The 115343-nt window shown below is 46.5% G+C and carries 91 protein-coding genes, 1 tRNA gene and 1 pseudogene (1 of these 93 only partly in view); 18 read left to right on the forward strand and 75 right to left on the reverse strand.

Features of this window, described 5'->3' with window-relative positions; all coding sequences use genetic code 11:
- Positions 1–35 precede the first annotated feature (35 nt).
- The 24 genes from HXT52_RS04390 to HXT52_RS04505 all read right to left on the reverse strand — a co-directional run bounded on the left by HXT52_RS04390 (position 36) and on the right by HXT52_RS04505 (position 25798).
- Positions 36–680: an alpha/beta hydrolase gene (locus HXT52_RS04390; protein WP_421775807.1), complete on the reverse strand. Its 645-nt coding sequence runs from the start codon at positions 678–680 to the stop codon at positions 36–38.
- A gap of 57 nt (positions 681–737) precedes the next feature.
- Positions 738–1232, reverse strand: a complete 495-nt coding sequence (locus tag HXT52_RS04395) for a metal-sulfur cluster assembly factor (RefSeq protein ID WP_415682749.1) — start codon at positions 1230–1232, stop codon at positions 738–740.
- Between the two features lie 35 nt (positions 1233–1267).
- Positions 1268–1984, reverse strand: coding sequence for a Fe-S cluster assembly sulfur transfer protein SufU (sufU, locus tag HXT52_RS04400; protein ID WP_421775808.1), 717 nt, complete (start codon positions 1982–1984; stop codon positions 1268–1270).
- A gap of 57 nt (positions 1985–2041) precedes the next feature.
- Positions 2042–3403 (reverse strand): SufS family cysteine desulfurase, encoded by a 1362-nt coding sequence (locus HXT52_RS04405; RefSeq protein WP_421776185.1) that lies wholly within the window; start codon positions 3401–3403, stop codon positions 2042–2044.
- Positions 3404–3472: 69 nt separating this feature from the next.
- On the reverse strand, positions 3473–4249 hold the full coding sequence (gene sufC, locus HXT52_RS04410) for a Fe-S cluster assembly ATPase SufC (RefSeq protein WP_004110671.1): 777 nt from the start codon (positions 4247–4249) through the stop codon (positions 3473–3475).
- Positions 4250–4258: 9 nt separating this feature from the next.
- Positions 4259–5521 (reverse strand): Fe-S cluster assembly protein SufD, encoded by a 1263-nt coding sequence (gene sufD / locus HXT52_RS04415; RefSeq protein ID WP_421775809.1) that lies wholly within the window; start codon positions 5519–5521, stop codon positions 4259–4261.
- Positions 5521–7062, reverse strand: coding sequence for a Fe-S cluster assembly protein SufB (gene sufB / locus HXT52_RS04420; protein WP_421775810.1), 1542 nt, complete (start codon positions 7060–7062; stop codon positions 5521–5523). The genes sufD and sufB overlap by 1 nt, the downstream gene beginning before the upstream one ends.
- 254 nt (positions 7063–7316) lie before the next feature.
- The gene (locus tag HXT52_RS04425) at positions 7317–8999 is read right to left on the reverse strand and encodes a CTP synthase (protein WP_119520588.1); all 1683 of its coding nucleotides are present in this window, start codon (positions 8997–8999) and stop codon (positions 7317–7319) included.
- A gap of 60 nt (positions 9000–9059) precedes the next feature.
- The gene (gene aroQ / locus HXT52_RS04430; protein WP_004136988.1) at positions 9060–9515 is read right to left on the reverse strand and encodes a type II 3-dehydroquinate dehydratase; all 456 of its coding nucleotides are present in this window, start codon (positions 9513–9515) and stop codon (positions 9060–9062) included.
- 19 nt (positions 9516–9534) lie between these two features.
- Positions 9535–11202 (reverse strand): bifunctional shikimate kinase/3-dehydroquinate synthase, encoded by a 1668-nt coding sequence (locus HXT52_RS04435; RefSeq protein WP_421775811.1) that lies wholly within the window; start codon positions 11200–11202, stop codon positions 9535–9537.
- On the reverse strand, positions 11199–12386 hold the full coding sequence (gene aroC, locus HXT52_RS04440) for a chorismate synthase (RefSeq protein WP_410314602.1): 1188 nt from the start codon (positions 12384–12386) through the stop codon (positions 11199–11201). The genes HXT52_RS04435 and aroC overlap by 4 nt, the downstream gene beginning before the upstream one ends.
- 47 nt (positions 12387–12433) lie before the next feature.
- Positions 12434–12940 (reverse strand): prepilin peptidase, encoded by a 507-nt coding sequence (locus HXT52_RS04445; protein WP_032837764.1) that lies wholly within the window; start codon positions 12938–12940, stop codon positions 12434–12436.
- 178 nt (positions 12941–13118) lie between these two features.
- Complete coding sequence (gene mltG, locus HXT52_RS04450; RefSeq protein WP_410314600.1) at positions 13119–14306, reverse strand: endolytic transglycosylase MltG; 1188 nt, start codon at positions 14304–14306, stop codon at positions 13119–13121.
- A gap of 45 nt (positions 14307–14351) precedes the next feature.
- Positions 14352–14810: a Holliday junction resolvase RuvX gene (gene ruvX, locus HXT52_RS04455; protein ID WP_004128848.1), complete on the reverse strand. Its 459-nt coding sequence runs from the start codon at positions 14808–14810 to the stop codon at positions 14352–14354.
- Between the two features lie 54 nt (positions 14811–14864).
- The gene (alaS, locus tag HXT52_RS04460; RefSeq protein WP_421775812.1) at positions 14865–17549 is read right to left on the reverse strand and encodes an alanine--tRNA ligase; all 2685 of its coding nucleotides are present in this window, start codon (positions 17547–17549) and stop codon (positions 14865–14867) included.
- Between the two features lie 137 nt (positions 17550–17686).
- Entirely contained in the window at positions 17687–17932 is a 246-nt protein-coding gene (locus HXT52_RS04465; RefSeq protein WP_410296457.1) for a hypothetical protein, read from the reverse strand.
- Positions 17932–18363, reverse strand: coding sequence for a DUF948 domain-containing protein (locus tag HXT52_RS04470; protein WP_421776186.1), 432 nt, complete (start codon positions 18361–18363; stop codon positions 17932–17934). The genes HXT52_RS04465 and HXT52_RS04470 overlap by 1 nt, the downstream gene beginning before the upstream one ends.
- 150 nt (positions 18364–18513) lie before the next feature.
- Positions 18514–19188, reverse strand: a complete 675-nt coding sequence (locus tag HXT52_RS04475; protein WP_421775813.1) for a histidine phosphatase family protein — start codon at positions 19186–19188, stop codon at positions 18514–18516.
- A 33-nt stretch (positions 19189–19221) separates the two neighbouring features.
- Positions 19222–19455 (reverse strand): hypothetical protein, encoded by a 234-nt coding sequence (locus tag HXT52_RS04480; protein WP_155114702.1) that lies wholly within the window; start codon positions 19453–19455, stop codon positions 19222–19224.
- A 53-nt stretch (positions 19456–19508) separates the two neighbouring features.
- Complete coding sequence (gene rpsD / locus HXT52_RS04485; RefSeq protein ID WP_004105277.1) at positions 19509–20135, reverse strand: 30S ribosomal protein S4; 627 nt, start codon at positions 20133–20135, stop codon at positions 19509–19511.
- Positions 20136–20568: 433 nt separating this feature from the next.
- A complete protein-coding gene (locus HXT52_RS04490; protein ID WP_375169059.1) occupies positions 20569–21336 on the reverse strand; it encodes an ABC transporter ATP-binding protein in 768 nt (255 codons plus the stop codon).
- Between the two features lie 4 nt (positions 21337–21340).
- Positions 21341–22552, reverse strand: coding sequence for an ABC transporter permease (locus HXT52_RS04495; RefSeq protein WP_419389178.1), 1212 nt, complete (start codon positions 22550–22552; stop codon positions 21341–21343).
- Positions 22553–22597: 45 nt separating this feature from the next.
- A complete protein-coding gene (locus HXT52_RS04500; RefSeq protein ID WP_419389179.1) occupies positions 22598–22990 on the reverse strand; it encodes a DUF4418 family protein in 393 nt (130 codons plus the stop codon).
- 141 nt (positions 22991–23131) lie between these two features.
- Positions 23132–25798, reverse strand: a complete 2667-nt coding sequence (locus HXT52_RS04505) for an ATP-dependent helicase (RefSeq protein ID WP_421775814.1) — start codon at positions 25796–25798, stop codon at positions 23132–23134.
- Positions 25799–25954: 156 nt separating this feature from the next.
- On the opposite strand from HXT52_RS04505, the gene HXT52_RS04510 reads away from it, so the two are divergent.
- The 4 genes from HXT52_RS04510 to HXT52_RS04525 all read left to right on the forward strand — a co-directional run bounded on the left by HXT52_RS04510 (position 25955) and on the right by HXT52_RS04525 (position 30720).
- On the forward strand, positions 25955–26536 hold the full coding sequence (locus HXT52_RS04510; RefSeq protein WP_004136969.1) for a xanthine phosphoribosyltransferase: 582 nt from the start codon (positions 25955–25957) through the stop codon (positions 26534–26536).
- Positions 26537–26702: 166 nt separating this feature from the next.
- A complete protein-coding gene (locus HXT52_RS04515; protein WP_421775815.1) occupies positions 26703–27938 on the forward strand; it encodes an acetyl-CoA C-acyltransferase in 1236 nt (411 codons plus the stop codon).
- Positions 27939–28017: 79 nt separating this feature from the next.
- The gene (locus HXT52_RS04520) at positions 28018–29379 is read left to right on the forward strand and encodes a hydroxymethylglutaryl-CoA reductase, degradative (protein WP_421775816.1); all 1362 of its coding nucleotides are present in this window, start codon (positions 28018–28020) and stop codon (positions 29377–29379) included.
- 24 nt (positions 29380–29403) lie between these two features.
- Positions 29404–30720, forward strand: a complete 1317-nt coding sequence (locus tag HXT52_RS04525) for a hydroxymethylglutaryl-CoA synthase (protein WP_421775817.1) — start codon at positions 29404–29406, stop codon at positions 30718–30720.
- A 78-nt stretch (positions 30721–30798) separates the two neighbouring features.
- On the opposite strand, the gene HXT52_RS04530 is transcribed toward HXT52_RS04525, so the two are convergent.
- The 10 genes from HXT52_RS04530 to mvaD all read right to left on the reverse strand — a co-directional run bounded on the left by HXT52_RS04530 (position 30799) and on the right by mvaD (position 42980).
- Positions 30799–32349 carry a zinc ribbon domain-containing protein gene (locus HXT52_RS04530; RefSeq protein WP_421775818.1) on the reverse strand — a complete coding sequence of 517 codons (1551 nt, stop codon included), beginning with the start codon at positions 32347–32349 and terminating at the stop codon, positions 30799–30801.
- Positions 32350–32644: 295 nt separating this feature from the next.
- Entirely contained in the window at positions 32645–33091 is a 447-nt protein-coding gene (gene rplI / locus HXT52_RS04535) for a 50S ribosomal protein L9 (protein ID WP_004128899.1), read from the reverse strand.
- Between the two features lie 16 nt (positions 33092–33107).
- Positions 33108–33356, reverse strand: coding sequence for a 30S ribosomal protein S18 (gene rpsR, locus HXT52_RS04540; protein WP_004105399.1), 249 nt, complete (start codon positions 33354–33356; stop codon positions 33108–33110).
- A 108-nt stretch (positions 33357–33464) separates the two neighbouring features.
- A complete protein-coding gene (locus HXT52_RS04545) occupies positions 33465–34070 on the reverse strand; it encodes a single-stranded DNA-binding protein (RefSeq protein WP_004136959.1) in 606 nt (201 codons plus the stop codon).
- Positions 34071–34106: 36 nt separating this feature from the next.
- On the reverse strand, positions 34107–34403 hold the full coding sequence (gene rpsF / locus HXT52_RS04550; RefSeq protein WP_004128903.1) for a 30S ribosomal protein S6: 297 nt from the start codon (positions 34401–34403) through the stop codon (positions 34107–34109).
- A 452-nt stretch (positions 34404–34855) separates the two neighbouring features.
- Positions 34856–36004, reverse strand: a complete 1149-nt coding sequence (locus HXT52_RS04555; protein WP_375169064.1) for a PfkB family carbohydrate kinase — start codon at positions 36002–36004, stop codon at positions 34856–34858.
- Positions 36005–36248: 244 nt separating this feature from the next.
- Positions 36249–38717: an ATP-dependent DNA helicase RecG gene (locus tag HXT52_RS04560; RefSeq protein WP_421775819.1), complete on the reverse strand. Its 2469-nt coding sequence runs from the start codon at positions 38715–38717 to the stop codon at positions 36249–36251.
- A gap of 426 nt (positions 38718–39143) precedes the next feature.
- Entirely contained in the window at positions 39144–39338 is a 195-nt protein-coding gene (rpmB, locus tag HXT52_RS04565; RefSeq protein ID WP_004105392.1) for a 50S ribosomal protein L28, read from the reverse strand.
- Positions 39339–39477: 139 nt separating this feature from the next.
- Positions 39478–41856, reverse strand: coding sequence for a type 2 isopentenyl-diphosphate Delta-isomerase (fni, locus tag HXT52_RS04570; protein WP_421775820.1), 2379 nt, complete (start codon positions 41854–41856; stop codon positions 39478–39480).
- Positions 41853–42980, reverse strand: coding sequence for a diphosphomevalonate decarboxylase (gene mvaD, locus HXT52_RS04575; protein ID WP_421775821.1), 1128 nt, complete (start codon positions 42978–42980; stop codon positions 41853–41855). The genes fni and mvaD overlap by 4 nt, the downstream gene beginning before the upstream one ends.
- 314 nt (positions 42981–43294) lie before the next feature.
- On the opposite strand from mvaD, the gene mvk reads away from it, so the two are divergent.
- The 4 genes from mvk (at position 43295) to HXT52_RS04595 (ending at position 46486) form a co-directional block, all read left to right on the forward strand.
- The gene (gene mvk, locus HXT52_RS04580; RefSeq protein WP_019260761.1) at positions 43295–44401 is read left to right on the forward strand and encodes a mevalonate kinase; all 1107 of its coding nucleotides are present in this window, start codon (positions 43295–43297) and stop codon (positions 44399–44401) included.
- Positions 44402–45042: 641 nt separating this feature from the next.
- Positions 45043–45318, forward strand: a complete 276-nt coding sequence (locus tag HXT52_RS04585) for a type II toxin-antitoxin system RelB/DinJ family antitoxin (protein WP_019260758.1) — start codon at positions 45043–45045, stop codon at positions 45316–45318.
- A 17-nt stretch (positions 45319–45335) separates the two neighbouring features.
- Complete coding sequence (locus HXT52_RS04590) at positions 45336–45599, forward strand: Txe/YoeB family addiction module toxin (RefSeq protein WP_019260757.1); 264 nt, start codon at positions 45336–45338, stop codon at positions 45597–45599.
- 431 nt (positions 45600–46030) lie between these two features.
- Positions 46031–46486 (forward strand): hypothetical protein, encoded by a 456-nt coding sequence (locus HXT52_RS04595; protein WP_375169069.1) that lies wholly within the window; start codon positions 46031–46033, stop codon positions 46484–46486.
- Between the two features lie 220 nt (positions 46487–46706).
- Here the strand turns inward: HXT52_RS04595 and HXT52_RS04600 are convergent, their stop codons facing one another.
- From HXT52_RS04600 to rpoB, 13 genes and pseudogenes are all read right to left on the reverse strand, one after another.
- On the reverse strand, positions 46707–47060 hold the full coding sequence (locus tag HXT52_RS04600) for a hypothetical protein (protein WP_019260755.1): 354 nt from the start codon (positions 47058–47060) through the stop codon (positions 46707–46709).
- Positions 47061–47241: 181 nt separating this feature from the next.
- Positions 47242–48591 carry a hypothetical protein gene (locus HXT52_RS04605; RefSeq protein WP_421775822.1) on the reverse strand — a complete coding sequence of 450 codons (1350 nt, stop codon included), beginning with the start codon at positions 48589–48591 and terminating at the stop codon, positions 47242–47244.
- 397 nt (positions 48592–48988) lie between these two features.
- Positions 48989–49966, reverse strand: coding sequence for a bifunctional hydroxymethylpyrimidine kinase/phosphomethylpyrimidine kinase (gene thiD, locus HXT52_RS04610; RefSeq protein ID WP_421775823.1), 978 nt, complete (start codon positions 49964–49966; stop codon positions 48989–48991).
- Positions 49967–50156: 190 nt separating this feature from the next.
- Positions 50157–59743: pseudogene (locus tag HXT52_RS04615) on the reverse strand (hypothetical protein).
- A 170-nt stretch (positions 59744–59913) separates the two neighbouring features.
- A complete protein-coding gene (locus tag HXT52_RS04620; RefSeq protein ID WP_421775824.1) occupies positions 59914–61080 on the reverse strand; it encodes a class C sortase in 1167 nt (388 codons plus the stop codon).
- A 337-nt stretch (positions 61081–61417) separates the two neighbouring features.
- Entirely contained in the window at positions 61418–61672 is a 255-nt protein-coding gene (locus HXT52_RS04625) for a hypothetical protein (RefSeq protein WP_421775825.1), read from the reverse strand.
- A complete protein-coding gene (locus HXT52_RS04630; protein WP_421775826.1) occupies positions 61669–61881 on the reverse strand; it encodes a hypothetical protein in 213 nt (70 codons plus the stop codon). The genes HXT52_RS04625 and HXT52_RS04630 overlap by 4 nt, the downstream gene beginning before the upstream one ends.
- 41 nt (positions 61882–61922) lie before the next feature.
- The gene (locus HXT52_RS04635) at positions 61923–63710 is read right to left on the reverse strand and encodes a SpaH/EbpB family LPXTG-anchored major pilin (protein WP_421775827.1); all 1788 of its coding nucleotides are present in this window, start codon (positions 63708–63710) and stop codon (positions 61923–61925) included.
- 793 nt (positions 63711–64503) lie between these two features.
- Entirely contained in the window at positions 64504–64863 is a 360-nt protein-coding gene (locus HXT52_RS04640) for a helix-turn-helix domain-containing protein (RefSeq protein WP_004135663.1), read from the reverse strand.
- Complete coding sequence (locus HXT52_RS04645; protein ID WP_230453930.1) at positions 64863–65285, reverse strand: type II toxin-antitoxin system RelE/ParE family toxin; 423 nt, start codon at positions 65283–65285, stop codon at positions 64863–64865. Before HXT52_RS04645 ends, HXT52_RS04640 begins: the two co-directional genes overlap by 1 nt.
- A gap of 170 nt (positions 65286–65455) precedes the next feature.
- On the reverse strand, positions 65456–66538 hold the full coding sequence (locus HXT52_RS04650; RefSeq protein WP_410296481.1) for an ORF6N domain-containing protein: 1083 nt from the start codon (positions 66536–66538) through the stop codon (positions 65456–65458).
- A gap of 434 nt (positions 66539–66972) precedes the next feature.
- Entirely contained in the window at positions 66973–70992 is a 4020-nt protein-coding gene (locus HXT52_RS04655; protein WP_421775828.1) for a DNA-directed RNA polymerase subunit beta', read from the reverse strand.
- A gap of 82 nt (positions 70993–71074) precedes the next feature.
- The gene (gene rpoB, locus HXT52_RS04660) at positions 71075–74623 is read right to left on the reverse strand and encodes a DNA-directed RNA polymerase subunit beta (protein ID WP_032841565.1); all 3549 of its coding nucleotides are present in this window, start codon (positions 74621–74623) and stop codon (positions 71075–71077) included.
- 468 nt (positions 74624–75091) lie between these two features.
- On the opposite strand from rpoB, the gene HXT52_RS04665 reads away from it, so the two are divergent.
- The gene (locus HXT52_RS04665) at positions 75092–75781 is read left to right on the forward strand and encodes a tRNA (cytidine(34)-2'-O)-methyltransferase (RefSeq protein WP_116794301.1); all 690 of its coding nucleotides are present in this window, start codon (positions 75092–75094) and stop codon (positions 75779–75781) included.
- A 31-nt stretch (positions 75782–75812) separates the two neighbouring features.
- Entirely contained in the window at positions 75813–76613 is an 801-nt protein-coding gene (locus HXT52_RS04670; protein WP_410314637.1) for a peptide ABC transporter permease, read from the forward strand.
- 89 nt (positions 76614–76702) lie between these two features.
- Here HXT52_RS04670 and HXT52_RS04675 read toward each other — a convergent pair whose 3' ends face one another.
- Positions 76703–77560, reverse strand: coding sequence for a DeoR/GlpR family DNA-binding transcription regulator (locus tag HXT52_RS04675; protein ID WP_308581680.1), 858 nt, complete (start codon positions 77558–77560; stop codon positions 76703–76705).
- 175 nt (positions 77561–77735) lie between these two features.
- On the opposite strand from HXT52_RS04675, the gene HXT52_RS04680 reads away from it, so the two are divergent.
- Complete coding sequence (locus HXT52_RS04680) at positions 77736–78890, forward strand: quinone-dependent dihydroorotate dehydrogenase (protein WP_419389120.1); 1155 nt, start codon at positions 77736–77738, stop codon at positions 78888–78890.
- A gap of 121 nt (positions 78891–79011) precedes the next feature.
- Here the strand turns inward: HXT52_RS04680 and HXT52_RS04685 are convergent, their stop codons facing one another.
- The 6 genes from HXT52_RS04685 to HXT52_RS04710 all read right to left on the reverse strand — a co-directional run bounded on the left by HXT52_RS04685 (position 79012) and on the right by HXT52_RS04710 (position 89276).
- Positions 79012–81339, reverse strand: a complete 2328-nt coding sequence (locus HXT52_RS04685; RefSeq protein ID WP_410314576.1) for a transglycosylase domain-containing protein — start codon at positions 81337–81339, stop codon at positions 79012–79014.
- 36 nt (positions 81340–81375) lie between these two features.
- Positions 81376–82101, reverse strand: a complete 726-nt coding sequence (locus tag HXT52_RS04690; RefSeq protein WP_116794305.1) for a Crp/Fnr family transcriptional regulator — start codon at positions 82099–82101, stop codon at positions 81376–81378.
- Positions 82102–82324: 223 nt separating this feature from the next.
- The gene (locus tag HXT52_RS04695) at positions 82325–84901 is read right to left on the reverse strand and encodes a S9 family peptidase (RefSeq protein ID WP_421775829.1); all 2577 of its coding nucleotides are present in this window, start codon (positions 84899–84901) and stop codon (positions 82325–82327) included.
- Positions 84902–84911: 10 nt separating this feature from the next.
- Positions 84912–86390 (reverse strand): App1 family protein, encoded by a 1479-nt coding sequence (locus HXT52_RS04700; RefSeq protein ID WP_421776187.1) that lies wholly within the window; start codon positions 86388–86390, stop codon positions 84912–84914.
- Positions 86391–86400: 10 nt separating this feature from the next.
- A complete protein-coding gene (locus HXT52_RS04705) occupies positions 86401–88245 on the reverse strand; it encodes a L,D-transpeptidase (protein ID WP_421775830.1) in 1845 nt (614 codons plus the stop codon).
- Positions 88246–88316: 71 nt separating this feature from the next.
- Entirely contained in the window at positions 88317–89276 is a 960-nt protein-coding gene (locus HXT52_RS04710) for an alpha/beta fold hydrolase (RefSeq protein WP_421775831.1), read from the reverse strand.
- Positions 89277–89389: 113 nt separating this feature from the next.
- On the opposite strand from HXT52_RS04710, the gene HXT52_RS04715 reads away from it, so the two are divergent.
- The 4 genes from HXT52_RS04715 to rpiA all read left to right on the forward strand — a co-directional run bounded on the left by HXT52_RS04715 (position 89390) and on the right by rpiA (position 94414).
- Positions 89390–90514 (forward strand): diacylglycerol/lipid kinase family protein, encoded by a 1125-nt coding sequence (locus tag HXT52_RS04715; protein ID WP_119520650.1) that lies wholly within the window; start codon positions 89390–89392, stop codon positions 90512–90514.
- Positions 90515–90549: 35 nt separating this feature from the next.
- A complete protein-coding gene (pgm, locus tag HXT52_RS04720) occupies positions 90550–92223 on the forward strand; it encodes a phosphoglucomutase (alpha-D-glucose-1,6-bisphosphate-dependent) (protein ID WP_004110201.1) in 1674 nt (557 codons plus the stop codon).
- A gap of 119 nt (positions 92224–92342) precedes the next feature.
- A complete protein-coding gene (locus HXT52_RS04725; RefSeq protein WP_410314572.1) occupies positions 92343–93380 on the forward strand; it encodes a ribonuclease H family protein in 1038 nt (345 codons plus the stop codon).
- A 335-nt stretch (positions 93381–93715) separates the two neighbouring features.
- A complete protein-coding gene (gene rpiA, locus HXT52_RS04730; RefSeq protein WP_004105437.1) occupies positions 93716–94414 on the forward strand; it encodes a ribose-5-phosphate isomerase RpiA in 699 nt (232 codons plus the stop codon).
- 555 nt (positions 94415–94969) lie between these two features.
- Here rpiA and HXT52_RS04735 read toward each other — a convergent pair.
- Positions 94970–95059, reverse strand: a complete 90-nt coding sequence (locus HXT52_RS04735; RefSeq protein WP_004268639.1) for a 30S ribosomal protein bS22 — start codon at positions 95057–95059, stop codon at positions 94970–94972.
- A 104-nt stretch (positions 95060–95163) separates the two neighbouring features.
- Positions 95164–95766 (reverse strand): hypothetical protein, encoded by a 603-nt coding sequence (locus HXT52_RS04740; protein WP_374043018.1) that lies wholly within the window; start codon positions 95764–95766, stop codon positions 95164–95166.
- Positions 95767–95883: 117 nt separating this feature from the next.
- Between HXT52_RS04740 and radA the strand changes: the two genes are divergently transcribed.
- On the forward strand, positions 95884–97389 hold the full coding sequence (gene radA / locus HXT52_RS04745; protein WP_410314570.1) for a DNA repair protein RadA: 1506 nt from the start codon (positions 95884–95886) through the stop codon (positions 97387–97389).
- A 25-nt stretch (positions 97390–97414) separates the two neighbouring features.
- Here the strand turns inward: radA and ribF are convergent, their stop codons facing one another.
- The 5 genes from ribF to nusA all read right to left on the reverse strand — a co-directional run bounded on the left by ribF (position 97415) and on the right by nusA (position 104551).
- Entirely contained in the window at positions 97415–98659 is a 1245-nt protein-coding gene (gene ribF, locus HXT52_RS04750; RefSeq protein ID WP_421775832.1) for a bifunctional riboflavin kinase/FMN adenylyltransferase, read from the reverse strand.
- Between the two features lie 70 nt (positions 98660–98729).
- Positions 98730–99866 (reverse strand): tRNA pseudouridine synthase B, encoded by a 1137-nt coding sequence (locus tag HXT52_RS04755; protein ID WP_421775833.1) that lies wholly within the window; start codon positions 99864–99866, stop codon positions 98730–98732.
- Between the two features lie 23 nt (positions 99867–99889).
- Positions 99890–100414, reverse strand: a complete 525-nt coding sequence (gene rbfA / locus HXT52_RS04760; RefSeq protein ID WP_004129000.1) for a 30S ribosome-binding factor RbfA — start codon at positions 100412–100414, stop codon at positions 99890–99892.
- A 1-nt stretch (position 100415) separates the two neighbouring features.
- Positions 100416–103301 carry a translation initiation factor IF-2 gene (gene infB / locus HXT52_RS04765; protein WP_421775834.1) on the reverse strand — a complete coding sequence of 962 codons (2886 nt, stop codon included), beginning with the start codon at positions 103299–103301 and terminating at the stop codon, positions 100416–100418.
- 212 nt (positions 103302–103513) lie between these two features.
- Positions 103514–104551 carry a transcription termination factor NusA gene (gene nusA / locus HXT52_RS04770; RefSeq protein WP_019260726.1) on the reverse strand — a complete coding sequence of 346 codons (1038 nt, stop codon included), beginning with the start codon at positions 104549–104551 and terminating at the stop codon, positions 103514–103516.
- A 172-nt stretch (positions 104552–104723) separates the two neighbouring features.
- Here nusA and HXT52_RS04775 point away from each other — a divergent pair, with 172 nt between their 5' ends.
- Together HXT52_RS04775 and HXT52_RS04780 are read left to right on the forward strand one after the other, a co-directional pair.
- Positions 104724–105794: a hypothetical protein gene (locus tag HXT52_RS04775; protein ID WP_421775835.1), complete on the forward strand. Its 1071-nt coding sequence runs from the start codon at positions 104724–104726 to the stop codon at positions 105792–105794.
- A 36-nt stretch (positions 105795–105830) separates the two neighbouring features.
- The gene (locus tag HXT52_RS04780) at positions 105831–106271 is read left to right on the forward strand and encodes a hypothetical protein (protein WP_421775836.1); all 441 of its coding nucleotides are present in this window, start codon (positions 105831–105833) and stop codon (positions 106269–106271) included.
- Between the two features lie 200 nt (positions 106272–106471).
- On the opposite strand, the gene HXT52_RS04785 is transcribed toward HXT52_RS04780, so the two are convergent.
- The 14 genes from HXT52_RS04785 to rpsE form a co-directional block, all read right to left on the reverse strand.
- Positions 106472–106557: transfer RNA gene (locus tag HXT52_RS04785), tRNA-Ser, on the reverse strand.
- Between the two features lie 90 nt (positions 106558–106647).
- The gene (locus tag HXT52_RS04790; protein WP_421775837.1) at positions 106648–107565 is read right to left on the reverse strand and encodes a tRNA pseudouridine synthase A; all 918 of its coding nucleotides are present in this window, start codon (positions 107563–107565) and stop codon (positions 106648–106650) included.
- A gap of 27 nt (positions 107566–107592) precedes the next feature.
- Positions 107593–108834: an Mbeg1-like protein gene (locus HXT52_RS04795; RefSeq protein WP_410314561.1), complete on the reverse strand. Its 1242-nt coding sequence runs from the start codon at positions 108832–108834 to the stop codon at positions 107593–107595.
- 129 nt (positions 108835–108963) lie between these two features.
- Positions 108964–109398 (reverse strand): 50S ribosomal protein L17, encoded by a 435-nt coding sequence (gene rplQ / locus HXT52_RS04800; protein WP_004129014.1) that lies wholly within the window; start codon positions 109396–109398, stop codon positions 108964–108966.
- Between the two features lie 85 nt (positions 109399–109483).
- Positions 109484–110479, reverse strand: a complete 996-nt coding sequence (locus HXT52_RS04805) for a DNA-directed RNA polymerase subunit alpha (protein ID WP_004134296.1) — start codon at positions 110477–110479, stop codon at positions 109484–109486.
- Between the two features lie 79 nt (positions 110480–110558).
- Positions 110559–110957 carry a 30S ribosomal protein S11 gene (gene rpsK / locus HXT52_RS04810; RefSeq protein WP_004105468.1) on the reverse strand — a complete coding sequence of 133 codons (399 nt, stop codon included), beginning with the start codon at positions 110955–110957 and terminating at the stop codon, positions 110559–110561.
- Positions 110958–111040: 83 nt separating this feature from the next.
- On the reverse strand, positions 111041–111418 hold the full coding sequence (gene rpsM, locus HXT52_RS04815; protein ID WP_004105472.1) for a 30S ribosomal protein S13: 378 nt from the start codon (positions 111416–111418) through the stop codon (positions 111041–111043).
- 137 nt (positions 111419–111555) lie between these two features.
- The gene (gene rpmJ, locus HXT52_RS04820) at positions 111556–111669 is read right to left on the reverse strand and encodes a 50S ribosomal protein L36 (RefSeq protein ID WP_003842636.1); all 114 of its coding nucleotides are present in this window, start codon (positions 111667–111669) and stop codon (positions 111556–111558) included.
- Positions 111670–111690: 21 nt separating this feature from the next.
- Positions 111691–111909 carry a translation initiation factor IF-1 gene (gene infA, locus HXT52_RS04825; RefSeq protein WP_004129021.1) on the reverse strand — a complete coding sequence of 73 codons (219 nt, stop codon included), beginning with the start codon at positions 111907–111909 and terminating at the stop codon, positions 111691–111693.
- A 168-nt stretch (positions 111910–112077) separates the two neighbouring features.
- Positions 112078–112638, reverse strand: a complete 561-nt coding sequence (locus HXT52_RS04830) for an adenylate kinase (RefSeq protein WP_004129023.1) — start codon at positions 112636–112638, stop codon at positions 112078–112080.
- A 34-nt stretch (positions 112639–112672) separates the two neighbouring features.
- Positions 112673–114013, reverse strand: coding sequence for a preprotein translocase subunit SecY (gene secY, locus HXT52_RS04835; protein ID WP_421775838.1), 1341 nt, complete (start codon positions 114011–114013; stop codon positions 112673–112675).
- Positions 114014–114208: 195 nt separating this feature from the next.
- The gene (rplO, locus tag HXT52_RS04840) at positions 114209–114664 is read right to left on the reverse strand and encodes a 50S ribosomal protein L15 (protein ID WP_004129030.1); all 456 of its coding nucleotides are present in this window, start codon (positions 114662–114664) and stop codon (positions 114209–114211) included.
- Positions 114665–114666: 2 nt separating this feature from the next.
- The gene (gene rpmD / locus HXT52_RS04845) at positions 114667–114849 is read right to left on the reverse strand and encodes a 50S ribosomal protein L30 (RefSeq protein ID WP_004105491.1); all 183 of its coding nucleotides are present in this window, start codon (positions 114847–114849) and stop codon (positions 114667–114669) included.
- A protein-coding gene (gene rpsE / locus HXT52_RS04850) for a 30S ribosomal protein S5 (RefSeq protein WP_004134284.1) crosses the window boundary here: on the reverse strand, positions 114849–115343 show its 3' portion. The gene runs 234 nt beyond the window's last position; only the last 495 of its 729 coding nucleotides appear in the window; the start codon falls outside the window, past its right edge; it ends in the stop codon at positions 114849–114851. The genes rpmD and rpsE overlap by 1 nt, the downstream gene beginning before the upstream one ends.

Consider the following 115343-nt stretch of genomic DNA (forward strand, 5'->3'; position numbering starts at 1 on the left):
GCAGAATAAGACACTCACGCAGATTAGGATGCTGATTAAGAATAGAGCAGCGACGCTGCAGAAGCGGCGCGAGAGTCACCTTCGAGAAAAAGCGTGGAAGCATCGGAAAGACCAGTTTGTTGCAAAAACGCGCGGTAAAGCATTACGTCGGGTTTGCGCAAATGCGATTCATAAGATGCGCAAACACCGTTAAGCTCGCCGAGTATTGGGCAAGTTTTGCGCGCGAAGTCTAGCCAATCGCAAGGAGCGTTACCAAGCGCCCACACGCGCACGCCGTTCGCAATCAACTCGCGCGCCTGACCGCAAGCATCCACACGCTCGCCGGCAAAACCGCGCTCGAAACGCTCAAAATACAAGCGATACAGCCACGTAACCGCAGGCCCGTGATGCTCGCTAAACGATTCAAGCACGCGCTCAATACTCCACCCAGCCTCGCGCAAAGACTCGTGAAACTCAAATCCCCATTCCGGCTCGAAACTAAAAAGCACTTCCCCAATAAAATCAGGATAATCTGCAGCCAGAGTGCGGCGCGCATCCCAATCTACCAGCAAATTCAAGTCAAAAACAACGTCGGAAATTCCGCGCGAAGCATACTCGCGGATACTATTTTCGCGCATATTATTTATACCGCAAATATCACAAATTCCGCTTGCACTAACTGCTTTTATTTCAGCGCCCATAATTCCCACTTGTTTAGTACGTTGCTATCAAAACAAAACGGCAAGCCAACCAAATACTCACGCGGTTGGCGGAATACCAGCGCCCATCGAAGCACCCATATCACCAGCACCCATCGAACCAGCGCCCCCAACTACCCCAGAACCATACATTCCAGCCGCAAAGTTCGCCTGCAAACTGTTGAGATTGTAGCCAAGCGCCTCAAGCTGCGCGCGACCGTCTTCATTAATGTTTTCAACGCTCCAGCGCGGCTTCCACGTCCAATCAATGCGAAACTCTTCCACCAAACCTGCGAGCGCATTCGCACACTCGTCCTCAATCAAATCAGTAAGCGGGCAAGCCGGAGTTGTAAGCGTCATTGTAAGAATCGCGCGACCCAGCTCGTCAATTTCAATGCCATAAACTAGGCCTAAATCAACAACATCAATGCCCAATTCCGGATCGACAACATCGTGAAGCGCTTCCTTAATATCTTCTTCGGTAACCCTGCCAATATCGTTCGCGCTTAAAGGTGTCGACGCCGCCACCTCAACAGCCGATTTATTTTCTTCCATAATATTCCTTGCTTTGCTTGTACCAAATTTCGATTTTACAAGCTGCCAAGAATTTGCGAATTCAAGTTTTGTGAAGCTTTTGCAATGCTGTCTTTTAGGCCTTCCCACGCCAAAAGCGCGCACTTAATTCGCATTGGGTATCGCGATACGCCTTGCAAAACCATTGCGTCTTCCAGCGCATCTTCCTCATCTTCGTTTTTAAGACCTTCGCCGCGAGATTCCATAAGTTTGTGGAAAAGCGCGTCTAATCGCAAGGCTTCGTCAACCGACTTTCCTTCGACCAAATCAACCATCATCGAAAGGCTTGCTTGCGAAATTGAGCAGCCGTGACCATCCCACTTAACGCTTGAAATTACTGGGATTTCGTTATTATTTGCGATATTTGAAAGCTCCACGCGCATTGTTACTTCGTCGCCGCAAGTTGGGTTGAATTGGTGCGATTGACCCAAAGCAGAGTTTTCGCTAGACGCAACAGCGCAACTTTCGTGAGTATTATTTAGGGTGATTTCGGCAGATTCTGTATTTTCGGCAGATTCTTGAGATTCTGTATTTTCTGTATTTTCAGCAGATTCAGTAGATTCTTGAGATTCTTCCTGCAGTTCCGCTTTTGCGAGCGCATCCGTGCTTTCAAAATGAGTTTTGCCATGCGGATTTCGCGCAGCATCCAAAATCACTTCTTGATACATGCTTTCCAAGCCGTCACCAGCCGCATCTGAAAAACCAGCGCCCGCACCAAAACCCATATCAAACATACGCACTCCTTACCTACTTCCTAACTCGCTAACTATCCAACTCGCTCACTAATAACATTATGCGCCAAAGTAGGCGCGAACGCGGGAAACGGCTTCAACAAGCGCTCGAGCTTCGTCAATTGTGTTGTAAACGCCAACGGAAGCGCGGTTTGAAGCGTACACGCCAAAATGACGGTGAATCGGCTGAGCGCAATGATGCCCAACGCGAATCGCAATGCCCTGAGCGTCCAAAAACTGGCCAACGTCATGCGGATGCACGCCTTCAACTTCAAAAGCAACCGTGCCAATTCGATTCTCTAAATCAGTCGGCCCCAAAATGCGAACGCCCGGAACGTCTTGCAATTTTAGCAATTCTGCAGCAATTTCCTGCTCATGCTCTGCAACTTTATTCATGCCCACCGCGCGCAGCCAATCCGCTGCAACTCCGGCCGCAACCATTTGCGCAACCGGCTGAGTTCCAGCCTCAAAACGGTAAGGCGCATCCATGTATTGCGCAGGCTTGTTAAGCCACGCAAGCTCCACCATTGAACCGCCAAAATTTGCAGGAGGAAGCGCATTCAAAAGCTCGCGGCGACCATATAAGAATCCAACTCCCGTAGGTCCATACATTTTATGCGCACTAAAGGCTGCAAAATCAACGTTTAAAGCGTGAAGATCAACTGGAATATGCGGCACTGACTGGCATGCGTCGAGCACAAAAATTGCACCGACTTCGTGAGCGCGCTTGCAAATCGGCGAAACATCCGTAATAGCGCCAGTAACGTTGCTAATATGCGTAACTGCAACGATTTTCGTGCGCTCGTCAATAATTGTTCGCAAATAATCCGCGTCCGTGCGCACGCGGCCGTCTTCTGTTACGTCAATCCAACGAAGCTCCGCTCCCGTGCGAAGAGCCAGCTCTTGGAATGGCAGCAAAACAGAGTGATGATCTGCGCGAGATACGACTATTACATCGCCTTCTCGAAGAGCAAAATTTTGGCGGAAATCACGCTTAGAACTAACAGAATCGGCAGAATCAACAGAATCACTACTATCTTTTTTGCAGATTCTTGCCTTCGCACTAGCGTTACCAATAGCAGTTGCGAGAAGATTAAGCGCACCGGTCGCGCCCGGAGTAACAACAATTTCTTCGCGCCCAGCATCTGCGCACGCTCCAACAAGCCGCGCAACTTTCGCACGCGCTTCTTCGAATGCAACCGTGGAAAGGGCCGCCAACTCGTGCGCTCCCCTGTGAACTCCTGCGTTAATTGTTTCGTAAAACTCTTTTTCGGCGTCGATTACAACTTGCGGCTTTTGCGAAGTTGCTGCAGAATCCAAGTAAATCAAGTGTTTTCCGTGCACAGTGTCGTAAAGTGAAGTGCCGTGAACTGTGCGACGCAAAATCGGAAACTGCGAGCGCAAATCGCTAAATTCTCGCATAATATTTTCTTCAGTCACTGTAGTCATATTCTAAGCCGTTATTTAAAACTTTTATTTTATAAACCGCGCTTAAGCCAGCGCCGACTCGGTTGCACCTTCCGGCAAGTACTTGTCGTAGCCTTCTTCTTCCAGCTCATCTGCAAGCTCCGGCCCTGCAGTCTTCACAAAGTGACCTTGCGCAAAAACGTGCACAATATCCGGCTTAATATACTTGAGGATTCGCGTGTAATGCGTAACCATCATAATGCCCAAACCGGTGTTCTCTTTAGCACGATTCACGCCTTCCGACACGATTCGAAGTGCGTCCACGTCTAGTCCGGAATCAGTTTCGTCCAAAATTGCAAACTTTGGCTTCAAAAGCTCTAGTTGCAAAACTTCCGCACGCTTCTTTTCGCCGCCGGAAAAGCCTTCGTTTACTGAGCGCGACGCAAATTTTGGATCCATTCGAAGCTTTTTCATAGCCTCGCTAAGTTCTTTCACCCAGCTTCTTAAAGATGGAGCTTTTCCTTCGACTTCTGTTTTTGCAGTGCGAAGGAAGTTCGTCATAGACACACCCGGTACTTCTACTGGGTATTGCATTGCTAGGAATAATCCCGCTTTTGCGCGCTCGTCAGGAGTCATTTTCAAAATATCTTCGCCGTCTAAAAGCACCTGGCCGGAATCAACCTCATACTTTGGGTGACCTGCCAAGGTGTAGGCAAGAGTAGACTTTCCAGATCCGTTAGGACCCATAATTGCGTGCGTTTCGCCAGAATTAACTGTAAGATTTACGCCTTTTAAGATTTGCTTTCGACCTTCTTTTGTTTCTACAGAAGCGTACAAATCCTTAATTTCCAAAGTTGACATAATTTTCTCCTATTCTTCCGTTCTTGCAAGACGGCGCTCAATCGCCTTCATTAAGTGATCAACAATTTCCGGAACGCCAATTTCTTCAATCAGCTCGTTAAAGAATCCGCGCACAACAAGCTTTCGAGCCTCAATCTCACTAATTCCGCGAGACTGCAGGTAGAAAAGCTCTTCGTCGTCAAATCTACCAACCGAACTTGCATGACCCGCGCCAATAATATTGCCGTTTTCAATTTCCAAATTCGGCTCAGAATCGGCGATTGCGCCAGGAGTTAGCACCAAATTACGGTTCAACTCGTACGAATCTGTGCCAGGAGCTTCCGGCTTAATAAGCGCGTTTCCAACCCAAGTTGAATGTGCGCCCTTCCCTTCCAAAGCGCCCTTGTACACTACTCTGGACTTGCATTCTGGATAATTATGCACAACCATTGTGCGGTGCTCAACATGCTCGCCAGGATCCACAAAATACATGCCGAGCATGTTCAAATCACCCTGCTCGCCGCCAAAATCCTGATCCATGCGAATTCGCACAACATCTCCACCAAGAGTGACCATCGTGTGGCGAAGCGAAGCTCCCTCACCAACGTGAATACGCTGATTTCCAACGTGTTTGCTTCCAGAATCCCACTCTTGAATGAACGTAGTAGAAACGTGCGCGTGCTTTCCGAGGATGATTTCCACGCCTTCTGCAAGTTTCGCGATTCCTGTATGTTCGATAATAATATCAGCGTTTACGCGCGGGTCTGCTTCGATTACTAAGTGCAGCGCGTCAAGCGGCAATGCGTCAAGCATATTAACATTATTACCCTGAATTTTAAGCACGATTGGCTTTTTGATTTCGCCAGATACGTGAAGCACGTGCGCTTGTTTCGCTGCATTCCATGCGACTGCAGCCACGCGATCAGACGGCTTTATGTCGGTATGAGGAGCCTCGTTTTGCGGCTTTACTTGCAAACTTACAGAACCGTCGCAGCCAACGTAAGAATCATCTAATGCAGCTCCACCAACGCCTTCAAGCGTTACTTGAATACTATTAGACGGCTCGAAACGCTCAAAAAACTCGGAAATTCGCTCAACTGGAGTGTATCGCCAATCTTCCTGCTTGCGCGTTGGAATCGCAAAATCTTCCACATTGAACGAGCGCACGGATTTGTCGGCGCTAGAAGGCATTGCAGCAGGAACCGCATACGGATCATTAGGGTCTGCTACAGGAATAGTAATTTCTTTTTCCGTCATTTTATTGCCTAAATTCTTATTTAAATCTTCGCTCATCAGCCAACGGATCCTTCCATTTGCAACTCAACTAAGCGGTTAAGCTCAAGCGCGTACTCCATTGGAAGCTCACGGCTAATCGGCTCCACGAATCCGCGCACAATCATGCCCATAGCCTCTTTTTCTTCAAGTCCGCGGCTCATCAAGTAGAAAAGCTGATCTTCGGAAACCTTGGAAACAGTGGCCTCGTGAGCCATCGAAACGTCATCTTCGCGCACATCAACATGCGGATAAGTGTCGGACCTGGAAAAATCGTCAACAAGCAAAGCATCGCACACAACCGAAGAACTAGAGCCATTTGCGCCTTTAATAATCTTCACAAGACCGCGGTAAGCTGAACGCCCACCGCCGCGCGAAATAGACTTAGCAACAATCGTAGAACTCGTGTGCGGAGCCAAATGAATCATCTTCGCACCAGTATCCTGGTACTGTCCGCGGCCGGCAAAGCTCAAAGACATGGTTTCTGCTTTTGCGTACGGCTCAGCAAGAATGCAAGCAGGATACTTCATAGTTGCCTTGGAGCCAATATTTCCATCAACCCACTCCATTGTGCCGCCTTCGCGCACATAAGCTCGCTGAGTTACCAAGTTGTACACGTTATTCGACCAGTTTTGCACGGTTGTGTATCGCACGCGCGCATGCTTCTCTACAACAATTTCAACATTTGCAGCGTGGAGCGAATCCGTGGAATAAATTGGAGCTGTGCAACCTTCAACATAATGCACGTACGAGCCTTCGTCTGCAATAATCAGCGTGCGCTCAAACTGACCCATATTCGGCGTGTTAATGCGGAAGTAAGCCTGAAGCGGAATATCCACGTGCACGCCTTTTGGAACGTAAACGAACGAGCCGCCACTCCAAGCAGCGGTGTTAAGAGCAGCAAATTTATTGTCGTCAACCGGAATCACGGTTGCAAAATACTTTTTTACAAGCTCCGGATACTTTTGCACTGCTGTATCCGTGTCAACAAAAATCACGCCTTGAGCAGCCAAGTCTTCGCGAATCGAATTGTAAATAACTTCCGACTCGTACTGTGCTGCAACGCCTGAAACTAAGCGCTTTTTCTCCGCTTCCGGAATGCCGAGTCTATCGTAAGTTTTGCGAATATCTTCCGGCAAATCATCCCAAGTTTTTGCTTGATCGTGAACCGGACGCACGTAATACTTGAAATCATCCGCATCAAAGCCGCTTAAATCAACGCCCCAATCCGGCATAGGCTTTTGCAAAAACGCGCGGTATCCTTGCAAGCGAAGATTTAACATCCACTCCGGCTCGTGTTTGTCTGCGGAAATTGCGCGCACAACCGACTCGTCAATACCTTTTTTTGCAGCCTCGCCTGCAGCATCCGAATCGTGCCAGCCGTAATTGTAATCGCCAAATTCAGCAACAATTTGCTCGTCTTGGCGGATTTTCTCTTCGTTTACGCGAGCGCGATCTGCCACATACTGGCTCATTTCAACGTCTGCAGCTTTATTTTTTGCTGGATTATTAGCATCATTTGCTGCAACGCTTGTATGACTAATATTGCTAGTATCGCTCATACGCTTATAGCACCTCCATGCATAACGCATTGCTACGCTCTTACCTTAGAGCGCAATCGCAAAAGCTATTCCCCAACGTTACTTTTGCATTCTGTCTAGTCTATTTCTTACCTATTCAAGGTTACCGCGTAATGCGATTTCTTGGTATAGCTGTGTTACGAACAAAACGTAATGTTTATCACAATCTAATAAAACAAAAAGCGGCAAAACTTAAGAATCCTAAGTTTTACCGCCTGTTTTTACTTGGCTTAAGACTACTTATCTGCCTTGCTATTTTGTGCAGACGACTGATGCTCAAGAGCAGCCGCAACTAATCCAGCAAACAGTGGATGAGGCTTAGTTGGGCGAGACTTAAACTCTGGGTGAGCTTGAGTTGCTACGTAGAATGGGTGAACATCTTTTGGAAGCTCCACAAACTCAGTCAAATTACCGTCTGGGCTTTGGCCGCTAATACGCAAACCAGCTTCACGCAGGCGATCCTTATACGCAACGTTCACCTCGTAACGGTGACGATGACGCTCGGTAACATGCGTAGAGCCGTAAAGCTCGGCAACAATAGAGCCTTCTTCAAGAGTGGCAGGGTAAGAGCCGAGTCGCATTGTGTGACCCATATCTCCCTTACCATCCACAATATCTTTCTGCTCTTCCATAGTTGCGATTACTGGATCTCCACAATCCTTCTCGAACTCTGTGGAATTAGCATCCTCAAGACCGAGAACGTGACGAGCGTACTCAATAACCACAGATTGCAAGCCAAGGCAAAGGCCAAGCGTTGGCAAACCGTGCTCGCGAGCGTAACGGAGCGCGCCAATCTTACCTTCAATACCGCGAATGCCGAAACCGCCTGGAATAACCATTCCGTCCATTTGGTCAAGAGCTGCAGCAGCACCTTCTTGAGTTTCGCACTTGTCGGCAGCAACCCAGCGCACGTTTACCTTAGCCCAGTTTGCAAAACCGCCAGCCTTAATAGCCTCCGTAACAGAAAGGTACGCATCTGGCAAATCAATGTACTTGCCAACGATTGCAATGTTTAGCTCATGCTTTGGATGATGCACGCGCTCAAGCAAATCTTCCCACTCGTTCCAATCAACATCGTGGAATGGAAGCTCAAGCTCACGAACAACGTAAGCGTCCAAGCCTTCGTTGAACAAAATCTTTGGAACATCGTAAATGCTTGGAGCATCAACGCAGTTCACAACACCTTCGGCGTCAACGTCGCACATAAGCGAAATCTTGTCTTTAATAGCCTGATTAAGTGGACGATCCGAACGCAAAACAAGCGCGTCTGGAGAAATACCAAGCTGGCGAAGCATCATTACAGAATGCTGAGTTGGCTTAGTTTTCAACTCGTGCGCGGCTGCAATATAAGGAACCAAAGAAACGTGCACAAACATGCAGTTTTCTGGACCTAAATCGCGGCGAACTTCGCGAGCGGCTTCCAAGAATGGCTGGGATTCAATATCTCCAACTGTGCCGCCGATTTCCGTAATAATAACGTCTACATCGTCGGAAGCCTGCGCGCGCATACGCGACTTAATTTCACCAGTAATATGCGGAATAACCTGCACGCACTGACCCAAATATTCACCAGCGCGCTCCTTACGAAGCACAGACTGATAAATCTGGCCCGTAGTTACATTCGCTTTTTGACTTAAGAAAACATCAAGGAATCGCTCGTAATGACCAATATCAAGATCTGTTTCTGCGCCATCTTCCGTAACATAGACTTCACCATGCTGGAATGGGTTCATTGTACCCGGGTCAACATTGATATAAGGATCGAGTTTTTGTTGCAAAACGTGAAGGCCGCGGCTTCGCAAAAGTCGTCCTAAAGACGATGCAGTAAGGCCTTTTCCGAGGGACGAAACAACGCCACCAGTGACAAAAATATGCTTTGTAATATGCTCCTGAGAGTTACCATGTTTTCTTCTAACCATGGAACTCCATAGTATCTTCGAGCCTCGACTCGGGTGTTGTATTAAAAGCGACTTAAAAAGTTATATTAAGTGCGCAACAGCCTCGAGCGCAAGCTTGTAACCGTACAATCCCATGCCAGTAATAGTGCCGGTTGCAACAGGACTAATCACGCTTATTTTGCGGAAAGAATCGCGTGCGGAAGGATTAGAAATATGCACTTCCATTAGCGGCACTCCAGCGTCCAAAACCATGTGAGCCGCATCCGCCAGCGCATAACTGTAGTGCGTGAAAGCAGCAGGATTCATAACAACAGGAGTATGCGTGTCGGCAGCTTCGTGCATCCAATGAACCATTTGCGCTTCATCATCACTTTGACACACTTCTACTTTTAAGCCAAGCTCCGCTCCCCACTTTTCGCAAAGCGCGCACAGAGTTTCAAAATCTTGACTGCCATAAACGTCTGGCTGACGAACGCCGAGACGGCCTAAGTTCGGACCGTTTACAACAAGAACTTTTTTTGGTTGCTGATTTTCCATTATTGCCTCGCAAAGTTAATTATTTTTTATACACGCGCTTAAAAGCTTCTTTAACTGCTTCAATAGGCGGATTGTCTAAATGAATAGGATTCGAAATACCATCCAAAATTACGAAACGTAGCATGTTGCCGCGCGCTTTTTTGTCACGATGCATAAGATTAAGCACGCGCTCAAACGCAGCGTCAGAATCTTCTCTACTCTGCCACGAAGTTGGTAATCCAAGCGAATCTAAAAGCGAACGATGGTAGGAAACATCTTCAGCATCCAAATATCCTAAAATTTGCGCAAGCTCGGCCGCAAAAACCATGCCAACAGCAACAGCGTTTCCGTGACGCCAACGGAAGTGTTCAATCTGCTCAATCGCATGGCCTAAAGTATGCCCGTAGTTCAAAAACTCGCGCAAACCCTGCTCTTTTAAATCACTCGAAACGTGATACGCTTTTACTCTAACAGTGCGTTCAATAAGATTCACAATAAGCTCGTGAAGTTCGCTATTATTTTCAATTTGATTCCCATTAAATTCGCGCAAAAGCTTAGCATTATTCGAGTCGCTAAGAATCTTCAAAATTTCGCCGTCTAGAATAAAACCAGATTTTGCAACCTCACCCAGGCCTTCAATAAGAATATCGTTTGGCAAAGTTGAAAGCGTAGAAGTATCTGCCAAAACGCCAGCTGGAGTGTAAAAACTTCCAACCAGATTCTTGCCAGCATCCGTATTGATACCAGTTTTTCCGCCCGTAGACGCATCAACCATTGCAAGAAGCGAAGTTGGGCAGTTTACGTAACGAATTCCACGCATCCAAGTTGCAGCAACAAAGCCGGCAACATCCGTAGCAGCGCCGCCTCCTAAGCCAACAATCGCGTCGGAACGCGTAAAACCAGCTTCACCTAATCTAGCCCAAATTCCGCTCGCAACTTGAATAGTTTTTCCAGCTTCAGCATCCGGCACAAGTATGTCTAAAACTTCATAGCCTGCTTGGCGCAAAATTGCGCGAGCTCTGTCACTGTGGCGCTGAACCGGCTGCGTGTGAACTAACGCCACTTTAACCGGCTTAGTTCCAAGCATTTGCGGCAAAAGTTGCATGGCACCGTCGCCAATTCGCACATCGTACGGCTCAATTGCTTCGCCTGTAACATGCACTATGCGTTGCATAATCATGCTCCTTAACTTTTCTGCAGCCATATACGGATTTGAACCTTTTGTTGGCATGTGAATATTTGATACTGCCCTAAAAATTGGGTCTCGCTGCTCAAATAATTCCATCCAACGCTTTTTAGCGTCTTGGCCGATTAGCATAGGACGATTATTGCTCCAACCTGCGCGCTCAATAGCATCGTCTGCGCTGGTTTGCAAATACACTACGCGACCGCCAAGATTCACGTATTCTTTTAGCACTTCCTGCGTTTCTTTGCGAACAGGAGCGCCGCCACCAAGAGAAACAATGCCGGAATCAGCCTGATTTTCTAAAATTACGTTTCTAACTATTCTGGCTTCTATATCTCGGAAAGATTCCTGACCAAACTGCTCAAAATATTGAGTAATTGGCATATTAATTTCGCGCTCAATCATGTCGTCTGTATCGCAAAAAGGCAGATTCATAAGATGCGCAACTTCGCGACCAACGCGCGTTTTTCCGGCGGCAGGCATGCCGATTATAACAGCTAGCGGAATTTTAGTATTGCTCATTTCATATTCTCCGGCCAAGAAGCTAGGTAAGACTCTACATTCCGGCGCGTTTCTTGCAAAGAATCTCCACCAAACTTTTCCAAAGCATACTTTGCCAAAGTAAGTCTTACCATTGCTTCTGCAACTACGGAAGCCGCTGGAACAGCAGTAAAATCGGAGCGCTGATTAATAGCTTGAGCAGCTTCGCCAGTAAGCACATCTACTGTGCGCAAAGCGCGCGGAATAGAAGGAATCGGCTTCATTGCGGCACGCACGCGGATAATTTCGCCGTTTGACATACCACCTTCAATGCCGCCAGCGCGATTAGTTAGTCGGGTGATTTTGCCATTTTCGTCTGCTACGATTTCGTCATGCGCGGCCGAGCCTGGACGATTTGCTTCTTCAAAACCGTCTCCAATTTCCACGCCTTTAATAGCCTGGATTCCCATAAGCGCAGCCGCTAAAGCTGCGTCCAATCGGCGATCTGACTCCACGTATGTTCCAACTCCAGCAGGCATGCCGTAAGCAAGCACTTCTACTACTCCGCCTAAAGTATCTGCATTTGCTTTTGCTTCGTCGATGCGAGCCATCATTTTAGCTTCGGCGTCTTTATCTAGAGTGCGAACTGGAGAAGCATCCAAAGCCGCAACATCGTCAGGTGTTGGTAAAGCTAAACTTTTGTTAGCGTAAACGCCACCGATTCCAACAACGTGCGCAACAGTGCGCACACCCAACGCCTGCTGCAAAAACGCATCAGCAATAGCACCCAAAGCAACGCGCGAAGCTGTTTCCCTAGCGCTAGAGCGCTCCAAAACTTCGCGAGCATCATTAAAACCGTATTTGCGCATGCCAGTTAAATCCGCATGCCCAGGGCGCGGCCTAGAAAGTGGCGCGTTTCGACCAACTTTCTCAATCTCATGATCCAAAGGATCTGCGCTCATTACTTCCGCCCACTTTGGCCACTCTGTATTCGCGATTTCTACAGCAATTGGAGAGCCAAGCGTTACTCCGTGGCGAACGCCGGTTAAAAGACGCACTTTGTCTTGCTCGAACTTCATGCGAGCGCCACGGCCGTATCCAAGACGACGGCGCGCAAGAGCCGCAACAACATCGCTACTAGTAATGCGCACGCCAGCAGGCAAACCTTCAATCATGGCAACTAATGCTTCACCATGCGACTCCCCTGCAGTTTGCCATCTAAGCATGCCATTCTCCATTCTCAACTAATTTACGTGTCTAAATACTTACTCTACTAAGCACCAAGTATTGAGTGGGTTGTTATTGACAGCAATGCTGCGATTATGGCTGATATTGCTTCTACTGGCACGAATGGTACTGATGCGTTGGCTGGCATGCGGATTTTGCAGTAAATTTTCCATGCTAAAAGCCAAAGTAGGCCAACTACTCCAACTAAAGCAAACCAGTAAATTAAAGAGTCGAAGCCGAATAATACCAATGCTTGTGCGATCATTGACGCACTCGTAACATCTCCGAAGCCAACGGAATTTGTTGGAGCGAGTTTTCGCATAATCCAATAAATTACAAAAACAAATACGCAAGAAATACAGCCTAAAATAAGCACGCTAATATTTCCAAACAAAATAATCGAATATATAAGATTCGCAAAAGATTGAAAAATTAGCGCAACAACAACCCAAAGTCTTGGAACTACGCGACTTCTTATATCCGTTACGCAAACTGAAATTAAGCACACAAGCGTTGGTAGCGCCGATATTATCGTAATAATTAATTGCCTCATTAAAGCAAATTACGAAAACTTATAAAACTTTTGCAACCTAAACGCATCCATGTGGTTAAAACCCTCCAAACGCCGGAAACTCCTCTCGCGTTTGGAGCAAATAGCACTCCATAACCCTCCAAACGTGGGAAACTCCTCTCACGTTTGGAGCGCCACGGCAATCAAAAATAAGCTTAGTTTAGTTGCCTTCAGGATTGTTGCGCTTGTACTCGTCGCGGAATTTCAAAAAGTCGTCTTTGTTATCCGCAAACTTCGTCTCACCAGTCTTCAAATTCGTGGTAACGAAGTAAATCCACGGACCATCTTGAGGCTTAATAGTTGCAAGAAGAGCGTTGTCTCCAGCAATACCAATAGGCGTAGGAGTCAAACCCTTGTGAATGCGAGTATTGTAAGGATTATTTGGATTATCTAGCATTGATTGCGTAAGCTTTATAGGCTTTACTCCCGCTCCGTAACCAATTGTAGAGTCCATTCCAAGAGGCATATCTTTTGCCAAACGGTTTAGTATTACGCGCACAACTTTGCCGTAATATTCGCGATTATTCACTTCAGCTTCGGCAATTGAGGCCATAATTAAAGCTTTTTCGCGATCTTCACCTTTAGGAATACCAAGAGAGTCGAGCTTAGCAATACGCTTTTTTACCATTGCGGAAAGAATATCTTCCGCACTTTTCATAGATTTTACGTTATAAACTCCAGGCTCTAGCCATCCTTCGATGCTTCCTTTAGCTTCTGGAGGCAAAATTCCAGCTCCCCCATCTGCCAAAGCTGCTTTAAACTTATCCATGCTTATTCCAGATAAGCTTGAAGCGCGCTGCAAAACTTCAGTAGCGTGGTCTCCTGCACGAACGTCAAGGAATCCGCCGGCTTTTGTTTGATCGGAAAGAATATTAACCACGTCAATAGCAGCCATATGCTTTTTAAGCGAGTAAACTCCCGGGTACAAGATTTTATTATTTGCAGCAACTGCGGAAGTAAAAGCTGATTGAGATTTAACAACATTTGCTTTAACTAATTTGTTGGCAACACTAATAGCACCCTCGCCGGTGTCAATAGTAAACTCAACCGTTCCAAAGCCTGGGCCTGGCCAGTCTGCAACCGACTCGCTATTTTGAGATAATTTCCACGCGCGAACCGCACTGTATCCAAAATATCCAACAACAGCTAATACGAATACGAGCAGAATAGCTAAAACTACTTTTGCTCTACGCCTGCGTTTTTTTGCCGCAAGACGAGCTTTAGCACGTTTTCTGGAGCTAACAGTCGAAGATTTGTCTTTAGAATTAGATGATTTTGACGACGGCTCGCCATCATGCTCAGTCCACTTTGCATGTTTGTCAAAAAATTCATCAAAATTGTCAGACACGCTATGCTCCTCTTCGCTATTTCTACTTTTACACGATTTTCAAAACTACTCTGCATTATTTGCGTCAAGCGCAGACTGCAAAATTAATACTGCCGACTGCTGATCTACCATAGGACGATGCTTGCGAGTAGAAAAATCAGCTTGTAGCAACTGCCGGTGAGCACTAACTGTTGTTAAACGCTCATCCTTCCAAACAATATCAGGTATGTAAGAAAGCGTCCAATCTCCAACATTTTTCGCTAATTCAATGCGTTTAGCTAAATTTTTACCCCACCGACGCGCTTTTTTCGCAGATTTTCCTTCAGAACCGTCTAATTGAAGAGGCAAGCCAATTACAACACGTTTAACTTGATTTTCTTCTATTAGATTCATGACTTCGTCAATAGCTCTAAAAGAATCTCCAAAAACTTGCACGTTTCCGATTGGATGCGCAAAAGTAAGCTCAGGGTCGGAAAGTGCAAGCCCGACCCTGGCATCACCTAAATCAATACCTAACCACACCATGATTCGTGTTGCTTTCGGTAAAGATTTTAAATTTTAAGCAGGAGGCTACGAGACTCAGGCGAGCTCAGCCACTTGCGCTTTTACAGCTTCCAACGCTTCGTCGATCTTAGAAGCGTCTGTGCCGCCGCCCTGAGCGAAGTCTGGCTTGCCGCCGCCACCGCCGCCAAGAACCTTGGAAGCAGTGCGAACCAAGTCACCAGCCTTAGCACCAAGGCCACGAGCAGCCTCGTTAGTTGCAACTGCAACCATTGGCTTATCGTCCTCGTTTACGCCGCTCAAAACTACTACTGCAGGAAGGTCCTCACCTAGGCGAGAGCGAACGTCAAGAACAGTCTTACGAAGAGTTTCAAACGATCCGAAGTTTCCAACGTTCTTAACAGCCAACTTAACGCTTCCGGCACTAGCTTTAGCGGACTCAATCAAAGCTGGAACAGAATCTGCAAGCTGAGACTCGTAAACGGCTGCAAGCTTACGATCAGAATCCTTCATCTTGCTAAGCAAAGATTCCAAACGTTCAGCCAACTCATCTGGGCGAGCATTAACCATGTCTGCAAGTTGAGCCACCAAAGTGTGCTCGCGAGCGCCATACTCGTATGCTGCCTCGCCGCAAAGAGCGTCAATACGGCGAACGCCAGAGCCAATAGAAGACTCGGAAAGAATAGTTACCATACCAATCTTTCCGGTGCTCTTAGCGTGAGTACCGCCGCAAAGCTCGCGGCTCCAACCGTCGCCGATTTCAACCACGCGCACAACGTCACCGTACTTTTCGCCGAACAAGTGCATTGCTCCAAGCTTAAAAGCGTCGTCGATTGGCATTTCCTTAGGAACAACCTGCAAATCGTCGCGAATACGCTCGTTTACGCGAGCTTCCACGCGGGAAAGCGCATCCTTTTCAACAGCCTTTGGCCACTGGAAGTCGAAGCGCAAACGATCTGGATCAACCACAGAACCGCGCTGAGTTGCCTGCGGACCAAGCTCTTCACGCAAAGCCTTGTGAAGAGTGTGGGTAGCAGTGTGAGAACGTGCCAAAGCAGCCCTGCGAACCTGGTCAATATTCGTGTTTACAGGAGCGCCAACGCTAAGCGTTCCTTCAGTCAAACGGCAGCTGTGCACAATCAAATCCTTGATTGGACGCTGAACGTCGTCAACTTCCAAAATTGCGCCGTCGTCGGAAATAATCTCGCCTTGATCTGCAATCTGGCCGCCGCGCTCAGCATAGAATGGCGTGCGGTCGAGAATAATCTCAACGTTTGCAGGAGCAGTAACGCTTTTAACAGAGCCTTTACCTGCTTCAACAATTGCCAAAACGTTAGAACGGCTTGAGAAGTCTGTGTAACCGAGGAAGTCGATTGGCTTTTCAAGCGCCTTCTTAATATCGTCGTAAACGCTAACGTCCACGTTGTGACGCTTCTTCAAAGCGTCAGCGCGAGCGCGACCTTTCTGCTCGCTCATAAGCTCGCGGAACTTAGCCTCGTCAACCTTAACACCCTGCTCGGCTGCCATCTCAAGAGTAAGCTCAATTGGGAAGCCGTAAGTATCGTGCAAAGTAAACGCGTCTGAGCCGCCAACCATAGGGTCGTCTTTGTGCTCTTTCTTAGCTTTTTCAACAGCCAAGTCGAGAATAGTTGTGCCCTTTTCAAGAGTCCTACGGAAAGCATCTTCCTCACCGTAGGCGGCTTCACTAACCTCGTGGAAAGTATCGTTAAGCTCTGGATAGCTTGGCTCCATTGCAGACTTAGATACTGGGAACAAGGTTGGAAGAACTGGGTCTTGAACGCCAAGCATACGCATTGCGCGAACAGTTCTACGAAGAAGACGACGAAGCACGTAACCGCGGCCAACATTACTTGGGCGCACGCCATCGCTCATAATCATCAAAGCGGAACGCACGTGATCTGCCACAACGCGGAAACGCACGTCAGCATCGTTATTATCGCCGTACTTTACGCCACTAAGCTTTTCTGCAGCTTCAATAACTGGGTAAACTTCGTCAGTTTCGTAAATATTTTCCTTACCTTGCATAAGATAAGCCAAACGCTCCAAACCAGCGCCGGTATCAATATTCTTCTGATCAAGCTCGCCAGCAATATGCAAATCAGTCTTAGACTTGACGTTATCTACCTGGTAATTTTCAAAAACCAAATCCCAAATCTCAATAAAACGAGATTCGTCGGCAGCAGGACCGCCGTCACGACCATACTTAGGACCGCGATCAACGTAAATTTCGGAGCATGGGCCGCCAGGACCAGGGCCACCGGTAGTCCAGAAGTTATCTTCCATGCCGAAAACTTGCATGTGTTCTGGATCAAAGCCCTCGTTCTTCCAAATTGCGCGAGCCTCGTCATCGTCCGTGTAAGTGGTTACCCAAAGCTTTTCTGGGTCAAAACCGTAGCCGCCCTTGTCTTGCGGAGTAGTTAAAAGCTCCCAAGCGTAGTGAATTGCTTCTTCCTTAAAATAATCACCGAAGGAGAAGTTACCAACCATTTGGAAGAAGGTTCCGTGACGAGTGGTTTTACCAACTTCGTCAATATCAAGAGTGCGCACACACTTTTGGTTCGAAGCCATACGTCGAGAAGGAGGCGTCTGCTCACCAAGCAAATAAGGAATAAACGGCACCATGCCGGCAATAGTAAAAAGCGTCGTTGGGTTCGGCGAAATTAGGGATGCCGAAGGAACGACCATATGACCATTTTTAGCAAAATAGTCAAGATAACGCTTTGCAATTTCTGCTGTGCGCATACGTACGAACTCCTTGTGTAATTTTTAGCAAGATCTTGTCATGCAAACATTCAATATAGTACTTCAACACTTAACTTAAACAAACTTTTTCGACTAGCATTTTAGTAAAAACGCAAGTCTAACTAGCAAAAGATTAGTTAAAAATCCTCATGACGACTGTGAGCATAACGAGAATTAAGCTCGTCCTCATGCTTTTTACGACTTTCATTAAAATCTTTAAACAATCCCAATATTGTGCTTAAAGTAATATTTTCCGGCTCTTTACTAAACACAAATTTGCGAGCAGCATCCGGCATTTTGGCTTTTACGTAGGCACGAGCTTTTGTTACAGCAAGCACACCAATTACAATGCCAACACACATCCAAAATAAGCGCTTGAACATTACTCCCCCTTGCTTGCAATATCGGAAGATTCTTTTGCAGCGTGACGGCCAGTAGAATGCGAGTCGGTTGGAACAGTAGGCTTATTAAAGAAAGAAGCAACCGTATCTTTTAGCGCGTAGCCGGCAGCCGCAACCTTAACAATAGGCTTTCCAAGGAAAGCACCATACAAATCAGTAAGAGCACCAATATTCGTAACAGTTGTGCGCGTAGCTCCTGAAACAGCGTTTACATCGTCAAGAGTCTTATTAACTTGCTTAATCGTCGTCACAGACTCGTCAATTGCAGGCATCGCATGCTCACCCGACTCTTTGACAGTTTTCGCAATCTGATCGAACAACTTGCCCAATCTAATTAGCGGATAAATCAAAAAACCCGAAAGCACAGTAAACGCAATCGCGGCAATAAGAGCAGCTATGTCTCCAACGCTCATCGTAACCTCTTTCTGTACCATTTTTGCTTAAGACTTCACCGCGCTGAAAGCTAATACAACAGCAAATCAGACTACAGTTAAAACCATTCGCAATGACTTAAGACTAACGAACGGTAACGACGCATACGTTAAGAAAGCTGTAGCAAAAAGCTACTCGTTGTATCCTTGAATAGTAATAGCGTTATCAATAGGTTTGGTAGTGTCAAAATCGAGCCTAGTTACGCTTCCGTTTGCCGGGCGCTCGCTTAAATCGTAACCTGCAGGCGCAAAACGGTACATAAGACTTAAAAGCGTATTTCCGTGCGAAATCTGCAACACGTTATCGCCATCTTTAAGCGAAGAATTTGAGGAGATAAGCTTAAAACCGTCTTCTACGCGAGTCCAATACTCAATATCTGACTCGGCATCGTGGAAAGGATCAGCCTCTTTAAGCATGTCACGAGTGGCCGCAAGCCCAAACTTTTCAACGATTTCGTTGTAGGTGTGCGCTCCATTAGGCGCTCCTGCAGCCCACCAAGCCATTTGCATATCTTGGCCTTCAAAATAGCCGTAGCATTGCTCGCGAAAATGCATATCGCTTACAAGCTTTGGACGCGCGTTACCGGCAGCCTCGTTTGCGTCGAGAATACGCTGAGCCGTGATTTGCGCACGCGTAGTATCCGAGCAGTAGGCTGCAGCAAAAGTAATATTTTGCAGCTTTTTTGCAGACTTGTCCGCATCCTTCAAACCTTTTTCGGTAAGCGGAGAATTAGACCAACCTTGCAGACGATTGTAACGATTAAATAGCGTCTGACCGTGACGCACTAAATAAAGATGCAGCAACATAGCTCCATTATTGCACTACGCGGTACATAAGCGTCAAAAGTTGCGCGACAACAAATGCCGTGTATATTCCCGGCAAATGTTTCCAAAACCAGCCAAAACGACAACAAAAGCCGGAGAAAAAACACGGCAAATGTGGTCAGCCAATGCCAAAACGACAACAAACGCCGTGCATATTTCCGGCAAATGTTTCCAAAACCAACCAAAACGACAACAAACGCCGGAGAAAAACACGGCAAATGTTCCATAAAACGCATTGACCCCTGCCACGCGAATGCGCAACAGGGGTCAAGCGGTATGTCCTTAAGAATTAAATCGGCGAATTAACGAGCGTAGTATTCGACGACGTACTGAATGTTGACTTCAACTGGAATCTGATCGACTTCCGGCTTACGAGTCAAAGTAGCCTTCAAAGAGGCAAGATTCACATCGAGATAACCAGGAACTGCTGGCAAAACGTCGCGATGAACGCCTTCTGCAGCCATCTGGAATGGAACCATGGTCTGGCTCTTGGCACGAACCTGAATGGTCTGGCCTGGCTTGACACGGTAAGATGGGCGATCAACAAGATTGCCATCAACCAAAATATGACGATGTACAACAAACTGACGAGCCTGGGCAGTGGTGCGAGCAAAGCCTGCGCGCAAAACCAAAGCATCAAGACGAGTTTCCAAATCGGTGAGCATTGCGTCACCGGTCTGGCCTGCAGTGTGCGTACCCTTCTCGTAAGCAGCGCGAAGCTGCTTTTCGGAGATGCCGTACTGAGCGCGAAGACGCTGCTTCTCGCGAAGACGTACTGCGTAATCGGACTCGGTGCGACGACGAGTGCGGCCGTGCTCACCTGGAGCATATGGGCGCTTCTCGAAGATACGCTGAGCCTTTGGGGTCAAAGCGATGCCGAGGGCGCGAGAAAGACGCACCTGACGGCGAGAACGCTGAATATTAGTCATAACTAATCCTTTAATTCTGTCGTTATCTGAACGGAACGCGAGCCAAACTTTTAGTCAATCGTAAAATCTCCTAAAAATTACTCACGCTGAGCCGGCCTCTCCAGTGCTTCTTCGTGCTAACACACGAACGCGTAAGTATTAAAACGTTGAAATAACGCCATAACTACCGCGCGCCGACCCACTGATGGGCTAAGGCTCCAGATGATGCTTACACAAAATAGGCATCGTTTCTAATTCTACACACCAGTAAGAATAATTGTTGATATTTTAATTCCTCACGTTTGGAGCGCAAACCCACACTAAACCCTCCAAACGCGAGAAAAACTACCCACGTTTGGAGCATTCAAAGCCCGAAAACACTCCAAACGCGGGAAAAATTGCGCGCATTTGGAGCGATACGCCAGACCAAACCATCCAAACGCGAGAACTAATTTTAGTGAAGGGAGCCAGTATCCATTGTGTAGGTGCAATCCGCGCTTCGAGCAGCTTCAGAATCGTGCGTTACCATAAGAACCGCAGCACCACGATTTGCAGCCTCGCGCAACATTTCCACCACTATTAGAGTGTGCTCTGGATCTAAATCTCCAGTAGGCTCGTCCAAAAGCAGAAGCTTTGGATTGTTTATTAGTGCGCGCACAATCATTACGCGACGCATCTCGCCGCCGGAAAGCTCCTTTGGATAGCACCACAGCAAATCTTCAATATGCAAGCGTTTGCAAAAATCAAGAGCGTGATTTGAGTAGTAATCTTCAACGTCTGTACTTTTGCTTTTTTGATCACTACTTTTTTGACCGCCGCTTTTTTGACCGCCGCTTTTAGCAATCTGCACGGGCAAAAGAATATTGTCATACACAGTAAGATTCGGCAAAAGCGTTTGCGATTGCGTAACAAAACCTATATTTTGCGCGCGCAATCTAGATACTTCCCCATCGCTAAATTCAGGCGCGGAAATCTCCTTGCCTAAAACCGTTACACTTCCGTGAGTTGGCTTAAGCAATCCGGCAATCAAATTCAATAAAGTAGATTTTCCGTTGCCTGATTTTCCAACAATTGCAACAAAATCGCCACTATTTAGCGAAAAACTTACGTTGTTTACCGCAGAGAATCTGTGCTTTCGTCGCATAAACTCTCTAGTTACGCGAGTAAGATTCAGCACTGAAACAGGCGATTTTTCGCTATTTAATACCGTTTTTTCGCACATCTAATCACTCCCCTGCTCGAAGAGTCAAATACGTTTCACGCATTGCAATACGCCATGTTGTAAGCGCCGAAGCCGCAACAACAGAAAGCAGTGAAAGAACTATGCTAACAGCCATCAAAGCTATTACAGGAAGTGCCGTAACTTCCAAATACGGAAGCTGCAATTGTGAAGAAATAAGCGAACTATAAGGGAAGATTATAAGACTTGCAGACGCAACTCCAATAACTCCCCCCACAAAACCAAGTATTGCAGATTCGCGCGTAGCCACATCCAAAAGCATTTTTCGCGTAAACCCAAGTATGCGAAGAGAAGCAAACTCTTTTTTGCGCTCATTTAGCGAAGTTGCAAAAACAACAATCAGCACAAGCAATCCAACAATCCAACATGCGGCAATTATAAAAGTAAGCGAGCGCGTAAAAACGCCAAGATTAGCCTGAGTTGTTGCTGTAATTCCTCCAGGGAAAACTATGCCAATGCTATAAAGCCCAGTTGTTTTTTTAATATTTTGCGCAACTTGTTTAGCACTATAACCTTTGCGCACCTTCACTAAAACTGCAGAAATTGCTTTTTCTGCATACTCTTTTGGAATAGCTGTGTGATGCACTTTTGTAGAATACTCAACTACTTGCGGCACGCTTTCTCGTCGCACAAACACAGAATTATCAATGCTTGTGCCAGTTTTTGCGAGCTGAGCTACAACCGGCCATTGGTGACCAAAAAGCCGAACAGTATTCTTGTAGGAAACTAGTACGTTTGCTCCAGCAATCATTTCGCCTTTGTGCAAAGTCTTTTTATGCTGCGAATAAATCCAAGGGCCTATAACAAAATCGGAATCCGGATCAAAACCAATAATCTGCAGCTTTTCCGCGCAGCATCCTGCAGAAAGTGAGGAAATGTACGTTTGAGCGCTCGCCTTTTGAACGCCAGGCGAACGTCTAACTAAATCCTCAATATTATTGGTGAAGTAAAAAGTACTTGATCCGCCGTTAGTAAGTAGCGCCTCAGCTTTAGTATGCGTGCCGTTTGGAATAACCATAATGTCGGCTCCCATGCGGGCGCGCATACTGTTCAAGCCTTGCGCAAGATTCATAGAAATAAGCGAGCCGCCGAAAAATATGGCAGATAAGCACGCTGCAGCTACCAGCAATGTGGCAGTTCTAAGCGGCTTTCGTTTAAGATTTTCCAGCGGCAAACGCTTTAGCGTAATAGTGCGCATAATTTTTGCTTTATTAAGCCGTTTTACAAGCTATGCTATTAGCTATTAGTCTTCTTTGCTATCCAAATACACGGAAATAGCTGCGAACACCAATGCGAGCACGGAAAGAACAATCAGCGTTGGGCGCGTAACCGATGCGCAATGCATCATTGAGCTCTTGCAAACGCCAATAAGGAATGTTGGAACAGCAATCATAAGCAAAGAATTCACGATTACAGCAATGCTCAAACCGATGCGAACATTTTCTTTAACAAAAAGCGCAACAATTCCAAGAACTGCAATAACTAAGCCAATTCCAAGGGCAGCGCGACCAGTGTAGTAGCATGCCATATGCATTCCGCCTTCACTTTGGCAAACTTTTGCGAAAGTTAGCGGAGCAATAGCAATCAATATGCCCAAAATAATAGATGGAATTGATGCGAATAATTTGTTTTTCATAATTGATACCTCATTAAATATATATTATTTATCTTTTAGTGCTACATTTTCCTTAATGCAACACGCTTCTCGGCGCCCACACCTTCAAGCGCCACGTCCCTGCTAAAAAATATCTTACCTTGAACCGCATAAAACGAAATTTTACAATTTTTCGATTGGAGCGACTCGAAGCATTAAGCGCTTTACGCCGTCAGAACCAAAATCAACTGTAATAATTGAGTTTCTGCCCTTATCTTGAGTTGCAAGAACGGTTCCCAAACCGTAAGTGTCGTGCGTAATTTTGTCTCCAACTTGGAAATCTTGAATATTGAGATTGTTGTCTTTGTCTACAACTGAAGAAGATGAGCCAAGTTTTGTTGAGCTTGTTGACGACGCGGATTTTGCGGTGATTTTGCGCGTTTTTACAGAGCTTGACTTAGACCAATTCGATTTAGACGCGTACGATTTAGAACCGTAGGAAGAACCGTAGGAAGAGCTGGATCCATAAGAAGATCCGTAAGATTTGCCGGAGCCGTAAGATTTAGAGCCATACGATTTAGATCCGTAAGATTTAGAACCATACGACCTAGATCCGTAAGCGCTTCCGCCGTAAGTTGTTTTTTCGCTAAAAGCATCGCTGTAATCGTCATCCCAGCCACCGAAATCACTGTCGAAATCACTATTGAAATCGCCGCCAAAATCAGCGCCGAAATTGCCTCTGCGCTCACGCGATGCACCCCAACGATTAACATCAGCCTCTTTGCGCTTCCAATCAATCAAATCATCTGGAATCTCATCCAAAAACTGGCTTGGAAGCATATCTTGAGCCTGACCCCACTGCGCACGCACAGCAGCGCGCGTAACATACAAACGCTGCTTAGCACGCGTAATACCAACATAAGCAAGACGGCGCTCCTCGCAAAGCTCGCCATCGTCTTCCAAAGCGCGCGCATGCGGAAAAGTACCCTGCTCCATTCCAGTTAAGAACACAACCGGATACTCCAAGCCCTTAGCCGTGTGAAGCGTCATCAACGTAACTTTGCCAGTGTCTTCGTTTTCATCCGGCAACTGATCCGAATCTGCCACAAGAGCCGTCGTCTCAAGGAAACCAGCCACGCTAGCATCCGGCGTATTCTGCTCATACTCGGCCGCAACCGACTGCAATTGCGACAAATTATCCACGCGCGAAGCATCCTGCGGATCTTCCGAACGCTGCAAATCTTCCAGCAAACCGCTGTCCTTCAAAATGCTGTCAATAACTTTTGAAGGCTTCGAATCGTTATCTTGCATGCACGTCATCAAATTGTGCATAAGATCTCGAAACTCTTTAAGCTTCGCTGCAGTGCGAGTTGGCATGCCTTCGATTGATTCCAAATGTTCCAAAGCTTGCCAGAAGCTAACGCCCTGAGTTTGCGCATACAAGGTAAGTAAAGATTCTGCGCGAGGCCCCAGTCCGCGCTTTGGAACGTTCAAAATTCGACGCATATTCACGTCGTCGTCCGGATTTGCCATAGACTGCAAGTATGCGAGAGCATCCTTTACTTCGCGGCGCTCGTAAAACTTTGTGCCACCAACCAGCTGATACGGCAAACCTGCCTTAACAAGCGCATCTTCCAGCGAACGCGACTGCGCATTAGCACGGTACATAATTGCCATATCCGAATAAGCAACGCCCTCTTCACCGGCTAATCGCGCTATTTCCCCAGCAATCCAAGCCGCTTCCTGCTGAGCGTTGTCTGCAGCATATCCGCAAATTGGAGCGCCCTGGCCTAGTGCCGTCCACAATTTTTTAGGCTTACGGCCCTGATTATGCGAAATAACAGCGTTTGCAGCGTCCAAAATTGTTTGCGTAGAGCGATAGTTTTGCTCCAGCATAATAGTCGTTGCGTTCGGGAAATCTTTTTCAAAGTCTTGAATATTGCGAATATCTGCGCCGCGGAAAGCGTAAATTGACTGGTCGGAGTCGCCGACGACGGTGATTGATGCAGGAGGATCAACGGATTGTGCTTGCTGCTGCTGCGACTGCTGTACCGCGTTTGCGCAAGATTGCTTTACATCCACTCCCGCAAGCTCTCGAACAAGCTCATACTGCGCGTGATTAGTGTCCTGATACTCGTCAACCAAAATATAGCGGAACTTGTGACGGTAGTATTTAGCAACCTCCGGATCTTCTCGCATAAGCTGCACGGTTCGCATAATCAAATCGTCAAAATCAACAGCATTAGCCTGAGCCAAGCGATGCTGATATTCCGCATAAATCGAAGCATATACGGCTTCAGCATTTCCAGCGTGCGCAATCTGCTGACCCAAAACGCCCGGCTTGTAATCGTTGGCATACATGTCTAGCTGTTCTCGCCAACCAATCAAACTATTCTTACAATCAGAAATCTTCGCCAAAATATTTCGCGGAGTAAAACGCTTAATATCAACATTAAGCTCGGTTGCAATAATTTTTACTAAACGCTCGCAATCAGCAGTATCGTAAATAGAAAATCCCGGTTTTAAGCCAATACTTTGACCCGATTTGCGAAGTATTTTCACACATGCGGAGTGGAAAGTCGAAACCCACATGGTATTTGCTTCGCTGCCAATAAGATTGCTCAAACGTTCACGCATTTCAGCAGCGGCTTTGTTGGTAAAAGTGATGGCAAGAATTTGGCTAGGCCACGCACCTTTTTGGCTTAAAATCCAGGCGATTCTGCGCGTAAGAACTCGCGTTTTACCGCTGCCTGCGCCTGCTCCAATAAGAAGAGCCGGACCGTCGTATTGAACGGCTTTAGATTGCTGCGGATTTAATCCGTCGAGTAAAGATTTTTTAATTACGCACACATTTAAACATGTTTACCACATACTGCAGTCGTTTTTGCGTGATTTGTGTCACACGTTTGGGTATGCTTGAGCGTACTGCAATTTAATAAGCAAATGCAATCTGCAATATAATCTGCAATGTAATTGCAATGTAAGTTACGCAAGAAGGGGCTCATCGTGCAAGAACTGGAAGAACGCATCCTAAAAGACGGTATTGTAAAACCTGGAAACGTTTTGAAAGTAGACGCTTTTTTGAACCATCAGTGCGATGTTGAGCTGTTTGACCACATGGGAGCCGCTTGGGCTGAACATTTCCGCAATGCTGGCATCAATAAGATTCTTACGATTGAAGCTTCCGGAATTGGAATCGCTTGCGTTGCTGCACGTCATTTTGGCAATATTCCAGTGGTTTTTGCGAAAAAAGCGCAGTCAATTAATCTCGATGGCGACCAATACGTATCCACCGTATTCTCTTTTACAAAGCAGCGCGAATTTCCGGTAATTGTGTCGCGTAAGTACTTGAGTGCGGAAGATCGCGTGCTTATTTTGGATGATTTTTTGGCTAACGGCAAGGCTTTGCAAGGTTTAATTGATATTTGCGATCACGCTGGAGCTACAGTTGCCGGAATTGGTATTGCGATTGAAAAAGGATTCCAAGGCGGTGGTGACGCGCTTCGTGAAGCCGGATACGACTTGGATTCGCTGGCGATTGTGGATGCAATGGATCCTGTTGATGGCTCAATTTCGTTCCGTAAGTAAATAGTGTGCGGATTTAGACGCACAAACTCACTGGAGTAAGTCTAATTGTGAAAAAACCGAGAAGAATTTTTTGAGACTCTCGATTTTGCTCAGGAATACGATAAAGTAGTCCGGTTGGTATGTTGCAATTCAAATGCAACAAACAATTGATTAGGTGGCTAAACATATGACTGAAGTGGTGATTGCGAGCGCTGTACGCACGCCTATTGGCAAATTCGGCGGCAGCTTATCTTCGCTTTCCTCAGTTGATTTAGGAACGATTGCCGCAAAAGCCGCAATCGAACGCGCAGGTCTTAATGCTCACGACGTAGATCAGGCCATTTTTGGCAACGTTTTGCAAGCTGGCAGCGGTCAGAACGTAGCTCGCCAAATCGCATTGCGCGCAGGACTTGACACTTCCAGCTGCGCAATGACTATTAACGAAGTGTGCGGATCCGGCTTAAAAGCAGTGCGCTTGGCACAATCCGCAATCGTTATGGGGGACGCGCAAGTTGTTGTTGCAGGCGGCACCGAAAGTATGAGCAACGTGCCATTTTACGCAACTAACTCGCGATTTAGCGGTCATCGCTATGGAAACTTTTCGCTTATTGACGGCCTGCAGCGCGACGGCTTAAACGACGCTTTTACAGGCGACGCAATGGGCGTTACTGCGGAAAATGTTGCCGCAAAATTTGGTATTACTCGTGAAGCTCAAGATATTTTTGCGCTTAAATCTCACCAAAAAGCTGTTGCCGCTATTAAACGAGGCGATTTTGACTCTGAGATTGTGCCAGTAACTCTTGCAGACGGAACTGTTGTAACACGCGACGAACATCCTCGCGAAGATACGTCTTTAGAGCAGTTGTCGAAATTGCGCACGCTGTTTAAAGCGTCGGACGAAACTGCAAATTTGGCATGCGAAAATGGCGAGCGCGAAGTTAGCGAGCGCGAATCTACCGTAACTGCCGGAAACGCAAGCGGAATCAACGACGGAGCCGCAGCCCTCGTACTTATGAGCAAAGATTACGCGCAAGCGCACGGAATTGAATATCTTGCGCAAATTGTGGGATTTGCAGAAGGCGGAATTGACCCAGATTTAATGGGATACGCTCCAAAACACGTGATGGAACGCATGCTACGCGCAACCGGAAGCAGCGTTGAAAGCATTGATTTGTTTGAGATTAATGAGGCTTTTGCAGCGCAAAGCATTGCAGTTTCGGAGCAACTTCATATTGACGAGTCGAAGCTAAATGTGAGGGGCGGTGCGATTGCGCTCGGTCATCCGCTGGGTGCTAGCGGAGCGAGAATTTTGACGACGCTTATGTACGCTTTGCGAGACAGCAATAAGAAAAACGGAGTGGCTGCTCTTTGCGTTGGCGGCGGAATTGGCGTTGCGATGCAGATTAGAATGCGAAGCAATTAAGTTAGAATGCGAAACAATCAAGCTAGAATGCGAAGAAATCAGTAGCATTCGTAGTCGGTAAAATCATGAGGTGATTTCGATGACTGCTTTTCGTGAATTAAGCGTGGAAAATCGCATCAAAACCTTAAAAAATGATGGCGCGATAAACGAGTCTGAAGCAACTTTTTTACTTAAGCAGCTTTCGGAAAGTTCTGATACTACGATTCCCGCGGATGTTGCAAATCATATGATTGAGCATCAGATTGGAAAGTACACGCTGCCGGTTGGCGTTGTGCGCGGGCTGATTGTGAACGGCGAGGCTCGGGACGTGCTGGTTGCAACAGAGGAGCCGTCTGTGATTGCGGCCGCGTGCAATGGGGCGAGGATTGCGGCGGAGTCTGGTATCGAAGGCGGAATTGTTGCAAACTCACCACAATACGGAATTATTGCGCATTCGCCGCAATACGTGACTACAGCGCAAATAGCTTTTGAGGACGCGGACGGGAGCGTGGCGGCGCGTTTGCGCGAGATTGTTGAGGATTGTGCAAAGGTTGAAGATCTGCTGCGCGTTGCAAACGAGTCACACCCATCAATGAGTAAAAGGGGTGGCGGCGCGCGAAAATGCCGCGTTTCAGCTTTGCACGGCTTCGCCAAACTCGAGATTGACGTAGACACATGCGACGCAATGGGCGCAAACACAGTGAACACTATGGGCGAAGCCGTCAAAGCCCAGCTGGAAAGCTGGCTCGGCGTTGAGGCGCTTGCGGCGATTCTTACCAACACAAGCCGCGTTGCCACCACGGCAGAAGTGCGAATACCGGTTGAAGCGCTCGCTTCCAGGCGGCTTGAAGAAGCTAAACGCGAAGATGAAGGAAAGCGCCTCGCACGCCGAATCGCGGCATTAAGCGCGCTAGCCGCCAGCGACCCTGAACGCGCCGCCACGCACAACAAAGGAATCCTAAACGGCATTGCAGGAGCCGCGCTCGCGTCCGGAAATGATACGCGAGCGCTAGAAGCGGCAGCACACGCGTGGGCGGCGCGCTCCGGTCGCTACCTACCACTGTCAACGTGGAACACCGAAAGCTTAAACAACCAAACCATACTCCATGGCCGTATTGAAATTCCGCTACAAATCGGCATTGTTGGCGGCTCAATCTCATCTCTTCCAATGGCAAAACTCGCGCTTAAAATCGGCAAATACAAAAACGCAAACGACTTTAGAAACACGCTTGCAGCCCTAGGCTTAGTGCAAAATCTTGCAGCACTGCGCGCGTTGGCCGGCCCCGGCATTCAGGCCGGTCACATGTCATTGCAGGCCTCAAATCTTGCAATCGCAGCCGGCGCTAAAGGCGAAGAAATCGAGGCGATTGCGAAAAATCTTCTGCAACTTAGTCCTGCAGAAAGAACTACGGAAAAAGTTGCGCAATTACTTAAAACATTTCGCGAACCAAGTAAAAATTGAGGAAAATTTAGGGATTTAGGGAAAATGAACACACGAGATACCAAAACCACAACCAATACCACAACCCCACTTGCCGTCGGCATCGACCGCATCTCCTTCGCCACCCCGCACTACTACTTAAATCTCACAGATCTTGCAAACGCGCGCGGAATCGACCCTAATAAATTCACAATCGGCATCGGCCAAAGCGAGCAATCCGTGCCACCAAATCACCAAGACATCGTCACCCTCGCCGCCCAAGCTGCCCTCCCGCTCCTACCCCACATCGATAGCAATCGCCTCAAAATGCTAATCGTCGGCACAGAAAGCGGCGTCGACGCAAGCAAATCAAGCGCACTATACGTTCAAAATCTGTTAAAACTCACTCCGTGGGTACGCTCTATTGAAGTAAAAGAAGCTTGCTACGGCGGCACTGCAGCTTTGATGATGGCATGCGACTACGTGCGCGCGCACGCCGAAAAAGATCCGCAAGTGCTCGTAATTGCGTCCGATATTGCGCGTTACGGTCTTGCTACACCTGGCGAAGTAACGCAAGGTGCTGGTGCTGTGGCAATGCTTGTGAGCGCAAATCCGCACGTGCTTAAAATTAACGACGATAGCGTTGTGAAATCCGCTGATATTCAGGACTTTTGGCGACCAGTTTACCAGGACACAGCGCTTGCTCGCGGCAAGTTTTCAACCGAGCAGTATATAGAATTTTTCTGCGACGTGTGGCAAAAGTATTGTGCGCAAAACGATTGTAATTTCAACGATTTTGCAGGACTTTGCTTCCATTTGCCGTATACGAAAATGGGTTTGAAAGCGCTTAAAGCGGCGATGGATTCTTGCGATAATACTTGCGAAGATTCTTGCGATAATAGCAACCTAAGCGAGTCGTCGCGCAATCGATTACTTTCACGCTACGAAACAAGCACAAAGTACAGTCGTCGCGTAGGCAATATTTATACGGGTTCCCTGTATTTGGGATTGTTGTCTTTGCTTGAGTTAGACGGACTTGAGTTAGACAGACTTGAGCCAGACGGATACGCTCACGAAAATAGCGAGCTTCCTCCACTTAAAAGCGGCGATAAAATCGGCCTATTTTCTTACGGATCCGGCGCTGTCGGAGAGTTCTTTAGCGCAACTCTTGTTCCAGGATTTAAAGACGCGCTGTTTGCTCGAGAGCACGCGGATATGCTCGATTCTAGAGTGCGATTAAGCGTTGCAGATTACGAAGCGATGTTTTCTAGCGTTGCGCCTTACGCTCCGGAAGATTTCGTAAGCGATACGTCTCACCGCGAGCGCGCGAACTTCTTCCTGGACGGCATATCATCGCAAGAGCGCCACTATCGCTCGAACTAAAGCGAGCCACGAGACGCGCGACCCAAACTACTCACCCTTGCGCAGCCTCAGCCGCGCAGCCTCACCCGCGCAGCCGCTCTACTCGCTATACTCCTTTATCAAATGAACCTCACCCACAGTAGGCTGACCAGCCGGCAATTCCATCCAATTTCCACCGTCATATCCACCTGGGTGAGCCGCAACCATAATCTTTTTGCCCGCATACTTTTCAACAAACGCAGCCTGATCTTTATCCGAATTATCAAATCGAACAGAAACAAGATCAAATATCATGTGACTTGGCATAAACCCACCATACATTCCAGTGCGAAAACCGTTACCCGAACGCTTCTGATCTAATGCAATAATGTCAAAAGTACCGTTTCCTTCGTTTCCTTCGTTCAGAGATTTCATAACTTCATCCTTAGCATTTGGATCATTTGGAGTAGTGCCAGGATAATCGTACGCTTCTTCAGCACTCAACCTCTTAACAGTTCCAGAAAAAACTTGATACCCTTTTTCGAGCCACTCATTAATAGTTTTATTCATCTTCTTCTGCTCAGGAGTTAAATTCGGGGTATCAATCAGATTGTTTATATCAGTTAAGTCGTTAACAGACACAAATTTTGGATACACAAAATTTTGCAAACCAGCCAACGAGCCTGTAGTAAATTTGGTCTTAAATTCTATAGGTTTATCAACGTCAACCGTAGATTTATCAAAACTCTTACCATTAATTTTGTATGTATACACATGCCAAGGAAGACCATCAACACCATCATTTTCAGGAGTTTGATACGATCTTGCAACAACAATACCGTCATGATTGCCACCGAAGAAGATAGTGCCACTCTCTTCATAAATATCATGCTTATCTATAATGTCCGGGTACGAAACAATCTTTCCATTTTTGTACGAGAATACGTGAATATATTGATCTTCACCAATATTGAAATCTTCAGACGCAGTAACAACCATTTCCGGAATATTGTCGCCATCAATATCCCACAATGCGTAGTAATAGCTGTAATGCTGAGGGAAATTAGTAGAAGTATAAGATCCGCTATCAATCAAATTTTTGTATGCTTTACCAGCATTTGAGATAATATCGTCTTGAGTTAAAGCTTTAGGTGCGCTTGCGTTATTAAAACTGTTACCTGCAGAATTCAGATTAGAATTTGCGCTGCGAGTTGATGAAGAATTATTATTTGAGCGGAAATACCATACGCAAGTGCATACAACTAGCACAATTACAACAACAGCGGAAATTACGGCAATAATAAGATTCTTAGGTTGACTTAGCACTGCAAAGAACTTGGAAAACTTCGGTTTGACTGGATTAAGCTTCTGTGTATAAGCCGACGGTTGCGATTGCTGGTATTTCTGAGACGGCTGATATTGCTGAGTCTGCTGGTATTGCTGAGACGACTGGTATTGATTAGACGGCTGGTAAGGCTGGTATTGCTGGTATTGCTGAGTCTGCTGAGGCGCGTAAGTCTGTTGCGGCTGCTGCGATTGTTGCAACTGCTGCGATTGTTGTGATTGCTGATCCTGCGGCTGCTGAGAAGCTGCATCTTCTACTCTTGCACCGCATTTTGTGCAGAACTTGACTGTACCATTGATAGGATTACCACAATTAATGCAAAACATACGAAACCTTCTATCATGCAGCAAATCATAAGCTAAATCGCATAACCAGCATCAATTCTAATAGATAAACGATAAAACAAATAATAAAAAACTCTGCGCCGATGTTACGTGAGTCTTAAAACCCAAGTAACACAGCACAGAGCCAATGCTTAAGTTCAATCAACGCAAGTAAACAAGCAAACAGCTAAAGCAATCTGCCTGCCACACGCGTTTCGTAAAATCTCGTAAAATCTCGTAAAATTTCACAATCTAGCAATTTCGTAAAATTTACAAAACCGCTACCGAAAGCTACCTACTACTCAGCCACAACCTTCACGGTGAAGGAAGCGGTGATTTCCGGATGCAACGCTACGGTTGCTGGGAACTCACCAGTGGTCTTAATAGCAGCAACCTTGATTGCGCGAGCTTCCACAGCGGCCTTTGGAGCCAAAGCAGCAGCAATCTTCTCGGCAGAAATGCCACCGAAGAGCTTGCCGGACTCGGAAACCTTAGCAGCGAGCTCAACAACGGTGCCTTCAATCTGAGCTTTAGCTGCAACAGCCTCTTCGCGAGTAGCAACAGCCTTAGCCAAACGAGCGCGACGCATTGCCTCAATCTGGGAAGCAGCACCCTTATTCCAAGCAAAAGCTAAACCTTGTGGAATAAGGTAGTTACGAGCATAGCCAGCCTTAACTTCAACAACGTCACCAGAGTGACCGAGGTTGGCAACAGTCTTGGTAAGAATAACCTTAGTTTCAGCCATTGTTACAACCTCTCAATCAGCGACCGGTAGTGGCGTATGGGAGCAAAGCCATTTCGCGAGCGTTCTTCACGGCCTTCGCGATCTTGCGCTGTTCCTGCACGGTTACGCCGGTAATACGACGGGAACGAATCTTGCCGCGGTCAGAAACGAACTTGCGCAGCAAAGCAACGTCTTTATAATCAATTTCAGTAATTTTGGCAGCCTTCAGAGGATTTGGCTTCTTCTTGAAAGGCTTGACCGGTGGTTGCGGCCTCTTGCGTGACATAAGATGTCCTCTCTCAAATCCGTTATGCTATTTATTCGCATAACATTTAACTGATGATGAAATTATTAGTATTAAGCAAATAATATTAAGCAATATTAAGTAAACAGCCTAAAATTCCGGCTCTTGCTCGTCGCCGCCGAAATCAGCGCCGGCACCGAAAGTAGTAAATCCGTCGTTCGTTGGTGCAGAACTCCACGGATCTGCTCCAGCATTCGCATTGGAAGCAGCTTGACTTGCAGCGTAATTCGCGCCGCCAGCATAACCGCCCTGAGCGAAGTTAGGATTATTTGCACCGTTCGCACCGTTACCAGCTCCAGCTGCACGAGATCCACCAGCAAAACCAGCTGCGGAAGTCTGTCGATTAACCTGAGCAGTTGCGTAACGCAAAGACGGACCAATCTCATCAATAGTAAGCTCTACTACCGTGCGATTTGAACCATCTTGCGCCTGATACGAGCGCTGCGACAATCGGCCCTGCGCAATAACGCGCATACCTTTAGAAAGACTATTAGCGCAATGCTCTGCCAGGTCTCGCCAAGCTGAGCAGCGCATAAACAATGCAGGACCATCCTCGAACTGATTCGTATTACGATTGAACGTACGAGGCGTAGACGCAATGGTAAAGCTTGCAACAGAAGCACCATTAGAAAGCGACCTTAATTCAGGATCTGCCGTGAGATTTCCCACAACAGTGATAATTGTTTCGCCTGCCATAGTTTGCCTTTTCTTTCTTGCTTTTGCTTGATTTATTTACTTAGCGTCCTTGCGAAGAATCTTCGTGCGGATTACAGACTCGTTAAGGTTCAAAACACGGTCAAGCTCGTCGCTTACGGCTGGCTCAGCAGTGTAGTTAACCACAACGTAGTTACCTTCAGTCTTACCTTCGATTTCGTAAGCGAACTTGCGACGACCCCAGTAATCGGTACCGTCAACAGAACCGCCCTCGTTGGTGACGAGCTCAAGATACTGCTCGGTCAACTTCTTAAGACCGTGCTCATCCAGCTCAGGATTTGCAATGAACATCAGTTCATACTTATGTGCAGACATCACCCACCTCCTTCGGACTATCGGCTATGGACTTTCCATAGCAGGAGTGTGTTTGCAAATATGCGCAGCGTTAAAACCGCACATAACTTAGCTATTCTACCCCGCGCTCGCGACGACATAGTTAAGCAATAAAAGTGAAAGACGGAAGCGGAAAATTCCGACCAAAACGACCACAAACGCCGGAGAATTACACGGCAAATGTTTCCCAAATCCGCAAAACCGACAACAAATGCCGTAGAAAAACACGGCAAATGTGGTCAACCAAAACGCTCGCACTATAAGCGCTCGCTTACGAAACTCGCGTTGGAAGTCCACTGGACTTCCAACCTAAGCGAGTTTCCGCTCCGAGTTGCTTTCACGCGCGCTGTGCTGCGCTCAAGCAGTCGTCGCGCGCGTTTGGAGCGATACGCCACACCAAACCCTCCAAACACGAGCAGTTTAGGTCGTCGCGATTACGCGCGCTCGTGAATATCAACCATGCGATTAGCAATCAGCTCCGGATTGAGCGACTCGTGCACAGGCTGCATCGACTCAGTATTAAGAGCCGCCGCAGCAACCGCAAAACGACCAGTCTTAGCTGAATCAAACTCGTTATATCGCGCATAAATCAACGCCGCCGTCGCAGCATCGCTAGAACCGTTATCGTTCCCAACAGCTTCAACGCCAATGTTCCCATTACCGTGCGCAAGCATCATTCGCTGCACACGCTTTACAGGCACAGGGTAAAACGCCACTCCCTCATCTGCCACACCATAAGCCACACCCGCGCGACCAGCATTCACAAACACATTCTTCACGCCGCGCTTAAGCAACGCACCCGCGCAACGCGTCGCGGAACGCTCGTCAATCGCATTAATGCCAGTAAGCGCCTGCGACTCGGCAGTATCTAGCACAAGAGTATCAATTCTAGACAATCTAGACAGCACGCGCGGAGCCTTCGCATCCGTAATCGCGCGCACAATAATCGGACGACGATACCTATCACACAACCACTCAAACGACTTCTGTGGAATATTAGTATCAAGCACCAAAATATCTGCGTTTTCAATAATCGACATGCGTTCGCGCAGAAAATCAGGAGTCATGTGGTCGTAAATACTCATGTCATCCAAAGCGAGCAAACGCTGGCCGGAAGCGTCGCCAACATACATGTAAGAAGCGGTCATAGAATCCGGAAGCTGCTTTGCGTAACCAATATCTAATCCGTTTGCAGCAGCATCAATGCGGAACAATTCGCCATTGTGGTCGCCGCCATACACAGAAACCATGCTTGTGCGCACATTAAGTCGCTCCAAAGCAACTGCAATATTTCGCCCAACTCCACCGAGCATGTAACGAACGCGCGAAGCGTTAGACGTGTAATCCATCAAATCGCCGCAAGCAATTCCCAGCACGTCCATGCTAATGCCGCCAACAACGGTTACGTAGCTTGGAGGCGTAACAATATAGCCCTTGCCGCGCAAGTAGCCTTTGCGAATGAGATTAGAGATGTGAGCCGCAATACCAGAACGAGTAATGCCTGCAAGATTTGCAAGTTCCTGTTGACTAATCATTGGATTTTGTTGAATCCAAGCCAAGATTTGCTGTTCACGTTCTGTCATTGTAGGCCTCATCTCTATTGCTATTACAAATGATCCTTACCTTTGCTTACTTTCTAGGATATTCACAAATCTCATAATATGCACGTAAATTTATAAAATTTTATGTATTTTTGTTTATTTTTGTGCTAGGAACTACAATTTTAGGAGTTTTATTTATTAGATTTGATTAGATTTTATTAGATTTAATTAGACTTAATTAGACTTGACTAGACTTGAAAGACTTGACAGACTTGACTACGCAAGTTTAGTTGCTTACGATTTGCGCGCGTCCGCCTCGCGTAAAGTCTAAAACAGCGCCAGCAAGATTCGTAAAAGTCGTAAGATGCACGTCGTCGCGCAAAATTTCAGCAGCGTCATCTCGCGCCTGCGCAATAATCTTCGCATCTTGAACAACGCGCAAAAGCTTCAAACTCGAGCTTCCACCAGACTGCGAATCGCCCAAAACGTCGCCAACATTGCGCAATTCCAAATCTTTTTGCGCAATAACCGCTCCATCAAGGGAATTTTCAACAACCTGCAAACGCTCCTGAGCAACAGTGTCACCATCGGTTTGCGCAACCAAAAACGCCCAAGAATTCGTGCCACCGCGCCCAACTCGACCACGCAACTGGTGCAATTGCGCAAGACCAAATCGATCCGCATCAAAAATCACAATGCAGCTTGCCTGAGGCACGTCAACGCCCACCTCAATCACAGTAGTTGCAACCAAAACTTGCACGTCTCCGCGCGCAAAACGCTCCATAGTTTCGCGCTTTGTTGCGTCATCGTCGCGGCCGGTAAGCTGAGCAAACTTAATACCTTTGAACTGCGGAAGTGCGGAAAGTCGCCTTAAAATGCCGGTAACCGTGTGCAATTTACGGGCAGGAGTTAAGTTTGCTGAATCGTCGGAAGCGGCGCGAGATAAGTCTGAATTGACGCGAGATAAATCGTAATTGCCGCGCGCTAAATCATCGTCGCTTTCTAAATCATCGTCCTCAATATGCGCGCAAACCACGTAAGCACGCTCCCCCGCGTCAATTCGCGAACGAATATGGGCAAACATGCGCGCCATAGTAGACGCATCTGCTTCTTGCACAACAAAAGTGCGAATCGGCTTTCTGCCGCCCGGAAGCTCCGTCAAATACGAAGCATCCAAGTCGCCGAACCAGGTCATTGCGGCAGAGCGCGGAATAGGAGTTGCCGTCATTACCAAAAGATGCGGGGTGATTGAAGAAACTTCAACATTCGAAACTTCAGAATGTGAATCTTCAGCACGCGAAACTTCAGCACGCGAATCTTCGCTCATTTTGCGCATTAGCACATCTCGCTGCGCAACCCCAAAGCGATGCTGCTCGTCAATTATAACCAGCGCCAAATTAGTCGGCTTAAAAGTCGCAGAAAAAGCTGCATGCGTGGCCACAATCAGCGCCGGCTCACCACTTGCAACATTCGCGAGCGCGCGGCGACGCTCGGCAAGCTTCATGCCGCCAGTAACCAAAATAACAGGAACATTTAGCTTCGCCCGCTTAATCATCTGCCGCAAATTTTCGGCGTGTTGCGACGCCAGAACCTGAGTTGGAGCAACCAAAACCGCCTGATACCCAGATCCTACTGCTTCCAACATTGCGCTCACAGCCACAACCGTTTTTCCGGAACCAACCTCGCCCTGCAGAAGTCGACGCATTGGGCGGCGCTCATGCATATCGCCAATAATTTCGTCAATAACCTCTTGCTGGCCGCTCGTAAGCGAAAACGGTAAACTTTCCGTAAATTTGCAGCGAAGACGAGAATTATTACAGGATTTTGCCTGATTATTTTTAGAATTTTCGCGAGATTGCAGCACAGCAACTTGCGAAACAAAAGCCTCTTCGTAACGCAACGTGGCAAGAGCTTTGTAAAATTCGTCGGTTGATTGAGGATTGTGAATAGCGCAAATTGCTTCCGCGCGAGGCAAAAGATTGCGCTTTTTTAGCACGGATTCAGGAAGAATATTGGGGATTTGGGCGGAAAGTGTGGACTGAGCCGATTGCGCGGATGAGGAAAGCTCGGATTGTGCGGATGAGGATTGCGCGGATTGTGCGGATTGCGCAAGTGCAGGTTGATTAGATGCAGAAAGTGCAGAAATCACAGAAAGCACAGTTTCGTGAATATGCTCGCTGGAAATCCTAGAATTTGCGTGATAAACCGGCTGCGGGGCGCAAAGTCTAGCCAAACCTTCCTCAACACTTCCAACAGTATCGGCAGACTTATTAAAACTATCGTGATTTTGTGAATCTACTATTAAAATCTGCGGATGCGCAAACTGAAGTCGGCCATTAAAAGCGCTCGACACGCCGCCAATCACAACGTTTTCACCCACACGAAACTTAGCCGAAAGCCAATTAGCGTAAGCGCGATTTTTAGAAAAATAAATAAGTTGCGCGTGCTGCTGCTGATCTTGCAAAACGTTGACTTCAAGCCTAAACCCGCGGCGCGCGTTCATTGGCACAAGGTTAATCGACTGAATCTGAGCATAAAACGCAATCTCTTCGCCAATTTGAACATCACGCAAACGCGCAATTTTTAGCGGATTTGTAACCCTGAACGGGTAGTAAGTTAGAGCGTCTTCGATTGTGATGATGCCAAGTGACTTCAGAGCAGAAACGCGGCGCTTGTTGCTGATTATTGAGGAAAGTGCAGCGTGCGTTTTGGCTGAGTTCGTGGGCATATTTAGCATATTTCGATTATAAATCATCCGCAAAGCATTTACTTAAGCGCGCTCCAAACGCGAGAAACTTAACTCGCATTTGGAGCGCCACACCACACCAAACCCTCCAAACACGAGAAACTGAACTCACATTTGGAGCGCCACACCACACCAAACCCTCCAAACACGAGGAAAGTTGCGCACGTTTGGAGCGCCACACCACACCAAATCCTCCAAACGCGAGAAACTGAACTCACATTTGGAGCGCCACACCACACCAAACCCTCCAAACACGAGAAACTTAACTCACATTTGGAGCGATACACCAGACAAAACCCTCCAAACACGAGGAAAATATCCCACATTTGGAGCGCCAAACCATCCACAACCCTCCAAACGCGGAGAAAATGCAAATACAAAAAAGCCCCGAGCACTGCTCAGGGCCTTACAATTTAAACGCAATCAATACGCGATTCACGCCTCAACGCGCTGAACCTTGCCAGCCTTAATGCATTTCACGCACACGCGAAGACGAACATTTTCGCCATCAATAGTGGTGCGAACCGGCTGAAGATTCGGGCGGAAGGTGCGCTTATTGCGGATATGCGAATGTGAAACACTGAAACCGGTCTGCGGTCCCTTGCCACATACTGCGCAACGAGCTGCCATAATGGACTCCCTATTTTCTTTGACTTGCAAGTCTTGCGTCATTCAACCATGCCACTGCCCGCGCAAATTACGTATTCAAATAGCCTACGCAAACAGCACAAACAAATAAGCATGCCGAACGCACAACTACACAAGTATATCACTTACCAAGACAATCCGAATGCACAAACTCCGTCTTATCTCGCAAGTCCGCAACACTCTTGCACCCAAGAAGAGCCATAATAACGCGAATCTGCTCCTGCCAATCTGAAATTTGTTGCGTAAGTGCGTCCTCACCCTCGTGCATAAGCGTGTGCAAAAACTCGCCGGCAACCCCCACAGCAGAAGCCCCTAACGCAAGCGCGCGCACAACATCAAGCGGTGTTCTAACTCCTCCGCTAGCAAAAATTTCCACAGGATTAGCTTTAAGCGCCTCACACTTTCGAATATCAATCAGCGACTCAACGGTTGTAAGCCCCCAATCCGCCAAATAATCGTATCCGCCGTGCGAGCGACGAGCGTTTTCAATCGTCACAAAATTCGTGCCGCCGCGCCCAGAAACATCAACCGCGCGCACGCCAACATCTCGCAGACGCAAAACATCTCGAGCCGTCATACCGCAGCCAGTTTCCTTCACAACAACCGGCACGCTCACCCTTTCACACGAGCGCACAATCTGCTCAATATTTTTAAGCCAATTTCGAAAATCGCGGTCGCCTTCCGGCATCACAAGCTCCTGAGCCGCGTTCAAATGCACCTGCAGCGCATTTGCCTGCAGCATATCAACGGCGCGCATAGCATCGCTTTGACTCGTGCCAGCACTTACGTTCGCCATTACAAAACCGCGCGGATTTTCGCTTCGAATCACGCTAAAAGTGTCAGATAGCGCGTCGTTTTGAAGGGCGGCGCTTAGCGATCCGCTTGCGATTGCCACGCCGGTTTTTGCCGCAACGCGCGCGAGTTGTGCGTTTATTTTTTGCGCATTGGCGCTTCCGCCGGTCATTGCGTTAATATACAGCGGCGAGCGCCAAAGGAAGGCTGAGTTGGCGGAGGCACTGCAGGCGCAACTTGCATCTTCTGCAAACACGCGCACGCTAGAGTCAACTTCGTCCAACGCCACCTGCGGCAAAGCATTCGGCATAAAACGCACGGAGTCAAAACCGGAATTTGCGCGAGGATTATACTGAGCGTCTGCAAGGGCAAGATGCGCATCCTTGCGATTCTGAATTGATTTAGAAGGCTGATTTTCCGACGCTTTAGCGACGCAAGTTTCCGAATCTTCGCCGTCATCAATAATTTGCGCAACTTCAATATTTAAAGGCATAATTCCGTGATTTTCCCAAGCTGACTTCATACTTTCAATCCGATTCTTTTCGTAAATTGTTGTAAGCGCAATTGCGCAATCTCCCCCACCAGCGCCGCTAGTTTTCGCTGGAATCCCGGCAAAAATGGCGTCTTCAATAAGACGCGTAAGCTTTGGAGTTTCGATTAGCGTTCCGGTAAGCGCGCTTAATTTTTGTAATAATTCGCGATTTTGTGCAAAACAAGCGGAAATATTATTTAATTCTGATTCTTTTAGAGAAGATTTTTCTAGCGAAGATTTTTCCAGCGAGAAGTTTTCTAGCGATTGCGCCAATTTCTGCACACAAACTTCGCTTTGATCGCAAAAATCTTGGTATGTAAATGAGTGCGCAATTTCGGAAGAAACACTGCTTTCTACGCTACTTTCTACGCCGCCTTCTACGCCGCCTTCAGCGCTACTTTCTACGCTACTTTCTACGCTACTTACCAGCTGCGCGCTAGAAGCCGGCGAACCGGTCCAGCCTACCAAAAGTTTTAGCGTTTTCGACACATTTATTCGTTTAAATTCCAGTCGCGGCCACTTTTTACGCAATAATTTACTAAAATCAGATTCGCCGGATTTTATCAAACCAAGCTCCGACTCAAGCCACTCTCGATCGTACGCGCGGTACAAAATCCAGCCGCCACAAGAGCTCGCAGCCACATCGCCGCCGCTGCCGGACTTCTTTACCATCGAAGAGGCAATCAGCGAAAGTTTGCAAATCGTTGACACATCAGGTTTCAAGCCATACCATTTGCACAGCGCGCGCACGGTTGCAACAGTTATTGCAGCAGAAGATCCAAGACCGTATTTTCGTCCGGATTTTGCGTCGTCGAGTTCGCTGGAAATGTGCAAATTGTAGCTTTTGTGGTCCATATTTGGCGCGAAGCACTCGCTTGCATAAGAGTCAATTACGCGCATTGCGGCGAGCACATACGCATATTTTTCGTCGCCTAGTATTTCAATACTTCCGTTAGAAGAGCGCGTCCAAAAAATAGGCTTATAATTTTCTTTTTCAGATACGATTACGCCGTAATATTTTCGACTTTCCGGCGATAATGTAGGCAAATTTTCATCATCAACCTTAACGGTTACATAACGATTCACCGCAGCAACAATCGCCGCCGAACCATCAACAACCGCATACTCGCCCGCAATATAAAGCTTTCCGGGAGCACTCGCCTGCACCTGAGTCATAATTTCGCCGCCTGTTTCAAACTCGCACTTACGCTTACGCCGTCGCCTGGCAAAGCAATCGTAAATTTGGCAGATTCCGCCACTAGCCCGCGCAACTCCTCAGCCGCACGCGCCGCACAACCCGCATCCGTCAGAACCTTCACATTCGGCCCCGCATCCATCGTGGCCCAAACCGGCCAACCGCACTCACGCATAGAGCGCACAGCATCTAGCACAGCGTAAGTTTTATCCGTCAAATAATTTACAGGCGGATTGGCTTTGCGCATAGTTTCGTGCATTCCCAACGAATTTTGCTCCATAACCTCGCCCAGCTGCTCAATACTGCCAACGCGAATCGCATCAAGAGCGCGCGCAAGATCCTTCTTCGACTGCTCAACCCAAGGCATGTACGCGGGCGAAGTTTCAACAGTTCGACGCATGGCAGTTCGGCTTGAAATCGGCTTTTTACTGCGGTCTAGCGTGACGACAATCATTGCGGGATTCAAATTTTTTGGGGCAGGAAGAGAAGCGGAAAGGTGCTTATCCGCAGGCTCAGCAGGCTCAGCAAGAGTCTCCGCAAACAAATCCGCAATCGGCTCAGCATAAGACGTTTCGTCATCCTCACCCTTATTCCAAAGCACAAATCCGCCAAAAATCGAGCGACACGCCGAACCAGAACCGCGGCGAGCAAGTCGCGAAAGTTCGCGCGGAGTCAAATCCAAGCCGGCGGCATAAGACGCGGCAGCTGCAAGAGCCGCAGATCCGGACGCGCTAGAAGCAAGACCTGCCGCAATCGGCACGTGATTATGCGAAACAACTTTCGCTTTCGTTGAAATTCCGGCCTTTTCGCGCACCAAATCGAGCATTGCAACTACGCGAAGACGCGTGGAATCATCCGTCGGCAGCGCAGATCCGTCCAAAGTGACGAAATCAGCAGAAAGACTTTCGTCAAAATGCACGCTAGTAGTTGCGTACAAATCCGAAAGAGTGAGCGAAAGCGAGGAAGTATAAGGCAAAATCAGCCGTTCGTCGCGCTTGCCCCAGTACTTAATCAGCGCAATATTCACATTCGCTTTGGCTACAGCTGAGTTAGGAGCAAGGCTTGAGTCAAACGTTACTTTTGGCTGAATTTCAACGTTTTGCATGCGATTCCTTTGCTGCGAATTGGTGGGCGCGGCTTGCGAGGCTGGTGCGTTGGTGCGTGCACAGCGAACTAAGTATCTATTTTAGCAATTGCCGGCGCAAAAGCTCATACGCGCAAAAACACACGCGCAAACGCAAACACACTAAAACACGCGCAAACTATAAAAAACTCTGGAAATCTGCCGCAAATGTGAATGTGTTGTAAGCGTAAGGCGCATACCGTAGTTTTTTGCAGTCGACGCGACTAAATTAGAAAAATTGTTAAATCGCAAGAATCGCAAATTAAATCGCAAGAACACAAAGGAGATGTGAAGTCGTGCCGCAAACGCAACGCGAACCGTCAAAAGCGCTTAATATCAACGCTAAGACGACGTCAAGTTATGCTAAAGCGTCGGGAAATTGTGCGCGCGCGGGTTACGGCGAAACTTGCGCAAAGGTGATTCTTTTCGGCGAGCATTCCGTGGTTTATGGGTATTCTGCGATTGCTCTGCCACTGAAAAACTTGCGCATGCGAGCCACGGTGACTGGCTGCGATTTAGCGGGTGGGGAGACTTCTAGCTGCGAAACGTGCGAAAATAGCGAAACTGCAACTTGCGAAACTTCTATCCCCCAAAATTTCGATTCGCTCATCACGCTTTCCTGCCTTGACTTTACTGGCAAACTTTCCGAAGTTCCGCAGCGTTTTAACAGCGTTCGCACCGCAATTCACGCGGCACTCGAGTTTTCTGGGCGCGTCGGCGATTCGCTGCATGTTGCAACAGAGTCTGATTTTCCGCCTGAGCGCGGCCTTGGCTCGTCGGCTGCTTCGGCTGGCGCTGTAATCCGCGCAATTCTTGACTACTACAAAATTCGCGCAAGTGAAGATGAGATTTTTGCGCTCACGCAATCGGCTGAGCGCGTGGCTCACGGGCGCTCTTCGGGCTTGGATGCCACTGCAACTTCGGCTTCGTGGCCTGTGCATTTTAGCAGCGGTGAGTTTTCGCGCATGGAAATCAACATGCGAGCGTGGCTTATTTTGGCGGATTCTGGGTGCAAAGGCATGACGCGCGTGACGGTTGATGCTTTGCGTGCGCGAATGGATGCTAAGCCGGATGCGGTTAAAAATCAGCTGGATGAATTGGGGGCGATTGCGAATCAGGCAGCTGAGGATTTGGCGTTGGGTCGCGCTGCGAATATGGGTGCAAGGATGACGCGCGCGCACAGGATTTTGGCGGATTTGGGCGTGAGCACGCCTCAGCTTGATGAGTTGGTGCAGACTGCGTGCGATCACGGCGCGTTGGGCGCGAAGCTTACTGGCGGCGGTGGCGGCGGATGCGTGATTGCGCTGGCGGATACTGAGTCTGCGGCCGAGCGAGTAAGCGCGGCTTTGCGCGCGGCTGGCGCGTGCGGCACGTGGATTGTGGACTTGGGTGCGCGGGCATAAGCCGAGGCAAAACCGACCACAAACGCCGTAGAATTTTCCGGCAAATGTTTCCAAAATCAGCCAAACCGACAACAAACGCCGTAGAAAAAACACGGCAAATGTTTCCCAAATCCGCAAAAACGACAACAAATGCCGGGAAAATTTACCGGCAAATGTTTCACTACGCCGGTCTTCAGACACGCGCGCAGCGCGACGACCTGCTTTCGCGCTGCGATTTAGCGCGCGAAGGCAATTCGGAGCGGAAACTCGCGTTGGAAGTCCAGTGGACTTCCAACGCGAGTTTCGCGCGCGAGCGTAATCAGCACGAGCGCCATCTGCACCAGTGTCTCAAAATAAGCAAAATGAGACCCTAACGCAGTACGCAATCTGCACTAATGTCCGAAAACAACCAAACATAGACAATAACGCAGTAACTCATCTGCACCAGTGTCCCAAAATGGGCAGAATGAGACACTCGCGCAGAAAGCAAGTCATCGCGTGCTAAATCGCAGCGCTCAAGTAGTCGTCGCGCAATAAAATCATCAACAATTGCTTGCATAATTAATTACATTTACGTTACATTGTATATAATTATTATGTAATCAGATAATCAAAAAGCACAGAATTCGCCATAAGAATTTGAATAAGAGTAGGAATAACGCATGACTACAGCAACAACAGATATAGTAAACGTGAACTTTCGAGCAAAGAAAGAAGACAAACTCAACGCAGAACGAGTTTGCAAGGAGCTCGGAATCTCTATGAGCGCCGCGCTGAACGTATTCATTAAAACGATCGGTCGCGAAAAGAGGATACCGTTAGATTTTTCGCTAGACCCGTTTTATGAACCGTCAAATCAAGCATATTTGAAATCGCAGATTGACGGCGTGAGAAATGGCACCATCAAACTCGAAGAGCACAATCTAATAATGGATTAAGCCTGAGGATTCAAACAATGAGAAAAATTGCTTGGACTCCAGACGCCTGGAACGACTATCTCTATTGGGAAAGCGATAACAAGACTCGTAAAAAGCTTAACAATATTATTAAAGAGATTATGCGAAATCCAATCGACGGAAAAGGTAAACCCGAACCACTTAAAGGAAACTATTCCGGTTACTGGAGTAGACGAGTAAACGATAAGGATAGAATCGTTTACTCATTTACAGATGAAACGATTATAATCTACGCCTGCAGAGGCCACTACGACGATAAATAACGCGAATACACAAGCGCGCAAACCCGACCAAAACAGCACGCGCGTGAGTAGTTTATGCCGCTTTCCAGACAGATTCCGACCAAAACGACAACAAATGACGGAAAAGTTGCGCACGTTTGGAGCGCCAAACCAGCCACAACCATCCAAGCGCGCGCGAGTAGTTTATGCCTTTCTTCGTCAGGTCCTACCTACACTGTCAGTAGTGTCTTATTGCTACAAAACATCTTTTATTTAGTGATTTTTTCTAGAAAAACTTTTGATTTGCAAAGAATTGGTGTAGGCTAAGTTTTTGTAGCCTGAAATAGGTTTACTTCGGTTAAATTTTTGACCGTCCTATTCCAGTTTTAGGTTCTAAATATTGGTATCTGTCTTCTACGCGTTAGCCCTAACTTTTGCGTGGGAATCAGATAAAAGAGATTGAAGGTCTACAAATGTTGACTAAAAAGACCATTGCCGCATTCGCTGCTGGCGTCACTTTAATTTCTGGTTTTGCTTTTGCAACCCCAGCAATGGCTGATGCTACTTCGCCATTGAATACTGCTGATCCATTGAGCTACGATTCTGCTACAAGTTCTGAAGCTTTTGCAGATCCAGCTCCAGCTCCTGCTCCTGCTCCAGCTCAGCAGCCTGATGCTCCAGCTGCTTTAGTTGCAAATCCAAAGACTCGCACATACATGAATCATTTGGGCACTGTAGTTTACGAGCCAGGAACTACCCCACTTTACGACGAAGCTTTGTCTGGAAAGTTCGATACTCCAGCCACTCCAGCTCCTAAGTACACTAAGACCAAGAGGCTTCCTAAGACCGGTGCTGCAGTAGCTTTGGTTGCTGTTGCTGCTTCTGCTATTGCAGGCTTGGGTGTTGCTCTTCGCAAGTTCCGCCATTAATGCGTAACTAATGAATAATTGAAAAGTTAAAAGGTGTAAGTTGTTTAATTTGCGCCGTTTAATAACATACTTTGACGTGTGGTGTGAAATCGTTGGTTTTACGCCACACGTCTTTTTTTGGATTAAAACTTCATAAATTGGGAATACATACAATAACTGTTATACAAAGAATGCCGAGAGTACTTCTCCCGGCATTCTTTATTAACGCAAAATGATTTTCTTATATCTTAAGATATCCAAAGCACGCACAAGCGAAGGCAAACACTATAAACGAACCTTCCAAAGTGGATTTAATCAATTTAAATGCTGTTTCTTTATCATCGTATTTATACTCGGTTTTACAATTTAGTTCGATGATTTTTCTATCATAATGCCACTTGAAAATTGTCAACAATGCACTAATAAAACAAGTAATAATTGAATCAAGGCTAATGTTTTTATGTAGGAAGAGACTTTCATAAATCGCTAACCCAATAACAATTACCGCTGTGGCTATTGCAATACAGTAGTCTCCAATCTTATATGATTTTGGATTAAACTTACTCTTTTTTCCATTATTTTGTTTAGTAGGCATCGTTAACTCGATTATTTTATGTTTTGTGTTTTTATTTATATATACATATATACAAAATCGGGGACTGACGAATCAGTCCCCGAAAGCTTAGCATACTTGCCGAAGGAAATTATCCCCCAGCAAGTTTACTTAAGTTAGTTCAACGCCGAATCAACTAATTCAGTGCCGAACTAGCCTCAGCTTAGTGGCGGATCTTGCGAAGAGCAGCACCCATACCAGCAAGCACGGAAGCAGCAACAGCAGCCAAAGCTACAGCAGCACCGGTCTTAGCCAATGGAGCAGCAGACTTCTTAGCATCAGCCTTCTTAGCATCAGCCTTCTTAGAAGAAGTTTCCTCAAGAATCTTCTTGACTTCCTGGCCGAACTTGCCGCTCAAAGCGGAGTCGTAGAGAGCCTTAGCGCCTGGAACCTGTGGGAAGTTCTTGGACAATGGGTCAGAAGTTACAACTGGTGGGAGCAAAGCTGGGTTTACACCGTTGGCAATAGCCTCGTTGTAAACAGCCTTGTAGTCAAGCAAAGCCTTGTTGTAAGCGTCAACTGCAGCAAAAGCCTTGGTCAAAGCATCATTATACTCAGCATTAGCCTTAGCAAAAGCAGCGGTTGCACGAAGTACGTGAGCTTCGGCGCGATCCACAGCGTCACTCAAACGAGTCTGGGTAGCAGAATCGTTTACACCAGAAGCCAAGAATTCGTTAAGACGCAACTTAGCGTTGTCAAGATCGTTGGTACGAGCCTTAAGTTCTGCAGTAGCAGCAGCAAGAGCAGCGGTCTTATCCTTAAGAGTTGCCTTTGCGTGAGCCAAAGCATCATCAGCGTCGTCAAGCATCATCTTAGCAAAACGAACCTTGTCGATGAGAGTGTGCTGAACATCCTTGCCCTGTGGCTCCTTTGGATCCTTTGGATCCTTTGGATCCTTTGGATCCTTTGGATCCTTTGGATCCTCTGACTTAGCCTCGCAACCAAGATTCGTCAAATGAATCTTAGCAAGATCGAGCTTATCCTGGGCTGCAGATACTGCATCCTCTTTCTTCTGAGCTTCTTCATCAACATTCTTGGTATCGAGAGCAGTGAGCTTACCCTTGTAATCATCAGCAGTTGCTGCTTCAACAGCCTTAGCAGCACCAAGAGTTAAATCACCATTAGCTTCTGCAGCCTTAGCAGCCGCATCGAAAGCTTCTTTAGCGTGAGCAGTCTTTGCCTGAGCATCAGCTAACTTAGCATCAGTCAAACCAGCCTCTGCAGCCTTAGCATCCTTATAAGCCTTAAGAGTAGTCTTATAAGTATTCACAAGAGCTGTAGCCTTGTCAAGCTTAACATGAGCACGACGCTTAGCAGCATTAGCGGTAACAAGATCATCCTTTGCATCCTGCAAAGCAGCCTTGGCATCATTAACATCGTCCTGAGCTTTCTTGCACTGTTCAGCAGTTGGCTTCTTAGCAGGCTCAGCAGCGAAAGCTGGAGCGGCGAATGCCATACCGGAAAGAAGTGTGGCGCCAGCAGCGAGTGCGGCGATAGCCTTCTTGTTCAACATAATATTTTCCTTTCTTCTTCTCCTTCGCACTAGGGTATGCGAAGAAAAATTTGCCATTTGCGGTTTCCCGCGCGCACCGGTGGAACTAGGGATTTCACCGGTAGCTGAGTTATAACTTACAGCATACTCTCAGAAAACTCAACACCTGTGTTCAACTTTTATACCCCCAAATGCAGCGAATTTTTGATATATTTTCTGTTTTTGCGTTAAAAAGGCGAAATATTTACGGCTTTTATATGGATTTTGTGTAAAAGTTACAAGACACGCCGTAACCAGAACTTTTTAATACTTTTCTCAGGTTTCTTTAAGGTTCGCTTTATTGCGAAAGAATCACGCGCTTTTACAGGCACAGCCCGCATTAACACAGCCGCACACAGCCGCACACATCTTGCTGCATTCAAACAGTTTGCTGCAATATTCGCACGGAGTGGTTCACAGGCCCGTGGCCGCACCCATGCCCACGCACACCCACGCGCTCACCCCCGCGCTCGTCGCCGCCCTCACTTCCGCGACCAACATGCAACACACTTCCGGCCGCAATCGCCTCTCGAAGCCACGCCGTTGACCATTCAAGCGCGCGCATCACAGTATCATGATCGCTCAAATTCTTTCCTTCACGCAAAGCAAGCCCAATTTTCGTAGCGAGTGCGGAAGAAAGCGAGCAGCCAGTTCCGTGAGTTGTGCTTGTTTCAACACGCTCGCTTGTTACGTGTTGCGCGTATCCATCCGGAAAAACCGCAGTATTTCCAACGTCTTCGCCAGTTAAGTGACCACCTTTTACAATCACAACAACGCTATTTTTTGCAGCCAACTCACGCGCCTGATTGCAAGCTTCCTCAAAATTTTCCGCAACGCTCGACTCGCTCAAAGCCGCCAATTCCGGCACGTTTGGCGTCACAACATCAACGCAGCTTATAAACTTGCGCATCGCATTTTCGGCACTCGCCTCAAGCAAACGCTTTCCGGAAGTCGATATCATCACAGGATCTAGCACGCTTACAGGAACCGGATTATCACGCATCCAATCGCCCATAGCCTCAATATATTCAGCGCAGCCAAGCATACCGATTTTTAGCGCGTCAACCGTAACGTCGTCGTACACGCACGAAAGTTGAGTGCGGAAAAAGCTGACCGGCGGCGTAAACACTTCGCGCACTTCGCACGTGTTTTGTGCAACCAAATTAGTTGGTATGCACATGCCGTAGCCGCCTGCCGCCATGATTGATTTAAGATCCGCCTGAATGCCGGCTCCGCCCGTTGGGTCTGTGCCGGCCACGCTTAAAACGCGCGGGATGATTGGATTTGATTGCTGCGTATGAGATTGTGCATGCTGGGCAGGCTGCTCGTCATGCTGTTTGCTTGATACTAGCGTCATACTTTTATTATATTGCGCAGCCGCGCGCAAATGTGTACTTACACCCACTGCAACGCTCGCGCTATAAGCGCTCGCTTACGAAACTCGCGTTGGAAGTCCACTGGACTTCCAACCTAAGCGAGTTTCCGCTCCGAGTTGCTTTCGCGCGCGCTGTGCTGCGCTCAAGCAGGTCGTCGCGCACACCTATTCATCACAGCCGAAGCCACTTGAACTTGAAGTTTAACTTGAACAGCTTTCCGCTTCGAAGCGCTTCCGCAGAAGCGTCGCAATGCTTGCTGTCGGTTAACGCGCCGAATCCGTTGCCGCTAAGCACCGATCCAAGCCATCCGCGCCTTCCGAACGCGCCGGTGGAAATAGCCAGCGCAAGAAGCACGCCGAACAAGAAGCTGAACCATATTGCAGCCTGACCGCCGCTGTAAGGCAGCGCGACCGGACGCACCAAGTATCCGAAGCTAAAGTATCCGACTAAGTGGCCTCTGCTACCATTTTCACCAAAGCCGTCGCTCTCATTATCGGACTTATCTTTTGCGTGTCCGTACAAAGCGTATTCAACTCCACTGCCGTCAGTTTTTAGCTTCTTGAACGCCGCAGTATCCACAGCGCCATCTTTGCCCATTATTGACGTGCAGCTATTAAAATCAGTTGCGCCGCCAAGCTTATTGACTTTGCATGCAACCAAGTTAAGGTTGCTGAGATCGCCAAATCTGTCGTAATCGTCGTGGACATCCGCAAACAGAGTCTTTCCACTCTCCTTGCTTTCCGACTTCGAAACTTTTCCGTCCTTGTATTCCACAGGATTACCCTTAACCGTGAGCTTAGAGTAGTCCTTCTCATCCATTGCTACAACGTAAGGATTCTTAGCATCTGTGTGCCCACTTAGAAGCGATCCTGCAGTTGCTGCAACTGTTGGCTTCTCGTTATCTACAGGAATCAGATACACAGGCATTACAAATTCGTAATTGGCATCGTTATTCCAGCCGCCGTCTTTACCTCGCGTTTTATGAGTATCACCAACCCAGCTATCGCCATATGTCATAATAATCGATAAGCCATTATCTGGATTCTTAAGAATCTTATGGCCGATTAAGCTACTGTTGATTGCGCCAGACCTACCCCATGCGCCAATCCTAGCGAAGTTGGTAAGCGAAAGACCAGTATTACTACTCTCAGACGTTACGCCAGAGCTATTAGGAATAGAATATCCACCGCCGGTACCGCCCTTTGAAATCATATCTATGACGTTTACATACCAAGTTTCTTTAGCAGCACCACCATTGTCGTTATCAGCGCCGTTAGCACCAGACCTATGGTCTTCAGATGGATTATACGTATAGAAGTGCGTACTCCCATCAAAGCTGAAGCCGTTTCGATTGTGCTCGCCATCAACCTTATCGCTACCTCTTACTTCTGGAAGCAAGGATGGCTGGCAATCAGCAAACGCCCAATCACTTCCATCAACATAGTTTCCACACTCGTTTTCTGGGTGCAAAGTACTGTTACGCTTAAGCTTCAACGCAGATTGCAAATCATTAAGCGTAAAGTTGCGCTTAGTTGAAGCATTGTACAGATACAGAAGAGACTTCTTATCTTGCGAAAGAACAAATCCTGGATCATACGGACGACCATCTACGCGCAGAGCCTTATCGCCCTTAGTTTCGTCGAAGCTAGTAGGCGCATCAGATAAGTAGTCTGCAGCACCGTTACTATCACCACCATGCTCACTATCTACGTTTTGAGGTGCACGCAATCGCACAAATCGCGTAATCTTATTTTCTCTCGGATTTGGCACAAGTACGCGGCTTCTCCAGCCTCGAGTCATAACAGCAACGTCTTGTATCTTTCCTACTTGACGATCACCATAGTCAGGAAGATTCAAAGGCTTATGGTCATCGTCCATAGCATTATAGTCATACTTCCTAAAAGTCACCATAGTTCTACCAGGATCTAGCCTTGGATCCTCATTCGTAACGATTTCGCTATCGTTTTGAAGCCAAATTCCCTTCTTTGGTTCGCCCGCAAAGTTGTTTTCGCTGCGCAAATCCATTCGTATTGCGCGCTCCTCGTGACCACTTAGAAGCATCGGGTGTATTTGCACTATTTGACGCTTCATAGTAACACCGAAGTACACGCAGTCGGACGGCTTCTTCAAACCAGACCAGTTGTCTGCGCTCCAGTAATCCGGACGGCATACTTCGCTAGGCTTTTCTTTTGCGTAAGCCATTGGCAGCACGTCAAGAGTATCTTCTGAACTAGCGTCGTCTTTGTAGGAGTTTTTATCTTTTGCAGCGCGACCTTTTGCATTTTTACCTTTTGCAGCACGCGTATTTCCGCTGTTTCTGCTATTTCCGCCGCTTCGATTACTTCCGCCGCTTCTTGCAGTCTTATTTCCGTCCCTATTAGGCGAATCATCGGAAAGATCTTCAGGGCTTCTAACACCAGGCATATACGTCCATGGGCCAACTTCAAGACGGCTGCGTGCTCGAACCACGCTTCCTGGAGCTAGGTAACCACTAGGGAATGTTATAACAGCATTACCCTTATCATCTTGATTAAGCGTTACTTCATTCGGCTTGGAAGTACCAGCGCATACACTCCACGATTTATCCCAGCACACGGAAATTGTTTTACCAATGCTGGTTTCTACGTCAGGTTCATTTGAACTTGTAGCAGATCCAAAAAGACCATTAACAGCAACAGGCTTTTCAAGCTCTGAAGCAGGGTGATAGTAAACTACCATTCTTTTAGCTCCATAGCCTGATTTAACTACAACTTTATAATCGCGATTTTGTGAAGAACCATCTTTGCTGAGCCAGCTATCATACTTTGCAAATTCATCACTTTTACCATCGTACGCAACAACAGATGGTTTCACCATGTCTGTCCACGTAGCCTTAAAGCATCCAACAACAGTTTTTGCACTTTGCTTTCCAGCACTATCTGTAGTTTCAGCATACATTGTAAATACAGTTTGCTTATTTACACTTGGATTGTCTAAATCTGTGCTTCTGTATTTTTCAACAAACCTTCTAAGCAAATGTTTATTCGTAACGCCGTTACTAACAAACTTCAGCATTGGACTAGAAGTTTTACCACTAGAATCCTGAATATTATTCGCTTGAATATACACATTCAGATTATTAACCAGCACTTTACTGTTTATACTATTCGGGTATAAAGTAACGTATTTCCTATTAAAACCACGGCCTTGCACCCACTTGCGATCACCTTTGCCTGGTTCGTACTCATTGAAATCATCGTCTAGCTTTAACGCTGAAGGCAAATTAATCGTAGCCTTATCAGCTTCATACCAAGCTTTCGTATTATTTTCATAAATTTTCTTATCAAGAGTAATAACATCATCATCAATTGTATTGCAGTTATTCACATCGCCGTTAATCATGCATCTTCCGTGAATATCCCACGGCTTACCGTCCCACTCCTGATAACTCTTCGCACTAATAGTCGGCTTCTCATTATCAACCGGCATAAACCACACGTTTATCACGTTCGTTGTGTTATCTGGCGTCTTACCAGGATCACGAAGCAGAAGATCGTTCGTAACCTGACCATTATTCACATAAAGTTGCGCATGCATAAACGGCCTGTTATTTGCGTATCCCTCAGGCTTCGAAGTACCTTCACCGTACGCGTCGTAGTCGTTCATAGTGTCAACATCAATATTCTTAGTTATAATGTCGCCAATATTTTCGCCATCCGCTTGACCGTTCAGATCTTCACCGCCAGGCATAAGGAAGTCCTTGTGAATAGCATATTCACTAACATACTTATCTTCACCAGCATGCTGACTACCCTTATTTTCAATAAGCCTATCTGTAATATGTACTTCACTTCCGTTCTTCATATTTACAGAAGCATTGTAAGAGAATGAAGAACGATCCATAATAAATTCTTTAGGCGTGTACTTAACTAAATTAAGCTTATTTCGCCACTGGCACGTACCTTCTTGCGCAACACCTTTATGAGAAGCAATAGATGCAGCACATGTACCATCGTGCACAGCGTAACCTAATCCATTATCGACTGCCATAGGGTACGAACCATTCCATGCGTCAAATTGCTTATTATCCGCCGCGCTCATAGGAGTTAGAGAAGGCTGCGGATTATTTTCATCTTTCGTATTGATACTAGGCGTACCTTTTACAAGCTTTAGCACATCCTGAAGGTTTAACGGCTTACCATTGCCGCCCTTGCGGTATGAGTTTATGTTCCACTTGTACACAAAGTATTGCGTGCCAAACTTTTGATTTCCATGCAAGCCGTTTTGCGGCCCGTCAAATCCAGGGTCATTTCGCCCGTCAACACTTTTCTTGTTGTTGTCTACTAATCCCCACGTATAGTCCTTACGCATATCAACGAAGCGCGTCACCTTATGGTCAATCGGGTTAAGCGTAGTCTCGTCATCAGCTTCCAACTTTTTGAAAGAAAGCTTCTTTTCGGCATACTTCTTTTCGGAAATTTCTCCTAGCTTGCCAATACCAGTAACACCACCTAAGCACAGCTTCCACTGCTGATCCGTCTTCGACTGGCATGAGTATTGAGGCTTATTCTCACCATAAGCATACTTTGCTGTAGTTTTTGCAGGATTAAAACCGTTATCGTATTGGTCATAAGTATCGTACTTATTTTCACCTTTAACGCCAATTTCTTCCTTGCGGTAGCCGAAGATTCGCTCGTTCCGCTTATCATGCCTCATCCAAGAAAGCATTGCCACGATTTCGTTATTATTAAGCTCAAACGGGTTCACTTGCACTAAGCCGTTTGGCCACGCAATATCGAGCGGAAGCGGGTCGGACTCTTCGTAATCCTGAAGATTGCCTGGCTCCATAAGCTTCCAAAGTTTATCTTGACGCCAATCTGGATTATTTTCCGGCACAGAGTAAGTGTCTACGTAAATTCTGGAACCAATTTCCGCAAAGTATTCCGGAATCGCAATATTTCCAGTTACAGGATCAAAAGTTATTTCGCACCTGTCGCCGCCGTTAGCTGTGCAACCCTTGATATGGTCTCCAAGATTTGCTGTAATAATGCGCTTACTAAATTCTTCACGCCATTGATCGTTATTCATTCCAACAGAACGATCTTCGCCTTCAGCATCTCGATCCTGACCCTTAGATTCTTCCAACTTAGCATCTTTAGAATCTTCAGCGTTCTTGGAGTCATTTTTATCGGAAGACTTGCTATCTTTACTGCCTTTGTCATCCTTGCTTGCGCTACCATTTTCGGACGTTTTAGCAGCATCACTCTGCTTGCTACCGTTATTTACTTCAGATTTTTGTGTATTTTCTTTCTTAGAAGAATCGCTTTCGTTTAGAACTGCAAGCTTTACGCTACCGCGCCTTCCCGGAACATTGCGCTTCTTAGCATTCTTCTTAGTCACTTTAGTAATCTTCAAAGAAGCAGGCTTGTTGCTAGTTTGAGACTTATTAGTCTGCTGCTCCTGCTGCTTATTTTCTGACTTCTGCGACTTCTGCTGCTGACCTTGTTCCTGCTTACCCTGCTGATTTTGGGTAGAGTTCTCCCCAGGTTTAGCATTTTCAGTCTTTTCGTTATCAGCTTTAGCCTTGTTGTCAACTTTCGCCTTATCACCAGCTTTATTCTTATCGTCAGCTTTAGATTTATCTTTATCCTTGCCATCAGCCGACTTGCCATCAGCTGCCTTATCGCCAGCCGCGTCTCTGTCCTCTAAAGCAGACCTATCTTCAGCAGACCTATCCTCAGCAGCTCTAGACCCATCCGGTCTTGCAGCATCATTATTGTGGTTATACGTATTAACCTGATGCCAAAGATCAGTCTTCTTATTACCGTCTCGCTGAATAACAATGCCGTAGCAGCTGCCATCATTCGGGCACATCGTAAAGTAGTTATGATCCTTCTTAGGAGCTTCCTTACCGCGCGCCCAAATGCGTACCATAATCGAACGCACGCGCTTATCTTCATCCCAAGGATTCACTCGCCCAACATAATGCCCATTCGGCTTCTTATCCCACCAAACGTTTGGCAAACCGTAACCAGGAGATACAATAATCAGCCTAAGTTTCTTTATTACGGAATTACCTGCAGCATCCCAACCGTGGAATATCAAATCATGCACACCATGATTTCTATTCTGATCGCCCACTAATACTGTAGGAGAACCATCATCTTTAGAATTATTGCTGTTAATAACCCATCCAACTTGATCCGTCGGACTATCAGATTCACCATTTTTATGAATGAACTGATCGTAGCTTATAGTAGTAAAATCGCCGCAACCACGATTATCACAATCATTCTTCCTATCACGATTAGTCGTAATCATATCGAAATCATTGCGCACAACGACTTTTTTACCATCAAAGAATCTCTTATTTTTATCGTTAGTAAAGTAGTCAGTAGCTTCCTTCGGCTTCACACCAAGCAAAATCCTCTTATCGTCATGACCTTTAACCCAGAACTTAATTTTGCTATTAACAGGAATCTTCAAACCATCAGCTGGAACATCAACAGGATCCCCATTATTCACGCTCACTTTTACATCCAACGTTGGCTTCTCGTAATCAACGTACGGGAATACAACAGGTATAACAGTAGTCGAATTATCCCAGAACGTAATCTTTACGTACTTTACAAACACGTAATTTGGCAAAACTTTAGGATCCTTGCCATCCTGCAACTGAGCACTATACTTGTTTCGCATCCAGTTTCTGTAAATACGCTTGATTTTATCCAAGACTTTCGTCTGCAATTCTTGCTTTACAGGATCGCCCGGCTTCAACTCCTTACCGTCATCACCAGTCTAGGAGCGTTACTTACAAACCAAACATTACGCTTAGTAGCATTTTGCGCTTTAGGCCAGCATTCAGACATGCTGTCTTCACGATCCTCACCCATAGCTGCACGATCGTTGTTTGCAGCGGAAGCATCGTCACTATCTACGGATCTAAATTGAATAGAAGACCTAGACTGACCGGTAATTTTATCCTTGTATTCGTCAAGAATCTTAGAATGGCCGCAAGGATTTACAACGCTGACAATAGGCACTTTAGCAGCAACGCTTAAATCAGCATCCTGAAGAGTATTCGAGCGAGGCTCATCACCCCACTTATCCGTCCACTCAGCTTTATAAACAGCAAGATTCTTAAGAGGAGTATTAGAATCTCCATCCGGATTACTAGTCAAATAGCTCGCATCAAGCGGATAATTGTTTGCCTTTGAACCCTTCTTCTGTTTTATGGAACCATACCTATGCCTTGTACCATACTCATCCTTATTAACAGGCGGGAACAAGTTAGGGTCGAAAGCCATTACCTGCTTATACAAGTCGGAACGTTTACCAACAAAATTCACAAATCCAGCATTATTATCACGATCATCAATAATAAGAGGATTAGGAAGCGGCTGATCGTAAGAATAATACTTAGGAGTCTTGTTATTTTCGTCATATTCCTCAGTTTGCAAAGGCTTAAACACGTCTGCTTGCGTAATAACCCTATACCACAAATCCTGAGTTTCGCTCATATGATACGTTCTATCGTTATATCTAAGCTCAAGCTTATGCCTTCCAGGAGTTGAATCCTTCGTATTATGGTCGTTCATACCAGGATTACGGAACCACTGATTGCCTCTAGCATAGCCGTTATTTGGAGAATAATAATCAGGCAATAAGCGTATATCTTCACTCTCGTTCATAAGACTTGAAGATCCCAAAGGCTGATTTACTATTCCAAGTAACACACTAGAGAATGAAATAAGCCTGTTCCTAAGATAATTACCGCTGTCACTGTTGTACGGTCCCAAACCAGTACCCTTAAGGAAGTGGTATCTAGGAGCCTGAATATCCATAATTCGCGGCGCACCATACCACTGCTGATGCATTACAGTGTACATGTAGAAGTTAGCGTCACGACCAAAATTAGTCATGGAATATTTACTGGCTTTAGTAACACCAAACGGATCAGTAGCACCATAAAAACCTTTGCTCTGTCTCTTACCGTAGTAAGATCCTGCAGCGTAGAAGAATGAAAAGTTTTCACAACCCGTGCCATCGCCCTTGTTAGCAGTGCAATATGCGTCGTTTTTATTCGTAGAAGTTGTAGTAGTGAAGTGAATCTTATACGTATAAGCAATTTCGCCAGACTTAATATTGTTCACAAAACTAAATACGCGCTGCGTGTCATCTTTTATAGATCTATAAAGATTTTGCACAAGAGCAACATAAGCAGGACTATAACCTCTGCTATAGCTTCCTTCAACTTTAGGAACAACTCTAAGATCGCCTTCATCCAAAGCACCATAGCTACTGGATCTAATGCAGTCCAAACCTGTGCCATCACGGCACCAACCAATAGCTTCAGTACTACCCAAATCCTCAGTTGTTACAGCATCCGGAAGAATCCTAGAATAATTGCCATTCTTACTGTCGTCAGTGCCACGCATCTTATTCCAAGCTGCAACTAAATCGTCTCCAGTATCAAAATCGTTACCGTCAGTTTTAATGCTGCATAAACCGTTAGGATTATCCCAAGAAAATGAGCAGGTTTCGCGAGGAGGATTATTGTTGCCTTGCTTCTTCTTATACAAAGCAGTAGCTTCCCTGCCACTGTAAAGAACACGCTGAATATACTGCCTTCCGCCTTCACTACCCTTGTCTAGGATCTGACCTTTTGGAATCGTAAAGTAATCAAGAGCAGCACCAGCGCCTTGAGTACGGCCGCCAGCGTTAAAAATAACATCCCACACGAAGCCGCCGCCGGAAAGCTTAGGAGTACGCTTTACAAACACGAAATCTGCAGTGTCATCTATAGGCAAGTTAATTCTGTCGACGCCGGAACCCTTATAATTAAAGGCCATGTTGCGTAAACGGCCCATAATAAAAGTGCCCTTAGGGTATGGAGTGAAGTAAGTTGCGCCGTAATGATCCGTGCCGGAAGGATCTTCAGGCACAGGACCGTTCTCGTAGTGGCCGCGAGGTCTCGTTGCTGCACTAGCAAATTGGTCACCCGATTCCAAGTTGTATCCAAGACTATTAACATCCAAATCGTGGCCGTTAGTGGCGCGCAAACCAGCTCCGTCGCCGTCAGTAGTAATACATGCACCTAAAGCGTAATCCTTGTTGCATCCAGGGCGATACACTTCGTAAGATTCACGAGCTGTGTAATTATTAGCGTCGCGGTTTTGTGCTTGGGCTTGAGCTTCTTTGGCAGCGCGCTCAAGAGGTGACATGTTTTGAGAAGCGGAATTTGAATCTGCGCTTGCAAAGCTTAAATCTTGCGCGAACGGATTGCTTTCGTTTACAAATACTCGATGATTGCCGAAACTCTGTAATGAGGAAAGGTCAGAGGACGCGTATGAAGACGAGGAGAACGATTGATAGGATGCAGAGGCGGCGGAATTAGCGGAATCGGCGGAATTAGAAACCGACTCAGAACCAGAATGAGAATCTGGACTTGCGGAAGTATTTACGGAAGTATTTGCGGAAGTATTGTTAGCAGCTTTGTTAGAAGCCTCGTTAGCAGTATTAGCGGAAGTCTCAGAAGATGAATTAGCACCATCCGCCGCAACCGCAGTTTCAGCAGTCAAGCAAACAGGCAGCCACATAGCCACAGAAATAGCGCACACCAGCACTGTCTTAAGCGCACTAGGGAAAGCGCTAACGAGCGCACGATACACATGCTGATCCGCGCGCTTAGCCGCACGAACAGCCGCACGAGTTGCGCACTGGGTCAACTGACCTATGCGAACAAGAACGTTTAGCATAATCGTCCAAATACTCTTCATAATTCCACCTGTTTTACATTGTTTTACGCGCTTTACGTAGCCTCGCGGCAACGTAAGTTTGTTTTTAAGTTTTGATATTAAGTTTTGATATTAAGTTTTGTTGTTAAGCTTTAGTTTTTAAGTTTTAATATTCAGTTTTAGTATTCAGTTTTGTTGCTATACGCAATCGCTTATAAACCGAGAATGTTTATAAGCCAGTCGAACGTCTTTTCGCCGTGACTGCCCCTCTTACGTTTCTTACGCGAGCTAGACTTTTTGACCTTCGGCCTCTTTTTTGGCCGATTCGCAATCGCCCTAGCTTCCTCACGCGCAAGATTTTCTCTGCGTACAGCGCTAGTTGCAACGCTAGTTACTGCGCTACTTGCGTTATCTTTTGCGCTATCTTTCGCGCTATCTTTCGCACTACTTGACTCGCTATCTTTCGCACTATCTTCTTCGTCTTCCTTCTTTTTCTTCTTAACCGGCAAACCAGCCCACCAAATGTAGCCGCCCACCACGCACAAGCTTCCAAAGCATCCCAAAACCCACCAAGGGAATCGCGGAACATCCGGCTTCTTGCCACGAAGCGCCTTATCCGCAGCAGGCGTTGGCACAACTCGCTCACCAGTCACCAAAATGCGCTGCGTGTTAATACCGAGAGGCGTGCAAGTAATCAGCGTCACCAAATCCTTGCCAGGCACAGCCGCAATCTTCTTCGTTTCGTCCGGGTTCACAACGATTTTGTCAACTACCTTATAGGTAAGAATCTCGTCGAAAACCTCAATCGTAAAAGTGTCACCCTTAACGATTTCGTCAAGACGCGTGAACATTTCCGCACTAGCAAGACCCCTGTGGCCGGTTATAACCGAGCGCGTGCCCTTTCCTCCAACCGGAAGCGAAGTTCCACGCAAATGGCCAAGACCCTTCAGAAGAGTGGCATCCTCCGTGCCGTGGTAAACCGGCAAATCAAGATCAATCTTCTTAATACGAAGACGAGCCATAAGGCCATCATCGTTAGCTTTTAACTGATCCCAATAGTCCTGACTAGCATCCGACGTTTCTCCATGCGAAGTTGGAATATTCGTATTCGCTTCGTAAATAGCGCCAGACGAAAGCTTCTGATTGTACTCGCGCGCGCGGCGCAACTGCTCGTGCGGAGCAGGAACCGCATGCGTAATAAGCTTCGCGTACTCAGCCGCAACCTCCGACATGTGATACTGACTCAGCCACATGGCGGCATGCGGATAAATAAGCGACGCAAACGACGCGAGCAACAGCAAAGCGGGGATTATACAGGACTTAGAGAAGTGCCAGTTTTTTGCGTTGTTGCGCGAGTTTGGGTGGTTTTCTTTTCTCACGATTTTGTTTTCGACATTCTTGAGTTTTGGCTATGAATTTTGACTGGCGTTTGGCTGGCAGGTTTCTGGAGTGGCTGTGTGAGATAGGAATTACTTATCTCGCAGCGCTCCGCTCTTATACCTTATTTGGACTTAGCGGTTGCGTAGTTGAGTTTAGTTTTTTTACTTACTTTTTCTGCAAAAATAGTATTTATCAACAAGATTATTACTATCGTTCCGCTTTTATATTGCTCGACAAGCAATTCCTATCTCCCACTATTAGTAAAACCGCTAGTGTTTTGTTGTGTGGTAGGAGTGCTTGGTGTGGTGTGTGCAGCAGCATAAATGCTAGTGTCCGCTAATCAACAGGAATCAGCGCCTGCAAAGCAATGATGCAAAGCTTCAGAAGCAACTTCAGCAGAGCAAAACTGCAAAGCTTCGGAAACATTTGCTGAGGAATATCCGGAGTTTGTTGTCGTTTTTGCGTTGTTCGGAAACATTTGACGGAGATTTCCGGCGTTTGAGCTCCGACCTGCTTCCGCGCATAATCCGCAGCATAGCCGTTCGGCTGATTTAGCATGTGAAGCATGGTGTGCTTTAAATGCCAAATCATGCTTTGACGGAGCTTGAAATCCCATTGATTTCAAGCTCGGTCAAAGCGCGCGAGCATCCCTCACTCAGTGCGAAAACCTCAAATCTCACCACACGAATATCCACACAACTGAATAACTGCACAACTAATCCGCTCAAACCGGTTGCATAGCTTGTTTCGAAACCAAACTGTGCAACCGGCAGAGCCAAATCAGCTGAACAATCGTTCAAGCCACACAGCCAACTAAGTCACTCAGCCAGCCGATTGAGTTTTACTCCTGTTCCTGCTCCTTGCGACGCTTCATCACGATGTAGAAGAGCGTGCCAGCGATGCCAACAATGCCGCAAACCGTCAAAATCACCAAGCCGCGAGCACCGGTCATAGGCAAGTTGCCAAGAATCTTGTCGAGTTCGGTGGCTGTGGAGTTGACAATCTCATGAGCGTTGTCACTCTTAAAACCTGCTTTTACATCCTCTTTGGTTTCTACTTTAACATCGTAGCAAGTTGGGGTTTCATTCAATTTGAAGCCGGCAGGAGCCTTGGTCTCAACAACGCAGTAAATCTTAGATTTAGCATCATCACCATTGCCAATGAACAAGTCCGCAGTTGTTACACCATTATCATCAGTTGCTTTAAGCTTGATAGCGTTGGCATCGTCCGTACCTTTATCAAGCTTTGCCTCGATAGTAGCCTTAGTTGCAGCATTACCTGTAACATCGGCAATCTTTGTACCTTCTTTAACTGGATAAACAGTGAACTCTGCATCCTTTAATGGCTTCTTGCCCTTTTCTTTAGTATCAGCATCATTAACCTTGGTGATCTTCAAGGTAGCAAAGTGAGAAGTACCGTGAGGGTTCTTATCGCATGGATTTTGCTCAGTTGGAACACATGGGTGATCCTGATCACCATCACCAATCTTGCTGTTGTCAATCCAGCCAGTAATAAAGTTAGTGAAGTTCTTTGTTCCCTTAGTAACCTTAGTCTTTAAAGTAACCTTCAGAACGTAAGTATTGGTCTTGAAATCTTTGTTGATTTCTGCCAACCTAGAATCAGTAAGGCTAAACGTTACTTTTTTATTATCTGAAGAAGGAGTAGCAGTGTAGTCAGCAGCTTGAAGCGTTACATCACTTGCCGTAGAGTCTTTCGCCTTTCCTTTCTTAGCAAGCTTAACGTTAGCTTCATCTAAGCCAGCATACGTCAAACCTTCAGGAAGGGAATCGACGAATCCAATATGCTTATAACTCTGGTTGTCAGAAGGAGGCACTAAAGGAATAGAAATATCCCATGGAATGATAGTACTTCCGTCATCAGCAACATAAAGCTTGGTTGGATCCTTTGGTGTCTTGGTAGGAAGGTCGTTACTGGTATCATTCTTTGGATACACATCGACGTTGTACAACCATTCCCATGAATTCTCAGTCTTGTGAGGCAAAGGCGTTGTGATGAAGAATGGATCAACCTTGCCTGTAACAGTTACAGACTTCCACTTATCTCCATCCTTAATTTGAGCATCCTTTGTGTCAGACTCTTCAACGTAGTAAAGCGATTCGGCAAGACCATCAAACTTGGTGGAACCATCGTCACCAGTTGTTTGTGTCTTGCAGTCAGTACTGAGCGCAAATTTAGCAGTGCCGCCTTTCGGGGCTTTTAAGAATGAATCTGCATTCTTCGTAGGAGAAGAAGGGTCGAGATCCTGAATGTCTTTGATTCTCTTCCAGCCTTCAGGTGTAGACAAATCAATCTTCTTTTCATCCGCATTATTACCAGTTGCAAGAGTTACCTTGCAGATTTTGAACTCAACACCTTTAACTTGATTTCTGCCTGAAACAGTTTGCGTTGTACCTGTAGCTTTGGTTTTGGAAATACCACCATCGTACTTGTGGATAGTAATAGAAGTACCGCTGTCTTTTTTACTAGCATCGATGTTTCCGGTGTTTGCACCTGCATCCTGCTCACCAGCAGCCCAGGCAATGGAGCCTGCAACGCAGCACGTTCCGAGTGTGCAGGTCGCGGCTAATACGGCAACAGCGCGCTTTAACTTTAAAGTCTTTAGACGCATATTCCCTCTCTTCAATAAATCAATTAATCGTCTTATTCTCTTTATTTAGACTCAAAAAGGCCGATCGTAGACCAAACAAAAAAGATTATAATGTTGTAACAACTGCATCAACGCAGACGCACGACTGTAAACACACGATGCGAATGCAGAATACAACTTCAACCTTCATCATTCAGCTATTTTTCGCAATTGTGCGATAACGCTCAACCATGAGTAAATACAATAATAGCTGATAATTAGACGAAAAATAACGTGAAGTATAACATAGTCAAATGTTTATATTTCTGAGCATCTACCCCCCCCCCGGTACAAAAATCGTTAAAAATCAATGGGTTTGGAGGTGTCAAATTACTAGCTCAGTCGCTTTTTGCGCGTTTTTATTTTTTTCTCAAAACCAAATAACGGCGTGTCGCATCGCCTTGCTTTTTCACTCAAAGCGTAGCGTGAAAAAGCAAATCGATGCGGTAGCGACGACTCAATGCTGAAAGCACAGTGTGCTTTCAGCGTCGGAGCGCACACGATTACGCTTTCTTTATTTCTTAAGAAAGCGTAATCTGCCGAGCAATAATCCAATAAGATACAAATACAATTGACTCGCTTTTCGCTTAAGCGTAGCGCGAAAAGCGACCCAATGCGATAGCGCTTGCATATTGTGTAAAGCCCAGTGGGCTTTACGCGCAAGCGCGCACACGATTGTGCTTTCTTTATATTCCTAACGAAAAGTCAACCTGTCAGAATTTCCAACAAGTTCGTTTGGAAAGTACAAGGCAAGTTGAGCGCTAAATCGCAGCACTCAAGCAGATTGTCGCACATTCGGCACAAACTCAATCCTGCAAGTCGCGTTCAAAGCACTTGCAATACGATTCAAAAGAGCAATAGTCGGATTCCTCGAACCATTTTCCAACCTGCTAATATCCGACTGACTTATACCTGTCTTCTCCGACAGCTCAGCCTGAGTCAAACCAGCCTTTTTTCTAGCCATAACAAGCGACATAGTCAAGTCTCTTTCCGACTGAAGCGCATCATACTCTTTCTTGAACTCGGGATCCTTCATAAGCTCGTCCGTGAGTTCATGCAAATCATTCATTCGCGTTTCCTGTACTGCACTCGTTCCCTGCCCCACTTGCATTCCCTGCAACTCTTGCTTTTCCATCACAAGCCCATCTTTCTATTAAAATATTCAGCCCTTCTCTGCATAGCTACCAATATTTCACTACGCGGAGTTTTCTGCTGCTTTTTAACAAACCCATTGGTGGCAACAATAATTTTATTAGCATCAAAAAAGTATAAAATACGCACTATGTTGCTACCTAAAATAGTGCGAAGCTCAAAAATATGGTTGCCAACATGCTTACTAAGCGGCTCTCTTGCGTCGCTTCCTAACATCTCCAAACGACGCAAATCCGAAACCACCTTTGCTCGCAACTTAACATCTAAACTTTTAATAAACTCACGTACTGGCTTATCACCATCCTTATCACTGTAAAAAATCACATCAAACAATTCCCCAACCCCCTGTTTTATGTTATATATAGCATAATCTCTTGTATACATCTTGTCAAAACAAGCAACCATACGTTACTAACGCAGTCGCCAATCTGCACGCATGTCCCAAAACAACCAAAATCAGCCACTAACGCAGAACACACGCGTTCTCTAATTTGCAGTAATTAAAAAGACGATAGATTTTTATTTCTACCGTCTTGCTTAAAGCTCATACAACTATCTACTTTGTTCTCTGTGTATTAAATTTTCAAATTCTTATTGTTTAACATTCCAGCAAACATTGTATGATACATATCCTTCGACGATTCTTCTATCCTGGTAATACTTGATATTTTATTTCCTGCATCCTTTGATGATGCTCCACAAAGATAAAAGGCCTCATTTTCTGCCCCAAAGTCTATTGCAATATATCTATCATGGTATTTTTTATCAGCTATCTTCAAATTCAAATCTATATTAGGATAGTCTTTTCTAAAATCATCTAAAATATTTTTCGTAAGCATATCTTTATTTCTTACATTATCGCTAAAAACTATGATTTGCATGTTATCTCTTGCAGCCCTTAAGAGTTCCAATGTTTTAAGCCCTATATAATTATCTATAACATAGATGCTTTTCTTTGCTGACTTATATATTTTTGTATAGGCAACATCTGCTTCTATCTTATCTCCATTCAGCAAAAGAAAATGCTTGTAGGTGTTACTATCTATAAAATTATCCATTACCTTTTTCAGATCTTCTTTTGTTGCAAAGGTGCTAATTTTATCATTTATATTTGCTATTTCTTTTGGATGCTGCATTATGTAATTTGTATTTTGACTTGTTTGCAATAACAGTTGCGCCATTTCTTTTGAGCTAAGAAAGTCTCTATTTTCAATAATGAAATCTTTCATCTGCTTAAACATTCGTATTAAAGCCTTACTTTGCTTAACTGCCAGCTCTCCCCTTAATACGGTCATAAGCATATAGATTCCCTGTTCTGTAAAGGCGTAGGGCTTGTATTTAATATTACTGCCTCTACCTTGCGCTTTGTTCAAGGTCGCAAAATGCGACCTTGAAAGTTCAGATACTTGCCCATCGTTCAAGGTGCCAAAATGGTACCTTGAAAGTTCAGATACTTCCTCATCGGTTAATTGGAACATAAAATCGTCATCAAATTTTTCAATATTCCTTTTGACCTGTCTATTAAACATTTTTGTCTCATAACCATAAATTTCAGCTAAATCCGAATCAAGCATAACTTTTTGATTTCTTATATAGTGAATCTTACTTTTAAGCGTAGTTCCATCTATTACAACAATCTCTTTATTCTCTTCTGCCATAATGCCCCCAACATTATCTAAATATCTTTTCCAATCCGCCACGCACTGCGTAACTTTTACTGCGTAACTTTTTTAAATCAACTGCGCCAGTAACAAATAAACAACATCGTGCGTAGATTTATTAGTCTTTGAGCTGAATTAATAGGTATGATGCATCGATGCTCTTGTTCAGCGCTTGAAACCATGCTGATAGTACTAGTATTTGCTGCAATCATACGACTGAGGTTATTCGACTTGACAATAATTTCGCAATCAGATTAACGCATTGTGGATAAAAGGTATTGAGCGCACGAAAAAGGTATTGAACGCACGAAAATAAGTAGTTACGTAAGATTACGCAAGAGACACGCGCGCAGAACACCAACTGCGCCAGTAACAAAAAGGAGCTTCAAGCCCGAAAGCTTGAAGCCCCAATTTATATCAGATTATCGCAATCACTCAGCTTCGTCGCCATAATCGCCCTGACCGCCTTGATCATCAAGGAAGTCATCTGGATTAAAGTCGTCGCCGAGCTTCATGTCGCCAAAATCAATGTTGGAGAAGTCAACATCGCCCATATCGCTCTCACCGAAGTTCGAAGGCGTGCTATCCGCACCACCCAAACCGAAGTTAGGGTAAATGGAGTCGCGCACCTGAGGATCAGGCTCAACGTTAGCGTTGCGGTAACGCGCCAAACCAGTACCAGCTGGGATGAGCTTACCGATAATAACGTTCTCCTTCAAGCCCTTAAGGTCATCTTCCTTCTGGCTCAAGGCGGCCTCAGTAAGCACGCGCGTAATCTCCTGGAAGGATGCGGCAGAAAGCCAAGAATCCGCAGCCAAAGAAGCCTTGGTAATACCCATAAGCTCTGGTCGACCAGCAGCAGGCTTGCCACCGTTCTTAACAGCAGCCAAGTTTGCCTCGCGGAACTTTGCCTGATCCACAAGCTCACCAGGAAGAAGTTCAGTGTCACCAGAATCAATCACCGTAATACGGCGAAGCATCTGGTGCACAATAACCTCAATGTGCTTGTCGTGAATATCAACGCCCTGAGAACGGTAAACGTTGTGAACTTCTTCCACAATATTCACCTGAGCCGCACGAGGACCAAGGATTCGAAGAATCTTCTTAGGATCCACAGAACCTTCAATCAGCTGCGTACCAACGTCAACATGCTCGCCATCCTTTACCAGCATTGGAGCACGACGCGTCACAGGGTAAACGATTGGCTCAACAGTAGTGTCGTCTGGAGTCAAAGTCACCTGACGGCCGTGGTCGGTATCCTCAACCTTCACAACGCCTGGGAACTCAGCGATTGGAGCCTCGCCCTTAGGAGTACGAGCCTCGAAAAGCTCCGTAACACGAGGAAGACCCTGCGTAATATCGGAAGCCGAAGCAACACCACCAGAGTGGAAGGAACGAAGCGTAAGCTGCGTACCAGGCTCACCAATGGACTGTGCTGCCACAATACCAACAGCCTCACCAACATCCACGAGTCGGCTCGTAGCCAAGGACCAGCCGTAGCACTTTGCGCAAACGCCGCGCTTAGATTCGCAAGTAAGCACAGAACGCGCCTTAACTTCCTCAACGCCATGCGCAACCAAATCACGCAAAACGTCCATAGAAAGCGCATCTCCACACTTTGCCAAAACTGTTGTGCCGTCGGCAGGGTCAATTACGTCTGCAGCAAGCAAGCGCGAGTATGGGCCACCATCAGCAGCCTTAACAAGCGTCAAATTGCCGTTTTCGTCGCGATCAGCAATCTTCATCATAAGACCGCGCTTAGTGCCGCAATCTTCTTCGCGCACGATTACTTCCTGCGAAACGTCCACAAGACGACGAGTCAAGTAGCCAGATTCTGCCGTACGAAGTGCGGTATCTGCCAGACCCTTACGAGCGCCGTGCTGGGAGATGAAGTACTCCAACACGGACAGACCATCGCGGTAGTTTGACTTAACAGGTCGAGGAATAATCTCACCCTTAGGGTTTGCCACGAGGCCTCGCATACCAGCAATCTGGCGAATCTGCATCCAGTTACCACGTGCGCCAGACTGAACCATGATGTTCACGTTATTGTCGTCGTGGAAGTTTTCGCGCATTGCGTCTGCAACCTTGTCGGTGCATTCAGTCCACAAGTTGATCAACTCTTGACGACGCTCTTCATCGGTAAGAAGACCCATATCGTACTGGGAGTTGATTTTTGCAGCCTGATCCTCGTAATCTTGCGCAATTTGCTCGCGATTTGGAGGAAGCACAATGTCGGAGAATGCCATTGTTACGCCAGACCAAGGAGCGCGAGTAAAGCCGAGATCCTTCAAAGCGTCGAGTGTTGCAGCAACTTGAGCTGTAGAATAGCGGGTTGCGATTTCGTCGACGATCTTAGAAAGTACGCCCTTCGGCACCTGCTCGTTTACGAACGGATAGTCGACTGGCAAAGTTCCGTTGAACAAAATGCGTCCGCAAGAAGTTGCAAACAGTACAGTTCCGTCCTTAAAACGCTCTTCGCGCACAACGTCTGGGCTGCCAGGCTCAGGATCAACAACCTTAAGCTCGGAAGGCTCCCAATTCTTTGGCAATACGAAGTCTGAAGGAACGCGAATCAGCACCTTAGCTTGCATGTCAATCTCATGCTTGTCGAGAGCCATTTCAGCTTCAGCAAGCGAGGAGAAGACTCGGCCTTGACCCTTGGCTCCCTCAATTACGGTAGACAAGTAGTAAAGACCCAAAATCATATCCTGAGAAGGCATTGTAACGGTGTGACCGTCTGCTGGCTTCAAGATATTGTCGGAAGCCATCATCAAAGTGCGCGCTTCAGCCTGAGCTTCTGCAGAAAGCGGAAGATGCACTGCCATCTGGTCACCATCGAAGTCTGCGTTGAATGCTGCGCAGGCAAGTGGTGGCAGGTGGATTGCTTTACCTTCAACCAAAATTGGCTCAAATGCCTGAATACCCAAGCGGTGAAGTGTAGGTGCGCGGTTAAGAAGCACAGGATGCTCGGAAATAACTTCCTCGAGCACGCCCCAAACTTCGGAGTCGCCGCGGTCAACCAAACGCTTTGCGCTCTTCATATTCTGAGCGAAGCCCTGATCTACCAAACGCTTAATAACGAACGGCTTGAAAAGCTCCAATGCCATTGGCTTTGGCAAACCGCACTGATGCATGCGAAGGCTTGGGCCAACGACGATTACGGAACGGCCGGAATAATCAACACGCTTACCGAGCAAGTTCTGGCGGAATCGGCCTTGCTTACCCTTAAGCATGTCGGAAAGCGACTTTAATGGTCGGTTGGATGCGCCAGTTACTGGGCGGCCGCGGCGACCGTTGTCGAAGAGCGAGTCGACTGCTTCCTGAAGCATGCGCTTTTCGTTATTAAGCATGATTTCAGGAGCGCCGAGCTCAATAAGTCGCTTCAAACGGTTGTTACGGTTGATTACGCGACGGTACAAATCGTTCAAATCGGAAGTTGCGAAACGACCACCATCAAGCTGAACCATTGGTCGCAAATCTGGTGGGATTACTGGAATTACGTCCAAAACCATAGCTTCTGGCTTGTTTCCAGTAGTCAAGAATGCGTTTACAACCTTCAGTCGCTTCAAAGCGCGAGCCTTGCGCTGACCGGTTCCATTGTCGATTTCTGCGCGAAGCTCTTCTGCGGCAGACTTCAAATCGAAGTCCTGCAAACGCTTCTTAATAGCTTCAGCACCCATGCAGCCTTCGAAGTAGTCGCCGTAGCGATCTTCCATCTCGCGCCACAAGTCAACGTCGCCTTCCATGTCTCCTGCACGCAAGCCCTTGAAGCGGTCAAACACGGCGTTCAAACGTTGAATCTGCTCATCGTAGCGAGTGCGAATAGCAGACATTTCGCGTTCTGCACTAGCGCGCAACTTAGATTTTGCAGCACCCTTACCGTCGCCAGATTCTTCCAGCTCGTGCAAGTCTTCTTCAACTTTCTTTGCGCGCGCTTCGATTTCGTTATCGCGACGCTTGCGAAGATTGCCGATTTCAGTATCGAATTCGTCTTGCAAATCTGGAAGATCTTGATGACGCTGCTCTTCGTCGACTTTCGTAACCATGTAGGCTGCGAAGTAGATTACTTTTTCAAGATCCTTAGGTGCAATGTCGAGCAAGTAGCCCAAACGGCTTGGCACACCTTTGAAGAACCAAATGTGTGTTACCGGAGCTGCAAGCTCAATATGACCCATGCGTTCGCGGCGAACGCGGCTGCGGGTAACTTCTACACCGCATCGCTCGCACACGATTCCCTTAAAGCGCACGCGCTTATACTTGCCGCACGCGCACTCCCAGTCGCGAGTTGGACCGAAGATCTGCTCACCGAACAGACCGTCCTTCTCTGGCTTTAGGGTACGGTAATTAATGGTTTCTGGCTTCTTTACTTCGCCGTGGCTCCAGCTACGGATATCTTCGGCGGTGGCCAGTCCAATCCTCAGTTTGTCAAATGCGTTGACGTCCAGCACTCTTATCGTCCTGTCTCATGAAATTGTTTTCTAATGTTTCTTAATTTCTTAAAGTGTGTTCGTTACCGAATCGGTTACCGAATCACTGGTATTCAGGTTCAACAGCAATCTGGTCTTCCTTGGCGGACGAATCTGGTCGAGCGCCAATATTGAAGCCAAGATCGTCGGAAGATGAAACTGGGTCGTCCTCTTCATCCTTCATGTCGATTGCAACGCCTTCAGCGTTCAACACTTCAACATTAAGGGAAAGCGACTGCATTTCCTTAAGCAACACCTTGAAGGATTCAGGAATGCCTGCTGGTGGGAGGTTATCGCCCTTAACAATAGCGCCATACACTCGCACGCGACCGTCGACGTCATCAGACTTCGTGGTCATCATTTCGTGCAATGTGTAAGCAGCACCGTAAGCCTCGAGCGCCCACACTTCCATTTCGCCGAAGCGCTGGCCGCCGAACTGAGCCTTACCACCCAACGGCTGCTGGGTAATCATGGAGTAAGGACCAGTGGAACGTGCGTGAATCTTATCATCAACCAAGTGATGCAGCTTCAAAATGTACATGTAGCCCACAGAAATTGGCTTCGGGAATGGCTCGCCAGTGCGACCGTCAAACAAAGTTGCCTTACCGTCTGAACCAACAAGCTTTTCACCATCGCGATTTGCGAGCGTTGTAGAAAGCAAGCCCTTCAAAGTTTCTGGGCGAACGCCGTCGAATACTGGGGTTGCAACTGGAGTGCATGGATCGCCATGCTCAGCGCCCTGCGGCACGTACTTCTTCCAAGCAGCCTCAAGGTCTGGATCCAAGTTAATATCCCAGCCAGCGTGAGCAATCCAACCCAAGTGAAGCTCGAGCACCTGGCCCAAGTTCATTCGAGAAGGCACGCCCAATGGGTTAAGCATGATGTCAACTGGAGTACCATCAGCCAAGAATGGCATATCTTCTTCTGGCAAAATGCGGGAAATAACACCCTTGTTGCCGTGACGGCCGGAAAGCTTATCGCCTTGCGTAATCTTACGATGCTGAGCGATGTAGACGCGAATCATTTGGTTCACGCCGTTTGGAAGCTCGTCACCGTCGTCTTCAGCGTCTTCGCGAGTGATTTCCTTAACTGCAATCACAGTACCGGTTTCGCCGTGTGGCACGCGCAAAGAAGTATCGCGCACTTCGCGGCTCTTTTCGCCGAAGATTGCACGAAGCAAACGCTCTTCTGGAGTAAGCTCGGTTTCACCCTTAGGAGTTACCTTACCAACCAAAATGTCGCCGGCTTCAACTTCAGCACCGATGCGAATAATGCCGCGCTCGTCAAGATTTGCAATCGCATCTTCGCCAACGTTTGGAAGATCGCGAGTAATCTCTTCGGAACCAAGCTTGGTTTCGCGAGCATCGATTTCGTATTCTTCAATATGAATAGAAGAAAGCGTATCGTCTTGCACAAGACGCTGGGAAATAATCACAGCATCCTCGTAGTTGTAACCATTCCAAGGCATGAATGCAACGAGCAAATTCTTACCCAATGCAAGTTCGCCCTTTTCGGTTGCAGGACCATCTGCCAAAACAGTACCAGCTTCAACACGCTCGCCATCTTTAATAAGTGGCACCTGGTTGTAGCAAGTAGTCTGGTTAGAACGCTGGAACTTAGAAAGCTTGTAGCTGGACTGAGTTCCATCGTCGTTCATAACGCGAATAATATCTGCAGAAACGTAGGTTACAACACCTGGCTTTTCTGCCAAGATTACGTCGCCAGAATCAACTGCTGCACGCCATTCAGAGCCAGTGCCAACAAGTGGTCGCTCGGACTTAATAAGCGGCACAGCCTGACGCTGCATGTTCGTACCCATCAAAGCACGGTGGCCTTCGTCGTGCTCCAAGAATGGAATCAAGGAAGCGCCGAGGGAAACCATCTGGCGTGGGGAAACGTCCATGTAATCTACAGTGCTTACAGGCACATCGACTGCTTCTTCTTCGTCCACGCGGGCAAGTGCCTGAGTGCCAACGAAGTTGCCGTTTTCGTCGAGTTCCTGGTTTGCCTGAGCAATAACGTGCTCAGCTTCGCGGTCTGCAGTCATGTATTCGACTTCGTTAGTTACGTGACCGTTAACAACCTTGCGGTATGGGGTTTCGATGAAGCCGAATGGGTTGATGCGTCCGAAGGTTGCCAAAGAACCGATAAGACCGATGTTTGGACCTTCTGGGGATTCGATTGGGCACATACGTCCGAAGTGGGATGGGTGCACGTCTCGAACTTCCATGGAAGCGCGATCGCGAGAAAGACCACCAGGGCCGAGTGCGGAAAGACGACGCTTGTTCGTAACGCCTGCCAATGGATTGTTTTGATCCATAAACTGGCTGAGCTGGGAAGTTCCGAAGAATTCCTTAATAGTTGCGTTTACTGGACGAATGTTAATCAAGGACTGTGGAGTAATTGCTTCCGCATCCTGAGTTGTCATACGTTCGCGCACAACGCGCTCCATGCGGCTTAAGCCAGTACGAAGCTGATTCTGCACAAGCTCGCCAACCTGACGAATACGACGGTTGCCGAAATGATCAATATCGTCAACGTCAACACGCAACTGCACGTCTTGACCATCGCGCTTACCTGGGAAGGTTTTTTCGCCTGCGTGTAAGGTTACCAAATATTTGATAGTGGCGATAATATCTTCGCGGTTCAAGCTGCGATCACTGTAGTCTGCTTCGAGACCAAGCTTGCGGTTGATCTTGTAGCGGCCAACGCGAGCCAAATCGTAACGCTTTGTGTTGAAGTAGAAGGAGTCGAGAAGATTGCGGCCAGCTTCTGGAGTTGCAGTGTCAGCCGGGCGAATCTTACGATACAAGTCGGTAAGTGCATCGTCTTGCGTATCGATAGGCTCTTTTGCGAGCGCATCCAAAACAAGAGGATATCCTTGGAAAGCTTCGGCAATTTCGTCTTTCGTCATGCCGATTGCCATAAGGAATACGATTGCGGACTGCTTACGCTTGCGGTCTACGCGAACGCCTAAAACGTCGCGCTTGTCGATCTCAAATTCCAACCATGCACCGCGGCTTGGGATAATTTTCGCACCGAAAACATCCTTGTCGGAAGTGCGATCTTGCGCACGGTCGAAGTACACGCCTGGAGAGCGCACAAGCTGAGAAACGATTACTCGCTCGGTTCCGCCAATAATGAAGGTACCGTGAGGAGTTTGAAGTGGGAAATCACCCATGAAAACAGTCTGGCTCTTAATTTCGCCAGTTTCGCCGTTTTCAAACTCAGCGTTCACATAAAGTGGAGCGGAATAGGTGTAATCCTTTTCCTTGCACTCGAGCACAGTGTGGCGTGGTTCTTCAAAGTATGGGTCGGAGAATGTGAGGCTCATTGTCTCAGCAAAGTTCTCGATTGGGGAAATCTCCTGGAAGACTTCGTCAAGACCGGAAACATGAGGCACGGTGTGAGTTCCGTTTGCCTCGTCTTCAGCGACGCGCTTCTTCCAGCGCTCAGAGCCGATCAACCAATCAAAGCTGTCGGTTTGCACGCCGAGGAGGTATGGCACATCAATAGGCTCACAAATGGAGCCAAAATTCACACGATCTGACGCTTTGTGCAGTTTAATATCATGCTCGTCAGCACGTGCGATGACTTTCGTGGTGCTCGTCATAGCTTGTTCAGCAGCCAATGGACGTTCCTTTATCACTCGCTAGTTAATATCAATATTTGAAAACTGAAGAAAATCGCGGCAAATTTGGTGCTTATTTAAGCATATTTTGATTCGCGGGCGCCTTCTTCGGTTCCATGAGCATGCCCGCTATATGACACACCTTACACAGACTGTCTATTCTAGCGAAAGCTCCGGACTTTTCGCAGCTATCACCACGCCAATAAAAAACCGACAACAAACGCCGGAAAAATTGCGCGCGTTTGGAGCGATACGCAACCCCAAACCCTCCAAACGCGAGAAAACCACCCCACATTTGGAGCGATACGCAACCCCAAACCCTCCAAACGCGAGAAAACCACACGACAAATGTTTCCCAAAACAATGAAACATAATGTGCAAGTTGCGAGTAAACTAAATACGTTACGATTACGAAGTTACGTAAGGAATACTTAAAAGCTAAGGAATAGAATGGATAACAGCGAGAATACGCAAGAAGCAGCGGCAAAAGCCGAAGAGCAAACCGACGCACACAAAGCCGCCGCAAGTCGCGTAGAGCAAATGTACGAGTACGGCTACCGCAAGTCAAACTATGGCCCTGACGAGCTTGTAACCGACGCTCATGGAAATCCAATTAGCGTTATGGACGCCATGCTCAGCGCCGACGATGCCGCGCGAGCGGAAACGCACACGCCTCATCTTTGCTTCTACTCCCCTCGTATTCCAGGAAATACCGGTTCTGCGATTCGTCTTTGCGCTGTAACTGGCACGATTTTGCACTTGGTTGAACCGCTTGGGTTTAATTTGCACGATACTAAATTGCGTCGCGCAGGCTTGGATTATCACGATATGGCTCACGTTGTTTTGCACCCGAATTTTGAGAATTTAGTTGAGTCGATGCCTAATTCGCGAATTATTGCTTTTACCGCAAATGCTACGAAACTTTACACTGAAATTGAGTACAAGCCGAACGATATTCTGCTTTTTGGTCCAGAACCTGGAGATATTCCGGATCCGATGGATGTTATGGCAGGCCCGCATGTGGCAGAGCAGGTTCGTCTTCCAATGCGACCTTCGCTTCGTAGCTTAAATCTTACAAATTGCGCTTCTATTGCAGTGTACGAAGCGTGGAGACAGCTCGGTTTCGCCGGCGGCAAGTAAGCACATCAAACTATGCATTACAATGGATAATATGTTCACACCATCCGGAATACAGCGCAAAATAAAGCGACAGGTGCAGCGCAAAGCGAGCGCCATATTTAATCGCAGTAAATTGCGTAAATCCGGCAAAAAAATGAGCACGTCGCAGCAAAAAATGTATTTTCGCAGACGCGTTTTTGTGTGTGTAGTGCTTTTTTTGATTGTGTCGCTGGCAATATTTTGCGTCATTAGCTTAGGTAAGGGACTTGCTGCAGTTGGCGGAGCGATTGCAGGGCATGAAGTTGATGTTTCTAGAAAATCCGTGCCTGAGCCGCGCCCGGTTGGTCTCACTCCCCGATGCACTGCGCACGATATTAATATTGAGCTTTCTGTGAAATCTCAAAACGTTCCGATGGGCGGTAGCGTTGAGCTTACTGAGCGTTTTGTATATGAAGGAAATACTTCGTGTCTTATTGATGCTTCCGACATGAATTCTGTGCTGTCTGTAAACAGTAGCGATGCTGTTAGTAAGTCGAATGATGACGCAAAAGATAGCAAAGATAGCAAAAATGGTAAAGATGCAAAAGACTCTAAAGACGCAAATAGCAGCAACTACTTATCCAACGCAGTGTGGCGTTCAGACACTTGCGATACTGCTTTAAAACCGCTTCTTATGGCTAAGGGCGATCATTTTGAAAAGAAGATTACCTGGAATACCAACACGAATGCAGGAAAAGGCTGCACTGCAGACGAGGATTTGCCGAAGGTAGATCGCGGAACTTATGTTCTTAGAGTTGAGCATAAGCGCGTTGCAGGATTGCATAGCGAACCGCTTTTTGTAAACGTGCGATAAGTATTGCATCAAGCATGCAGTAAGAAAAAAGCGTGCGGTAAGCAAAAGCGTATTACAGCTTCACGCAAAACTTCACGCAATAATTCACATCAGTCTTCGTCCACAGAATTATGTGCTAAATCAAAATCCGCAGAATCTGAAGCGGAATTAAGAATTTCACGATCGTCACAAACAGGAGCCAAAACCAAATCCTTAACAAGCTCTCGCGTGCGAAGCTGCGAATCTGCATCCAAACCATCGTCAGTAATAACAGTATCAACCTGATCAAAACGCGCAAACAGCGAAAGCGACGTGCAGCTCCATTTAGTGTGATCCGTCAAAATAATCGTGCGGTCAGCAATATCCATTAAAGCCATATCCGTAGCCGCTTCCAAAGAGTTCGGCATAAGGAATCCTCGAGGAAGAGACACAGAGTGCGTTCCAAGAAACACGGTATTCACTCGAAGCGAAGCCACAACTTTATCTGCAATAGGGCCAACCAGCGAGTTGGAGCGCGTAATCACGCCACCGGTTACAATAACCTCAACATCCTTCGACTCCAACGCCTGCACAAGCTCGGCAACAGGAATCGAATTAGTCAAAATCGTAATTCCAGAAGCCCTACGCGACTCCAGCAAATGCTGCGCAAACACGTAAGCCGTTGTGCCGCCGCCAATAGCAATAACATCCCCCGGAGAAACATAGTCCACAGCCAAGCGCGCAATAGCATCCTTCAAACCAATATCCATCTGCGATTTCACAGAAAACAGTGGCTCAGAAAGCAAAGTGTTAGTAGTTACAGCGCCGCCGTGAACTCGCTTCAAAAGACCACGATCCGAAAGCTCGGCAATATCCCTGCGAACTGTCATTGCAGAAACATTCAGCTCTTTAGATAGCGCGGTAATACGAACTGCACCACGCGTGCGAAGACGGCTTAAAATCAAATGTTGACGCTGCGAAGAAATCATACGAACATTATCGCACAAGTATACGCAAAAAACAAACGCAATTGAGCGTTTTGGGGCGTAAAAACGAAAAGAACGCACATTTACCCGCATTCAAATCTTATTTTTGTAATAAATCGCACAAAAACGAACGCGCATTAGGGTGGTAAACGCACAAATAATGCCTTAATATATAGATATGCATTACGTTTCTGAAAATTCATTGCACAATGTCGTCAATAAAGCAACGACCGATTTGTTCACTTTCTCCTACAAGCATGTAATAAAACCACATTTTGTGTTCAACATTCCGCCTGACGAAGCTCACGAACGCATGATTGACTTCTGCAAATTCAGCGAAAATACGCCGGGTCTTATGTGGCTTCTTCGAACAATGCTTAACTACACAGATCCGGTTCTTGAAACTAATGTTATGGGATTGGATTTTGCGAACCCGTTCGGCTTAAGCGCTGGATTAGATAAAAACTGCCAAATGGCAACCGTGCTAGACAATGCCGGCTTTGGTTTTGAAACAGTTGGCTCAACTACAAGCCGTCCTTGCGAAGGAAATCAGAAGCCTTGGTATCATCGTCTTCCGCAATACGACTCTATTTTGGTACACGCAGGTTTAGCAAACGACGGCAGCGAAGCGGTTGTTGCACGCGCAGAAAAAGCGTGGACTAAAGCTAAATCAATGAATATGTCTATTTCAATTGCTCGCACAAACGACGATTTAGTTGGCGACTTAAACGAAGGCATTGAAGATTATCACATTTCTATGGAGCGCGCGGCTGGACGTAGCTCGATTATTGAGGTGAATATTTCCTGCCCAAATACTCGCGTAGGTGAACCTTTTAGAGAGCCGGAAGCGCTCGACAAACTTTTTAGCGATCTTGATACTATTAAGCGACCTCAGCCAACGCTTGTTAAAATGCCGCTTAATTTGCCGGGAGGATGGGAGCAGTTTAAGTCGCTTCTAGATGTTCTTGCCGAACATAAGGTTGATGGCGTAAGTATTGCGAACTTGCAGAAGAACCGCTCCGGACTTGACGTTCCAGCAGATTGGCAAGGCGCACTTTCTGGAGGCCCTACCTACCAGGCAAGCAACGAACTTATTCGTCGCACGCGCAAGGCTTTTGGTAATCGTTTTGCTATTGCTGGAATTGGCGGAGTCTTTACACCAAAGCAAGCATACGAGAAGATTCGCGCTGGCGCGGATTTGGTTATGTTTATTACGTCGCTTATGTACAGAGGACCGCAGCAGATTACGACATTAAAGCGCGGACTTGCGGATCTTTTGAAGCGAGACGGATTCGAACATGTTTCCGACGCTGTTGGAGCAGATTTAGACTAAAAGTGACGGCATAAACTACCCAGTCGCGAGTAGTTTATGCCGTTTTTTTTGCGTAATTCCAACCAAAACAGCGCAGCGTTGAGTAGTTTATGCCGCTTGCGCTGTTTTAATCATCTAAAACTTAATACGCATCTCCTGTGGAAGTGTTGTAATCATCTCGACGAGCAGTTCCATACTGATCCTGCGTCTGCTGCTGATTATTAGCCTCTTCCTGCTGTTCTCTAGCGGCCTGACGACGAGCGTCTTCATCTCGCTTTTCCTGCTCAGTTTGGGCAGGCTTCTTATAAAGCGAGTCGTGCGTTGAGGAAGCTCCAGCAGTGTACTTTGGATCAGGCTTTCCGTAATCGTTATCAACAGGAATATTAGCAGCCTTCAAATAGTCGTTCATAAACTGCTTCCACGCAGGCGTTGCAATATACATACCATACCAAGCTGCCATTGTGCGGCCGTTAATAGTCATGCCGTTGAAGCTCTTTTGCGATTCAGCATTGCCGACGGCAACAAACGAAGCCACCTGATACGGCACAAATCCTGCTGTGGTCATGTAGTACTGTTCGTTAGTACCAGTTTTTGCGAAGGTTTTACGTCCGCCGTCAAGCTGAGTTGTTGAAGCCTCACCACCAGGTTGAACAACACCCTGATTAAGTGCGTATGCAGCAGTTTGTGCAATACCCTTTGGAATAGCCTGATGGCAATGCGCACTAGGAACTCTTAAACGCTTGCCGTTCTTATCAATAACTCGCTTAATAGCAATAGGATCGCAAGCAACACCATCTGCACCCAAAGTTGCATACACATTAGCAACAGTTAAAGGCGAAGCCTGCACAGAACCAATGGTCATTGGCGGGTTCAAAGAATTAGCCGAATACACGCTTTCCTGACCAAGAGGCGAATTATGGTATCCAAGAATTTTAGCCGCGTCTGCAATAGAACACAGCTTAATTTGCTGAGCCATAGACGCCTGCGTAGTATTGTGAGAACGAACAAGACCTTGCAAAGGCGTTTCTGGGCTAACAGTTCCACCGCCGGAGTTTTGCACAAACCATGAGCCGACTCCGCGGAACTTATTGCAGTTAAAATCAGAATTATTGTATCGGATAGTCGTGCGAAGAGGCTGGTTTATTGACTTTCCAGCAAGCATCCACGCAACCATATTAATAGGCTTCCAAGTAGAACCAATCTGCCAGCCAAGACCACCGCCATCTCGCTCGTCAACAGCGTAGTTAAGAGCAGTATGAGTTGGATCAGACCTAGCAGCGTCGGACGCGTCATAAATACGATTGCTACCAAAGGCCAAAACCTCACCAGTTCCAGGCTTAATAGCAGCAATCGAAACTTCAAAACCGCTTTTATCGTTTACTGGAATCGTGTCACGAGCAGCTTTCATTGCAGCCTTACTTGCACGCAAATCCATAGTGGTGTAAATATCGAGACCACCTTCAGTAAGAAGCTTTTCTCGCGCAACAGCCGTCTTTCCAAATTCGCGAGAGTGCAAAATTCGCTTGGTTACGTAATCGCAGAAGAATGCAGCGTCACCTGCAGCCTGGCAACCAATCTTAGACACTTCTCGCTGAACATTAAGAGTATTTTTTAGCGGGATTGCTACGGCAGAATCATGCTCTTTTTTATTTATAAAACCTTGACGAAGCATTAAATCAAGCACAATATTGCGCTGCTTTTGCGCTTCTGGCTGATTTTCTTCAATAGACGGATCGTAATGAGAAGGATTTTTTGTGATTGCAGCAATAGTTGCAGCCTGCACAAGATTAAGCTTTGCAGCGCTCGTATTAAAGTAGCGGTGGGCTGCAGTTTCTACACCGTAAATATTATTGCTACCAAATTGCGCAATATTAAGATAGCCTTGCAAAATCTCAAGTTTTGAATACTTTTTTTCCATTTGAATTGCTATGAGCATTTCGCGAAGCTTACGCGCAATCGTACCTTCAGAAGCGTGATATTCCGCCAAAGGATCGTTGTTTTCGCGCGCTTTAATCATAAGCACATTTTTCACATACTGCTGTGTTAAAGAAGAGCCGCCTTGCATATCTGACTTTTTAACGAATGTTTTCACAAACGCGCGCATAACGCCTTGAACATCAACGCCAGAATGCTCAAAGAATCGCCTATCTTCACGAGCAACCATTGCCTGCTGCATATATTGCGAAATACGTCTAAGCGGCACAACAGTGCGATTTTGCGCATAAAATGTTGCGATAATTGTTTTGCCATCAGATGCATAAAGTCGCGATTTTTGCGGCAAAGCAGTTACATCAAAATCAATGCCATCAACGCGAAGTGAAGGAACAACTGTTTTCACCACGCTATTCACACTCATAACGCCAGGAACGAACATAATACTTGCAGCAACACCACCCGCAACACACAGAGTGATGTAGGTAAGAAACAGCGCTAGCACACGACGAGCAGTAAGTGAATTCTTTTTCGGCATGCGTACTATTCTAAAGGTTTGCCTCTACTTGAATAATCAGCGTCCTGCTCTTCGAATTAACATTCCCGGCTTATAAATAATAATCGAACGTCCTTTTCGCATAATCCACCCGCGATTTGCAAAATCCATAAGCGCCTTGTTCACAGTTTCCCTAGAAGAACCAACCAACTGAGCTAATTCCTCCTGAGTTAAATCATGCGGCACAAGCAAACCGTCACTCATTGGTTCGCCAAATCTGGATGCCAAATTCAACAGAGTTTTTGCCAAACGAGCTGGAACATCCATAAAAACTAAATCTGAAATTCTCTCATTATTAGCCCTCAGTCTCGCAGCCAAAACTTGCAGCATATCTACAGCAACTCGAGGATGATTATTTAGCCAAGCGAATAAAATATCGTTTTCAAGCCACAAAACTTTTGTTTTGCTTGTAATGGTGATTGCTGAAGCGGTACGAGGACCGCCCTTTGGGTCAAAAACAGGAATTTCGCCCAAAATTTCACCAGAAGTATGAATACTAAGCAATTGCACACGATTATCGTTAGAATGACGCACTAATTTTACGCGACCGCGCTCAAGAAGGTACATTCTGTGATCAGTATCACCCTCATTAAAAATCGACTCACCTTTGTTAAAAATCGACTCCTGAAGATGAACCAAAAGTTCCTTCATTTGATCCGCAGGAACTTGCTTAAACAATGCAGTATGCTGCAGCGACAATCTATCACTATTTGTAATCACTGCACTAGTTTTGCTTATCACCATTGCTTTACCCTTCTCAAGCAAAGTAGATATATCGCCTTTGAGTTACCTACGCATACAGATGAACGTAAACGTATGTGCGTAAACGAACATCACTTCGAACTATAATATCACGGATGCTGGCACGTAGGCGACATAAACAGCACACAGCTGAGTAGTTTGGATCGGAATCTCGCAAGAAAACGACATAAACAGCACACAGCTGAGTAGTTTCGGTCGTTTTAGACTATTCGTTTATGCCCATAGCACCAAGACACCAAGCGTTTTCATACGCAAGCTCCTGCCACTGCCTGTACCTGCCCGAAGTACCGCCGTGACCGCCGTCAGTTTCAACACGCGCAATAGCATCCACCCCAGCAGCCTGCAATTTCGCGAGCCATTTCATAGGTTCAGTAACAAGTACGCGAGTATCGTGAATAGACGATGTGATTAAGATTTTCGGGAAATCAGCTAATTTTTTGCGCCCATCTTCACTACAAGCACAAGGCACGTTTTCGTAAGGAGTATACGACTTCATATAAGCGTAATCTTCAGCATTATTAAGCGGATTTCCCCACTCATCCCACTCGGTTACAGTAAGCGGCAAAGAAGAATCAAGCATAGAAGTAAGTGCGTCAACGAACGGCACATCCGCTTCAATTCCCGCATAACATTCCGGAGCCATATTTGATATAGCACCCATAAGCAAGCCGCCTGCAGAACCGCCATTTGCAACAGTATGGCGAGCAGAAGCGAAACCAGCATTCTGCAATGCGCGCGTTGCGTCAACAAAATCTTCAAAAGTGTGCTTTTTATTAACGCGCCTACCCTGCTCATACCACGCGCGACCCATTTCACCGCCGCCGCGCACATGCACTTGAGCATACAGCACTCCGCGATCTAGCAAACTCAAGCGTCCAACAGAAAAACTAGGGTCAGAACTTACTTCGTACGCGCCGTATCCTGTAATAAACATTGATTCGTTTTGCGAAATTTTATCCGGACGCCAAACAATAGACACCGGCACACGCTCGCCATCCCTAGCAGTAATCCATATGCGTTTTTCGGCGTAATTATGCTCGTCAAACTCGCCAAGAATCTTCCCGCGCTTAAGTAACACGTCTTCGCCGCTTGAAGGATCAAGCTCACGAAGCTGACCTAAAGTTGCGTAACTTCCAAAAGCGTAACGCATGCGAGGAGCTTCATAAGAAGGATTCCCAGTCATAGAAATGCTGAACAAGCGATTATTTTTGATTTCTTCTTTAGATATTTTGCAAAGACATTCGCGCGAAGAAGATTTAGCTTGATTAGTTATACAAGATTGCAAATTATTAACACGCGAAATACTTACGTTTTGAACATTAACGCAAGTAGATTCGTGATCTAAAACAATTTGAGGCTGAACTTCGTAAAAACGCCACGGCTTTCCGCTTAAAAAGTCTTCTACAGCGCGCTTTTTGCTAACTACAGCCAGATGCGACAATCCTTGAGCTCTATACGCCAACGCAACATAATTTTTATACATTGACAATCCGCTTATACTTAAGCCGACTGAGTTTCGCAATATTTCAGGATTTTGTTCGCAATTATACGGCTGACAAATAGGCTTTTTGCTGGCCGAATCTTCCCACAAATCTCCATTTTCACAGCCGTAAGGAGAACCGGAAGCAACGCAAACGCCATCGCCTAGTTTATAAGTCGCAATTTTAGATGAGACTGCGTTCGCACCTGCGTCCGTATTTGCGTCCGATTCTGCGTCCGTATTTGCGCCCGGAAGATTTCGCATATCAATAACATCAATCTCAAAATTAGGATTTTTAGCATTGTGGCAAACAATAGCAACCGGAATATCCTCACCATTTTTACCAGCACCTTCAAAGCATGCGAAGGAAATGTCGTATTCAACGCCTTCAGACGGCTCAATCACCATGCGAAAATCACCTTCAGGCGTGCTTAACGGAAGCATAAGCACACGAGAGGTTGTTTTAGAGCTGCTACTAATCATCATGTAGCGTTCGTCAAAGCTTTCATAAACGTCAACAAAAAAGCGCTCGTCTTTTTCTTCAAACACTCTTACATCGCTGCTTGTTGGTGTTCCAACGCGGTGCCGCCAAACCTGGTAAGGACGCCATGCGCTGTCTATTTTTACATAAAACACCCATTTTCCGTCCGGAGAAAGTGAAGCAGAAGAAAGATTCTCCCAAGACTCTTCCAAAGTAGACCAAGAGCATGTGCTGGAAGAAAAATCGCGCATAAAATAGCTAAAACGTTCGTCGCCTTGAGTATCAACTCCGTAAAGCATACGAGAGCCGTCGGAGCTTAAATCCATGCCTCCAAGCCGGAAGAATTTACTTCCAGCAAGCTCTGCTTCTTTGTTTGCATCAAAAAGTATTTCTTCACCTACAGTTGCGCCCGGCTCAGCAGACTCATCTATAGTAGGCGGATTCCAATTAGCTTCATCGCTAACTTTCATACGACATTGAATAGCGTACTGTTTTCCTTCTTGCGTACGAACGTAATACCAGTAATTATTCATTCGCACAGGAACAGACATGTCTGTTTCTTGAACTCTAGAGCGCAATTCATTAAATAAGGTAGAACGCAAGTTTTCTAAATGCTTAACGCGCTTAGCAGTGTACGCATTTTGAGAATTTATATATTCAAGAAGCTCACTGCTGCTACGATTTTTCATCCAAGCGTAGTCGTCAACATAAGTATCGCCATGAAATTCGCGCTTTGAGGGTATTCGCTTAGCTTCTGCAGGTTTTTCAAAGACTGTTTGGGAAGTTGTTTTACAGCTTGTTTCGCAAATCTTTTCACTCATAAATATTTTTTTACCTTACTCTGCTTTTAATAGCCTCTTTTATAAACGGAAGCATTACTTCCGACAATCCTTGACCTGTAGGCGCTGCAAAAAATGGAACTCCTTGCAATGTTCCAGCAGCACCTTTTGCTTCTACAACATTTAGATTATCGTCAAGTTTTTCAAGTTCCATTTCAGGAATTTCTGGAATATTTTCGTCTGCAAAAATATAAGCACGACGAGAAGCACTAAGAGCAACCGCAAAGTCACGCGATAATTTACGTCGGAAATTGTCTACAGTATCCCGCTTATGAAGCTGACGAATGCCAACAGCGAGCACTCGGCCAGGATGCTGACGAATAATATTCGCATAAGTGCTTGGATCTTTTTGGCCGTCGTCGCCAATAAGCACAAAACGCATACCTGGAAAATCATCCATAAGCTGGGTGGCAAACTCCAACTTATGCTGCGGACCGTTTGGAATAAAAGTCTTAGGACGCGGATCTAAATCGCGGAGCAAAAGAGGGCCTTCAGGAAACTTTTCACGCTCAATAAAGTGACGAATTGAAGCCTCAACATTCCAAGGAGAAGTCGAAAGATAGAAAAATGGAATATCGTTACGCAAATTAGACAGCGATTGGAAAAACTCCGACATTCCAGCAACAGGCGAACGATGCGCCGGATTCATAATAAGCAGATTGTACGCGGCACGAATTGGAGAAGGCGCTTGAGTGACCATAATAGTGTCGTCAACGTCGGAAATAATTCCGATTGGCACGTTGTCATCAATAGCAAACAAGCTTGCTTTAACCGGCTCACGATTTTCAAGCGTGTAAGAAACAACATGACGACCCGGCAAAAGCGCGCGTTCTGTAATCAAATCCAAGTAGCCTGCACGATCAGAAATACAATATTCAGCACTACCGCCACGAGCCTCTTCCGGCTTGTCATAAACTTCAGAATCACCGACTTGCGCGGTTTCTACAGGAATATTGTCTATTGATAGCGCAACACGAACACGAACGGCTGGAATCACAAGCATTGCGTAAATACCGCGCTTTAACACTGAACGGTGTCCGCGCTTTGGAGCATACACTGTGCGGCAAATTAAGCGAGCATAGCGATGCGTTCCATAGCCAATATACGGCTCTACGCTTGGATACCACCCTGACCGGCGAGCAATGCGAGAGGCAAATCGCATCCATATTCCAACACAAGACGTAATAACACGTCTTACTACACGCACAAACCAAGGTTTATTGCTGATTTTTTCGTCTTCAGACGGTGCGTCAAAAAGTGTAGCTGTAACGTGTACAGGAATTGGGGTGCTGCTAATTCGACGAGATAACGAAGGTGCTGCCGGTTTCGATTGCGCAGCCGGTTTCGATTGTGCTGCCGGTTTTAACAGCGCTTCCGGTTTTTGCGCAACAGCATGCTTTGATGGCGCTGCAGAAGTAGCTACATTCTCATCGAATGAGCTAGTTTCATCCTCAGAACCTTCATCATACATGCTCATACGCTCATTTCTCGCGCACAGGACCATCCGGAGTAGTTCCTACAATCTGAACAATCGTGCCGCGCGGGCAATTCTCATAAATCCAGCGCGCATCCTGCTCGTACATGTTGATGCATCCGTGAGAACCATGATTTGCAGCATCGCCAGTAGCAATACCATCATAATTCCAAGAAGCAGTGTGGAATCCTTCTCCAGCGTGATAATAGCTAACCCAGCGCACATTAGGCGAGAAGTAAGAAGAACCATCGCCATTTCTACCGCGCATATCTTGAGAAGCGTAACGCAAGTAAATGAAGAAAGTGCCAGGAGTTGAATCATCCGCGCCAGTCCTACCGGTGCAAACAGGGAAAGTCTTCACAAGCTCGTCGTTTTTATAAACAGACGCAGTCTGAGTTGACTTATCAACAACAATGCGCATTTCCACAAGCTTTTTCTCAACCGTAAACTTAGTGATTTTTGCAGGAAGAGTCAGCTTAAAATCGTTACCCTTACGCAAAGCATCAACTGCTTTTTCTGCAGCTGACTTTGCATAAGTGATTTCAACACCATTAGAACCCTTCATGGTTGTGAAAATAAACTTTCCGTCTTTATTGATTGCGTCTTCCTGATTAACTTTCTGCTGATTAAGCTCTTTAGGAAGTGCCTGAGATAAGAACTCGTCTGCTTTATCTGTATCAACAGTGTATGAAAGCTTACGACGCGTAGTATCAGCTTTTACAGTAATCCAAGAAGCAAGAACTGTTTTAGGAACAGTAAAATCTTTTCCATCGCCGTTATTAAACGTAATTTTTTTCGACAGCAACTTATTTAATTCGTCAACAAGTTTCTGTGCAGCATCGCGCTTAATAGGAGCTTGAGTTTTGCGAGAAGTAACTGAAACTTTTAAGCTTTTACCAGGATGAGCCAGTATTTTTTTCACCGCTTCGCGCACAGACAAAGTTTCAATAGTGCGGCCAGGAATACCATCTTCTACAACATAAGACTCGGAATTCTTGTCGAATTTTGCGCTGTAAGGAACAGCACGATCACGCTCGCGAACAAACCTAGTAAGCACATACGAATCCATTGCAGAATGATCAACCTTAGCTTGCAAACTAACAGACTGCTGAATCCAAGGCATAATGCGAGTGAATAAATTATCATGCTTAGCTTGCATAATTGCTCGCACAGTATTTGGCTGATTGATTTTTACACCAAGCTCACCCAAATCTGCAGTAATACTGTTTCCACGGTCGTCCTTAATAACCAAAGAAGAAGCATCCACAGCATCACTTACAACGCGCTTTACGGAATCCTCCTTATAACCCGTAAGATTACGAGCAACAGAAACATCACCAAAATTAACGCCTGGAGATACGCGATCGTGGAAATACCACTGCAAAGCAAAGAATGCTACAGCTATCAAAATAACAAAAACTAGAAGAGAATAAAGCAATGCGAGCGCAGAACGATTGCCGCGATTATTTGAGCCTGCCTTCGCTCCGTTAGCGCCACGACCGCCTCGATTGCCACCTTTACCATTTCTGCTGCTGCCATTTTCGGGCGTAGATTTAGAATCAGGCGTTACAGCCTTAAAAGTGTCTGTTTCTGTAGAATCTGCAGAATTGTTAATAAGTATTTCTTGTACAGAAAGACCACTGTCGAAAGAATCCTGATCTTCGTACTCGTCTGCAACTTCACCAAGATTTTCGGCAAGAGTTTTTTCATCATTATCGGCAGATTGATTATCTACCTGATTCTGCTCGACTTGCGCAAAAGCAACTGTGTCGTCGCTTGCGTCATCAGGCGTATGACCCGGCATTTGATTGAAGGAATCTTCGCCTTCAGGATTGTGCTGCATATCAGTCATATTAATAACCTCTGCTCAATAATTGTACGCAAAAACACGCTTGTACAGTTTATCACTAGCGACGCACGAAATTACAGATTTCTCTGCAAACGCTGCACTGCAGACAATAAAGTAACCAAGGCAGAAGCAACCTCATACGGATGCTCAGTAGCGCTGAAATGTCCACAATCTTCAATCTCAACAAAATCTACGTGCGAGGAAGATTTCATTGCGTCAGCCATTGGACGCATAATTTCAGGCGCACTAGATGGATCCAAAGTGCCGCTAATAACCGCAGCCGGAGCTGTAATCAAAGGCAGCTGGTCTTCCATATCTGGACGGCAGGCTGCCATGCGCTGACGCCATGCCAAACCTTCAGGCTTCTGGTCATGAATCCAATTTTCAAAAGTTTGAATAAACTCAGGAGACTGTTTAACCGTAGAATCTTTTTCGGTTGCGTGAGCAAAATGCATAACAGGCTCAACTGTTTGGTCGCGCTCACAAACGTCTGCAATTTCAAGACGCTTAGCGCGTGCTTGAGGAGCATCAACGCAGGCTCGAGTATCGCATAAAGCAATGCCGGCAACAGCTTTAGGAAGAAGACGCTGAACATCCAAAGCAACATAGCCGCCCATAGAAAGACCAACCCATACAGCGCGCTCAAAGCCCAAATCGTTAATAAGTTTTACATAAGATGCACTAAGAGCGTCAAGAGCGTGAGCGTAATCAGCCTCGTTAAACTCAGAGCGCTCTGCTTTTGGAGTCTCACTCAAGCCGGCACCGACCATATCCGGAGCAAAAATAGGAACGTCATGCTTTAACAATCCGGATTCAAGAGCGGCATCAATTTGTGCGTTCAAAGAATCTGCACAAGCATCCCACATGCGGTGATCAACCGGAAAACCGTGGATTAAAACGATTGGAACAATATTGGAATTGTTTGAATCGTCAGAATTTTTTACATCTCTATAAACCGTATTGTGCAACTGAAAAAGTGAGCAATCCTTAAAAGAATCGCACTTACTATTTGCGTTGTTAAAAGCTTCACACATAGTGCCTAATAATAGTCTTAGCCATATAACACAAATGTGTAAAAAACGTAAATATTCACAGTATTAAGCAAAATTTATCGTAGCAATAGAAATAATGTGCAAGAATAGAGGGTATGCCAATTATGCCTATCCAAGCAACCATTGCACTTATGGTGATTGTTTTTGCGCTAGTTATTGCGCCATTCGTCATCATGATTGTTACGCGCGCCATGAAACGGCATCATTTAGCGAAAAAACTCGCAAAACGACACGGCGACTCTGTACATTACGCGTTTATTCTAAATCCTTCAAAGCCGCAGGCAGAATCTTACCGCGAAAGTATTCAAAATTATTGCGACAAGCGCAAACTAACTTACGAAATAATCGACACGCAGTTAGACAAAGACGGACGTGAGTGCGCACAAGAAGCACTTTCCAACGGAGCTAACGTTGTTGTGGCAGTTGGCGGAGACGGCACAGTTAGAACAGTTGCGAGCGCAGTAAGCGGCAAAGGACATGCTATGGGAATTATTCCTATTGGCACCGGAAATCTTTTTGCAAGAAACATGGGCATACCTGTAAACGATGTGGAAGCTGCATTGCGCGTGGCTACTTCGCACGGATCTAGGCAGGTTGATGTTGGGCGAGTAACAATTCTGGACAATCCAAAAGAGGACCACGGCCATGCGTTTTTAATTATTGCCGGAATTGGCTTTGATGCGCTTATGATTGACGACACAGACCCGAAGCTAAAGAAAAACATTAGTTGGCTTGCTTATTTTGTGGCCGGAGTTAAACATTTGTTTATGCCGAAGTATCGTGCAACCGTTACCTTACAAAGATCAAACGGCGACGAAAGCGTGCTAAAAGGACTCACCTTCCGAACACTTATGGCAGGAAATTGCGGGCAAATTCCTATGTTCTCGCTAATGCCAGAAGCCGCTTACGACGACGGCGTACTCGACTTTGAAATTATTGACACTTCGGGCGGATTAATTGGCTGGGCTAATTTATTCCGCGGAGTAGTACACCAAACCGTAACCGGTCACGCTCTACAGCAGGAGTCGCTATCCGCAGGCTCCAGAATTGACCAAACGCAAGGATTTAGCGCGGAAGTGCAGTTGGAAAAAGCGGCGCCAGTGCAGGTGGACGGCGACATTTTGGGTTACACAAAGCATTTGCGCTTCACTGTTGACAAACAAGCACTGTGCGTGCGCGTGCCAGCAAGCGTAAAAACCAGCGTTACTGTGAGTGAATAATATAAAATACAAGCGCCGTGGCAAAATAAAAAATTATGGTAGCAAAAAATGCGGGAATGCCCGCCACCCCAGAAGATCTAGTCGACGTCGACGCTTTGGTTGGCGCTTACTATGATGAAGTTCCAAATTCCAACATTCCAGAACAGCGCGTGATTTTCGGCACGTCCGGTCACCGTGGTTCTGCTTTGAAAACTTCGTTTAACGAAGCTCATATTGTGGCAATTACGCAAGCTATTGCTGAATATCGCAAGAGCGCTGGCGTAACTGGCCCTCTTTATATTGGTCGCGATACGCACGCTCTTTCTGAGCCTGCTCAAAAAACCGCTATTGAGGTTTTGGTTGCTAACGGCGTTCACGTTCGCGTGGATTCTCGCGGCGACTTCGTGCCAACTCCTGTTGTTTCTCAGGCTATTTTGACTCATAATCGCGCAGCCGACGGCACTCAGCGTTTTAGCGGAGACGGCTTGGCTGACGGCATCGTAGTCACCCCTTCGCACAACCCTCCAACCGACGGCGGTTTTAAGTACGATCCTGTAACCGGCGGCCCTGCACCTGCAGACGTGACTAATGCGATTGCAAACCGCGCAAACGAATTGCTCGACAACTACAAGTCCGTAAAGCGCGTGCCTTTCGAGGAAGCAATCAAGTCTGATTTGGTTGAAGGCTTCGATTACCGCGAACATTACGTAAGCGACTTGGCAAACGTAATCGACTTCGACGTGATTCGTTCCAGCGGCGTGCGTTTGGGAATTGACCCACTCGGCGGCGCAAGCGTAAACTACTGGCCACTTATGAACGAAAAGTACGGCCTGAACATTGGCGTTGTGCGCCCAGAAGTTGACCCAACTTGGCGATTCATGACTATTGACCACGATGGCAAGATTCGTATGGATCCAAGCTCCCCTTACGCAATGAAGGGCTTAGTTGATCAGCTTAACGCTGGCGCTTGGGATAAGTACGATTTGGTTGGCGGCACTGATCCAGATGCTGACCGCCACGGAATTGTGTGCCCAAACTGGGGCGTTATGAACCCGAACCACTACATTGCAGTATGCGTTGAGTACTTGTTCGGCGGCGCTCGCCCAGATTGGCCAAAGAATACTGCAATCGGCAAGACGCTTGTGTCTTCTTCCTTGATTGACCGCGTAGCTGCTTCTATTAACGCAAAGCTTGTGGAAGTTCCTGTTGGCTTTAAGTGGTTCGTTGACCCACTCTTTAGCGGCGAAGTTGCTTTCGGCGGAGAGGAAAGCTCCGGCATGAGCTTCTTGCGCAAGGATGGTCGCGTGTGGACCACCGATAAGGATGGTTTGATTCCAGACTTGCTCGCTGCGGAAATTACTGCAAAGACTGGCAAGAACCCAGCTCAGCTTCACCAGGATCAGGTTGCTCGCTTTGGCGAAAGCTGGTATAAGCGCGTTGATACCCCAACCACGCTTGAGCAGAAGCAGAAGTTCGCAGCTTTGAGCGGCGACGATGTTGAAGCAACCAAGCTTGCTGGCGAAGATATTACCGCAAAGCTTACGGAAGCTCCTGGAAACGGCGCAAAGATTGGCGGATTGAAGGTGACTACCAAGAATAACTGGTTCGCTGCTCGCCCATCTGGTACCGAAAACATTTACAAGGTTTACGCAGAATCCTTCGTTTCTCCAGAAGCACTTGACAAAGTGCTTGAAGAAGCCACTGCCGTAGTCGACAAGGCTTTAGCATAGTCTGCAAGACTGTGGCAGTCGACAAGACTTTGGCGTAACGTAATAATCTTGCGTAAATAAAAAATACACTAATTGCGCTGGTTGCAATTTGCAGCCGGCGCATTTTTGAAAGGTTTGCCATGATAGTTGTTTCTACAGACGGTTCCGCATTAGGAAATCCGAATGGTTCAATGGGTTGGGCATGGGCAGATCACAGCTTCGAGGCTGGTAGCACTAGCGAGCACCATCACACTGGTAACGCGGACGCTGGAGGCGCAACTAATGGCACGAATCAAATCGGCGAATTATGCGCTGTTTTGGAAGCTTTGCGAGCACACCCAGGAAGCGAGCCGCTCACAATCGAAACTGATTCACAATACGCAATCAACTGCTCAACTACGTGGATTCACGGATGGAAAAAGAACGGTTGGAAAAATTCCAAAAACGAGCCTGTAAAAAACGCAGATTTGATTCGCGCAATCGACGCAGAACTTACTAAGCGCGAAGGTGCTGTAAAATTCGTGTGGGTTAAAGGGCATGCTGGAAACGCTGGAAACGAAAAAGTTGATACATTAGCGCGCACATACGCAGAAGATTGCCGAAGCGGCGTGAAAAGCGGATACTTGCCTTTAGAAGGCTGGAAGTCGCTACTTTCTTCACCATACGCAAGTGGAACTGACGTTCCGCAAGACGCAAAAGCGCTAATGGAAAATAAGATTTCTTGCGAGGAATACCATATTGGGCGCGCAGTTGGAGAAGACACAAACCCAGATTTCGTAAAAAATAGCAACGATTGCGACGAAGCAAAAACTCAAGACGCGTCTAAAATTGCCGAAAATATGCAAGATTCTACGCAAAAATCAAACGAAGCAGGTGAAACAAACGAAGCAGGTGAAACAAACGAGGCGCACAAAATAAACGAATCAAACGAGGCGCACAAGTCAGAAGTAAATCCCGAAAATAAGCCCGAAAACAATCCCGAAAACAAGGCGCAAATAAAGCCGCAGCCAGTTAAAGGATTAAGCGTTTCTGGCGTTCTGCAGTTTACTCCTCCACCAAACACAAGCCCAACTTTTAACGGCCAGGCGCGTTTTATTTCCGGCACAATTAACGTAAGCGGATACGTTGAACCCGACGGCACTTTGCACTTTGCTCCAACCGCCTTCTACCTTTCATAGGTTATTTTTTAATGTGGCGCTCCAAACGCGAGGAATCTATCTCGCATTTGGAGGGTTTGGACTGGCATAACGCTCCAAACGCGCGCAACTTTCCCCGCATTTGGAGGGTTTCTGTGTATCTGGCGCTCCAAACGCGAGGAATCTATCTCACATTTGGAGCGTGCGAGCGTCCTTCGCTCAGTTCAAAAAATCTGCACGCAGACTAATATGGAAATGTACGAAAATGAGGCACGCATAAAAGCGCAACAGCATAAAGCGTAAAACGCCTCTCCCGCAAATGCGATGGAAGTTCATCGACGAACTCGGGAATAACAAAACATAAGAAAGCAGGAATAATGGATAAAGCACAACAAGACGCGCTTAAAAAAGCAGCCGGCATTGAAGCCGCAAAGATTGTGAAAAATGGCATGATGGTTGGCCTCGGCACCGGCTCCACCGTGCGCTTTTTGGTAGATGAGCTTGGCCGCAGAGTTAAAGAAGAAGGCTTGAGCTTCACAGGAGTCACAACTTCCCGCCGCACGCAGGAGCAGGCAGAAGGCTACGGTATTAAAATTCTCGACATTAACGAAGTAGACCACATTGACGTTACAATCGACGGCTCTGACGAAGTCGATAAGAACTTCAACGGCATTAAGGGCGGCGGCGCGGCACTTCTTTGGGAAAAGATTGTGGCCATTAACTCAGACCGCATTGTGTGGATTGTGGACGCAAGCAAGGTAGTTGACACAATTGGCAAGTTCCCACTTCCAGTTGAGGTGATTCCGTTTGGTTCCGCACAGGTGATTCGTAAGTTCGAAAAGCGCGGATATAAGCCAGTTTTGCGTCTTGATGCGGACGGCAAGGAAGTGCGCACCGACGAGAACAACTTCGTGGTTGATTTGCACATGGAGCGCATTGAGCATCCACAGGAGTTGGCTAAAGATTTGATTGAAACCGTCGGCGTCGTAGAACACGGATTGTTCTTGAACATGGTTGACACCGTGATTGTTGGCGACCCTAACGGCCCTCGCACGCTTACAAACCCAAATAAGTAACGAAACTAAGCGCAAAGTAGAGTCCGCAAACGCGGGCTCTACTTTTTTATTACTGTGAGTTTTTATTTGCGATATTCTTGCGTTTCGTCTATGAGTTTTGACTGGTATTCTTGTTCTTCGGTTCTTGACGAGGCTGGAAAATTTGTGTTTGCGCAAGCCCCGTCCTTCGTCGCTTTAACTGTTAAAGTATTTTGCCGTGTTCGCCTATTTTTAACAATGTTTCTTCCTCAGTCCTCTTTTATTGCTGAACACAATTTTTCCAGCCTCTCAACACACTAACCGTCAACACAAAACTCATAGACTCGTGCAGAAAGTTACGTAAAGTGCGTGGTTTACTAATTGCAACTAAAGTATCGCAATTAAGCTGCGGGTAGGTGCAACTATCTATTTTTATCGTCTTCTCAGTGCGAAAAATCTCAAATCTCACCACACGAATATTTGCAAGACAATCCGCGAAATATATAAATAAATAAAAAAGCGCCGGGAAAAACCGACGCTTTATAAAAAGTATTTACGTGCCTAAACGTTCAGACACGCATCAACGCATAAGCATAATTACTTGCGCTGGTGACGAGTCTTACGCAGCAGTTTGCGGTGCTTCTTCTTGCTCATCCGCTTGCGGCGCTTCTTGATGACAGAACCCATCTGAAGCCTCCATTCCTATCTAAAGTGTGCAACTTGCCTAATGTTACACCGTTTTGACGACTTTGGACAGTACCGTCACAAAGAACAGTGCTTTTTGAAGAAATTTACATTGGGAAGCTGTGGTAAAAACGCTCTACAGACTGCTTCGAACCAGTTACCTCAAAAACAGCAGTGTCGTTTTGCCATAATGCGCTCGCCTGAGTTTTATCATTCTCATCAACACGAAGCACGTAGCTGCCAACCGTTTTACCAGCAACTTGAATCTTACCGCTTGCAACGTCCGAACCCTTAAGACCGTCGAGCAATGCTTCGTATTGCTTATTTGCAGAATCACGATTCGACCATTGCGCAACAGTTAACGAAACCTCACCATCGCTCTGACCTGTTGAATACTTTACGCTATATTCTTCCAAAGGCGACGATTCAGTCCAAGTTGCGCTAGGAATTGCGTCAACTCGCGCAAAATCAAGAACACTATCCGGCATAGACTTCAACAAAGCTGTTGAAGAAACCGGCAAAGCTTTAGCTGGTATAGATGGTGTTTTTGGCACAGCAACATGATTTTTATTTGCAGAATTATCGTGATTAAGCGCCCAACCCGGCCACACGAAAGCTGAAAGAAACGCTAAAATAACCACTACTGCTGCAGACGTAACTACAACTAATAACTTGTGATGTGTTGATCCATTAGCATTTGAAACATTCATATCCGACATACTTGCATTATCTCACAGCACGATGACGCGTAAGTCTGTAACGCTGCTTTTTTGAGGCTTTATAAAGCACAGCGCGTCATTGTCGCTAAAGACATATAGCGTCTAAATATGGCTAGTAAATCTCCCCTGCACTATTTATGCTCCGAATGCGGATGGAGCGGGTCAAAATGGTATGGACGCTGCCCGGAATGTGGCGAATGGGGCACAGTAAACGAGTTTAAAGAAGCGCGCGTTAGTGGGCTTTCAAAAACCACTCGCGCCTCGAGGATGACGCGCGCAGGAAATGCTAGAAATACGGTAGCAAACGCAGGATACTTGTCAGCAAACTCAGTAAACTCAGCAAACTTTGCAAACGCAATAAACTCATCAATATCAGCTCAACCGATGAGCGAAATTGAAGCCGACGATGCACTTCGTATTCACACAGGCTTTGGCGAATTTGATCGCGTTTTAGGCGGCGGTCTTGTGCCGGGTTCAGTAACTCTTATTGCAGGTGAGCCTGGAATCGGAAAATCAACTCTTCTTTTAGAAGCTGCGTCAAATATTGCAAAACAGGCGAAATTAAATGGAAATCCTCCTGTTTTATACATTTCCGGCGAAGAGTCAGCTGCTCAAGTAAAGTTACGCGCATCTAGAATTAACGCTGTAAACGACTACTTGCTTCTTGCAACAACCGGAGACTTAGACACTGTTCTTGATCTTATTGAAGCTCACAGGCCAACGCTTGCCATTGTCGATTCTGCGCAAACAATCGTTGCTCGAGACGTTGAAGGCATTACCGGCGGCTCAACTCAGGTGCGCGAAGTTGCGAGCGCGCTTATTGATGTTGCTAAAACGAATAATATTCCAGTTATGCTGGTTGGTCATGTTACTAAAGACGGCTCTATTGCAGGCCCTCGCACTCTTGAGCATTTAGTTGATACAGTCTGCCAGTTTGAGGGAGATTCGCAGACGGCTTTGCGCATGCTTAGAGCTGTTAAGAATCGTTTTGGACCAACTGACGAAGTTGGCTGCTTCGATATGAGTGGCGAGGGAATTGAGGAAGTGCCAGATCCTTCCGGACTGTTTTTGTCTTCTACAGAAAACGATAATCAAGGTAAAAATGCGCAAGATGGCACAAACGACGGAACTTGCGTCACTTTTACGCTAGAAGGACACCGAAGCCTGCCAATTGAAATACAGGCGCTTGTAACGCAATCTGCACTCCCAACACCTCGTCGCGCAGTTTCTGGGGTTGATGCAAACCGTATTGCAATGCTTACGGCTGTTTTGTATCGTCATGGAAGAGTTAATTTACTTGCAAAAGATTTGTATGTTTCTACGATTGCCGGCGCGCTTGCAAAAGAGCCTTCGTGCGATGTTGCAATTGTTGCTGCTTTGGCAAGCGCCGCAAGCGGAAAAGCTGTAGCTAAAAAAACGTGCGCAATTGGCGAAATAAGCTTAACTGGTCAAGTGCGTCCTGTTCCTAGAATGGAGCCGCGCTTGCGCGAAGCGGCCAGAATAGGATACAAGCGCGCTGTTGTGTGCCCGCTTCGAAAGAAAATTAATATTCCAGGATTGCAGATTGTTGAAGTGAGCAACGTTCGAGATGCGTTGCAATCGCTTGGGCTGTAAAGGATGTAAGACAAGTTAAGTAAACTTAGTCTTCAGCCTCAGCGTCGGTAATTTCACGCACCTGTTCAACATTGGCTTTAAGCATATTTTTTAGCTCATCAACAGAATCGAAAGCCTGCTGTGGGCGCAAGAAGCTAGCAAACTCAATGCAAACGCGGTGTCCGTACAAATCCTTCCAATCGTCGAACAATCCGTAAGCTTCAACTGTGCGCTCAGCTTCGTCCTCACCATCTTTATTAAACGTTGGCTTTGTGCCGATTGAAATCGCAGCTGGCCAACGCCATGGAGAATGTACGCCTAAATGAAGCTCATCTCGGCGCAAAACGCTAACATCCGGCACAGTGCTCTTTGTTGGGCGCATTTCATTCTTATTATCTGAATCTAAATCAACAACCCAACCAGCGTATACGCCATCAACTGGAATATATCCTTCAATTTTTTCACCAAGATTTACTGTTGGGAAACCAATCTCACGACCGCGCTCATCTCCATGAACCACTGTTCCTTCAACGCGATGCGGTTGATCCAAAATCTCGCGAGCCGCCTTAACACGCCCAGTTGCAAGCATCCAGCGAACATTCGTAGAGCTCCAAGCACGCACCTTCTTATTCGGCATACTCTTACTCCAAGCGCGATATTCCGCCTTATTCATGCCTTCAGCAGGATCTTCCGGCTCTCCAGAACCCTTAGGAACTTCGCGCACAATAGGATCTGGCACGCGAACATCCTCCGGACCTAAATCTTCTACCTCAATAAGCTCAAAAACGCCCGTTGCTTTAGATAATTCGCGAATCGCTTGAATATTCCCAGCCCTACGAGCACCAAGAGCAGCGTCAGAACCAAGAACCAAAGCTCGCATACCAAGCTTTCCTACAAGCTGACCTAAGAAGAAACGGTACGATTTTGCAGCAAAAGCAAGGCTGTAACGCACAATAACAACGTGATCAACATCTAGCTCAGAAAGCACGCGCAAGCGTTGACGAACGCTGGTAAGCGCATCCGAATCTTCCGGAAGATCCGTGTTGAAATCTCCAAAATCGTCGTATAAATCAGGGTTTGCATGTACTACACTTGGGCGCGGATCGAACATAATAACAACAGAAAACTCGCCGTGACGGTGCGCAAGTTCCACAGTGCGGCGAACAACCTCACGATGCCCCTTGTGCATACCGTCGAACACACCAATTGTAACAACTGCTTTACGCTCTGCACTTAGCGTTGGCCAATTAATCATGCCGTTGGCATCTGGTCGAATGTCGATGACCTTCATGATATCCTTACTATCCGCGTTGAAGCTTTACGCACGCAATACGTCTTGCGTAATTCCTTATTTTCAATCCTTAATACAGTTTACCAGTCTTCTGGCTTGCCGGAAATACCACAATTGGTTTGATTTGATTAGTTTTGCTATTTTTTGCTTGCTCAACTACAGCAACAACGTCATTTTGCTCATTGTTTGAGGATTTAACGTAGGCTATTGCAGGATATTGTTGAGAATTTTCTTCTGATTCAAAACTAAGCCAGCGCCCAAAACGCAAGTCTTTTGCTTGAGTTTCGTCAATTTGTAGTATTGGTAAAGTATGCTCGGCTGCTTCAAACATGTTTAAGCAGGTTTTAGGAAGACAAATATCGGCGTCAAAATCTTTTTCCGGCACAGCTTTTGAACGTTTTTGTAGAACACCTTCCCTATCGGTAAATTCGCGAGTTTCCGTGCGAAGTTTAAGAACGCGAGGATCTGTTACTGAAAAATTGCCGATGCTTGTGCGTCGAAGCGAAATAAGATGCCCGCCAACGCCAAGAAGACGGCCTAAATCGCGCGCTAAAGCACGAATATACGTGCCACTACTGCAAGAAACAGTTGCAGTAATATCGCATACTTTTCTTCCGCTTTTGCCGCGCAAAATACAAGGATTAGCAACATAAAAATCGCTAATAGTTACTTCGCGAGACGGAATTTCTACAGTTTTTCCTTCGCGAGCTAAATCGTATGCTCGCTGACCGTTAATTTTAATTGCAGAAAAAGCGGTTGGAGCTTGCATAATTTTGCCAGTTAAGTTTTCTTTAATAACTTGCTTAATGCGCTCAAAAGCTTGGTTTATAAGCTCACTATTACAAGAATCGCTTTCAAAAAGAAGCTTCAAAAGCAAATCGTCTGCAGCTTTAGTAACAACTCCCGGACCTAATTGCAGATTGTTTTGTTGCAAAATCTCACCGTCTGCATCATCTGTAGTCGTAGACTCACCCAAACGAATTACAGCCTCGTAGGTTTTGTTGTGACCTAGCATGTAGTTAAGCAAGCGCGTTGCGTTACCAAAACCTACGATTAGCAAACCTGTTGCCATAGGATCTAGCGTTCCTGCGTGACCTACACGTTTTGTGCGCAAAAGGTGACGAGCGCAGGAAACTACATCGTGACTTGTAACTCCCTGCGGCTTGTCTACAAGTAAAATGCCGGAAGATGGTGTGAATTGCGTCATATGCAAATTAAGATTTTTTCGTGCTATTCTGCAGATTCATAAGGTTCTGAAGATTCTGCAGGTTCGTCATCTTCAAAGTCGTCATCTTCAAAATCGTCGTCAGACTCATCATCTTCATGCGGCTTCTTATACGGATCAGATTCGCCAGCATACTTAGCGTTTTCGCGCATTTTAGCTAACTCTTCGTCACGATGACGAGCAGCAACCAAAATATCCTCAATTTCATGCGCTTCCGTAGGCACTTCGTCGTAAACGAACTGCAATTGCGGAGTTAAACGCAAGCCAGCTTTTGCACCAACCAAAGAGCGCAAACGTCCGTGAGCCTGCTGCAAAGCCTGGGCTGCACGCTGACGCTCACCCTGCTCTTTTCCAGCATGACCAAGCTGAGTCCAATAAACTTTTGCAATTTGCAAATCGTTAGTAACTCTAACTTCCGTAATAGTTACACTAGCAAGACGCTTATCGTGCAACTGCGACTCCATATTAGAGGCGATCACGCGCTGAATTAACGCTGCAATACGTGCAGCTCTAGGATTTGTTCCTGCCATATTACTTGCGCTCAATCTGCTTCATTTCAAAGGTTTCGATTACGTCGCCAAGCTCAATGTCGTTGAAGCTTCCAAGGTTAATACCAGCTTCATAACCTTCGCTAACGGACTGCACGTCATCCTTAAACCTACGCAAGCTGGAGATTTCCAGGTCGTTGACTGTAGCAACGCCGTCGCGCAAAATACGGCACTTCGTACCGCGCTTGACTTCGCCGTCTTGAACCATAACACCAGCAATATTGCCAAACTTGGAAGAACGGAAGATTTCGCGGATTTCGGAATGCGAAGTAACAACTTCTTCGAATTCCGGCTTAAGCATACCCTTCAAAGCAGCTTCAATATCTTCAATTGCCTTGTAAATAACAGAGTAGTACTTAACTTCCACGCCTTCGCGATCTGCCAAATCAGCAACCTGACGGTTTGGACGCACGTTGAAGCCAATAATCACAGCCTTGTCAACAGTTGCCAAGTTCACATCGTTCTGAGTAATTGCACCAACACCGCGGTGAATAACCTGAATTCCAACTTCTTCAGAAACCTCAATCTTCATCAAGGAATCTTCCAAAGCTTCCACGGAACCGGAGGAATCACCCTTAATAACAATGTTCAGCATATCAACTTCAGACTTAGCGAACTGTTCCTTAAGGCTTTCAAGAGACACAACCTTGCGGCGCTTAGCAAGCTGAGCTGCACGCTCTGTAGCTGCACGCTTCTCCGCAATCTGACGAGCAGAACGGTCGTCCGAAGTAACCAAGAACAGGTCGCCTGCTGTTGGAACAGAAGTCAAACCAAGCACCTGAACAGGAGTGGAAGGAGCTGCATCCTGCAGGTGATTTCCGTTTTCGTCGAGCATAGCGCGAACACGTCCGTAAGAAGTGCCTGCAACAATAGAATCGCCAACATGAAGAGTACCCTGCTGCACCAAAACAGTAGCAACAGCACCACGACCCTTGTCGAGTCGAGCCTCAATAGTTGCACCGCGAGCGTCCATATTTGGATTTGCTTTAGGATCAAGCTCAGCGTCTGCAGTAAGAAGAACAGCTTCAAGAAGCTTATTGACGTTAGTGCCCTGCTTTGCGGAAATATCCACAAACATGGTGTCGCCGCCATACTCTTCAGCAACCAAACCGTACTCAGTAAGCTGACCGCGAACCTTGTCTGGGTTAGCACCTTCAACATCAATCTTGTTCACAGCCACAACAATTGGCACGTGAGCCGCTTGAGCGTGGTTAATAGCTTCAACAGTCTGAGGCATAACACCGTCGTCTGCTGCAACAACAAGAATAGCAACGTCTGTAAGCTCAGCACCACGAGCACGCATAGCAGTAAACGCTTCGTGACCTGGTGTATCGAGGAATGTAATCTTACGAGGCTTACCCTCAAGATTTACAGTTACCTGATAAGCGCCGATTCGCTGCGTAATACCGCCAGCTTCGCGATCGATAACATTCGACTTACGGATAGTGTCAAGCAAACGAGTTTTACCGTGATCAACGTGACCCATAACGGTAACAACAGGTGGACGAGATTGCAAATCGTCATCTTCCTGCAACTCTTCTTCGTCCAAATCAATATCGAATTGCTGCAAAAGCTCTTTATCTTCTTCTTCAGCAGAAACAATATTGATATTCCAGCCGATTTCTTCACCCAAAATTTGGAATGTCGACTCATCCAAGGACTGTGTAGCTGTTGCCATTTCTCCCAAGTGGAAGAGCACAGTTACCAAAGCTGCTGGATTGACATCAATTTTTTCTGCCAAGTCAGAAAGAGTTGCACCCTGACGCAAACGAATAGTAGCGCCGTTACCAGAAGGAATGCGCACGCCACCAATAACTGGTGCTTTAAGCTCTTCGTATTCACGACGCTTAGCTAAGCGATTCTTGCGAGCCTTAGAAGACTTGCCTCCCTGACGGCCGAATGCACCTGCAGCGCCTGCTCTACCGCGACCGCCGCCGCGAGATGGACCACCGTTTGGAGCACCAGCTGCCGCAGCCTGGAAAGTTGCAGCTTGATTTGCATTAAAGCGCGATTCTGCAGACGGCCTGCTATTTGAAGAGCCAGAGCCATTAGATGCGCCGCCGCGACGCTGACCTGACCACTGAGAACGCCCAGCTCCTTGGTTAGAGCGAGCGCCGCGAGAACGATTTCCGCCACGTTCACCGCGCGCACCATTTGCGTTACCAGCTCCACCCTGGCCTGGACGGCCACCGCGGCCATCTTTAGCGCCTGGACGAGACATCGGGTGAGGACGAGGAATATCTCCAGGGGTAGGAGAATGCATGCCCTGCTTACGACTAAACGGATTATTACCAGGACGAGGGGTTGCATTACCTGCTCCTTGAGCACCCTGATGTGGGCGCGGACGAGGAGGCATCTGCGCATGATTCTCGCGATTCTCACGGTTTTCACCACGACGCTCTGCATTCTTTGATTCGCCAGAAGAAGATGGACGAGGATTATGATTTGCGCGAGAGTGATTTGCTTCAGACTTTGGTGAGGCCTTAGAAGCTGCAGAACGTTCGGATTGCTCCGAATTTTGATTGCCTGCAGCGCGTTTTTGAGATTCAGCCTGAGACTTAGCTTTTGGCGCAGAAGGTTTTGCAGCACCAGAAGGTTTTGCAGACTGATTTGCAGACTGATTTGCAGCTTGCTTTGAAGCTGTAGTTGCAGCAGGATTTGCAGCAGCCTTAGCAGGCTTGCTACCTGACTTGTTACCTGCTTGATTTCCTTCAGCTGCCAGCGCCGCCTGCAAACGACGCACTACTGGAGCCTCAACTGTTGAAGAAGCGGACTTAACAAATTCGCCCATGCCCTTCAAACGCTCCAACACGGTTTTACTGTCTACACCAAATTCTTTGGCCAGTTCATACACGCGCTTTTTAACCACTCAGTGTTCTCCTCTGTCTGTGGCAGCGCTAGCACACGCGGCCACTTTACATTATTGCGAGCTTATTATTTATTATCGTGCGATATATCATCGTGCGACCATGATCTTGTACCTCGTCTTGTACAGGACGATGCTACTGCTTTTTCGCCCAGATTCCAGCTTTCAGCATACTCGAAACGTTGGATTGGTGCGAGTGTCGCCACTACTAAAGATTATGCGTTTTGACCTTGAGCTGCAGCAACTTTCTTATCATGCTCTTCTTGAGACTCAATGCCAATCTTCCAACCAGTCAGCTTCGCAGCCAAACGAGCATTCTGACCTTCCTTGCCAATAGCAAGAGAAAGCTGAGCATCATGAATAAACGCAACAGCAGTCTGACTTTTTTCGCTAACTACCTGCACCTGCGTAACAGTTGCTGGAGAAAGCGCGGCGGCAACAAACTTCGCTGGGTCATCCGACCAATCGACAATATCAATCTTTTCTTGACCCAAATTTTCCATTACCGCACGCACCCTAGAACCGCCAGGACCAATCAAAGCTCCCTTTGGATTAACGCCCTCAGAGTTAGCGCGTACAGCAATCTTTGTGCGAGCTCCAGCCTCTCGAGCAATCGCCATAATCGAAACAGCGCCAGAAACAAGCTCTGGAACCTCACGCTCAAAAAGACGACGAACAAGCTCAGGATGCGACCTAGAAACCACAATTTCTGGTCCGCGAAGACCACGCGCAACATTTACAACATATACGCGAATACGCTCACCATGGCGGTAACGTTCACCTGGAACCTGCTCACGGCGAGGCAAAATCGCTTCAACATCCCCGACAGCAACGTGAATATTAGTAGTATCTTTGGCATCCTGCTGAATAATTCCGTTAATCAGCTTGCCTTTCTGACCAGAAAAAGCACCAAATACGCGATCATCTTCAGCCTTACGGAAGATTTGGCTAATAACTTGGCGGGCTGTTGCCGCAGCAAGACGACCAAAATCGCGAGGAGTATCGTCGTACTCTTCTCCCAGCGTTGGAGCCGGATACGGGTTATCTTCAGTAGGCTTACCAGGAATTTCATCCCTAGCCCACACAGTGAACGAACCTGCACGTTCATCCAGTTCAACTCGCACATGCTTTGCAGGATGAGCGGTTTTCATATACGCAAGACGCAAGGCCTCGGCGAGCGCCTCGTCCAGCTCCTCGGCATTAATCCCCTGCTGTGCCGCAAGCTGATGCATTCCCGCCAAATCCAATTCCATCGCGCACGTCCTCTCGTTATAACGCATTCATTTATGATTATTATTTTTGCAACCGTTTTGCCTTCTGATATAGCATTTATAATCAGATTTGCTTTAAGTCGCAGACAAGCCAACACCTTACTGAATTGATACAGTCGATATTGGTCACAGTCAGTGGCTATTTTAGTAGATTATGCAGACACTTTATGTTTTGTTAAAAGCCGTGCGTACTAACGCAAAGCGCAGCATAAAAATTGCGCTTAAGATTTTCGTTTGTGCTTTATTGACGCCTATGCTAGTTTTTACTCTAGCATCTTGCGGCACATTGCAAAACATTCACGTAGATCATACTGTAAAATCTAATTCTGGCGAAAATATTTGCGCAAAAGCCTACCGTTTAGCGCAAAAAAATCAACAATTTATTGAAAATAACGTAAATAATGTATCTACTTCAGACTTGGAATCTTACGCAAAAGAATGGGAAACTGTAGCACAACAATGCCCAGGAAGATTAAGCGAAAGTATTGTTTATAGCGCTAAAGCAAAATGGGAAATATTATCTAAAGAATCTGGAAACAATAAGTCAAAAATCGCCGAAGAGATTGCTGGCACAAGCGATGAGGAAAATGCTTACGAAAGCGCAGAAAACCAAGAGAATACTGCAAGCGCAGAAAACCAAGAAAACCCAGAATCTTCAATAACTCATCAACTAGAGCGTAACGCTTATATACAATTTACAAAAACAGTAAAGCATTACAACAATTTTCAATGGACACATCACCCTTTGGCCAGCGCAGCAGCTGCAGAAGATCAGCTAGCGTTTATACTACAAACTTTGGCCGCAAAAAAAGTTCCAGGACTGCCGTTGGAATATAGCGATATGGCATCAACAAATGCTCAAACTTTTATGAACGCATCCGGAAAAGGCGATGATTTGCGCAAAAAAATATATGAGATTCCATCCGACGCTCTTGAAAGTGGAAAAGCGCAAGATAAGGCAAGCGGAAAAGATTTGCCGATTGCAGCCATAGCTTATATGGATTGCGCACGAACTGAACTTACTGCTTTTAATCAAATAATAGTTATTGAAGAAAATAAAACTAAAAGCGCGTCAAAAAACAATCGCAACGAAACAAGCTACGAATACTCTGCTGTTCAAGCGCATAAGGATTTTAAAGATGCTGTAATAAAGCTGATTACTTCCAGATTATTGCGCGCCTACGCTCTAGGCTACCCAACAGATACAAATTTGGTTTTGAAATAGTATAATTTGGTATGGTCTCCAATAGAGGTATAACTAATGTCGTTACTACATTATTTTAAACATACACTATCTAATCGCTTATCAGAGCAAGCTAAAAAACGTATTCGTAAATATATTACTGTTTTTATTGCTTCGTATATGATTTTACTTTTGTTATCATATATACTTCTTGAACATGAGGAATCAGTTTGTGAATATGCTGTAGTAAATGCAAATTCCACTGCATCTGTTGTTGTAGATATGGAAGAATCTAAATCATTGCAAAAATACGTTAAATTAGTTAGAAAGAGAAAAACCCCTAATTTTGATGAAAAAAATACTTGTCCAAGAAGTATTTTTATTTGGGATGTAATTGGACGATGGCTATATCTTCGTAGATATACCAATGAATTGCAGATATCTACTATGGACGACTTAGATTGGATTAGTTCCGTATTAGAAAAAGAATCACAAGCAAATGAAAATAAAGTTTATTAAACTAAATGTCGTTATAATCTAAAAATGCAGCAACACAAACCTAACACACTACGCTAACACACTAGCCTGCCCTTCCCTCGTCAATCGAGACGAAGGCAGACCTCGCTTTCACTGAAAGTGCACTGCACTTTCAGTTTTGAGAAAGCTCGGCAAATAAAAAAGCCTAAAGTAATTTACATGCTTTAGGCTTGGTTAATTCGCGGATGAAGCGAGATTCGAACTCGCGGAGGATTTTACCCTCACACGCTTTCGAGGCGTGCTCCTTAGACCGCTCGGACATTCATCCACTTACGATTCGCGCAACAAAATCGCGCACAAACGCAACTTTTCAATTGTAAACCATGGCGCGAATATAAATTTATGGCGAGTTGAAACACTATAACTCAGCAGAATCACGGCGAGCGCGAATCTTTTCCGCACGCTCTGCAAGCTCATTATCCGGCGGATACGCCACATATTCTAAAGTCAAACCTTGCGGCGCAATAGGACCAGTAGAACCTTCTCGAAGCGGCGTATTAATCTTCTCAACAAACCAATCAAGCGTGCGCTTACCACGACCAATCTGCACGCAAGCTTGCACAAGCGAACGCACCATATTGTGAGCAAAAGCATCAGCAACAATAGTAAACTCAAGCAAACCCTGCTCAACAGTCGGCACGCAGCCAGTTTTAAGCTTAACGCGCACGTCATTAGCACGCGTTCCCACACGTTCCCAACAAGCACTCTTTACATCGCGAATAGTAGTGCCACCAGGATTAGGGCGAGCAAAAGATCCAAAATCGTGAAGGCCAATCATAAGCCCAGCAGCCTGGTTCATTGCATCAACATCCAAAACATCATCAAGTTTCAAAACAAAACCACGCATACGAGGATCGTAATCACAATAATCAGAAGCGTCGCAAATACGATACACATACGTGCGCTCCAACGCAGAAAAGCGCGCATCAAAACCAATGGGAGCAACACTAACCTTATGCAACGAAATATCTTGCGACAAAACATGCTTAAGCCGGTACTCGAGCGCGCAAACACCGTCCAATCCAGTATGCCCTACGCACCGCAGCAAAGTTTCTTCACAAACATCAAGATGACAAACCTGATGCGACGCATGCACGCCCGTATCCGTACGTCCAGCCACAGTAAGGCGCAGCGGCTCAGCAGCATCCCCTTCTGGCACACGCAATACTGTATGCAAAGCCCCCTCAATTTCACCCTGCACAGTTCGCAAAGTAGGCTGCTTAGCCCAACCGTAAAATCCGCCACCATCGTAAGCTAAATCTAAGCGAAGTCGCATTCAAAACCTTTCCAAACAGACTTTACACTAGCTTTTCTTATCCGAAGAGCTGCCGCCCGCAAGCGCAAAAGCACTCATAACACTACGAATAAGCTCATAAGTTTTTGAATCCATATGCATTGCAATCTTCAATAATTTAGGAACAACCTCCGACCAATGAGAAGACATTTCATCAAAAGTTGGGTATCCCAAACTGCTAAAAATGCTGTAAACGCTGTCAATTCTGCGCTTTCGCTCCTCAAATGGCAGATTCATCATCCACTCGTTTGCAGCCTTAGAAACGGCCAGAGCGCGCGGAGTTACGCAATCACAGTAGTCAAAATCACCATTTTTAATCTGCCAATACATGCCAAAATGTTGCATTAATCCAATCGAATCGGCAAATGTAACCTTATACGGCACTCCCGTATCCATAATCAATCCAATAAAGGCAGACTGCGGAACTACTTTTTCAATACGACTTGAAACATTCGCAAAAACGCTTGTATCCACTACATCAGACGCAAAACCAGGTCCGTCCATAGAATAAATTTTTGATACAAGATCACCTAGTTTTTGACTTGTAGCATCTAAGCGCATAGCCGCATAAGCAGCCATGTTCCCACCTTTTGAATGACCGACAACAATAATATTTGGATTATTTTGCGCATCTACGGAAGATTTTGAAAAGCGGGCAAAAAGTTTGTTCGCAAAAATTTTATTAAAGAAGTTTTTATTAGAATAACGTTTGCTATATCTTTGCGCTACAGAAGTCAAATATTCAGCAGCAGATTCTTGCGCTGGCACTGGGCAGCGGAAAGCCATGTTGAAATCTTCTTTCCACCCAACAAGCGTACTGTCAGTGCCGCGATACGCAACAACAAGAGTATGAGGATTATCAATCCCCTCGCAATTGCTAAGATCAAAAGTAACTCCAGCAAACTGCTGCTCTAATGATTCGTCAATATTTGATTCATCAAACCTCTCAAGATACTCCCCTACGCGAATTCCCCTATACCTAGGGCTGGAAGCGACAGCAAGAAGCAGCTTCCTACGGAATTTATCTACTTTAGGAGACCCAGAAGCAAACATTGACGAATATTCTTCTATTCTAAGCAATTCGTTAATAGATACAGTAGAAATATTCTTTGGATTATCGCAATATTTTGGCACGTACGTTGGCATATTTATATAAGATAGCTCGCACAAAATCAGCGCATCTACGGCATTAAACTTGCGCTGAGCGAAGGTAGAGAAATCGTTGCGCAACAAATCAATAACATTCGACATAATTCAATAATAATACAAATAAAAAACGAGCCGAGGAAATCCTCGACTCGTTTTAGCAATTCTTTCAAGAAGCGAATTTACGCTTAACTTTAAGATTTACTTTACCGATGCGTAAAGCTGAAATGCTGACTACTCGGCAGCTTCTTCTTTAGCTGCTACCTTAGTAGCTGCTTCAGCTTCCTTCACAACAGCCTTCTTTGGGCTTACTGGCTCAGTTACAAGCTCAATAATTGCCTGAGGAGCGGTATCGCCACGACGTGGAGCAATCTTCACGATGCGGGTGTAGCCGCCTTCACGCTGCTTCATCTGCTCAGCAATCTGAGTGAAAAGAACGTGAACCACGGACTTGTTGCGAATCACGCGCAACACGCGACGACGCGAATGCAAATCGCCACGCTTAGCGAATGAAATCAAACGCTCAGCAAGCGGACGAAGACGCTTTGCCTTTGGCAACGTCGTCACAATACGACCGTGCTGGAAGAGGCTGGTCGCCATGTTGGCCAGCATCAGGCGCTCATGAGCCGGGCTAGAAGCCAGACGAGGGCCTTGTTTCGGTGTAGGCATTATTACTCCTTATTGTCGCAATTGCCGAAAACTCAGGTGGGCATCAACCCGAACATCCGAATTTTACGACGATTGCAGGTGAATTCTACTCGTCTTCAGGCGAGAAGAAAGTGCCACCTTCGAGATTATTGGCGTCGAAGCCAATCGGCGAAGCCTTCAAAGACAGACCCATGGACTGCAACTTCTCTTTGACCTCATCGATGGATTTCATGCCGAAATTACGAATATCGAGCAAATCCTGCTCAGTGTGAACTACCAATTCGCCGACTGTATGAATACCCTCACGCTTCAAGCAGTTGTAGCTGCGCTGGGTAAGATTCATTTCTTCAATCGGTATAGCCAGCTGGGAATCAGATTCCTCACGCATTGGCGCTGGACCAACTTCAACACCTTCAGCTTCAAGATTAAGCTCACGGCAAAGGCCGAAAAGCTCAACCAAGGTTGAACCTGCGGACGCAACAGCATCGCGCGGTGTAATAGCTGGCTTGGTTTCCACATCCAGGATGAGCTTATCGAAGTCCGTGCGCTGTTCCACGCGGGTAGCTTCGACCTTATAGCTCACCTTCAAAACTGGCGAGTAGATCGAATCCACAGGAATGCGGCCGATTTCGCTGTTCTCCTGCTTGTTCATCTGAGCTGGTACGTAGCCGCGACCGCGTTCAACAGTAAACTCAATCTCAAGTTCACCATCTTCAGCAAGTGTAGCAATATGCAATTCAGGGTTGGCAATAGTAACGCCAGCCGGAGGAGTAATGTCTCCAGCGGTTGCTTCACCTTTACCATTCTTGCGCAGATACATCACTACAGGCTCGTCGTACTCACTAGTGAGCACGATGCCCTTGATGTTCAGCAGAATTTCAGTGACATCTTCTTCAACACCTGGCAGAGTCGTAAACTCATGCAAAGCTCCGGAAATGCGTACCGAAGTAACGGCAGCACCTGGAATGGAGCTCAACAAGGTACGACGCAGCGAATTGCCGAGAGTGTAGCCAAAACCTGGTTCCAACGGCTCAATAGTAAAGCGAGAACGCTGGGGATTCAGTGATTCCTCGGTAAGTGTCGGACGCTGTGCGATAAGCACTTTGGTATCCTTTCAGCTTCTGGTCGGTGGTGCACTCGCCGCCCATAAGCGGGTTGGATGGATGGATTCGTAAGAGTGCTCAGACGCGGCGACGCTTTGGTGGACGTACGCCGTTATGCGCTTGCGGGGTAACGTCGGTAATAGAACCAACTTCGAGACCCGCGGACTGGAGGGAACGGATAGCGGTTTCACGACCGGAACCTGGACCCTTAACAAACACGTCGACCTTCTTAAGGCCATGCTCCATTGCCTTACGAGCGGCAGACTCAGCAGCCATACCTGCAGCGTAAGGAGTCGACTTACGGGAACCCTTAAAGCCGACGTCACCACCGGAAGCCCAGGAAAGGACTGCACCGGATGGATCGGTGATGGAGATAATCGTGTTATTGAATGTTGATTTAATATGCGCCTGCCCAACCGGCACCGACTTGCGGTCCCGGCGACGCGGCTTGCGCGAGGCTTGCTTTGCAGCTGCCATTGACCCTCGTTTCCTAATGACGAATGAGTTGGTATGTCTAGACGATGGAAATGTATCCGTGGCCTAGAGCCGACCACCGACTACTATCGGGTGGCCTTCTTCTTCCCGGCGACAGTACGCTTCGGGCCCTTACGGGTACGAGCATTAGTCTTGGTACGCTGACCACGCACAGGAAGACCCTTGCGATGACGCTGGCCTTGATAGCAGTTGATCTGAATCTTACGACGGATGTCTGCGTCAATTTCACGACGCAAATCGCCCTCGATCTTGTAGTTAGCCTCGAGATAATCACGCAAGGTGATCAGCTGTTCATCCGTAAGATCCTTGACGCGAGTGTCCGGATTCACACCGGTCGCGGCAAGCGTTTCCTTAGCGCGAGTGCGGCCAACACCAAAAATGTAGGTGAGGGCAATCTCAATGCGCTTCTCATTGGGAATATCTACTCCGGCAAGACGTGCCATTGTAATTCCTTTACTGTTACGCAGGTCGTGCACCAAGTCTTCCGCATTATTAGATGCGGCCTGGGCCTGCGCACCCAGGGTTCAGCTTCTGCTGTGACTTAGCGCCTTATTCTTTGTATTCCGCGATGGAAATCTGCTCAGCCCTGACGCTGCTTATGACGTGGGTTAATGCAGATCACCATGACGCGGCCGTGACGGCGGATCACGCGGCAGTTTTCGCAGATCCTCTTCACGCTAGGGCTGACCTTCATGGTTTTCCTTTGCTTGTACCTTTACTTATAACGGTACGTAATACGTCCACGGTTCAGATCGTATGGACTCATCTCCAGCACTACACGATCCTGCGGAAGAATGCGGATATAATTCTTGCGCATTTTTCCGGAAATCGTAGCTAGAACGATGTGCTCATTCTCGAGCTGAACGCGAAACATCGCATTCGGCAGTGCTTCGACTACCTTGCCTTCGACTTCAATCACACCGTCTTTTGCCATGAGCCTCGTTCCGATCCTTGGGCATACTACTTCGCGCATCCGAAGACACGCCAATCTTCTATATTACAGTAAATGCGCCCTATACAACACTCGGCGTGTCGCATGGGGCGCATTTCTCACACAAACCTGACTGTAATAAATCAGTCTAGTATTATTGTCCTACTGCTATTAGTTTAGCGATTCAATGATGCGATTATTAATTTCTTTAATATCACCAACACCATCAACTTCAACTAACTGACCGCGGCTATCGTAAATATCAAGAAGCGGAGCAGTTTCTTTTTCGTATGTTTCCAAACGCTTAGCAATAACTTCTGGAGTATCGTCAGAACGACCCTGCTCTACTGCGCGCTTCTGCATGCGCTCGAGCAAAACCTCACGCTCAGCCTCTAAAGCCACAACGTGGTCGAGCGGAGTTGAAAGTTCTTCCAACATTAAATCCAAAGCCTGAACCTGGGAAGCGTTGCGAGGATAACCGTCGAGAATCCAGCCATTCTTAGCATCATCTTGTGCAAGACGATCCTTAACAATGCTGTTTGTCAGCTCATCTGGAACCAACTCGCCCTTGTCAAGATAAACCTGCACTTGCTTGCCAAGCTCAGTCTGATTTTTTAAGTTATAGCGGAAAATATCACCAGTAGAAATTGCTGGAATATTGTAATGCTCGCTTAACAAAGCAGCCTGAGTGCCCTTGCCAACGCCCTGAGGACCCATAATCAGCAATCGCATATTCATCTCCTTGATTCTTCACAAATTATTTTATTTACTTAGATACTTGCTTTTGATTTTCGTGATTGAACAAGAAACCAGCATACTGGAACTGTTCAGTCTGAGCCTTTGCCTGACGCAAAGTATCCAAACCTACGCCAGCAATAATCAGAATTGTTGTACCGCCGAATGGCAACTTTGTATTCAAGTGCAAAGCCATAATCAAAACGGTAGGAATCAAAGCAACGAAAAGCAAATAAATAGCGCCGACAGTGTTAAGCCTGTTCATAACATAGCTCAAGTAGTTGCTAGTTGCGCTACCGGCACGGATTCCAGGAATAAATCCGCCATACTCTTTCATGTTATCTGCAGTTTCATCCGTATTAAAAGTAATCTCGGTGTAGAAGAAGCAGAAGAACACAATCATCACAGTGTATAGGGCAATATACCAAGCGGACGTGGAATTTGCCAGATTGTTCTCAATCCACTGTACCCAAGGCTTGCTCTTATCTCCGAACTGAGCAATAAGAGTAGGAACAGCAAGAATAGAAGAAGCAAAGATTGGTGGAATAACACCGCTCATATTAATCTTCAACGGCAAATAAGTGGAAGATCCGCCGTACATCTTGCGGCCAATCATGCGACGAGTGTACTGCACAGGAATACGACGCTGCGCAAGTTCCACGAAGTCAACGAAAACAAGAATTACAAGAAGCACGCCACCAACGATGGAGAACTTAGTCCAATCACCATTAGAACCGTTAGTACCCCAACCAATATCCCAAAGCTTTGGCAAGAAGCCGGAGCAAATAGACATAAAGATTAAGACGGACATACCTTGGCCGATGCCCTTATCTGTAATAAGCTCTGCCATCCACATAATCAAACCAGTGCCGCCGGTCATAATCAAAACCATTACAACCAAGCTCCAGAAGCCACCATCTGGAATAACCTGACCGCACTGATAATTAAACAAAGCGCCTGAACGAGCAGTTACCAAAATTGTTGTTGACTGCAAAACAGCCAAACCAATAGTTAAGTAACGAGTGTACTGCGTAAGCTTTGTCTCGCCAGACTGACCTTCCTTATGCAACGCTTCGAAGCGAGGAATAACAACGCGGAGAAGCTGAATCACAATGGAAGCTGTAATGTAAGGCATTACACCCAAAGCAAAGATGGAAAGCTGCAGCAGCGAGCCGCCGGAGAACAAGTTGACCAACCCAATAAAGTTCTCTTTTGACGAAGCCAGCTTAGTTGTGCAATCACTAATTACTTTATAGTCAACACCTGGAATCGGAATAAACGAACCGATACGGTAGATGATAATCATAGCGAAGACGAAGAGGATCTTATTCCTCAACTCCTTCGTCCTGAAGGCCTGGATTAACGTTTTCACCTGGGTCTTCCTCCCTTTTTTCGCGCACTCCTAGGCGCAACAGTGCAAAAAACAAACTCTGAGGCAATAGTGTAACTCACGGTGCATACTGAAACAGATTATTGGTGAGTTTTGTCGATAAAAATAGTCCCCCTAGACAATGCTAGAGGGACTATCTACAGCTTTATAACTGCATCAAGCTTAAAGTAGTTCTAACTACTCTTCGCTGATGGAGCCGCCTTGAGCTTCAACCTTTGCCTTAGCAGAAGCAGAAGCCTTCATACCCTTCAAGTTCAAAGCAACAGTCAATTCACCATCGCCCAAAACCTTAACTGGGTAACCATCGCGCACGGCGCCCTTTGCAATAAGGTCAGCTACAGTAACTTCGCCACCCTTTGGGAAGAGTTCAGCGAGAGCTGCAACGTTAACGACCTGGAACTCCTTCTTGAAAGGACTCTTGAATCCACGCAACTTAGGCAAGCGCATGTAAAGTGGAAGCTGGCCACCTTCGAAGCCAGGACGAACCTGATAACGCTTCTTTGTGCCCTTGTCACCACGACCCGAGGTCTTACCCTTGGAGCCTTCACCACGGCCTACGCGGATGCGATCCTTCTTAGCTCCTGGAGCTGGACGCAATGTGTGCATATGCAGCATTGGTTCTTCGTTAGCCATAATCAGTCGACCTCCTCGACGCTCACCAGGTGGCGCACGGCCATGACCAAGCCACGATTGACGGGGGTGTCTTCACGAACTACGCTGTGACCAATCTTATGAAGGCCGAGCGTATGAACATTCGCGCGCTGGCGCTCAGTGGTATGAACCAAACCGTGCACCAGAGTGATCTTCAAATTAGACATCACTCACCATCCTTTGCTTCAGCTGCCTTGGCGGCCTGAGCTTCTTCGCGAGCCTTGCGAGCTTCGGCAATGCCGGCAGCGCGCTCACGGAGCAAAGCATCAGGAGCAACTTCCTCAAGAGAAAGACCACGACGAGCAGAAATCTCTTCTGGCTCTTCGAGCTTCTTCAAAGCGTCCACAGTAGCGCGCACCACGTTTACAGCGGTCGCAGAACCCATGGACTTGGTGAGGATATCTGTAATGCCAGCGCACTCCATAACAGCACGCACAGCACCACCAGCGATTACACCAGTACCTGGAGCAGCTGGACGAAGCAACACGGTACCAGCAGCATCGTGACCGAGCACTGGATGAGTGACGGTACCACGAATACGTGGGACAGTGAACATATGCTTCTTAGCGTCAAGCTGACCCTTAGCGATAGCTGCTGGAACTTCACGAGACTTGCCGTAACCAACACCAACAGTGCCCTTACCGTCGCCCACAACAACAAG

The organism is Gardnerella sp. KA00288, from assembly GCF_049244085.1.
Classification (GTDB): domain Bacteria; phylum Actinomycetota; class Actinomycetes; order Actinomycetales; family Bifidobacteriaceae; genus Bifidobacterium; species Bifidobacterium greenwoodii.

Coding starts and splice junctions, on each gene's coding strand:
- HXT52_RS04625 (WP_421775825.1), bottom strand. CDS start 61,672: ATGATTTGGCATTTAAAGCACACCATGCTTCACATGCTAAATCAGCCG.
- fni (WP_421775820.1), bottom strand. CDS start 41,856: ATGACTCAGGTGCAGGCGAGTGCTCCCGGAAAGCTTTATATTGCGGGC.
- sufU (WP_421775808.1), bottom strand. CDS start 1,984: ATGTTTGATATGGGTTTTGGTGCGGGCGCTGGTTTTTCAGATGCGGCT.
- HXT52_RS04475 (WP_421775813.1), bottom strand. CDS start 19,188: ATGTTGCTGCATCTTTATTTAGTGCGTCACGGTCAGACGCTATTTAAT.
- aroC (WP_410314602.1), bottom strand. CDS start 12,386: ATGCTTAGATGGCAAACTGCAGGGGAGTCGCATGGTGAAGCATTAGTT.
- nusA (WP_019260726.1), bottom strand. CDS start 104,551: ATGGAATTGGATTTGGCGGGAATGCATCAGCTTGCGGCACAGCAGGGG.
- HXT52_RS04645 (WP_230453930.1), bottom strand. CDS start 65,285: ATGGTTGCTTGTTTTGACAAGATGTATACAAGAGATTATGCTATATAT.
- HXT52_RS04650 (WP_410296481.1), bottom strand. CDS start 66,538: ATGGCAGAAGAGAATAAAGAGATTGTTGTAATAGATGGAACTACGCTT.
- HXT52_RS04735 (WP_004268639.1), bottom strand. CDS start 95,059: ATGGGTTCTGTCATCAAGAAGCGCCGCAAGCGGATGAGCAAGAAGAAG.
- alaS (WP_421775812.1), bottom strand. CDS start 17,549: ATGCGCACAGCAGAAATTGCAAAGCGTTATCTTGACTATTTTGCTAAA.
- HXT52_RS04670 (WP_410314637.1), top strand. CDS start 75,813: ATGTTCACACCATCCGGAATACAGCGCAAAATAAAGCGACAGGTGCAG.
- HXT52_RS04405 (WP_421776185.1), bottom strand. CDS start 3,403: ATGCGAGAATTTAGCGATTTGCGCTCGCAGTTTCCGATTTTGCGTCGC.
- HXT52_RS04705 (WP_421775830.1), bottom strand. CDS start 88,245: ATGACTGATATGCAGCACAATCCTGAAGGCGAAGATTCCTTCAATCAA.
- sufC (WP_004110671.1), bottom strand. CDS start 4,249: ATGTCAACTTTGGAAATTAAGGATTTGTACGCTTCTGTAGAAACAAAA.
- sufB (WP_421775810.1), bottom strand. CDS start 7,062: ATGAGCGATACTAGCAATATTAGTCATACAAGCGTTGCAGCAAATGAT.
- sufD (WP_421775809.1), bottom strand. CDS start 5,521: ATGAGCGAAGATTTAAATAAGAATTTAGGCAATAAAATGACGGAAAAA.
- HXT52_RS04445 (WP_032837764.1), bottom strand. CDS start 12,940: ATGAGGCAATTAATTATTACGATAATATCGGCGCTACCAACGCTTGTG.
- pgm (WP_004110201.1), top strand. CDS start 90,550: ATGGTAGCAAAAAATGCGGGAATGCCCGCCACCCCAGAAGATCTAGTC.
- rpsM (WP_004105472.1), bottom strand. CDS start 111,418: ATGGCACGTCTTGCCGGAGTAGATATTCCCAATGAGAAGCGCATTGAG.
- HXT52_RS04395 (WP_415682749.1), bottom strand. CDS start 1,232: ATGGAAGAAAATAAATCGGCTGTTGAGGTGGCGGCGTCGACACCTTTA.
- HXT52_RS04775 (WP_421775835.1), top strand. CDS start 104,724: ATGCAGACACTTTATGTTTTGTTAAAAGCCGTGCGTACTAACGCAAAG.
- HXT52_RS04435 (WP_421775811.1), bottom strand. CDS start 11,202: ATGAGCAATACTAAAATTCCGCTAGCTGTTATAATCGGCATGCCTGCC.
- HXT52_RS04520 (WP_421775816.1), top strand. CDS start 28,018: ATGACTGCTTTTCGTGAATTAAGCGTGGAAAATCGCATCAAAACCTTA.
- rpsK (WP_004105468.1), bottom strand. CDS start 110,957: ATGGCAGCTGCAAAGCAAGCCTCGCGCAAGCCGCGTCGCCGGGACCGC.
- HXT52_RS04665 (WP_116794301.1), top strand. CDS start 75,092: ATGGATAACAGCGAGAATACGCAAGAAGCAGCGGCAAAAGCCGAAGAG.
- rpmB (WP_004105392.1), bottom strand. CDS start 39,338: ATGGCAGCTCGTTGCGCAGTATGTGGCAAGGGACCGCAGACCGGTTTC.
- HXT52_RS04545 (WP_004136959.1), bottom strand. CDS start 34,070: ATGGCAGGCGAAACAATTATCACTGTTGTGGGAAATCTCACGGCAGAT.
- thiD (WP_421775823.1), bottom strand. CDS start 49,966: ATGACGCTAGTATCAAGCAAACAGCATGACGAGCAGCCTGCCCAGCAT.
- HXT52_RS04780 (WP_421775836.1), top strand. CDS start 105,831: ATGTCGTTACTACATTATTTTAAACATACACTATCTAATCGCTTATCA.
- HXT52_RS04495 (WP_419389178.1), bottom strand. CDS start 22,552: ATGCGCACTATTACGCTAAAGCGTTTGCCGCTGGAAAATCTTAAACGA.
- HXT52_RS04695 (WP_421775829.1), bottom strand. CDS start 84,901: ATGAGTGAAAAGATTTGCGAAACAAGCTGTAAAACAACTTCCCAAACA.
- HXT52_RS04390 (WP_421775807.1), bottom strand. CDS start 680: ATGGGCGCTGAAATAAAAGCAGTTAGTGCAAGCGGAATTTGTGATATT.
- HXT52_RS04605 (WP_421775822.1), bottom strand. CDS start 48,591: ATGTTGAACAAGAAGGCTATCGCCGCACTCGCTGCTGGCGCCACACTT.
- aroQ (WP_004136988.1), bottom strand. CDS start 9,515: ATGGAAAATCAGCAACCAAAAAAAGTTCTTGTTGTAAACGGTCCGAAC.
- HXT52_RS04490 (WP_375169059.1), bottom strand. CDS start 21,336: ATGTGCGAAAAAACGGTATTAAATAGCGAAAAATCGCCTGTTTCAGTG.
- HXT52_RS04685 (WP_410314576.1), bottom strand. CDS start 81,339: ATGCCGAAAAAGAATTCACTTACTGCTCGTCGTGTGCTAGCGCTGTTT.
- HXT52_RS04740 (WP_374043018.1), bottom strand. CDS start 95,766: ATGAATGTTTCAAATGCTAATGGATCAACACATCACAAGTTATTAGTT.
- rpoB (WP_032841565.1), bottom strand. CDS start 74,623: ATGACGAGCACCACGAAAGTCATCGCACGTGCTGACGAGCATGATATT.
- rpsR (WP_004105399.1), bottom strand. CDS start 33,356: ATGTCACGCAAGAGGCCGCAACCACCGGTCAAGCCTTTCAAGAAGAAG.
- rpmD (WP_004105491.1), bottom strand. CDS start 114,849: ATGTCTAATTTGAAGATCACTCTGGTGCACGGTTTGGTTCATACCACT.
- HXT52_RS04590 (WP_019260757.1), top strand. CDS start 45,336: ATGAGAAAAATTGCTTGGACTCCAGACGCCTGGAACGACTATCTCTAT.
- HXT52_RS04595 (WP_375169069.1), top strand. CDS start 46,031: ATGTTGACTAAAAAGACCATTGCCGCATTCGCTGCTGGCGTCACTTTA.
- HXT52_RS04555 (WP_375169064.1), bottom strand. CDS start 36,004: ATGACAGAACGTGAACAGCAAATCTTGGCTTGGATTCAACAAAATCCA.
- ruvX (WP_004128848.1), bottom strand. CDS start 14,810: ATGGTGTGGTTAGGTATTGATTTAGGTGATGCCAGGGTCGGGCTTGCA.
- rplO (WP_004129030.1), bottom strand. CDS start 114,664: ATGGCTAACGAAGAACCAATGCTGCATATGCACACATTGCGTCCAGCT.
- rplI (WP_004128899.1), bottom strand. CDS start 33,091: ATGGCTGAAACTAAGGTTATTCTTACCAAGACTGTTGCCAACCTCGGT.
- rpiA (WP_004105437.1), top strand. CDS start 93,716: ATGGATAAAGCACAACAAGACGCGCTTAAAAAAGCAGCCGGCATTGAA.
- HXT52_RS04530 (WP_421775818.1), bottom strand. CDS start 32,349: ATGTTTTGCATTAATTGTGGTAATCCTATCAATGGTACAGTCAAGTTC.
- HXT52_RS04640 (WP_004135663.1), bottom strand. CDS start 64,863: ATGGAAAAGCAAGAGTTGCAGGGAATGCAAGTGGGGCAGGGAACGAGT.
- HXT52_RS04600 (WP_019260755.1), bottom strand. CDS start 47,060: ATGCCTACTAAACAAAATAATGGAAAAAAGAGTAAGTTTAATCCAAAA.
- ribF (WP_421775832.1), bottom strand. CDS start 98,659: ATGAAGGTCATCGACATTCGACCAGATGCCAACGGCATGATTAATTGG.
- HXT52_RS04525 (WP_421775817.1), top strand. CDS start 29,404: ATGAACACACGAGATACCAAAACCACAACCAATACCACAACCCCACTT.
- HXT52_RS04515 (WP_421775815.1), top strand. CDS start 26,703: ATGACTGAAGTGGTGATTGCGAGCGCTGTACGCACGCCTATTGGCAAA.
- rpmJ (WP_003842636.1), bottom strand. CDS start 111,669: ATGAAGGTCAGCCCTAGCGTGAAGAGGATCTGCGAAAACTGCCGCGTG.
- HXT52_RS04635 (WP_421775827.1), bottom strand. CDS start 63,710: ATGCGTCTAAAGACTTTAAAGTTAAAGCGCGCTGTTGCCGTATTAGCC.
- HXT52_RS04755 (WP_421775833.1), bottom strand. CDS start 99,866: ATGACGCAATTCACACCATCTTCCGGCATTTTACTTGTAGACAAGCCG.
- HXT52_RS04585 (WP_019260758.1), top strand. CDS start 45,043: ATGACTACAGCAACAACAGATATAGTAAACGTGAACTTTCGAGCAAAG.
- rbfA (WP_004129000.1), bottom strand. CDS start 100,414: ATGGCAGGAACAAATCCTAGAGCTGCACGTATTGCAGCGTTAATTCAG.
- HXT52_RS04725 (WP_410314572.1), top strand. CDS start 92,343: ATGATAGTTGTTTCTACAGACGGTTCCGCATTAGGAAATCCGAATGGT.
- HXT52_RS04560 (WP_421775819.1), bottom strand. CDS start 38,717: ATGATTTATAATCGAAATATGCTAAATATGCCCACGAACTCAGCCAAA.
- HXT52_RS04680 (WP_419389120.1), top strand. CDS start 77,736: ATGCATTACGTTTCTGAAAATTCATTGCACAATGTCGTCAATAAAGCA.
- HXT52_RS04425 (WP_119520588.1), bottom strand. CDS start 8,999: ATGGTTAGAAGAAAACATGGTAACTCTCAGGAGCATATTACAAAGCAT.
- radA (WP_410314570.1), top strand. CDS start 95,884: ATGGCTAGTAAATCTCCCCTGCACTATTTATGCTCCGAATGCGGATGG.
- HXT52_RS04500 (WP_419389179.1), bottom strand. CDS start 22,990: ATGAAAAACAAATTATTCGCATCAATTCCATCTATTATTTTGGGCATA.
- infA (WP_004129021.1), bottom strand. CDS start 111,909: ATGGCAAAAGACGGTGTGATTGAAGTCGAAGGCAAGGTAGTCGAAGCA.
- HXT52_RS04715 (WP_119520650.1), top strand. CDS start 89,390: ATGCCAATTATGCCTATCCAAGCAACCATTGCACTTATGGTGATTGTT.
- HXT52_RS04470 (WP_421776186.1), bottom strand. CDS start 18,363: ATGAGCGTTGGAGACATAGCTGCTCTTATTGCCGCGATTGCGTTTACT.
- mvaD (WP_421775821.1), bottom strand. CDS start 42,980: ATGCAAAACGTTGAAATTCAGCCAAAAGTAACGTTTGACTCAAGCCTT.
- HXT52_RS04690 (WP_116794305.1), bottom strand. CDS start 82,101: ATGGTGATAAGCAAAACTAGTGCAGTGATTACAAATAGTGATAGATTG.
- HXT52_RS04795 (WP_410314561.1), bottom strand. CDS start 108,834: ATGTCGAATGTTATTGATTTGTTGCGCAACGATTTCTCTACCTTCGCT.
- HXT52_RS04465 (WP_410296457.1), bottom strand. CDS start 17,932: ATGTTCAAGCGCTTATTTTGGATGTGTGTTGGCATTGTAATTGGTGTG.
- rpsF (WP_004128903.1), bottom strand. CDS start 34,403: ATGTCTGCACATAAGTATGAACTGATGTTCATTGCAAATCCTGAGCTG.
- HXT52_RS04675 (WP_308581680.1), bottom strand. CDS start 77,560: ATGATTTCTTCGCAGCGTCAACATTTGATTTTAAGCCGTCTTCGCACG.
- HXT52_RS04790 (WP_421775837.1), bottom strand. CDS start 107,565: ATGCGACTTCGCTTAGATTTAGCTTACGATGGTGGCGGATTTTACGGT.
- HXT52_RS04830 (WP_004129023.1), bottom strand. CDS start 112,638: ATGCGATTGCTGATTATGGGTCCTCAGGGCGTTGGCAAGGGCACTCAG.
- rpsD (WP_004105277.1), bottom strand. CDS start 20,135: ATGACTAATATTCAGCGTTCTCGCCGTCAGGTGCGTCTTTCTCGCGCC.
- HXT52_RS04710 (WP_421775831.1), bottom strand. CDS start 89,276: ATGTGTGAAGCTTTTAACAACGCAAATAGTAAGTGCGATTCTTTTAAG.
- rplQ (WP_004129014.1), bottom strand. CDS start 109,398: ATGCCTACACCGAAACAAGGCCCTCGTCTGGCTTCTAGCCCGGCTCAT.
- HXT52_RS04700 (WP_421776187.1), bottom strand. CDS start 86,390: ATGTATGATGAAGGTTCTGAGGATGAAACTAGCTCATTCGATGAGAAT.